Origin of the sequence: Ferrovibrio sp. (assembly GCF_036381655.1) — a bacterium.
Classification (GTDB): domain Bacteria; phylum Pseudomonadota; class Alphaproteobacteria; order Ferrovibrionales; family Ferrovibrionaceae; genus Ferrovibrio.
On sequence record NZ_DASVCJ010000014.1, the window covers coordinates 1 to 91766 of the forward strand.

A 91766-nucleotide genomic window follows, 5' to 3' on the forward strand; every position below is an offset into this window, starting at 1 on the left:
GCTCCGAAAGGCAGCTGAACGCAGTGTCGAGGCAACATGGCAACGTATCGGAAGCCTGCTGGACCGCTTCCCGCCACAGGAATGCGCAAACTATCTCAGGAACGCTGGCTATGCTTCGATCTAACGGGATTCCGGTCTAGAACCGCCCCTCTTTCAGGAAGCGCAGCACGGCGGCGATCACGCGCGGATCGCCCGGCAGGAAGCTGTGCCCGGCATCGACGGCGACGCTGTCGCTGGCCCCGGCCAGCGCGGCGGAGTCGCATTCCACGGTGCCGTCGCTCGGCTCCTGCGCATGATGCAGCCAGTTGATCCAGGCGCTCGGGTTGAGCGGATGAAAGCGCCGCGTGCCGAAGACGATGCCGATTTCGGTTGCCGGGCAGCCGAGATCGGCCAGCCCGACGGCATCGCGCGCAAGCTCATGCGCCGGACGGCCCAGCAATCCGGGCAACCAGCGCAGCAGCGGCTTGCGCTGCAGGCGGGAGACCGCGAGCGCGCCGCGGTTGGGCGTGCCGATCAGCACGATGCGGCCAAGCCTGAGCGAAGCCGGCGGCTCTCCGCCGAAGGAATTGCTCAAGGCGGCGCGGACGATCAGGCCGCCGAGCGAATGGCCGACGAAATGCGTGCGCGCATCGCCCGGCAGGGCGGCGCAGCGCGCGCGGCATTGCCGGACAAGATCGGCGATGCCGCGGCTGCGGCTCGGATAGCCCCAGTTCTCGACCATGTAGCCGGCCTCGCGCAGGGCCGCCGCCAGACGCGCCATGCTCCATCGCGTGCGCGACAGGCCGTGCAGAAGGACCACGCGTTCCCGCTCCAGCTCCATACGGGCAAAATAGCAATATTCCCCAAGTGCCGATACGCGGCTGCTGCCAGGCTCGCCGCCTTGCAACGAGGGGAGATGCAGCATGAATGCCTTTCTCGATGCCCTGCAGGCGCAGGGGCCGGCCGATGACTGCGGCGGCAAGATGGCTCTTTACGCCTGGCTGATCGGCAGCTGGGAGATCGACACGGTGGAGACCGCGCCCGATGGCGACGTGCGCCGCCGGATCGGCGAATGGCATTTCGGCTGGGCGCTGGAAGGCCGCGCGATCCAGGATGTCTGGATCGTGCCGAAGCGCGGCGCGCGCCATGCCGCCGATGCCGTGGCCGATGCGGCCTATTACGGCACGACCTTGCGCGTCTACGATCCGCGCATCGATGCCTGGCACATCCGCTGGACCGATCCGGTCGCGCAGGCCTATCTCAGCCAGATCGGCCGCAAGGAGGGCGATGCGATCGTGCAGGAGGGCAAGGACGCGCTCGGCAAGTCGCGGCGCTGGAGCTTTACGGAGATCGCGCCGGATTCATTCCTGTGGCGCGGCGAGGTCTCGGAAGACGGCGGCACGACCTGGTTCACGCATATGGAATTCCGGGCCCGACGGACGGCGGGATGATTACGCCGCCTTGTCGGCGCCGACCTTGGCGGCGAGCTGGGCCGCCATGAAGGGATCGAGCTTGCCGTCCAGCACGCCCTGCGTGTCGCTGGTCTCCAGCTCGGTCCGCAAATCCTTCACCATCTGGTACGGGTGCAGGACATACGAGCGGATCTGGTGGCCCCAGCCGATATCGCTCTTGCTGTCGAAGGCGGCCTGCTTCTCGGCCTCGCGCTTCTGCAGTTCCCGCTCATACAGCCGGGCCTTGAGCATCTTCATCGCTTCGTCGCGGTTGCGATGCTGGCTCTTGTTGGTCTGGCAGGCGACGACGATGCCGGACGGGATATGCGTGATGCGCACCGCCGAGTCCGTCTTGTTGACGTGCTGGCCGCCGGCGCCCGAGGCGCGGTAGGTATCGACGCGCAGATCCTTGTCCAGGATTTCGATCTCGATGGTGTCGTCGATCACCGGATAGGCGCCGACCGAGGCGAAGCTGGTATGCCGCCGCGCGTTGGAATCGAATGGCGAGATGCGCACCAGGCGATGCACGCCGCTTTCGTTCTTCAGCCAGCCATAGGCATTCGGACCGGAAACCTTGATGGTGGCCGACTTGATGCCGGCCTCCTCGCCTTCGCTCTCTTCGATGAACTCGACCTTGTAGCCGTGCCGCTCGGCCCAGCGCACATACATGCGCAGCAGCATCGAGGCCCAGTCCTGGCTTTCGGTGCCGCCGGCGCCGGCATGCACCTCGAGGAAGCTGTCATTGGCATCCGCCTCGCCCGACAGCAGGCTTTCCAGCCGCGCCGTGCCGACCTCCTCGCGCAGATGCTCGATCGCGGCTTCCGCCTCGGCGACGACGGCGGCATCGTTCTCCGCCTCGCCCAGTTCGATCAGGCCGATATTGTCCTCCAGCGCCTGTTCGAGCCGGCGCTGGGTGCCGATCTGCCGGTCCAGCCGGTTGCGCTCGCGCATGACCGCCTGCGCTTCGGCCGGATTGTTCCAGAGGCTGCTGTCTTCCGCTTTCGCGTTCAGTTCTTCGAGGCGTTTGACCGAGTGATCCCAGTCAAAGAGACCTCCTCAGCAGTTCCAGCGACTGCTTGATTTCATCGGCCATCGCCTTGATTTCGGCGCGCATAACCTAACCCGTACGTCGATTGTCGTCGTTGCGCCGGACCATACGGAGTCCGACCTGTTTCGTCAAATATCCCGATTACCCGCGCGCCTGTTTGACCAGCTGGCGCAGGGAATCGAGCGAAACGGCGCCGGGGATCAGTTCGCCGCCGACGATGAAGCCCGGCGTGCCCTCGATGCCGAGCTTTTGCGCCAGCGCCAGATTGGCGCGCAGGGCCTGCTCGACCCTCGGGTCTTCCATATCGGCCTTCAGGGCGGTCACGTCGAGACCCGCCTCGCCGGCCATGCGGAAGACCTCGGCTTCGGTGAGCTGGCCATGGAAGCCCATCATGGCGTCGTGGAAGGCGTAGTATCTCGTCCCCTTCTGCTGCGCCAGCGCCGCCACCGCGGCACGCGAGGCCAGCACGCTGTCCGGCCCCAGCACCGGCAGCTCCTTGAGGATCAGGCGGATCTTGCCGTCCTCCTTCAGCAGCGCCTGCAGATGCGGCTGCATCTGCTTGCAATAGGGGCAGCGGTAATCGAAGAACTCGACGATCGTAACGTCGCCCTTCGGATTGCCGGCCACGAAGGAATGGCCGTCGTTGAACACTTCCTTGGCATTGGCGGCGATCGCCGCCCGCGAAGCCTGGGCCGCCTGTTCCTGCTGCCTGGCATCGAGCGCATGCATGGCATCGACCAGGATTTCCGGATTCTTCACCAGGATCTCATGCACCAGCGTCTCGAGCGCCTTTTTCTGCTCGGGCGTGAACGGCTCGGACGCCTGCTGGGCAACAGCGGCCGGGCCGGCGAACAGGGCGAACAGCACCAGGGCCGGGGCCAGGACCGCCCTCAGGAAACCGGCGAAACGGAAAAACGACATGTCTGATGATCCTTGCTGATGTTGCCGCACTATCCCCCGCCACACCGGTTCGGGCAAGCCACGAGACCGTGAGTCGGCTGATACCGGATCAACGCCGGTTGCGCTGTTCGCGCTGTTCGTCCTTGGCGGCAGAGATGATGTCCTGGGCGCGCAGCCAGCCCGGCGAGCCCTCTGGCAGGATATGGGCGGCGCGCTCGGCAAGTCCCCTGGCGTCGCGCAGGGCGCCGATCACCAGATAGCGCTCGGCCGAGGCCAGCGAGGCCTGGCCGATATCGCCGGTGCGGCCATAGGCCGAGGCAAGCTGCTGCCAGGCCATGCTGTTGTCCGGCTCCTTCAAGGTGACGTCCTTGAGGATGCGGATCGCCTCCGGCAGGCGGCTGCCGTCCTCCAGCGCCACCAGCCTTTGGCCGACGCCGAGCGCGATCAGCGGTTCGTTGGGCGCCAGCCGGTAAGCCGTCTCGATGGCCGGCAGCGATTCCGCCACCTTGCCCTGATTGAACAGGATGTCGGCCTTCAGTTCACGAAAGTAAGGATCGTTCGGATACTGCCCGATCAGCGACTCGGTTTCGCTCATGGCGCGGCTGAAATCGAGGGCGCGGAAGTAGGCGAACGCCCGGGCATAGCGGCCGTAGAGGCTGGTATCGCTTTCCGGATATTGCTGCAGCGTGCGTTCCAGCCCGTCGAGATAGCCGACCAGCTTGGCCTGCATGCGCTTGAACCGCTCGATATTCTCCGGCGTGTCCTTGGCATTCCTGTAAGGCGAGCGCGATAGCCTGGATTCCAGCGCGGCGACGCGCTCCGGGGTCAGGGGGTGGCTGCGCACATACGGATCCTGGCGACCGACGGTGAGCGCTTCCTGATTGCCGATGATGCGCAGAAACTCGATCAGGCCGCTGACCGACTGATGCGTCGCTTCTAGATAGGTGGCGCCGGCCTGATCGGCCGAGGATTCCTGCCCGCGGGTATAGGCCAGGAAATTGCGTTCGGCGACCTGCTGGCCGCCCAGGATCGCGGCCGCCGCGCCCTCGCCCGAGCCGGCGACTGCGGCGGCGGCGCCAAACAGCATGGAGAGGATCATCACCGTGCTGGCGCTATCCATGGCATCGCCCATGCGGGCCAGATGGCCGCCGGCGATATGGCCGATTTCGTGGGCCAGCACGCCGATCACCTGGGCCGGCCGCTCGGCCCGCATCAAAAGGCCGGTATTGATGAAGATGCGCTGGCCGCCGGCGACGAAGGCATTGAGCACCCGGTCATTGACCAGATGCACCGAGATCGAGTCATTGGCCAGCCCGGCCGCCGCGAAGAGTGGCGCGGCATAAACCCGGATGGTATTTTCGACTTCGGCGTCGCGCACCAGGGAAGCGCCGCGGCGCTGGGCCTCGGCCGCGGTTGGCAGGACCGTCGTGGAGGCCGCCATCAGCACGGCGCAGCCGATAGCGAGAGACGAACGGATGAGGGACCTGCGAGCGGCCATGGTGAAGTATTGCCCCGAGAACACGGCGAAACGACGGCAGTCCGGCTTAGGTAAGCGCACCGCGCTGGTGCGTCAATGCGCCCTGCCCGTCCTGGTGGTGACTCTGCTTGCCAGTTGCTCGAATTCCGACGAAAACGCCGGCGTGAACCCGGGTCAGATCGATTACCTGAGCGGCTTCATCGGCGGTGTGGTGGCGGACGAGCCGCGCGCCGCCCTCATCGGGCGGGACATTCTTTCCGCCGGCGGCTCGGCCGCGGACGCCGTCACGGCGGCCGCCCTGACCCTGGCGGTGACCTATCCGAATGGCGCCGCCCTGGGCGGCGGCGGCATCTGCGTCGTCGGCGATGCGGCGCGCAAGCGGGCCGAGACCATCGAGTTTCCTGCCGTGGCCGCCAAGGCCGGCGGGCCGATAGCGGTGCCCGGCATGGTGCGCGGCCTCGGCCTGCTGCAGGGCCGTTACGGCAGGCTGCGCTGGGCCCAGACGGTGGCGCCGGCCGAGCAGATCGCGCGCTTTGGCGACGGCGCCAGCCGCGCCTTCATCCAGGCGACCCAGCAATCGCAGCCGCCGGCCGCCGGCGATCCGGCGCTGCAAACCGTGATCGGCGGCCAGAACGGCATCCTGGCCGAGGGCGAGCGCCGCACCCAGCCGAAACTCGCCGCCGTGCTGGCCCGCCTGCGCGGCGCCGGCCCGGCCGATTTCTATCAGGGCGGCCTGTCGCAGACCCTGCTGTCGGATATCGCCGCGGCCGGCGGCAGGATCACGGAGGAAGAGCTGCGCAGCTATGCCGCCGATATCGGCAAGCCGCTCAAGCTGCCGTTCGAGAACAGCGTCGAACTCTACACCTCGAACAATGCCGGCGGCGGTGCGATCGCCGCCTGGCTGATCGAGCAGTCCTATGATGGCGGCAGCCTGATCGGCACGGCGAAATTCCAGCCCGAGAAATTCGTCGCGGCGCTCGGCCAGGCCTATCGCGGCACGACCGCCGCGCCGCAGGAAGGCTATGGCTCCAGCAGCATCGCCGCCATCGACCGCAACGGCCTGTCGGTGGCCTGCGCCTTCAGCATGGGAACGGATTTCGGCGCGCGGAAGGTGGGCCGGGAAACCGGCGTGCTGTTCGCCTCGCCCTATGGCGTGCCGGGCGACGAGACGCCGTATCTGACCGTGCTGGTCGGCATCAATCCGCGCGTCAATCAGAGCTTCTTCGCCGCCGGCGCCGCCGGCGGACCGACCGCCGCGGCGGCCTTGGCGGAAAGCGTGTTGCGGGCCGGCCTGACCAGGGTGGAGAAAGGCGCGGCCTCGGTGGCATTGGCCGCGCCGCGCCAATTCCAGGCCGGGCCGCAGGCGCCGCTTTTATACGAGCCGGGCACCGATCCGGAGGTGCTGAACGCCATCGGCAGCCGCGGCATCACGGCGACGCAGAGCGGCCCGATCGGCCGGGTCAATCTGGCCTATTGCAGCAACGGCGTGCCGCGCGCGCCGGAAACCTGCAGCTTCGCCGCCGACCGCCGCGGCTATGGCCTGGCGACCGGCCATCTGTTCTGAAATTTCGTGTTCCGGGTGCGGAGTAAGGGTATGCAACCATCGAAACGCGGCGCCATCGATCCCTTCTTCGTCATGGAAGTGATGAAGGCCGCTGCCGAACGCAAGGCCGCGGGCGGCGACGTCATCCATATGGAGGTCGGCCAGCCCTCGACGCCGGCGCCGCGCAAGGCGATCGAAGCGGCCACGGCGGCAGCCCGGCGCGATCCGCTCGGCTATACGCTGGCGCTCGGCATCCCGGAGCTGCGCAACGCGATTGCCAGGCATTACCGCGACTACTACGGCCTCGCCGTGCCGGCGGAGCGTATCGTGGTCACCACCGGCTCCTCGGCGGGCTTCCAGCTTGCCTTCCTTGCCGCCTTCGATGCCGGCGACAAGGTTGTCCTGGGCGAGCCGGCCTACCCGGCCTATCGCAACATCCTGCGCGCACTCGATCTGATGCCGGCGATGATCGTCACCGAACTGGAGACGCGCTTTCAGCCGACGCCGGCGATGATCAACGCCCAGGCGCCGGATGCGAAAGGCGTGCTGGTGGCGAGTCCGGCCAATCCGACCGGCACGATGCTGACGCCGGCGGCCCTCAAGGCGCTGGTCGACGACTGCGCGGCGAAGAAGCGCTGGCTGATCGTCGACGAAATCTATCACGGCATCACCTATGGCGGACGCGCGCAATCGGTGCTGGCGCTGACCGATCAGGCGATCGTCATCAACAGCTTCTCGAAATACTTCTCGATGACCGGCTGGCGGCTCGGCTGGATGGTGGTGCCGGAGACTTTGCTGCGGCCGATCGAATGCCTGACGCAGAATTTCTATATCTCGGCGCCCGGCATTTCGCAGGTTGCCGGCGTGGCCGCGCTCTCGGCCTATGACGAGCTTGAGGAAAACGTCGCGCGCTACGCCAGGAACCGCGAGATCCTGCTCAACGAACTGCCGCAGGCCGGCTTCGACCGCCTGGCGCAGGCCGACGGCGCCTTCTACCTCTATGCCGATATCAGCCGCTTCACCAACGACGCGGCTGCCTTCTGCCAGAAGATGCTGAGCGAGACCGGCATTGCGGCGACGCCCGGCTTCGATTTCGACCGCGGCCGCGGCCATTACTTCATGCGCTTTTCCTTCGCCGGCGCCACCGAGCGCATGATCGAAGCGGCGAAGCGGCTGAAAGACTGGCGGAAGTGAGGCGACAGGCGGCTAGGCCGCTGCGTCCAGCCGGAACGCCACGAATTCGCCCTCGAAGCGCCCGGCCGCTTCGCCCTCGGAACGGATGAGCGAGACCGCGCGGATGCGGGCGCGGCCTTTGCGCGCCAGCATCTTGCAGAAGGCCGGCCAGGCCGATGCATCCGCAAGCGATGCGGTGGCGGTAAAGGCCGCCGGAACCGGCCGGTCGTAATCCATCCGGTTCGACTGGATCACCAGCCGGCTTCGAAGCCCTTTTGCATTGAGGCGCAGGTTTATCAGGGACCAGGCCGAGAGGATCGCCAGAGCCGATATGCTGCCCCCGAAAGCCGTGTTGCGGTGATTGAGGTTCGGCGCAAGCGGAGCGGACAAGGTCACTGCATCACAAGCGGCGGAAACGACCGCAACCTGCATCGCCGCCGAGAGCGGGATATGGGCATGCAAATAGGCCTCGAGTTGGCCTGCTGCGTCGTTCGTCATTCGCCGCCCATGGCGCCCTCGCCCCGCCGGAACGGATCAGAGCAGGACGCGCCGGTTGAGGCCTACACCGCCGCCGCGAGCGTCTTGGCCATATGGACCAGTTCGCGGCCTTCATGCAGCTCGATGCCGGTCTCGACATAGCCGAGATGGGCATAGAGCTGCCGGTTGTCGGTGAACAGCGCGTTGGTGTAAAGGCGGATTTCGGTCAGGCCGCGCTTGCGCGCCTCGGCCTCGGCGAAATCGAGCAGGCGGCGGCCGAGACCGACGCCCTGCTGCGTCGGATCGACGGCGACGCTCCAGATCAGCAGGTGATCCGCAGCCGTGCGCAACACCAGCGCACCGGCCAGCACGTCTTCGGCGCCATCGACCACCCAGACCTCGTATTCCTCCAGGAGGCGCCTGGCGTCTTCCGCCATCGGCTGCGGCGCCGTGCCGAGCAGCGGGACATACTTCACATATGCCCGCTTCTGCAGCGCAGCGAGATGCGCCTCGTCCTTCTGGCTGGCGCGGCGGATCGGCGCTTGCTTCACGTGACCACTCTCATCGGCGCCACCAGCCCTTCTTCGGCGCCGGCGGCTCGGCCGGCTTCTCCGCGGCGCCTTCCGGCGTGATCACCACGGCCTCGAAGATGGGTCCCGTGGTCAACTGTTCCGCGGGCGGTGCGGATGCCGGCTCCGGAGGCGCCGATTCAGCGGGCGCCGATTCGGCTGGCGTCGATTCAGCCGGCATCGGTTGAGCGGGCGGCTCGGCAGCCGCGGCCGGTTGCGCCGGCGCCGCTTCGGGGGCGGTTTCCGGCAACACGACATCGTCGGTCACCACCGACGGCGCCGGTTCGACATGCACGCTGCGCTCGGCGGCCTGCGGAATTTCCTGGGGCCGCTTCGCCGGCGGGGAGTCTTCATCCTCGAATTCGTAAGCCGGCAGGCCATCGAACATGGCGCCAAGCGCCGCCGGGGTCATTATCCCGCCCTGGCCACCCGGGTATTCCTGATCCGCGTGGCCCTCGCGCGGCGCTTCGCCCTCGCCCCGGCGCCGGCGCCGGCCGCCACGCCGGCCACGCCGGCGGCGACGACCATCGCCATCGCGCTGATCGAAGGCGGCATCGCCGGCTTCCTCGTCCTGCCCCTCGGCCGTTTCGTCACCGGCTTCCGCCGCCTCGGCCACGGGTTCTCCGGCGGTGTCTTCCTCTTCCGCTCCAGCCGCCTCGGCGCTTGCACCCTCTTCACGCTCATCGCGTGCGGCTTCGTCGCCGCGCCGGCGGCGGCGGCGGCGGCGGCGGCGGCGGCGGCCTTCGCCCTCGCCTTCATCCTCGCTCTCGGCAGCTTCGACGGTCTGAGCATCCTCGGCCTCGGCTGCTTCCGCTTCGCCCTCGGCCTCGGCGGCATAGGCCGTCTCCTGGGTGATCGGACGCGGCGCCTCGCTGCGCGAGGCCAGTTCCGGCCGGTTCACCTCGCCCGGCTGGCGGGTCTTGCTGCGCTCGATGCGGTAATCCGGCGGCACCAGGCTGGCATCGGCCGCGACGATCACCTTCATCACGTAGCGGCGCTCGATATCGGAGATGCGCTCGCGCTTGTGGTTGAGCAGATAGATCGCGACCTCGGCGGACACGGCCACCGTGATCTCGCTGGAGCGGTCGCGGATGCCCTCCTCCTCGATGGCACGCAGTACCTGCAGCGCCGTCGATTCGATCGAACGCACATAGCCGCGGCCCTGGCAATGCGGACACGGCATGGTCGAGCTTTCGATCAGGCTGGGCCGCAGGCGTTGGCGCGACATCTCGAGCAGGCCGAAGGCGGAGATGCGGCCGACCTGAATGCGGGCGCGGTCGCTGCGCAGGCATTCCTTCAGCTTATGCTCGACCTTGCGGATGTTGCGGCCTTCCTCCATGTCGATGAAGTCGATCACCACCAGACCGGCGAGATCGCGCAGGCGCAGCTGGCGGGCGACCTCCTCGGCCGCTTCCAGATTGGTCTTGTAGGCGGTCTCCTCGATATTGTGCTCGCGCGTCGACTTGCCCGAGTTCACGTCGATCGAGACCAGCGCTTCGGTCGGATTGATGACGATATAGCCGCCCGACTTGAGCTGCACGGTCGGCGAGAACATGCTGTCGAGCTGCTGTTCGACCTGATAGCGGTGGAACAGCGGGATCTTGTCCTGATACGGCTTCACGCGGTCGGCGTGATTGGGCATCAGCATCTGCATGAAGTCCTTGGCGCGGCGATAGCCCTGCTCGCCCTCGACAAGAACCTCGTCGATCTCGTCGGAATAGAGGTCGCGGATCGAACGCTTGATCAGATCGGCTTCCTCGTAGATCAGCGCCGGCGCCGAGGATTTCAGGGTCAGCTCGCGGATGCTGTCCCAGGTGCGCAGAAGGAATTCGAAGTCGCGCTTGATCTCCTGCTTCGAGCGCTCCATGCCGGCGGTGCGCACGATCACGCCCATGCCTTCCGGAATGTCCAGCTCGCTGGTGATCGCCTTCAGGCGCTTGCGGTCGGCCTGCGACTGGATCTTGCGCGAAATGCCGCCGCCGCGCGCGGTGTTCGGCATCAGCACGCAATAGCGGCCGGCCAGCGACAAATAGGTGGTCAGCGCCGCGCCCTTGTTACCGCGCTCTTCCTTGACGACCTGCACCAGCATGATCTGCCGGCGCTTGATCACTTCCTGGATCTTGTAGCGGCGGAACACATTGGTGCGGCGGCGACGGCGGCCCTCGTCGTGATCGTCGCCCTTGCCGTTGCCCCTGCCTTCGGCTTCCGGCGCCTCGGCGTCATGAGCTTCGGCATCCTGAGCTTCGACGTCGTGGGCTTCGGCGTCCTGGGCCTCGGCCTCTGCGGTTTCAGCCTCTGCTATTTCGGCGTCCTCGGCTTCGTCCGGCGCCGCATGCCGCTCCTGCGGCGTCAGTTCGGACGGTTCGGCCTCGGTGCGCTCGCCCTCGGCTTCGCCCAGAGCCGCACGGGCTTCGGCGCCTTCGGCCGGCTCGACCTCGGCGGCGACGGTCGGCGGCGCAGCGGCATCGGCCGCGACATTCCAATAGGCAGGCTTGACGATGTCCGCATCCTGGCCGGCGGCCTCGTCGTCGCCATCGCCGAGCGCCGGCGCATCCGGGCTGATCTCTTCGACGGTATCGTAATCGCTGTCGACGATCTCGACGCCTTCGCCGCTGTCCTCGCCGTCGGCCTCATCGGTTGCGGCGGCCGATTTGGCGGCTGCCTTCGCAGCAGCCCGCGCCTCTTCGGCTTCCAGTTCGGCTTCCTCGGCTTCGGCGGCGCGCGCCTCTTCCTCGGCCTGCTGCGCCAGCAGGGCTTCGCGGTCGGCGATCGGAATCTGGTAATAATCGGGGTGGATTTCGCTGAAGGCCAGGAAGCCGTGGCGATTGCCGCCATATTCGACGAAAGCGGCCTGCAGCGAGGGCTCTACGCGGGTGACCCGCGCCAGGTAGATATTGCCCTTGAGGACCTGTTTGGTGGAGGTCTCGAAATCGAATTCTTCGAGACGGGTTCCCTTGACGACAACGACCCGAGTTTCCTCGAGGTGCGTTGCATCGATCAGCATACGCATGCCCATACGGCATAATTCCTACGGCGCGGCGCCGCCCGCGCGAATAACAAACGGCGGCGCGCCTTTGTTGTCGAAGCCAGCAGCGGGCGGGCCGGCCCAGTGCGGCAAGGCCGCAATGGTAGTGGTCCGCAGGGCCAATCGGGGGGCGCTGAATTCGCGGGTCACAACCCCGCCCAAGCGCGCCGCGCCGGTAGCCTGCCGCGCCACCATCAGACCGAGCCGGACCGGCTGGCCGAGGGACGCTTCGAAGTTCACTCCAGATCCGGACTGTCTTGAGCGCAGCTGCCGAGGCCTCTCTGCCCAGGCCGCCTCCTTCGGGCTGGCATCTGGATATGCAGGTGGGCTCACCGCCGATGCGCCGATCTTGCGGCCATTGGGCTATGCTTGGGGGCTATGCCTGGCTGGACCGCGAGATCTGACTCGGATATTCGCGACTGCATGCTACGCTGTCGCGGGGCAGCGCCACAAGGTCTTTGTTGCCACAGTCCTGTCGCAACCGGGGGTGACTTCCATCAAGCTACTGTTCCAATTGGTTTTTCTCGTCGCCTTGACAGCCCAGACCGCATTGGCGGAAGGCCGCCCCGATTCGCGGCAGGACAGCTTGAGGATCACAGGCCTGGAACTTGGCCTCAATGCCGGCCTGACCCGCCTGGTGATCGACGCCTCGGCGCCGCTCGAGGCAAGCCTGGCGGCCGCCGAGGACGGCCTCGGCCTGGTGCTGACCCTCCCGGCGGCGAGCTGGGCGGCACCGCCGCCGCGCCGGCAGGCGGCCGGCCTGATCGGGCGGGCGGACCAGCCGGTCATCGCCGCCGATCATATCACGCTGGCGCTTCAACTGATCGAACCGGCCGTGGTCGAGCGGGCTTTCCGCCTGCCGCCGGCCGGCACTGCCGCCGCCGGGCCGGTCGGCGGCCGTTACCGGCTGGTGATCGACCTGCGTCCGGCCGATCCGGCCGCATTTGCCGCCGCCTTCGCCGCGCCGGTCGCCCTGCCGCTGCAATCGAGCGCCGATATCCTGCCGCCGCCGCCCCTGCACCAGCAGCGCCGGCTGGTTGTGCTCGACCCCGGCCATGGCGGCCAGGATCCCGGCGCGATCAGCGCCTCCGGCCGCTATGAAAAAGACGTCACGCTGGCGGTGGCGCAGGCGGTGGCGGCGAGACTGAAGCGCACCGGCCAGTACCGCGTGCTGCTGACCCGCGAGAGCGACCGCTTCATCCGTCTGCAGCAGAGGGTTGCCTTCGCCCGCCAGCATGAGGCCGACCTGTTCCTGTCGGTCCACGCCGACAGCCTCGCTGGCGATCACGGCCTGCGGGGCGCCGGCATCTATACTTTGGCCAAGGCGGCGACCGACATGGAGGCCGAGGCGCTGGCGCTGCGCGAAAACAAGGCGGACATGCTGGCGGAAAGCGCGCCGGAAGCCGAACTCGACGACGTCGTCTCCATCCTGCTCGACCTTGCCTCGCGCGATACGGCGCGGTTGTCCAGCCGCTTCGCCGGCCTGCTCGGCGCCAGCTTGAGCGCCCATATCCCGCTTCGGCCCAAGGCGCTGCGGGCGGCGAATTTCCGGGTGCTCACCGCGCCGGATATACCCTCGGTGCTGCTCGAACTGGGCTATCTGTCGAATCCGAAGGACGAGGCGCTGCTGTTTTCCGATGCCGGCCGGGCCGAACTGGCCGACGCCGTCGCCGCCGCCATCGACCGCTTCTTCGGCGTCGAGGTGCCGCAGGCGGTGCGGTAACCGGGCCGGTCGCCAAGCCGCCTGGCGATTTCGAGGTAGTTCCGAAAAACCCGCCGCTATCCGTATGAGCGCCTCGGCGGCGCCTTCGCCTTTGCTAGAATCGCGGCCTCGATTGAAGGCAAGGAAGATGCTCTGCCGTTTCGCTGCCGTCCTGACGCTCGCTCTTCTCATCGGCATGCAAAATGCCGCGGCGCAATCCCAGACCGCCGCGGCGCAATCTGCCATCCCGGACGAGCAGCGCGTGGAGGCCGAGCGCGGCCAGTATTTCGCCGAGCTGTATTGCGCACGCTGCCATTCGATCGATCCGCTGGCGGTGGCGGCGCTGGACGCGCCGCCCAGCTTTTCCGATATCGCCGCCCAGCACTACACCCGCGAGCAGTTCCGCCAGCGGGTGATGTTCCTGCCGCATAATCCGATGCCGCGCCTGATCGCCTCGGAGCGCGATTTCGACAGCGTCTTCGCCTATATCGAAAGCCTGGAGACCGCCGAGTAAGATGTGGCTGGCTTGCGCTCACGCGCCGGCGGCGCCCGATCTTGCGATCGGAAAGAGATAGATGTTGCGCGCGAGCGGCCGCATGGTCGCGGCACGCGCCAGCGCCTTGCGCGCCTCGAAGGAACGCCCCTGGTCGAACAGGACCGAGGCGAGATTGGCATAGGCCGCGGCATAGTCGGGGCGCAGCGCGATGGCGCGGCGGCAATGCGCTTCGGCCTGCTTGAGCTTCTTCTGCAGACGCAGGACATCGCCCAGATTGCTATGCGCCTGCGCCAGCCGGGGCTTCATCGCGATCGCCCGGCGCAGGGCCTCTTCCGCCTCGTCGAGCCGGCAAAGCAGTTTCAAGGCGTGCCCCAGATTGTTATAGGCGGCGACCAGGCGCGGCTCCAGCGCGATCGCCTGCTCGTAGACGGCGACCGCATCCTCGATCCTGCCGTCCAGCTGCAAGGCTACGCCGAGATTATAATGCGCCCGGGCGCAGTGGGGGTCGAGCAGGATGGCATGGGCAAGGCAGTCAATCGCCGCTTCCAGCCGGCCATCCTCGCAGGCGATCACGCCGAGACCGCGCCAGGCGGAGGCGATGCCCGGATAGGAGCGCAGCACGAGCTGGTAGAGGTTGCGGGCCTGATCGCGGTCTCCGGCGCGGTGGCGGCGATGCGCCAGCCCGTTGACGCGCTCCGCCATGCCGCGGTCGAGGCCGAGGCCGATGGCAGCAAGGCCGCGTATCTCGCCGCTGCCGGCCGCCGTCAGGAGGTCGGGCCGGTCCGCCGTCATTGCGCCGCTTCCCATTGCCAGGCCGGCGGGCGGCTGATTTCCGCCTGCGCCAGCGTGTCGCTCGGCTTTTCCGGCAGGGCGCAGACGCGCATGGTCAGCGGCGCCTTCGCCCCAGGCAGGCAGATCGGCCGGGTGTCGCATTGCCCCGCGGCCAGCGGCGGCAGATCCGGCAGGGCCTGGCGGCAGATCGCGCTGACCGCGGCGTTGTCGGCAAGGTCGAGGGCCTTCATCACGCTTTCATCGGCCGCGCCGCCATTCTGAATGGTCGGTGCGTCGACGCCGCCCGGCGACATCGCGCCGCCCTTTCCTTCGCCGCCGCCGATCAATGCCTGGGCCACGCCGGCAACTGCCAACGGCGTGCAGGCGCCAAGCAGCAGCGCGGCGAACAGAACCGTCGCCGTGCCGCCGCGGATCACGACTTGCCGTCCTGCCGGGCGGCGTTGGCGCCGGCGCCGCTGCGGATCAGCCAGAGCCGGGCGGCTTCACCGGCATCGAGAATCTGCTGCTTCGGCATCTTGGCGGAGAGGCGGCGGACCAGTTCGGCAGCGCGCCGGCCGGTTTCGCCGTCATTGCCTGCCGCAGCCAGCATCAGCCATTTCATGCCGTCCACCGGGTCCGCCTTGCCGCCCTGTCCCTGCATCTCCATGAGACCCAGGTTGAACTGCGAAGGCGGATAGCCGAGTTCGGCGGCGCGCTTGTACCATTCCAGCGCCTTGGCCTGATCCTGCGTGACGCCGCTGCCGGACTGATACAGCCAGGCGAGATTGTGGATCGCGCCCGGCAGGCCGGCCTGGGCCGCCTCATGGATGAGATTGAAGCCGCGCGGCGCGTCCTCGGCGATGCCGCGTCCTTCGACGAGCAGCATGCCGAAATTCGCCTTGGCCTCCATCAGGCCCTGCGCCGCGGCCTTTTCCATCAGGATGGCGGCCGTCCCCTCATCCCGCTGCACGCCCTCGCCGCGCAGCAGCAATTGCGCCAGCGCATTCTCGGCATTGGGATTGCCGCGTTCGACGGCGGCGCGGTAGTAGTTGACGGCGGCATCCAGATTCTTCTGCACCAGCACGCCGCGGTGATACAGCGCGCCAAGCGCAAAGGCGGCATTCGCCTGCCCGCCTTTCGCCGCCTTCTCCAGGAGGGCAACGGCCTTGCCGATATTCTCCTGGCCGGCATTGCCGGTCAGATAGATCACTCCCAGCTTGTATTCCGCTTCGTGATCGCCCTGCGCCGCTGCCGCCGTCAGGTCATTGAGCTGCTTCTGGTCCGGCGTGAGCGATGGCTGCGCGCCGGCGGCGGCCGCCCAGAGCGCGAGACAGAACGTGGCCGCGAAAAACGCTTTTGCCCGGGATCGCAGTTTCGACATCTCATCCCACTCCCAAGTCCGCAAGACACTCGCCCATTCGCCGCGACCGAGTTGTGATCGTTCAGTGGTGGTGCGATCCGTTGCTGGTGTTGTTGACCTGTAGCGAGTTGTCGTAGGTGACACCCGTGCTGGCGTCGGCGCCCTGATTGCCGTTGCTGGCCTGGTTGGCCCCGTTGCTGACCGTCCCGGTCGAGCCGTCGGACAGATTCTGCGTCACCTGATTGAGGTTGCCGATCGAGGTGGACGACGAATTGTAGGTGGTGACGTATTGCTGAAGCGCCGCCAGGCCCGCCGAATTCTGATCCTGCTGCATGCGCCGCGTGAAATCGAATTGCGCCGCCATCGATTTGTTGCGGCCATTGAAATTCCACCCTTCGCGGCCCATCTGCTGGGCCTGCGCCGCAGCGGCAATGCCAAGCGATGCCAGGAGCGTCATCGCGATCGCGGCAACGGCGAACGGCCTGTGGATTTTCCGGTACGACATGATCATTTCCTCCAACAGCGGATAGATGAGCGCCACGGCAGCCGGGAACGGAGGGCGGGATGCCCGCCCTCCGCCGCCGGCGCTGCTTACGGACTCGGAGCCTTGACGGTGATGGACAGGTTGTTGCCCACCGCGGTCGCCACCGAACTGACGATCGGACGGCCGAGCACGGTCTCGGTCGGAGCAAGGCTCTTGTAGCCCTTGATCCAGACGTCGTTCACCGAGGAGGTCGCCGACACGTCGGCATAGGCGAACTGGGTCACGTCGCCGATGAACAGCGAGTTCGAATCGCTGGTAGGCGCGACATTGACGTTCAGGTTGTTCGCGACCGCAGTGGCCGAGCTGTCGACCGTGGCGTTCTTGATGTCATACACGGTCGACGTGGCCGAGATCTCGGCCTTGTCCAGAGAGCCCAGGATCGCCGCCAGGGTCAGCGCGCCGGCGCCAACGATATTTTCGTTGGGTCCCGGACCGCCATGACCATGACTGTTATTGGAACTCGCCGGGTAGACGTTGTCATTGGCGTCGAAGGCGAACTGGCCGATATGGAGCTGCGTCGCAGCGTCGGTATCGATATTGGCGTTGTTGGCCACCGCCACCGCCGTGCTGATGACTTCCGGCAACTCCTTGGTCGCATCGAGGACCTGCTGCGACGGGTTATGCCCGGTCGGCACGAACCAGGACAGCCCGTGGCTGTTACCGTGGCCGTGGCCATGATCCTTATCCTTGGTCGGATCGCCCGGCAGGTTGTAGATGTCGTAGACGGTCGAATCCGCCGTGACATCGCCGATCTGGATCTGAACGGCCTCCAGGTTCAGCAGGCCGGTCGGATCGAACTGGGCGCAGATGTCGATATAGGCCTTGATCAACTCGCGGACATCGAGATCCCAGCTCCAGTCGACCTTGTCGAAGGCGGAGGCATTTGGCGCCGCCGTCATCAGCCCAACGGCAAGAGCGGATGCTCCGGCCAGATAGGCAAACTTACGTGTACCCGTCATTTGCTGTCTCCTTGTTGGTTCTTGAGGAAGTCACTCATGAAATCGGTCTTCTCGAGTTGGCACTCCGGCCGCTTCGGAAGCCCCAGATAGTCCGTCATGATCTGGTATACGGCCATTTCAACGACGGATCTCACGCCGAGCTGAAGCGGTTCGTTCTGAATGCGTCCCGCATCGAACTCGACGAGCCTCGAGCCGAAGAAACGGAAGACGTTCGCTTCGACTTCATATCCAAAGATCTGCTTCTGCAGAGAGCTGACGTAGCCGACGTCGAAGGTCTGGGAATTCACCACCCGGACATCGAGGCCGACATTGATCACCACCGTGCGGCCGCCGCCGCCGATGCCGTCGATCCACAATCCGGCGCCTTCGCTGAGGATGTTGTAGTTGAGCTCGGTGAGCGCCCCCATCACGACATAGTCGCTGGCGCGCACCGGCAGCGGCGCGGTGCTGCGCGTCGTCATCTTCTGCTGCACCATGCGCGCTTCGGCGAGCGGAATGCGCAGATCGAAGCGCTCGACCAGACGCGCTTTCCCGGTCTTGTAGAAAGCGCTGATCATCATCTCGGTCACGCCCTGGCTGAGCACGGTGCCGTTGGTCGTGCGGTCGATCTGGCCCGTCTTGTCCGCCACTTCGCCGACGGCGAAGGTCGGCAGGTTATTGCCCGGCACGCTGGCGAGCGAAGCCAGGCAACTGCTGTAGGGCGTCTCATTGTTGGTGACCGGGAAGCCCAGCGCCGGCTTGACGCCCTGGCGCGGATAGACCGTCGTCCCTGAACACGCCGTTAGCGCCAAACCGCTCAGAGCGAGGCTGATGAGTATTCCTGTCTTCATGACTGCTCCCGTCCCTTTGGCGATCGATGTCAGCGCGATCTGCGGTGCCAATGCTTGCGAAAGAGCAGCGAAGAATGAAGGAAGCAGAAGGCTAAGAACGGGTCATGACGGACTATCCCGGATGGGCAGGCGCCTAGCCTTATGGGAGTCACCCCTCACCTTTGCGGTCGTGCCGGGGGGCATTCGGCGGATGACCTGAAGATCGGCTTGTGCCGCACCGTATCTCTGAAAGGATCGGCTCGCCTTACACGATCCCGTAGCCGACCGACCCAGGGCAGACCGAAACGCGATGCGCAAGGCGCAAAGGATACTTGTCGTCACGAAGAATTCCGCATTGTCGGATTCACTGTGCGATGTGATCAACCACAGCGACCGCAGGCTGGCCGGCGTGACCACGCGCATCGATCTCGACGCAGCCAGGCATTGGCGCAGGCAGGCCGACGTGGTGCTGATCGGCATTGCCGATCTGCTGGCGTTTTCGCGCTACAAGCGCCGCGCCCTCATGCTCCTGACGCAGGTTGCGCCGCCCCTGCTGATCGTCCTGCACTCAGACCAGTTGCTGGACCTGGTCGGCTACCTGGATCGCAGGCATGCGTTGATCTTCCTGGACGACGGCCTTGGCACCCTGCTCGAGGCGTGCGATCTGGCGCTCGACGGCATGATGGCCATGCCGGCTCGGGTCTGGCGCCGCATCCGGGATCGCGATCTATGGTACAGCAGGCTGAGACTGCTTACCGACAGGGAGCAGCATATTCTGAAACTTCTGGCCCAGGCGCTGCCGAATCGGCAAATCGCCGCCGTCACGGGTTTGGCGCCAGGCAGCGTCAACACGATCGTGCGCACCATCATCCGCAAGCTCGGCCTGACCAACCGGACGGCCGCAGCCATGCTGTTTCGGCGATTAGGAGATCGACCTACCGGCTTGCGGCAGTGACGGCCAGTGCAATTTGGAGGTATGGCCGACCCAACCGCCTATTCTGATTGAACATGGCCTGTGACTTTCCCATGTTGCTGCTATCTCTACTACGGCAGACGAGATCGGAGACGGACCATGCATTTCTTTCGCTATCTTATCGCCGCCCTGGCAATCGGCGCCGGCTTCACCAGCCTGCCGGCCGAGGCGCAGTGGAACAACCAGCCCTATCAGCTTCCCTCGCGCGGCAATACCTTCGGCATGAGCCCGGCCTATCGCCAGGTCATCCTCCAGCGGAAACTGAACGGCACACCGAGCAATCCGATCCTGCGCGACGGCGCCGGCAATCTGGTCGACATCGAGCGGCGCGGCAATCTGGCCTTCCTGCGCGCGCAAGCCTCGCCTTTCCTGGTCTCTTCCTCAGGACTGGGTTTCGGCGCGGGCCTCGGCATTGACGGAGTCTCGCTGGGATGGGGGCTCGGCGGAAGCCTCGGCTATGCATCCGGTGCGGCTGGCGGCGCGATATCGAATGGCGGCGCGGTGATCGCCTCATGGACCGGCATGCTGGATGGGGCTCCAACGCTCATCGGCGCTTACGGGTTTGGCGGCCCCGGCGCAGTGATCGATTCCTGGATCGGGCAGCTCAGCAGCATGCCGAGCAGCTAGGCCCGGCGATAATGCCCCTGTTACGTCAGCGGATCGACCGTCCGGCGGCGGGGACCGGCGGCGGCTCCTGATACCTGAACTGCATCGCACGATGGGCTTCGGTCAGGCCATGATTGAGCGCCCATATTGCCGCCTGGGTGCGGTTCTGCACGTTGATCTTCTTGAGGATGCCCTTGAGATGAACCTTCACCGTGCCTTCCGAGATTTGCAGCCGGTTGGCGATCATCTTGTTGGAGAAGCCACCCAGCAGACAATTCAGAATCTGCATCTCGCGGTCGGATAGCGCGCGCCCGGGCATCGGCCCGCGGTTCGTCACAGCCGTGACCGGAGCATGAAAGATGCCGTTGATCAGGCAACGCGCCAGATCGGTGGGAAAGACCTTTTCGCCCAGCAGAACCAGATGCAGCGATTGCAGCAGCGCATCCGCCGACATGTCCTTGAGCAGATACCCGTCGGCGCCGGCCTCGAGCGCAGTGGTCAGGCGCGCACCGTCCATCCCGGATGTCAGCACCACGACTCGGATGTTGCCGCGTTGCTGTCTGAGGGCGCGAATCTGTTCGAAGAACGACATGCCGCCTTCGCCGAATTCGGTGAGAACGAGATCGATCGGCGTGCCATCCATGGCTGACAATGCTTCATCGAGATCGGCGGCCTCGATCTTCACGTCGAAGTCGCTGTCGCTGAAAATGCGTTTGACACCTTCGCGGAACAACCTGCTTTGATCAATCAGCATCAGTGAAACACGCCCACCCATGTCTTCCCTCCTCCTTTTGGTTGCTCGAATCCAATCGAGCTAATTCCGTTTCTCCTACTCATCCTCTTTGCATCGACACGACTGGCTGCGTGAAACCCATATGCGACGATAAGTCGTTTTCTAAAGCGTCATCCACAATTCGAACGGCTAGTTTTCGTTGCCGTCGGGGTACCCCGTCGATGGCAGCTACCTCCTTTGCGATATGAAGCACTTCTGAGATAGCGTTCCGATCGACATCCTCGTCTGCGGCATTCGACTGCGACATTCGCGCCGCCGGTTGATTGGCATTGACGCGATTACATCGCCAGATGCCCGCATCCAGCAGATATCGCCTCCGCACCGTCCACTCAAGAATCGATCGGCCATAACTCATGGTTGTCACAGCCTGCCTTATCGAAGTTGCGCGCGATTGGCTGTGACATCATCGAGCCTTTTGCAGAGCCGCTGCGTCGAATGTGCGAGGCGCAGCATCGATGCCGCGCGCCTCATCGCGGCGCATCCGGCCGTCTCGGATGCCCGGCCGCCCTGGGGTAAATCAACCGATGAGGGAGAGCTCTGCCGCCGCGCATTGCGGCGGGCCGGGACGTCCGCTGTGCGATTTTCGCCACAGTATTCGTATTATGTTCTCTCACCCTGGGGGTCGGCAGGCTCACCCGCCCCAGGAACGCCATAATATTCCAGCTATAAGAGCGCTATACAGAAAGCCGGCAGCGGCGTAGGAGTTTGCACCGCCGACAGTTCCGGCCTCGTCATATTCGGGGAAGTGCGTTTCGTCATGTGGTTGCTGCGTCATCTGGTCATCCTGCTGTTCCTCATCGTCTTGGCCGGTATCGGCGCGGCTGGCGCTGTTCTCGCGGGGCTGTGGTATTTCGGTCGCGACCTGCCCGACTACCAGCAGCTTGCCGATTATCAGCCGCCGGTGACGACGCGCGTGCATGCCGGCGATGGCCGGCTGATCGCCGAATTCGCCCATGAGCGCCGCCTGTTCGTGCCGATCGAGGCGATCCCGCCGCTGGTGAAGCAGGCTTTCCTCGCCGCCGAGGACAAGAATTTCTACGAGCATTCCGGCATCGATCCGGTCGGATTGATCCGCGCCGTGATTCAGAACGCCGTCAACGTGGCGCAGAACCGCCGGCCGGTCGGCGCCTCCACCATCACGCAGCAGGTGGCAAAGAATTTCCTGCTCACCAACGAGGTGTCGCTGACCCGCAAGGCCAAGGAGGCGATTCTCGCCTTCCGCATCGAGAAAGCCTTCTCGAAGGACAAGATCCTCGAACTCTATCTCAACGAGATCTATCTCGGCGCCGGCTCCTATGGCGTGGCTGCCGCCGCGCTCGCCTATTTCGACAAGTCGCTCTACGATCTGACCGTGCCGGAAGCGGCTTTTCTCGCGGCCTTGCCGAAGGCGCCCAGCAACTACAATCCGGTGCGCCACCCCGAACGCGCCAAGGACCGACGCGACTGGGTGATCGGCCGCATGCTGGAAGATGGGGTGATTACCGCCGAGCAGGCCAGGCAGGCCGTCGCGACGCCGCTGACCACCCGCACCCGCCCCGATTCGGAAGTGGCGCGCGCCGACTGGTTCGCCGAGGAGGTCCGGCGCGAACTGGCCGACCGCTACGGCGAGAAGCGGCTCTACGAAGGCGGCTTGAGCGTACGCACCACGATGAATCCGCGGCTGCAGGCGATCGGCGAGCAGGCGCTGCGCGACGGCCTCGTGGCCTATGATCACCGCGCCGGCGGCTGGCGCGGCCCGCTCCATCACATCGCGCTCAATGACAACTGGCGCGCCAGCCTGGCGGCGCTCGGCACCATTCCGGGCGTATTGCAGCCCTGGCGGGTTGCCGTGGTGCTCGACCTCAACGACAGCGCCGCCGAAATCGGTTTTGCCGATGGCAGCAGGGGCCGCATTCCCTATTCCGGGCTGCGCTGGGCGCGCAAGAAGCTCGGACCCGACAGCTTCGGCCCGGTGCCGCGCAAGCCGGCCGACGTGCTGGCCAAGGGCGATGTCGTCGCCGTCGAGCCGATGAACGGCAATCCGCAGGACGGCTACATGCTGCGCCAGATACCCGAGGTCGGCGGCGCGCTGGTGGCGCTCGATCCGCATACCGGCCGCGTGCTCGCCCTGGTCGGCGGCTTCAGCTATGCCGTCAGCCAGTTCGACCGCGCAATCCAGGCGCAGCGCCAGCCCGGCTCGGCCTTCAAGCCTTTCGTCTATGCCGCGGCGCTCGACAGCGGCTTTACGCCGTCCAGCCTGATCCTCGATGCGCCTTTCGTGATGGACCAGGGTCCCGGTTTGCCGCTGTGGAAGCCGGGCAACTACACCAAGCGATTCTACGGCCCATCGACCTTGCGCGTCGGCATCGAAAAGTCGCGCAACCTGATGACGGTGCGCCTCGCACAGGCGATCGGCATGGACAAGGTGGTCGATTACGCCAAGCGCTTCGGCGTGGTCGACGATATGCCGCCGGTCCTCTCCATGGCGCTCGGTGCCGGCGAGACCACTTTGCTGCGCCTGACCACGGCCTATGCCGAGTTCGTCAATGGCGGACGCAAGATCACGCCGACGCTGATCGACCGCATCCAGGACCGCAAGGGCCATACGATCTACCGCCACGACAACCGGCCCTGCCCCGACTGCGTCTCGCCCTTCCATGCGGATGAGATGATGCCGGTGATCCCCGACATGCGGCCGCGCGTCATCGACCAGGTCACGGCCTATCAGATCGTGTCGATTCTCGAGGGCGTCGTGCAGCGCGGCACCGGCGTGCGCATCCGCGAACTCGGCATCCCGCTGGCCGGCAAGACCGGCACCACCAACGACAGCAACGATGCCTGGTTCATCGGCTTCAGTCCAGACCTCGCCGTCGGCGTCTATGCCGGCTACGACACGCCGAAGAGCCTGGGCAAGCATGAACAGGGCGCGACGATCGCCGTGCCGATCTTCAAGGAATTCATGGCCAAGGCGTTGGCCAACAAGCCGGCGATCCAGTTCCGCGTGCCGCCCGGCGTGCGGCTGGTGCGCGTGCAGGCCGATACCGGCGAGCTGGCCCGCCCGGGCGACCGCCATGTCATCCTGGAAGCCTTCCGCCCCGGGACCGAGCCGCAGCCCGGCGAGCGCAGCTCGGTGCTGGACGGCTCGATGATGGCGGAAGACGACAGCGGCGGCGCGGATACCGGCGGCGGCGCGGCCCCGATTTCGGGCACCGGCGGCCTCTATTAGCCGCCGGTCGGAACTCCAGCCGACGCCTTGACACTTTTCCGCGGCGCCTCTATACGCTGCCTCTCTGGCGGGCGGTTAGCTCAGCGGTAGAGCACACCCTTCACATGGGTGGGGCCACAGGTTCAAATCCTGTACCGCCCACCATGAAATTCCATAGATCACAATAACTTACAAAAAATCACGGCCGGCCGTACCGATGCGATTCCATCGGAACCCGGTCTGATATTTCCCGTATCGAGCCTCACGCAGCCAGGGGCTTTCGCCAATGACACATAAATCCCCCGTCGCCGCCGACGGCCATGTTCGTTGCTCGATCGAGGGCCCGATCGCCCGGCTCACCATCGACCGCACCGCCGCGCGCAACGCGATGACCTGGCGCATGTACGAGGAACTGGCTGCCGCCTGCGCCAGCCTGAGCGGCAATGGCGGCATACGCGTCGCCGTGCTGCGCGGCGCCGGCGGCAAGGCCTTCATTGCCGGCACGGATATCGAGCAATTCCGCGCCTTCGCCTCGGGCGAGGACGGCATCGCCTATGAAAAGAGGATCGAGGCCTATATCAGCGGCCTGCAGGCCCTGCCCTTTCCGACCATCGCGGTTGTCGAGGGCTGGGCGGTCGGCGGCGGCTTGGCGATCGCCAATGCCTGCGACATCCGCATCGCGACGCCGGGCTCGCGCTTTGGCGTGCCGATCGCGCGCACGCTCGGCAATTGCCTGTCGGCGGCCAATCTGCGGCGCCTGACGGCGACGCTTGGCACCGCGGTGGTGCAGCGGATGCTGCTGCTGGCTGAAATGCCGACCGCGGAGGAGTTGCCGCGCGGCTATGTCTCGGTCGTCGCCGCAGACGAACTGGATGCGCATATCGACGATCTGTGCCGCCGCATTGCCGGCCATGCGCCGATAACCTTGCGGGTTACCAAGGAAGCGCTGCGCCGGCTTGCCACCGATCCAAACCCGGACGACGCCGACCTGATCCGCGCCGCCTATGGCAGCGCCGATTTCCGCGAGGGCATCGAAGCCTTCAGCGCCAAGCGCCCGCCGCACTGGCAGGGCCGCTGAGGTTCGGCTAGGCGTTCTTCGGCGAGGCTTCGTAGCGATAGCGCGAGGCGCCGTCGCTATCGATGCCTTCGAGCTGCACGTTGTAACCCCAGAGATCGGCGATATATCCGAGCACCGCCTTGGCTTCCTGCTCCGACAGCAGGACGTCGTTGGTGATGCGATGCACCAGTTCCAGCCGGCGGTCGCCCTTCAGGCGGACATCCGCGACCTCGATATTCGGCTCGCGGAAGGCGAGATCGTAATGGCGCGCCAGAGCGCGCCGCACCTCGATGTAGCCGCGCTCGTCGTGGATCGCATCGACCCGGTAATGCGGTTCGTCCTGCCGGTCGCCGAGCTTGAACAGATGCAGCTTGCGGATCAGATGCGGCGTCAGGAATTGCGCCACGAAGGCGTCGTCACGGAAACCGGCCCAGGCATGTTTCAGCGTCCCCATGACATCGCCGGTTCCGGCGATGTCCGGCATGAAGGCACGGTCCTCCTCGGTCGGATCGGTGACGACGCGCTCGATGTCGCGCATCATCTCGAAACCCAGGGCATAGGGATTGATGCCGCTGTAGCGCGGGTCGTCGAAATCCGGCTGGAAGACGACATTCGAGTGGCTGGTGAGGAATTCCAGCATCGAGCCCTCGCCGATCAATCCCTGATCGTAGAGCCGGTTCATGATGCGGTAATGAACGTAGGTCGCACAGCCCTCGTTCATCATCTTGGTCTGCTTCTGCGGATAGAAATACTGCGCGATGTTGCGCACGATGCGCACCAGCTCGCGCTCCCAGTTCTCCAGGCGCGGCGAGAATTTCTCGATGAAATACAGCAGATTTTCTTCCGGCAGGCCGAGTGCGGCACGGCGGGAATCATTATCCTTTTCGTCCGGCGGGGTTTCCGTCTCGCCCAGCTTGGGCACGGTCCGCCACAAATCGTTGTAGGTTTCCTGGTGATGCTGCCGGCGCGCCTCGGCACGCTTTTCCTCGTCGGCGAGTTTCTGGCGTATGCGGCTGTAGCGGTTGACGCCCTGATCCATCAGCGCATGGGCGGCATCCAAAACACGCTCGACTGCGGCGATGCCGTGCTTCTCCTCGCATTGCGCCACATAGGATTTGGCGAAGCTGAGATAGTCCAGAATGCCCTCGGCATCCGTCCATTCCTTGAACAGGTAATTGTTCCTGAAGAAATGGTTATGCCCGAAAGCGGCATGCGCCATCACCAGCGCCTGCATGGTCATGGTGTTGTCTTCCATGATGTAGGAGATGCAGGGATTGGAATTGATGACGATCTCGTAGGCGAGGCCGGAATAGCCCTTGCGGTACATCTTTTCGTCGCGGACGAAATGCTTCCCGAAGGACCAGTGATTGTAGAAGATCGGCATGCCGATCGACGAATAGGCATCCAGCATCTGCTCGGAGGAAATCAGCTCGATCTGGTTTGGATACGGCTCCAGGCCAAGTTCGCCGATCGCAATCGCCTCTATGGCGTCGAAGGTGCGCTTCACCGTGTCGAAGGTCCACTCCGCACCTTCGAAAAGAAGCCTGGACGATCCCGAACCGCTCATATGCTAGCTCCGGCTCACGCCGCTGCCCGGCGGGCCTTGGCAAAAAGTTGATGGAAAACCGGGAAGATATCCGCCTTCGAAAACACACGCTTCATGGCGAAATTCGGATTCTGGTCGGCCAGTTCCTTGTAGTCGCGCCACAGCACGCTGGCATTGCTTTCGGAGCGAAAGATGTCGGCCGAGGATTCATCGAGCACTTCGATATAGGCGAAATACTGGCAGAGCGGCAGAAGATCCTCCTGCATGATGCGCGTGCAGGCCTCGCGATCGCCCGAATAGTTGTCGCCGTCGGAAGCCTGCGCTGCATAGATGTTCCACTCTTCGACCGGATAGCGTTCGGCCACGATGCGCCGCATCTCGGCCAAAGCGGAGGAGACGACCGTTCCGCCCGTTTCCCGGCTATGGAAGAAGGTGTCCTCGTCCACTTCCTTCGCCTCCGATGTATGCCGGATGAATACGACCTCGATATGGTCGTACTTGCGGGACAGGAACAGGTGCAGCAACAGGAAGAACCGCTTCGCCAGATCCTTCATCCCCTCCGTCATGGAGCCGGAGACATCCATCAGGCAGAACATCACGGCCTGGGCCTCCGGCTTCGGAATCGGTTCGTAGCGGTTGAATCGAAGATCGATCGGATCGATGAAGGCGATGCGCTTCATCCGGCGCGTCAGGGTCGCGTGCGATGCCCTCAGCGCGGTCAGCCGCGCATCGTCCTCCGGTTTGCATTCCCCAAAGGTCTCAAGCGCGGCGATCTCCGCTTCAAGAGCGTCCAGTTCCGCTGCCCTGGGGCGATGCAGACAAAGCCGACGCGCCAGGCTGTTGCGCATCGTACGGACCAGATTCAGATTGTTCGGCGAGCCGCTCGCGCTGAACCCGGCGCGGACGTTATGGAACGCCGTCATATCCTTCAGATAGGTCTTGGCCAGATCGGGCAGTTCCAGCTCCTCGAACAGGACGTCGAGATACTCGTCCCGGCTGAGCGTGAATTGGAAATTGTCCTCCCCCTCGCCATCGGGGCTGCCCTCACGGCCGCCGCCCCCGCCCTGCTGGTCCGGCCGCGGCAGGGTATCGCCCTGCACATATTCCTTATTGCCGGGCAGCACATAGTCGCGCTGGCCGCCCTGGCTGGAATGCCTGAAGCGGGGCTCCTGGATGCGCTTGACCGGGATATCGACCACCTCCCGTGTATCGACATCGCCCAGCGCCCGTTCCCTGATCGACCGCCGAACCGCTTCCCTGATGGTTTCCTTTGCTACCCGGATGAATCGCTGTCGATTTGCGTGACTCTTTCCCTTCGGATTCGGACGTCGATCGACAATGATCATTCCCATGCTTCAACCTGCCTTGTTCACCCTCATATACCACTCCACCAAACGCCGCGTTTGCCGCGCGGTATAGCCCCTGCTCATCATGCGGTTGACGAATTCGGTATGCTTGCGCTCGGTTTCCTTGTCGCTCTTGGACGTGAAACTGATGACGGGCAGAAGATCCTCCACCTGCGAGAACATCCGCTTCTCCACCACTTCGCGGATTTTCTCGTATGACGTCCAGGACGGATTCTTTCCGTTATTGGCGGCGCGCGCGCGCAAGGCGAACTTCACCACCTCGTTACGGAAATCCTTCGGATTCGCGATGCCGGCCGGCTTCTCGATCTTGGACAATTCCTGATCCAGCATCTTGCGGTCGAACAACTGCCCGGTATCCGGGTCCTTGAAATCCTGGTCCTCGATCCAGGCATCGGCATAGGCAAGATAACGGTCGAACAGATTCTGCCCGTAATCGCCGTAGCTTTCGAGATATGCCTTCTGGATTTCCTTGCCGATGAACTCGGCATAGCGCGGCGCCAGTTCGCTCTTGATGAAGTCGACATACTGCTTCTCGGTCGACTCCGGAAATTGCGTGCGCCGGATCGACTGCTCGAGCACATACATCAGGTGCACCGGATCGGCCGCCACCTCCTCGATGTCGAAATTGAAAGTCTCCGACAGAACCTTGAAGGCGAAGCGCGTCGATACGCCCGTCATGCCTTCATCGACGCCGGCGACATCGCGGTATTCCTGCATGGATTTCGCCTTGGGATCGACATCCTTCAGGTTCTCGCCGTTGTAGACGCGCATCTTCGAGAAAAGATTCGAGTTTTCATGCTCGCGCAGACGGGTAAGCACGCAGAACTGGGCCAGCATGTCGAGCGTCGCCGGGGCGCATGGGGCCTTGGCCAATTCGCTGGCCTGCAGAAGCTTCTTGTAGATTTCGGATTCCTCCTGGGCGCGCAGGCAATAGGGCACCTTGATCACGCAGATGCGGTCGATGAAAGCCTCGTTGTTCTTGTTGTTCTTGAAGCTCTGCCATTCCGCCTCGTTCGAATGCGCCAGCACGATGCCCTGGAACGGAATGGCGCCGATGCCTTCGGTGCCGACGTAATTGCCTTCCTGCGTCGCGGTCAGCAGCGGATGCAGCATCTTGATCGGCGCCTTGAACATCTCGACAAATTCGAGCAGGCCCTGGGTCGTCATGTTCAGGCCGCCGCTGAAGGAATAGGCGTCCGGGTCGTTCTGGCTGAAGAATTCCAACTTGCGGATATCCACCTTGCCGACCAGCGAGGAGACATCCTGGTTGTTCTCATCGCCGGGTTCCGCCTTGGAAACGCCGATCTGGTTGAGTTTCGACGGATACATCTTGACGACGGTGAATTTCGAGATGTCGCCGCCGAATTCCTGAATCCGCTTCAGCGCCCAGGGCGAAGCCAGCCCCGTCAGATAGCGGCGCGCGATGCCGTATTTCTGCTCCAGCACGCCGCCCATCCGCTCCGGATCGAACAGGCCGAGCGGCGATTCCAGGACGGGGCTGATCTTGTCGCCGGCCTTGAGCACGTAAATCGGCAACTGCTCCATCAGGGTCTTCAGGCGCTCGGCGAGCGACGACTTGCCGCCGCCGACCGGACCGAGCAGATAGAGGATCTGCTTGCGCTCCTCGAGGCCCTGAGCCGCATAGCGGAAGAAGCCGACGATGCGCTCGATGGCTTCCTCCATGCCAAAAAAATCCCGGAAAGCCGGGTAGCGTTTGATCGACCGGTTCATGAAGATCCGCCCCAGGCGCGGGTCCTGCGCCGTGTCGATCACCGTGGGCTCGCCGATCGCAGCGACCATCCGCTCTGCGGCGGTCGCGTATGTCGATGAGTCCTCGCGACAGAGCGACAGATAGTCCCGCAACGACATCTCCGTCTGCATCCTGTCTTCGTAGATGTGCGTATAGAGGTCGAATACGTCCGGCTGCTGACTCATCGCATACCCGCTGTCTGAGATGAATGGAGGGAAAGTGGAGGAGCAACCGCACCTGAGTAGATGGTGCCCCTGGGGTCGATCATTGCGTCGATCAATTCTCGATCCGGTGCCGTGCACATTCAGATGCGCTCCGCACAGTGACGCTATCGTAACGAGGGTCGCACCCTTCCCAGCCGTTGCGGTTCGGTCCCAAGATAAGGTCCTCTTTCCGCAAATAAGCCGGCCGGCGCAAACATCAACGCGACGTATCGGAATCTTTGCTCTTGTCGCGGGCAGACGGCAAGTTTTTTTCTGGCTACCCCTCGACCAAGGGCGGTTATCAGCCAATATCGCTCGCTGCTGCCGTCGCTACATTTGGCGCACAAAGCAGGAAGCGGTACTGAAATTTTTCTTTTGGCGATTCGACACGCCTGCGAGTCGCAGACGCGACCAGACGCCATGAAGAACGCTTCAGCGGCGCTGACGTTCCAGTATGCCGCGGGTCCTTCCGGCTAAGCCGTCGCGCTCGTCATTCCGCCGCCGAGGAGCGCCGCACCAGGGCGCGGGAATCACGCGCGGCCAAACGCGAGAGGAGATAGTCGACTTCACTCCGCGCGGCCGCCGACAATGCCGCGCCCGGCTTGCGCTGCGCATCCGAGGCCAGCAGGCCGCGCTGCATCAGCACGTATTTGCGCACCGCAAGGCCGACGCCTTGCTGCTGCTCGTAACGCAACAGCGGCAAATGCGCATCGAACAGATCATGCGCTTCATCGCGCCTGCCGGCCTTCTGCAATCGCACCACATCGGCCAGCATCTCGGGGAAGGCATAGCCCGTCATCGCGCCATCGGCGCCGCGCTCCATCTCGAAATCGAGGAACAGCCCGCCATTGCCGGTCAGGATCGAAATCGGCCGCATCGATCCGTCGCGCTGAAAGCCGCGCAAAGCGCTGATCTTCTCCAGCCCCGGCCAATCCTCGTGCTTGAGCATCATGCAGGAGGCATTCTCCTGCACGATGTGGCGGATTACCTTCGGCGTCATCTGCACCGAGAGCGTAAGCGGATAATCCTGAATGACGAAGGGAATGTCCGGCCCGATCGCCTCGACCGCCTGGCGGTAATAGCCGATGATCTGCTCGTCGGTGCGCAGCGAAGGCAGCGGAGCGATCATCACGCCGGCGGCGCCGCGATCCATGCTGTGCCGCGCCAGCTTGCGCATGGCGGCGAAGCCCGGCGACGAGACACCGACGATCACCGGCAGCTTGCCCATGCCCTTGATGAAGCGCGTTGCCACCGCGAGCGATTCCTCCGGCTCCAGCTTCGGCGCCTCGCCCATGATGCCCAGCACGGTCACGCCGGTGGCGCCCGCCGCGATATAGGCGTCGATCAGCCGGTCGATCGAGGCTTCGTCGATGCTACCGTCCGGATGAAACGGCGTCGGTGCGATCGGATAGACGCCGGCAGCGGATGAGTCGAGGCGCATTGGCGGTACTCCTGATGGGGCGATGGCGGCTTATGCACTCGCCATGGCTTGCGGGAATATCTGCGCCGCAAAGCGCGGATAGGTTTCGCCTATTTCCCGGGCAATCCGGCTGCGCATCAATGCCAATGTCGCGGCATCGGGCGCCTCGGTCTGCGGCCCGGCGGCCGGACAATCGAAATCGAAGCCGGTATTGTCGCGCACCTCTTCCAGACTGTGGCCGGGATGCACGCTGGCCAAGACAAAGCGGCGGCGCTGGCGATCGAAGGTGAACCAGCAAAGATTGGTCAGCAGGCCGATCGGCCCGCCCGGCCGGTAGGTGCCGTCACTCTTCGGACCGGCCGCCGAGATGAAATCGACCTTCGGCACCATGACCCGCCGGCTGTGCTCCTCGCGGAAGAGGATGACGCGCGGCACCAGGGAATATAGATAGGCCGAGCCGAACGAGCCGGGCCAGCGCACATTCGTTCGCGGGTATTCGCCCCCCGCACCGACGAGATTTATATTCGCCTCGCCATCGATCTGGCCGCCGCCCAGGAAGAAAGCATCCAGCCGCCCCTGCCCGGCCAGGTCGAATAACTCGACCCCGCCATCGCAGAGAAAGTCGTTGCGCACGCTGCCCAGCACATTGACCCGCAGGCGGCCGCCGGATTGCGCGCGGGCCAGCAGCGCCCCGGCGCCCGGGATGGGCGACGACGCGCCCGTGGCGACCAGCCGGCAGCCCTGCAGCAGGCGCGCGATGACGGCGATCAGCAATTCCTGACGGCTGAAATCCGGATCGTTTGCCATTGCCCTACTCCGCGGCGCGCTGTTCGCGCACGAAAAGGTCGAGATAACGCTCAAAGCCTTCGTCGCTGCGCGCCATCTCGGTGTATTGGCGCAGATGCGCCTCGTCTTCCGGATAGATATCCCACAGGCGCAGCGGCCAGGCGCCGCGCGGTGCCTCGGCGATGCCGCCGATGTAGGCTGCCGTCAGCGTGCCGGCGGCGGTCTCCTCCGAGGCGAGCAGGTCGATGTCGCGCACCTCCTCCACCGTGACCAGCGATGCGGCGGAGGCATGCGCCATGGCGACCAGCTCGCGCCGGCGCCCGATGAAGACATTGCCGTTGCGGTCGGCGAAAGGCGCGTGAAAGACGGCGAAATCCGGGCGGATCGCCGGCAGCAGGACGATGGGATCCTTCTCGCTGGAGAACGGATTGTCGATCACCATCCAGTCGGGGCGGCTCTTCAGGAGATCGCTGCCGATGATGCCGCGCAGCGGCATGAAGGGCAGGCCCTTGCCGCCGGCCTGAATCGCTGCATGCACGGCGGGACAGGTGGCATCCATCATCCTGAAGGCATTCTTGCGCAGGCCATTGATGAAGCGATGCGCCGGGCCGTATTCGCCCAGGGTGATGGCGGAGGTCTCGAGCGTGGCGACACAGCCGGCGCCGATCAGCAGTTCCGCCTGCAGGCCGGAAACCGGTACGCAGACGACATGCAGATCGCGCACGCCGCGCCGCAGCAGCGCCCGCGTCAGCGCCATGGCGACGCCGGAATAATCCGGCGGCACGGCGATCTTGGCGCCATTCGGGATCTGGGCTGCAAGCTGTTCGATACTGCTCGTCATAGCGGTCATGGCGGGCGGTCCTCCCAATGTTCCGCCAACTGATTGTCGCGCGGATACCCGGACTTGACAACTGCGCGGCTAGGCCCCTCGCGGGTCTAAAAAAAGGCCGGGGCACCTGCCCCGGCCGTCAGTAGGGAGGGAAATCTTGTTACTTGTTACGACCGTGTCGGCGGCTTCGCCGGCCAGCTCTTGATCAGGGCATCGTAATCCACCGTTTCGCCCTTCGGCTTCTCGTTGGCCAGCTTGCGCTGCGGCGCGATATTGCCGTCCTTCTGGGCCTTGTCGAACCAGTATTCGGCCGACTGCTTCTTATGCAGCCTGGGTCCGCACTCGCCCTGGACCTTCGATTTCTCCAGGCGCTCGAGCACCGAATCCTGGGCCGCCGCCAGGGCATTCATGGCCTGCTGCGGCGTCTTTTCGCCCGAGGAGGCATCGCCGATATTCTGCCACCAGAGCTGCGCCAGCTTGGGGTAATCCGGCACGTTCACGCCGGTCGGCGTCCACTGCACGCGGGCGGGCGAGCGGTAGAATTCGATCAGGCCGCCCAGTTCCGGTGCCCGTTTGGTGAATGACTTGTCCCAGATGTCGCTCTCGCGGATGAAAGTCAGGCCGACATGGCTCTTCTTGAGCGACACCGTCTTCGAGACCGTGAACTGGGCATAAAGCCAGGCCGCCTTGCGGCGCTCCAGCGGAGTGGATTTCAGCAAGGTCCAGGATCCGGCATCCTGATAGCCCAGCTTCATGCCGTCCTTCCAGTAGGCCCCATGCGGCGAGGGCGCCATACGCCATTTCGGCGTGCCGTCCTTGTTCATCACCGCCAGGCCGGGTTTGACCATGTCGGCGGTGAATGCCGTGTACCAGAAGATCTGCTGGGCGATATTGCCCTGCGCCGGTACCGGGCCGGCCTCGGAGAAGGTCATGCCGGCCGCCTGCGGCGGGGCATATTTCTTCAGCCAGTCGACATATTTGGCCACGGCATAGACGCTGGCCGGCCCGTTGGTGTCGCCGCCGCGCTCGACGGACGAGCCGACCGGGTTGCAGCCTTCCATGCGGATGCCCCACTCGTCGACGGGCTTGCCGTTCGGGATGCCCTTGTCGCCATTGCCGGCCATCGACAGCCACGCGTCGGTGAACCGCCAGCCGAGCGACGGATCCTTCTTGCCGTAATCCATATGGCCATAGACGCGGACGCCGTCGATCTCCTTCACGTCGTTGGTGAAGAAGTTGGCGATGTCCTCATAGGCCGACCAGTTGACCGGCACGCCGAGATCGTAGCCGTATTTGTCCTTGAACTTCTTCTTCAGATCCGGACGCTGGAACCAGTCGTAACGGAACCAGTAAAGGTTGGCGAATTGCTGGTCCGGCAACTGGTAGATTTTGCCATCCGGCGCCGTCGTGAACGAAATGCCGATGAAGTCCTTCACATCCAGCGTCGGCAGGGTGACATCCTTGCCATCGCCGGTCATCCAGTCGCTCAGCGGGATGGCCTGCTTGTAGCGGAAATGCGTGCCGATCAGGTCGGAATCGTTGACCCAGGCATCGTAGATATTCTTGCCCGACTGCATTTGGGTCTGGATCTTCTCGACCACGTCGCCTTCCTGCAGAAGGTCGTGGCGTACCTTGATCCCGGTGATTTCCGTGAACGCCTTGGCAAGCGTCTTGGACTCGTATTCATGCGTCGTGATCGTTTCCGAGACGACGTTGATCTCCATGCCCTTGAACGGTTCGGCAGCCTTGATGAACCATTCCATTTCCTTCATCTGCTCTTCTTTGGACAGGGTCGAAGGCTGGAATTCGGTCTCCACCCATCGCCGCGCCGCTTCCATATCCGCGAAGGCCGGCGAACTGACTAAGATCGCCAGGGCGGATGCCCCTATAAACCTTAATGCCCTATTCATCGCTTCCTCCTCAGGTTGATTTTCTGCGCAGACAAAGGCTGCGCGTTACGTCCGCACTCACACAAACCGGAATACGCCGACACCAACCAAAACCGAGATTCCGAGCGCCCAGTAGAGGTCTTCGTTGACCAGGCCCAGCCAGGCCAGATTGATGAACGCCGTCAGCAGCAACGTGATGAACAGCCGATCGCCGCGCGTGGTCGGGATGCGCAATATCCCGATCCGCTCCGCCTCCGGCCGGCACAGGGCCAGGACCGTCATCGTCGCGAGCAGACAGGCGACGACACCGAAGAACAGCGCCGTCTCCCAGGTCCATGCCATCCATGCGAATCGTTCCATCGCGGCCTCACACCCGCCCGAGGGCAAAGCCCTTGGCTATGTAGTTGCGGACGAACCAGATCACCAAAATGCCGGGGATCAGCGTCAGCACGCCGGCGGCAGCCAGCAATCCCCAATCCATGCCGGCGGCGGAGACGGTCCGTGTCATCGTCGCGGCGATCGGCTTGGCGTCGATCGTGGTCAGCGTGCGCGCCAGCAGCAGCTCGACCCAGGAGAACATGAAACAGAAGAAAGCCGTGACCCCAATCCCGCTGGCAATCAACGGCACGAAGATCTTCACGAAGAAGACGGGGAAGGAGTAGCCATCGATATAGGCGGTCTCGTCGATCTCACGCGGCACCCCGGACATGAAGCCTTCCAGGATCCAGACCGCCAGCGGCACATTGAATAGCGTATGCGCCAGCGCCACCGCCCAAGGCGTGTCGAACAGCCCGATCGCCGAGTAGAGGTTGAAGAAAGGCAGCGCAAACACCGCCGGCGGAGCCATGCGGTTGGTCAGCAGCCAGAAGAAAAGATGCTTGTCGCCGAGGAAGCGATACCGCGAGAAGGCATAGGCCGCCGGCAATGCCAGACAGATCGACAGGATCGTGTTGATGACTACGTATTCCAGCGAATTGATGTAGCCGGAATACCAGGAGCTGTCGGTGAAAATCTGGACGTAGTTCTGGAATGTCAGCTCGCGCGGCCACAATGTCAGGGTGCTGGTGATCTCTTCATTGGTCTTCAGGCTCATGTTGACGAGCCAGTAGATCGGCAGCAGAAGGAACAGCAGATAGAGTGTCGTGACTGCCGCGCCGCGCCGCATGATCAGGCCCTCCTCTCCGCGTCCAGATTGTTCATCACGGTGTAGAAGACCCAGCAGGCCGCCAGGATCATCAGGTTGTAGACGATCGACATGGCCGCCGCCTTGCCGAGATCGAACTGGCCGAGCGCCAGCTTGACCAGGTCGATGGAGAGGAAGGTCGTCGTATTGCCCGGACCGCCGCCGGTCACGACGAAAGGCTCGGTATAGATCATGAACGAGTCCATGAAACGCAGCAGCACGGCGATGATGAGGACGCGGCGCATTTTCGGCAGCTGGATCATGCGGAAAATGGCCAGGCGCGAAGCGCCGTCAATGCGTGCCGCCTGGTAATAGGCTTCCGGTATCGACTTCAATCCCGCATAGCAGAGCAGCGCCACCAGGGAGGTCCAATGCCAGACGTCCATCAGGATGATGGTGAACCATGCCGAAAGGCCATCCTGCGCGTAGTGGTAGCCGATGCCGAGCATGTTGACCGCCCAGCCGAACAGACCGATGTCGCCACGGGCGAAAATCTGCCAGATGGTGCCGACGACGTTCCAGGGTATCAGCAGCGGCATCGCCATGATCACCAGGCAGGCGGCGACCGGCCAGCCATGCCGCGGCATCGACAAGGCGATGATGATGCCAAGCGGTATCTCGATCAGCAGGATGATGCCGGAGAAAAGCAGATTGCGCCAAAGCGACGCGAAAAAACGGCCGCCGAGTTCGGTGGAGGGATCGAGCAGCTCCTTATACCAGCCGATGCCGTTCCAGAAGAAATTGTTGTTGCCGAAGGTGTCCTGCACCGAATAGTTGACCACCGTCATCAGCGGGATGATGGCGCTGAAGGCGACAATCAGCAGCACCGGCAGCACCAGGAACCAGGCTTTGTTGTTGACGGTCTTTTTCATCCTCCAGACCCTCACGCCACCAGTCGGCCATCGGCATAGATGAAGACTTTTGCCGGATTGAATGCGACGATTCCGGCATCGCCACTGACATCGGTATCCGGCGGCACGGTCGCGGCAATGGGAAAGCCGGCAAGGTCGAGCCGGGCGATGCGCGTGCGGCCCAGATCGTCGATTTGCTTGATGCGCACCGGCAGGCCCTCGCCGGCATTCGACAGCGCGGCGAATTCAGGCCGCACACCGAGTTCGATGCGGCCGGCCAGGCCGTCATAGCGGCGCCCAAGCTTCACCGAATGGCCGGCAATCCGCGCCGTATCGCCGTCAACGGCGCAGGGCAGCAGATTCATGCCGGGCGAGCCGATGAAATGACCGACGAAGGTGTGCGCCGGGCGGTCGAAGAGTTCATCGGGCGTGCCGACCTGCACGACCTGCCCCTCATGCATGACTACCACCGTGTCGGCGAAAGTCAGCGCCTCGGTCTGATCATGCGTGACATAGATCATCGTCACGTCGAGCTTGCGATGGATCTCCTTCAGCGCCGAGCGCAACTCCCATTTCAGGTGCGGGTCGATCACCGTAAGCGGTTCATCGAACAGAATTGCGGCGACATCGGGCCGCACCAGCCCGCGGCCAAGCGATATCTTCTGCTTGGCATCGGCGGTCAGGCCGCGCGCCTTGCGAGGCAAATCATGGGTCAGTTCGAGCAGGCGGGCGATCTCCTTGACCCGCGCCATGGCGGCTTCGCGCGACATGCCGCGATTGCGCAGCGGGAATGCCAGGTTCTCGGCGACAGTGACGGTGTCGTAGATCACCGGGAACTGGAAAACCTGGGCGATGTTGCGCTTCTCGGTCGGCAGGTGCGTAACATCGATATCGTCGAACAGAATGCGCCCGCGGGTCGGAACCACCAGGCCGGATATGATATTGAGCAACGTCGTCTTGCCGCAGCCCGATGGCCCGAGCAGGGCATAGGCGCCGCCGTGCTCCCAGACGTGATCCGACGGCTTCAATGCCCAATCCGCATCCGCCTGCGGTTTTGCTTCGTAGGAATGCGCGACATTGTCCAGGACGATCCGTGCCATGATCCGCCCTCCTACGCTGCCATCGCCTGGTCGGCGATCGCCGCGATCCGGCCATCGGCGGCGAACGCGAACAGCCGCCGAGGCTCGAGATAGACATCGATCCGCTGCCCCGGCTCGTACCGGCGCACGCCGGCGGCCAAAGCCACCCAGCGATGCGCGCCGACATCGACATGGACGTAACTTTCCGAGCCGGTTATCTCCGAAACCGCCACAATAGCCGGCAGCATGACGCAATCGGATTTCGGCCGGTCGAGCAGCAGATGATGGGCACGGAAGCCGATCGTGTATCGTCCCTCCGGCAGACCCGCCAGGGCGGTCGTCATCGGCAGGCTGTGGCCGGTATCGAGCCGGAGATCGCCATGGACCTTGGTGGCCTCGACGCGGTTCAGCGGCGGATCGGAAAAGACCCGCGCAGTCACCAGGCTGGCGGGCCGGTGATACAGCTCGGTCGTCCGGCCGAATTGGGCCACACGCCCCTCGAACAATGCGACGGTATTGCCGCTGAGCAGCAGGGCCTCGGATGGTTCTGTGGTGGCATAGACAAAGACCGCGCCGGTCGTCGCGAAAATGCGCGGCAGTTCGTCGCGCAGCTCCTCGCGCAACTTGTAATCCAGATTGGCAAGCGGTTCGTCCATCAGCACCAGTTCGGCGCGCTTGACCAGAGCGCGCGCGATTGCCGTGCGTTGCTGCTGACCGCCCGACAGTTGCAGCGGCAGCCGGCTCAGCATGTTCTCAAGCTTCAACAGCTTGGCGGCCTCGCGCACCCGCGCCTCGATTTCCTCCTTCGCAAGGCCGGCGACGCGTAGCGGAGAGGCAATGTTTTCGTAGACGGTCAGCGTCGGATAATTGATGAATTGCTGGTAGACCATGGCGACATTGCGCTTGCTGACCGGCAGACCGGTCACATCGCGGCCATCGACCAGAATCCGGCCGCCGCTCGGCTGATCGAGGCCGGCCATCAGCCGCATGAGCGAGGTTTTACCCGCCAGCGTCGGGCCGAGCAGGACATTCACCGTGCCCGGCCGCAAGGTCAGCGTCGTCTCGGCGATATGCGTCTCGCCATCGACGATCTTGCTGATATTTTCGAGCGTCAGTTCCATGCGGTTCCTACGCCGTCCGCGCCGTCAATGAGCCGTCTTTTGCAGCACGCTCGGCCATCCAGGCGCCGAGCCGGGCGGCCTGCTCTGGCGTCAGGCGCAGGCCGAGCTTGGTTCTGCGCCACAGCACATCCTCGGCAGTCCGGGCCCACTCATTGTTCATCAGATGGCGGACCTCGGCTTCGGTCAGGTCATGACCGAAATCGACGCCGAGATCTTCGCGCCGCTTCGCGCCGGCCAGAATATCGTTGGCGCGCGTGCCGTAGAGGCGCACCAGGCGCGTCGCCCAGCTCTTATCGAGGAAGGAATGGCGGCCCAGCAGATCGGCAATGACCTGATCCCGACCGTCATAGGGGAAATCGCCGCCCGGCAACGCGGCTGTCGCCGTCCAGGCCGGGCCGATATTCAGATAATCGCTCAAACGATCGAGGACGGCTTCGGCAAGACGCCGATAGGTCGTGATCTTGCCGCCGAAGACGGACAGCAGCGGCGCCTGCCGGCGCGGCACATCCAGTTCGAGGACATAATCCCGCGTCGCCTCCTGCGCTTTTGAAGCGCCGTCGTCATAGAGCGGGCGGACGCCGGAATAGCTCCAGACCACATCCGAAGGTGCGATCGGCCGGCGGAAATAGTCGTTGGCGGCATGGCAGAGATAGGCGATCTCCTCCTCCGAGGCATGCACCGCGGCGGGATCGCCTTCGTAATCCTGATCCGTGGTTCCGATCAGCGTGAAATCGTCCTGATAGGGGATGGCGAAGATCACCCGGCCGTCGGCATTCTGAAAAATGTAGGCGCGTTCGTGCTCGAACATCCCTCGCACGACGATATGGCTGCCCTTGACCAGCCTGACCCTGGCGGCGGCATTCGCCTGCACCACGCCCGACAGCATATCCGCGACCCACGGCCCGGCCGCATTTACCAGTGTGCGCGCCGAAAGAATCTCGCGCATCCCCGCCGCGGTCTCCACCACCAGCCGCCAGATATCGCCGTCGCGCCGCGCCGAAACCATGCGCGTGCGCGGCCGGATCACAGCGCCGCGCGCCGCCGCGTCGACGGCATTCAGCGTCACGAGCCTGGCATCATCGACCCAGCAATCGGAGTATTCGAACGCGAATTTCAGTTCCGGCCGCAAGACCGCGCCGGCGGGATCGCGTCTAAGGCGCAGGCTGCGGGTCGGCGGCAGGATTTTGCGGGCGCCGAGATGGTCATACAGGAATAATCCGAGCCGCAGCATCCAGGCGGGACGCAGGCCGCGGTGATGCGGCAGGACGAAGCGCAATGGCGAAATGATATGAGGTGCCATGCGCAGCAGCACCTCGCGCTCCCGCAAGGCTTCGCGGACCAGCCGGAATTCGTAGAACTCCAGGTAACGCAGTCCGCCATGGATCAGTTTGGTCGAGGCCGACGAGGTGGCACTGGCCAGATCATTCTGCTCGCAAAGCACGACCGACAGGCCTCTGCCTGCAGCATCGCGCGCGATGCCGGTGCCATTGATGCCACCACCGCAGATTGCGAGGTCGAAGATTACCCCCAACCTTTCCTCCCATGCCGGATGACTGGCCGTCTATATTTTCACTTTACCTCTCAAAACGCAAAATATTCAAGCCAAAATGAAAATACAGAACCTGGAAGGGAAAACCTAATCTTCGCTCACGCGCCCTGGATGTCCGCCGACCTCGACAACCTCCACCCGATTGGCCTCGAACATCGCCTTGAGGTCTTCGCTCGGGATATGGTCGGTAACGAAGACATCGATCTCTTCCAGATGGGCAATCCGCACCGGCGCCGAGCGTTCGAATTTCAGGCGGTCGGCGACCAGGATCACCCGGCGGGCGCTTTCTATGATCGCGCGTGAGACCCGCACCTCGCGATAGTCGAAATCGAGCAGCGTGCCATCGGCATCGATCGCCGAGGCGCCGATGACGGCGGTGTCCACCTTGAACTGGCGGATGAATTCCACCGTCGCGGCGCCAATGATGCCGCCATCGGAGCGGCGCACGGTGCCGCCGGCCAGGATCACCTCGATGCGCGGATGACGGTATAATTCCGCCGCAACATGCAGGTTATTCGTAATCACCAGCAGGCCGTCGTGATCGGTTAGGGCCTTTGCCACCTCTTCGGTGGTGGTGCCGATATTGATGAACAGGGAGGAATGGTTGGCCACCAACTGGGCGGCCGCCCGGCCGATCCGCTGCTTCTCGTCCTGGGCGACGAAGCGCCGCGCCTCGTAGCCGACATTCTCCACGCTGGAGGCAAGAACGGCGCCGCCATGGACGCGCGCCAGGAAGCGGCGATCGCATAGCTCGTTGAGATCCTTGCGGATGGTCTGTGGCGTGACATCGAAACGCAGGGCCAGCTCTTCGACGCTGACCCGCCCGGCCTCGCGGGCGATCCCCAAAATCTGGCGCTGCCGCGATGAAATCTCATCCATGGCCCAACCTCCCAGGTCACTGAAGACTCGTTTCGATGGCTGCTCGAACCGGCCCGGGTACGAAAGTACAAACGAAACCAGGACTTTCGTTTTAGGCCATCAGGGCCATCGGCAAAAGAGGCAGGCGGCCCGGCCATCGAAAGGGCGGCGCGGCAGTACTGGAACGAAAACAGATGCTTTTCCGTAATTGTCGGAGCAGCAACAGGCCGAGGAGACGTCTATGGCCAAGGCACGGTCGAAAAAACAGCAGATGGCCGCGGGGGCGGCGCTGGCCGCCGAACGCGGCGAAAAGCCGAAATCCAGCCTGCGGGGCGCCTCGAAGGGGATGGCCCAGTCGATGAGCGAAAAGGAGCTGGAGCGGATGGCCCATGCCAAACGCAAGAAGCTTCCCAAAAGGAGATCGAAAAGCTGACCGGATGGGATATGTAACTCACTGAAAATATGTGAAGAATTCCCGGAAAAATACCTTCGCTTCTGAAGCGGGGCGAAATTTGCTAGTTTTTAACTATGAGCGATTTGACGGCGATCATTCCGCGCCTCCCGGTCGAACGCGCCACGGTCGCGATCGCCACGGGAGGCATGCCGAAATCCCGCATCGAGGTCATCACCGAAGGCGCCCTCCCGGGCGCCGAGACGATGCTGCAGAAGCTGCTCGAAATCCGCGGCAAGATCGGCGGGCCGGACAAGGAAAGGGCGGAGCGGGAATCGCGGGTGCCGGAATTCCACGCCGCACCGATCACCTATGACGGATTTGCCGTGGTGCGGCGCCCGCCCGCCGAGTCGATCCGGCTGGTCACCGAAACCTAGCGGCCCACCCACTTCGCGGCCTACCGAGTACCAAGGGGCGTAACAGCTACTCATCTATGGTCGCATATGCTAGTTAGCGGCTCGCCGGCACAACCGCCGGGCCGTTCGATTCATGTCAGGACTTCTAGACGATGGGCAAACGTATCTTGGTGACGGGGGGGGCCGGCTTCCTCGGCTCGCATCTCTGCGAACGGCTGCTGCAGGATGGGCACGATGTCATCTGTCTGGACAATTTCTATACCGGCAGAAAGGACAATATCGTCCACCTCATGGATCATCGCTTTTTCGAGCTGATGCGCCATGATGTGACATTCCCGCTCTACGTCGAAGTCGACGAGATCTACAATCTGGCCTGCCCAGCCTCCCCCATCCACTACCAGTTCGATCCCGTGCAGACCACCAAGACCAGCGTGCATGGGGCCATCAACATGCTCGGCCTTGCCAAGCGCACAAAAGCGAAAATTTTCCAGGCATCCACCTCGGAAGTTTACGGCGATCCCGAGATGCACCCGCAAACGGAAGACTATCGGGGCAATGTCAATCCGATCGGGCCTCGCGCTTGTTACGATGAAGGCAAGCGATGCGCCGAAACCCTGTTCTTCGACTACCATCGTCAGCATCGGCTGAATATTCGCGTCGCGCGGATATTCAACACCTATGGCCCCCGCATGCTGCCGAACGATGGCCGCGTGGTCAGCAATTTCATCGTGCAGGCCCTTAAAGGCCGCGACATCACCATATATGGCAAAGGCTCGCAGACGCGCAGCTTCTGCTATGTGGACGACCTCGTCGATGGCATTATCCGCCTGATGAATGCGCCGGATGATGTGACCGGCCCGATCAACCTCGGCAATCCCGTCGAGTTCACCATCATGGATCTTGCCAAGATGGTCATCGAATTGACCGGTGCGAAGTCGCAGCTGGTTTTCAAGCCTTTGCCCGAAGACGATCCTATGCAGCGGCAGCCAAATATCGAAAAGGCGAAAAAACTCCTCGGCTGGCAGCCGAGCGTCGCATTGCGGCAGGGGCTTGAGAAAACCATCGCCTACTTCGAATCTGAACTGTCAAAAGGCCGATTCTGATCTTTTTATTCACAACAAGCGAAAATCAATTCGAGATAGATGCAGCCCTCGCCCGATATCAGCTTCGTCATACCGGTATTTCGCAAAGCCGCAGTTCTTCCGTATGTCATTCGCGCCCTCAAGGACCAGGTTTTCGACGGCACTGTAGAATATATTTTCGTCGACGATGCTTCTCCCGATCACTCGCTCGCCATGTTGCGGGAACTGGGGCCAGGCCTCGGCAATTGCACCGTTATCGAGAACAGTATCAACGCCGGCCCCAGCATCCGCCTCAATCAGGGCGCCCGGGCGGCAAGAGGGAAATTCCTCTGTTTCATCGATGCCGATGAGCTGATCGCCCCAAATGCCGTCGCGATCATGCTGCGGCTATTGAGAGCCGAGAATGCACAGATCATCCACGGCAAGGTTATGCATTCGCAAGCGCCGGCCGACGCCATTCACCCTGCACCCATGCCGGACAAGCCTGAATATTTCGTCAGCGACACCCCGCTGCAGATGATATTGCGTGGACGCGGCTTCGTACGTATGACCTGGCTCGTCGATGCGAATGTGTTCCGGGCGGGCGGCGGCTGCGACGAACGTATATTCGTACAGGATGAGTCCTTTCCACTTCGCATGGCCGCTCAAGCCTCACGCATGATCGACCTGCGGGCCATCATGACTTACGCACCCCAGATTGGATCGCATGTCTCATCCAATATAGGTCAGTTGGTACACGACCGCTTCCTCGCGCATTACAATATGCTGCAGGATCATCCGGAATACGACGCAACGCTCCGCGCCTTCCTGACGAAAAAATGCATCTCCAGCGGCTGGAAAGCTGTCTCCCGATGCGGGTTGCCATTTAATCGTCTGCGGATGCTCATGCTTTATGGAGTGGCAAAACTCGGGCTGCTCGGTGAAGCGCAAGAAACCCTGCTGCATTTGGCGGAGGCCTTCCGACTTTTGCGGAATGTACGCCGCATACCGGGCGGCAGAGTTGTGGGAGTGCCTTGAATTGATGGAGGCGTCCTCCCGAGCGCTCCCCAAATGGGCGAAGCTGCAACGTTTCAATCTTTGGCTATTCGGCCTCATGCCGCTCGCATTGCTGGTGGCGCGAGGCGGTGCGGAAGTTTTCATGGCCGTGATCGGCCTTTCATTCCTTGCCACGATTGCTCAACAGAAGAAATGGGACATCGTCAAGGATCCGCTGGTCGGCACGCTCTTCGTCACCTGGCTGGCCTTGAATATCCTGGTTTCGCCATTCGCCGGCAATGTCGGTGAATCTTTCGGCCGGAGCCTGCTGTGGCTGCGCTTCATCGTGTTTTTTGCCGCAGTGCCCTTTTGGCTGGTCCGGTCGCATGATGACCTGACGCTGATCATGCGCGCCTGGGGTATCATCCTGGCTTTTGCGATCATCGATGGCCTTGTCCAATTGGCGACCGGCACGTCGCTCACCGGCCGGCCGATGCTCGGCAATCGGCTCACAGCCGCGCTCGATCGTCCCAATATCGGCATTTTCGTTGTCCGGATCGGCTTTCCGTTCATGGCCGGCTGGCTGCTGCTGATCGCCGCCCGCGTGACCGACCGGGATCTCTGGCGCGTGAAGCCCTCGATGTGGGGCTTCGCTTGTCTGATGGTTGCCTTCGTCCTGCTGACCGGAGAACGCTCGGCGACATTGCTGACCCTCATCGCTCTTGCCGCCATGGTGCTTCTTGCGACGATGATATCGGTCGAGTATCGCCGCTACGGCCTGTTCGGAATACTCGCCGCTGCAGCCGCGTTAGCTGCCGTGCTGCTCGGCAGCGCACGAATTCTAGCCCGGGCAAGGAGCGCCTTGCAGGTTATCGAGCATTTCTGGCATTCGATCTATGGCGAATTGATTCTGGCCGGCCTGCGGCTATGGCGAGAGCATCCCCTGGCCGGCGTCGGCATGGATAATTTCCGCTTCGCGTGCCGGGAAATCCTCGATCGCGGCCTCATCTCCGAGTGCCATCCGCATCCACACAACATGTACGTCGAGTGGCTCGCCGAAACCGGCATGATCGGCTTCCTTGGCTTTGCGGTTTTCGTGGTGATTCTGATCTGGCGGGTTCTGAAGCCGCTTCGGGCCGATGACGCCCATATCAGGCTCGTCGGCACTTTCCTCGCCGGCTGCCTTCTCGTTGTCCTGCTGCCGTTTTCGGTCGGCCAGAGCTTTTTCAGCAACTGGCCGGCAATGCTGCTCTGGTCCTCCCTGGCGCTGACTGCCGCCGTCGCGCGACTGGCGTGCGGCGGAGAAGGACGGTGATAGCGATGGCAATCCTTGTCATCAAACATTCCGCTCTTGGCGATGTCATTCTTGCCCTGCCGCTGTTCCAGGCGATCCGCCGGCATCATCCAAAAGAACATCTGGTGCTGCTGACCACGGCGCCCTTTGCCGACCTTGCCCGCGCCAGTGGCTGTTTCGACGAAATCTGGTGCGACAATCGGCCGAAACTGTGGAACCTGACGACGACGCTCCAGCTGATGCGGAAAATCCGCAATGGGCATTTTGGGCGGATCTACGATCTGCAGGGAAGCCAACGCACCCGCTGGTACTACCGCCTGCTGGGCCGCCCTCGCCCCGAATGGGTCGGCAATGCAAGCGGCTGCAGCCATTACATTCCCAATCCGACGCGGCCTGTGCATATCAGCGAATTGCGGCGCCAGCAGCTTGCATTGGTCGGTATCCCCGATCCGGGCCTGCCCGATCTGAGTTTCCTGAAAAGCGACATCTCCAGATTTGGCCTGCCGCCCTCATACGCGCTGCTGATCCCGGGCGGCTCGCCGCATCGTCCCGCCAAGCGCTGGCCCGCGCCGGCCTTTGCCGAACTGGCCAGGCATCTGGCGGAACGCCGCCTCACGCCGGTCTTGATCGGCCGTGAGCCGGAGCAGGCGGAGATCGCGCAGATCAAGCAGGCCTCCAGCCAAGCTATCGATCTCTGCAACCGCACGGATATCGCCGACCTGGCAGCCCTGGCGCGGAGCGCCGCTCTGGCCGTCGGGAACGATACCGGGCCGATGCATATCGTCGCTGCGGCCGGCTGCCCCTCTCTGGTGCTGTATTCCGCAGAGTCGGATCCTCGGAAAAACGCGCCGCGCGGCGACTGGGTCCGCACGCTGCAGCGCCCCAGCCTCGATCAGCTGACGGTCGAGGACGTTCTCTCCGGCTTGCCGGCTGTCCGGCAGCACTGAAACGGAGGGCGCTCGGACCGGCAAAATCAGCCCAGGATTGCGGCTGGCCATCTCTATCCCGACATGGCAGGAATGACCGGCGAAAAACCCGCTACCGTGCTTGCGACGGGCGGACACCGCGCCAATACTGATTGCAGCACGGTTTCGATCCGGAACTCCAATAAACCTCAACCCTCGGCCCTGCCACGCCAGCATCCTGACAATGCCCCACAGCACCCATCTGCTCCGACGTGTCTGGTTCAACCGCTATATCTGGCAGCGTCGAGGCATATTCTGGATTGGCGGACTATTGGTCGGCCTCGCGGCAGTCCTGTTCGTCGAAGCTGCGGATTTCGCGCAATCGACCCTGCGGCTGATCTTGCGATATTTCCCTTATGCGCCGCTGATCCTCACCCCTGCCGGCCTTGCCTTTTCGCTGTGGGTGACGCGCCGCTACTTCCCCAATTCCCAGGGCAGCGGCATTCCTCAAGCGATCGCCGCCCGCCACCTGGCCGATCAGGACGAACGCAGCCGGCTCCTGTCATTGCGCATCGCCATCGGCAAGATACTGCTGACCGTGCTGGCGCTCGGGGTCGGCGCTTCCGTGGGCCGTGAAGGGCCGACGGTCCAGGTTGGCGCCTCGATCATGCACGCGCTTGGCAAGGGACGGTTCAAGAAGCATCAAGGCCTCGTGCTGGCGGGTAGCGCTGCCGGTATCGCCGCGGCCTTCAATACGCCGCTGGCTGGCCTCGTATTCGGCATCGAGGAAATGAGCCGCTCGTTCGAGCACCGCTTCAGCGGCTTTGTGCTCGGCTCGATCATCGCCGCCGGCCTGGTCTCGCTATTCTTCCTCGGCGACTATGTCTATTTCGGCCATACCGCGGCGAGCGTACAAAGCTTCCAGGACATCCCCGCCGTCTTTGTTTGCGGCGTGGCCGGTGGAATTCTGGGCGGCCTGTTCAGCCGTATTCTGCTCTGGATACTGGTCGGGCCGGCGGGCCGCCTCGGCAGCTGGATGCGGGCCCACCCAATCGCCTTTGCCGCGCTTTGCGGTCTTGGCACCGCCATCTGCGGCCTGCTCTCGGAGGGCACCACCTACGCCACCGGGTATAGCGAAGCCAAGTCGATCCTGACCGGCGAAGCAGCGCTGCCCTGGCAGTTCGGCATCTTGAAGATGGTGGCCACGACGCTGTCATCGATCTGCGGCATCCCGGGCGGGATATTCTCCCCCTCCCTGGCGATCGGAGCCGGCTTCGGCGCCAACGTCGCCGCGCTGCTGCCGCAGATCGATCCCAGCACCATCGTTCTGCTGTTCATGGTGAGCTATCTCGCCGGCGTGGTTCAGGCGCCGATCACCTCTTTCGTCATCGTCATGGAAATGACCAGCAGCCATGGCATGATCCTGCCGCTGATGGCCGCGTCCATCCTGGCATTCGGAACCTCGCGATTGCTATGCCCAACGCCGGTCTATCATGGCCTGGCGGAAAACTTCATCCGCAATAGCCGGATGCTGCGCGCCAGCCGGCGAAGCGAGACGGAAGCGGAAATCAGCGGGCAGAGCTAGTTCTTGCGGTCGCGCGCGGCGAAGAGCGGCAGCGCATGGATTTCTTCGCCGGACGGCAACTGCGCCCGGCTGTTGTCGATCCAGGCCGCAACATCGCGCCAGACAACCTTTGCCTGAAGATCGCGGAACAGCATATGCCAGCCGTGATCATAGACCACGATGCGCATATCTTCGCGCGGCAATTCGGAAAGAGCGGCGGCGAATTTCTCCACCGGTTCGCGCGGAATAACTTCGTCCTTGGCGCCGTACAGCAGCAGGATCGGCAATCCCGACGGCCTTGCCTGCGCCGCGTCGTCCATCAAATTCACCAGGCCATGGATGGCGTCGATACGTGTGCGCTTTATGACCAGCGGATCGCGCGAAAGGCGACGCAGCATCTCGATATTATCGGAGGCAAGAATCTTGAGGCTTTGGCCGGTCACCGTCAACCAGGGCATTGTGTAGGTCGAAAGCCAGAGCGCCACGCGATAATGCACCGGCATACTGTCGCGGCCCCAAACCGCCGGGGCTCCCAGTATCATCCCGTCCGGCCGCTCGCCGCCGCGCTGCCAAGCCGCTAGCGCCACCGCGCCGCCCATGCTCTCGCCCAGCCAATAAAGCGGCACATCCGGGTATTTCCGCCGCAACAATCGGGTCAGCTCGTCGACATCCAGCGCCAGCCTGTCTTCGCCCGGCCAGAGCCCCCGATATGGCGCCGCGCCGAAGCCGCGTTGATCGGGAGCGTAAGTGGCAATCCCGCGTTGCGCCCACCACGTGGCCGCGTCCTCGAATGCGTGGCTGTAGTCGTTGAAACCATGCAGCGCCAGGATAACGGCCTTCGGCTTGCCTGTCGGCAGCCATTGCCGCAGCGGCAGGACCATTCCGTCATCGGCCTGCCACTCGCCTGCCGCAGCCATCAATTCCGGCTGAGCCGGCGCATTGCCCGGCGGCTGCAGACGCGGCGCGCAAGCTGCGAAGGCAAGCAGCAGGATGATGGCGAGGCACCTCGGCATCGTCACGCCATCTCCGCGATCTGCAGGCGCTGAGCCGGAAAAATCAAAATGGCCGTCGTTCCGATACTTCTCCGGCTGGAAAGGTGTATGCGGCCCTGATGCAGTTCGATCAGGCGCCGGGTGATCGGCAGGCCGAGGCCGCTGCCGCCGATCTCGCGCGCGCGCAGGGAATCGCCTTGCGAGAAAGGTTCGAACACGCGCCTAAGCTGCGCATCCGTCATGCCGCTGCCGGTATCCCGCACGCGGATCGCCAGTTCGCCATCGGTCAGCATGGCCGCAGCGATCTCGACCTGCCCGCCCTCGGCGGTGAACTTTACTGCATTGCTGAGCAGATTCAGCAGCATCTGCTGCAGCAGCCGCTTATCCGCACGCAAGCGCGGCAAGCCTGCCGGTATGCTGCGGTCCAGCCGTACGCCCTTGCCGTCCGCCGTCACCTGAACCAGCGAAAGCGCCTGATCGATCGCCGCGCCGATATCTATATCGGCTTCGTTCAGTTCCAGCTTTCCGGCCTCGATCCGCGACATGTCCAGCACGTCGTTGATCAGCGCCAGCAGATGCTGGCCGCTCTTCATGATGCCGTCGAGATAGTCGCGATAGCGCGGGTTGTCGATCGAACCGAACACGCCCTGCCGCATCACGTCGGCAAACCCCAAAATGGCGTTGAGCGGCGTACGCAATTCGTGGCTCATGGTAGCGAGGAAATTTGTTTTCGCCCGGCTGGCCTGCTCGGCCTGATGACAGGCGAGATCGAGATCGCCGGTTATGGCGCGCAGATCGGCATGCGCCCGTTCGGTCAGCCGCAATTGCCGCAACAGGGCGAAGGCGAAACCGAAGACCAACAGGCAGATCACGGCAATCGCCGCAATCAGGGCATTGTAGAGCCGGCCGGAGCGCAGCTTGGCTTCCTCGATCCGCTGCACGCCAAGGATGTTCAGATTAGCGGCCAAAGCGTTGAAATTGGGATCGAGGGAACGCGAGGCCGCGGCGATTGCAAGGCCTGCGGCCCGATTGCCGGCGGAATAGGCTGCCAGTTCCGTTTCCCAACCGCGGATGGCCCGATCCAGCTTGACGGCGAGATCGTGCAGGCGCGGATTGGATTGCAGGACGACACCGGGTTCGCCGTCATGCAGCAACTCCAGCCGGCTATAGAGAATGTCGTAGCGCTGTTTCAGCTCGGCCATGCTGGATTTCGGCGCCCCGGCCAAGGTTTCCAGCAAAGCGGTGCGAAAGACCTGATGCTCGTTGCGGAACTGAACGGCCTCCCAGACGACATTCTGGAAGGAGAAGCTGTTATATTCGCGCTGCTGCAGGAAGAAATACGCCCCCAATGCGCCGGACAGGCAAGCCAGCGTGAAGACCATGACCAGGACGAAGCGACGCCCGGCGCCCGACAAGGAGCCGGAGGCGGCGGGGGCCGGTGCGTTTTCGGATACGCGCATCAACGGATATCGATCCGGCGAAGCTGCCAGATCGAACGGTAATAGATGACATCGCGGCGCAAGGCCGGATCGCTGTCATACGGGTAGACGACGAAAACCGGCCCCTTGCTGCGCAGGGTGAGCCAGTCGCCATTGGCCTTCAATGCCAGGATGACGTCGTAGCGTTCGGCATCGCTGACCGGAATGTCGATCACATAGTCGTTAAGGGCTACGGCATGCAGGCTGGTGCCGTCAGCCTGCACCGCAGTCAGCACATCCCGCAGCAGCGTCCCTTCGAAGCGCACCTTGCCCGAATGCCAAGGCGTGGCCGTCTCCACCCGATGCAAGCCAAGTCTCTCGAGCATGGCCCGGTCGAATGCCGCGATGCGATGTCCGCCTGCATCCTGCGCATTGCCGCGGCCGATTGCGCCGCCCACGGTCAGCAGAACCTCGCCTGTCGGCTGCGGCAAGGCCTCGGCGGGGCCGGCGGCCCAGGCCGCCTTGCCGCCGGCCAATGTGCCGACCAGGGCGCCGACTAAGACGCCGACCAGGGCAAACGCGACAAAGAGGCGGAAACACCACCGCAATTCCAACCTCTCAAATCGACTCAGGCACATGGACATGATCGGCAGGATTGGCGCATTTGGGTTGGAAAAAATCAACCGTCACGCCGCCCGTCTGGCCGGACGGCGGCTAAAGCGTCCGGGTCAGGCCGCCATCCACATCGATGACGGCCCCCTGCAGATAGGCCGCCTGCGGGGAGGCGAGGAAGGCGACAGCACGCGCAATCTCGGCGGGTTCGCCGAATCGGGCAACCCCCATCGCCCGCGGCATACGCTGCGCCGCCTCGGCTTCCGAGATGCCGTGCTCCTTGGCGAAGCTGCGGATCCGCACCTGCAGCCGTTCGGTGGCGATGGTGCCCGGGTTGATCGCATTGACCCGCACGCCGTCAGCGACGCCGCGATCGGCCAGCACTTTGGTCAGGTTCATCGAGGCGGCATTGACCGAACCGCCAATGGCGAATTCGGCGCTGCCGGTACGGCCGCCGACGCCGATGATGCTGACGATGCTGCCCTGCCGCGCCTTCAAATGCGGCCAGGCGGCACGGCTGAGCCGCATGGCGCCAAAAAACTTCAGGGCGAAGCCATCGCTCCAGTCCTCGTCGCTGAGGGTCAGGAAATCGCCCCGCTTGGTCGCGCCGGCATTGTTGACCAGCAGGTCCAGTCCGCCGAAGCGCTCCACCGTCGCCGCCACCAGCGCCCCGGCGGCAGACGGATCGCGCAGATCGACGGCCTGCACCAGGCATTCCGTCTTCAGGCCGGCCGCGACGCCCTCCAGCAAATCCCGCGAGCGCGCGGCCAGGACCAGTTTCATGCCCTCGGCCGCCAGGGTCTCGGCGATGGCACGGCCGATGCCTTTGCTGGCGCCGGTGACGATGGCGACTTTGCCGCTCAGTTGCAGATCCATGGATTCCTCTCCGGGATGGCCGAAATTTGTCTGATCGGGCTAATCTAGCCGGCGCAATAAAGCAAGCCACGTTAAAGCGAGGGAGGCGTCATGTTTCGCCCGGACCTGTTCAAAGGCAAGCGCATTCTGGTGACCGGCGGCGGCACCGGCCTTGGCAGGGCTATGGCCCGCCGCCTGATGGAGCTCGGCGCCGAACTGCATATCTGCGGCCGGCGCGCCGGCATACTGCAGGAAACCGCGGACGCGCTGGCGAATGCCACCGGCGGCAAGATCCACAGCCACCCCTGCGACATCCGCGCCGCCCCGGCCGTCGATGAGATGGTCGAGGCGATCTGGCAGCAGCATGGGCCGCTCGACGGCCTGATCAACAACGCCGCCGGCAATTTCATCGCCAAGACCGAAGATTTGAGCCCCCGCGGCTTCGATGCCATCGCCAATATCGTGCTGCACGGCAGCTTCTATGTAACCCAGGCCGTCGGCAAGCGCTGGATTGCCGAGCAGCGCAAGGGCAGTATCGTCTCCATCGTCGTCACCTGGGTCTGGACCGGCTCCGCCTTCGTGGTGCCCTCGGCAATGTCGAAAGCCGGCGTTGCGGCGATGACCCAGTCGCTGGCCGTCGAATGGGGACCGAAAGGCATTCGGCTGAACGCGATCGCGCCCGGCCCCTTCCCCACCGAAGGCATGACCAAGCGGCTGGCGCCGACCGAAGCGCTGGAGCGCAAGATGATCGGCGCCATCCCGATGCGCCGGGTCGGCAAGATGTCGGAACTATCCAATCTCGCCGCTTTCCTGCTTTGCGACGAGGTGAGCTACCTCACCGGCGAGGTGATCGCCATCGACGGCGGCCAATGGCTGAACGGCGCCGGCGGCTTCGGCGCGCTTGCCGAACTGAGCGACGCTGAATGGCGGCAGATCCGGGAAGCCATCGCGGCGACCAACGCCAGGGACAAGGCGCAGCGGACCGTCTAGCCGTTCCAGACTGAGCCGTGGTCTTGCCGCCGCGCCCGCACCGGCGCTCGCCGGCGTTTATCCGACGACGGAGCAAATCCTCGGCGCCGCGCGTTTGTTTGCATTCAAAATCATTAATGTTTTCAACTAAATAAAACCTGCCAAAGCCTTCGCTTTGACGCAACGTAAGCGCAATATGATCGCACCGTTTCGCCCCTTACTCGCAGCGCGGAACGGCGGCAAAGCCATAGACGCAATCAGGCCAGAGGCAATCATCATGAGCAGCGATACGGCAACTCGGCTGGAGCATGACTCGCTCGGGGAGATGGCGATTCCATCGACCGCCTATTACGGCATCCAGACCCAGCGTGCGCTGGACAATTTCCATATCTCCGGTATCGGCATCAATCATTTCCCCAACCTCATCCGCGCCTTCGGCATGGTCAAGAAGGCCTGCGCGGCGGCCAACAGGAAGCTGGGCTATCTGACGGATGACAAGTACAAGGTGATCGCCCAGGCCTGCGACGAACTGATCGCCGGCCAATTGCACGAATCCTTCTGCATCGACGTCTTCCAGGGCGGCGCCGGCACCTCGACCAATATGAACGCCAACGAGGTGATCGCCAATCGCGCGCTGGAACTGCTCGGCTTCCACAAAGGCGAATACGAGCACCTGCACCCCAACGACGACGTCAACCTGTCGCAATCCACAAACGACGTCTATCCGACGGCGGTGCGTCTCGGCGTCGTGCTCAGTCATGACGAGCTGATGAAGGCGCTGGACGGGCTGGCTTATGAATTCCGCCAGCGGGGCGTCGAATTCGCCGACATCATCAAGCTCGGCCGCACCCAGCTGCAGGATGCCGTGCCGATGACCCTGGGCCAGGAATTCGAAGCCTTCGCGATCAACATCCGGGAAGACATCGCCCGCGGCGACGAGATCGTGAAGCTGTTCAGGGAAGTCAACCTGGGAGGTACGGCGGTCGGCACCGGAATCAATACCGAGCCGGAATATTCCAATCTCGCCATCGAGGAACTGGCCCATATCTGCGGCTTCGAGATGGTGCGCGCCGCCAACCTGATCGAGGCGAGCTGGGATATGGGCGCATTCGTGCTCTATTCCGGCATGCTGAAACGCATCGCCGTCAAGCTGTCGAAGATCGCCAACGATCTGCGGCTGCTTTCGTCCGGTCCGCGCGGCGGTCTGAACGAAATCGCGCTGCCGCCCATGCAGCCCGGCTCGTCGATCATGCCGGGCAAGGTCAATCCGGTGATCCCGGAAGTGGTCAACCAGGTCTGCTTCCAGGTGATCGGCAACGACATGGCTGTCACCATGGCGGCCGAAGCCGGCCAGTTGCAGCTCAACGTGATGGAACCGGTGATCGTCTATAACGTGCTCTCCTCCATGCAACTGCTGGTGCGCGCCGCCAAAACGCTGGCCGAGAAATGCGTCAGCGGCATCCAGGCCAATATCGAGGCTTGCAGGCGGCATGTGGAGGCGAGCGTCGGCATCGTCACCGCGCTCAATCCGTATATCGGCTACGAGAAATCGGCCGCTCTGGCCAAGGAGGCATTGAAATCCGGCCGCACGGTCCGCGAACTGGCTATCGAGAAAGGCTGGCTCACCGAGGCACAGCTCGACGACATCCTCGATGTCGCCAAGCTGACCGCGCCGCGCCGCCGCGGCCGCAAGATCGTGGCTGGCTCCTAGGGCCCGCATCGATCGTCAGGCCGGACCGGAAGGTCCGGCTTGACCAGCTCCAGACCCCATGGACGCCACCCTGGGGGTCAGCCAGAAAGCGGCAAGCCCGATCAGGCTGACAGTCAGGGCCAGCCATAAGACGGCGTCATAGCCGCCGCTTGCTTCCCATAGCAGCGCGAAAACGACCGCGGCGGTCGTGCGCGGCAGCGCCATCGCAATCACCAGGGCGCCGGAGGCGGCCCCGAAGCCGTAGCCGCTCAGGTATTCGATCACGCTGTTGGTCCGCACCAGAACCAGAGAGCCGGTGCCGACGCCATAGACCAGCGCATAGACAAACAATTCGGCGGGACCGAAATATCGGCTGAGCCCGAGCAGGACGATGCCGGCGGCCATCAGGGCGAAGGCGATGCGGCCGAAAGTGTCGTTCGATATCCGGCCGCCGGCCAATAGCAGGATGACCCGGGCCAGCACCTGACTGGGACCATGCAGCGCCAGCATGGCGATGATCACGCTCAGCTCGAAACCGCGCTCCTGCAGCAACGGAATGATGTGAAAGGTGATGCCGTTGGCGACGAAAGTATGGGCGCTGAACGCCAAGGCCAGCATCCAGAAAACAGGATGGCGCAGGACCATATGCAGCGGCTTTCGCTGCTCGCTTTCGCCGGTATGGGTGCTGCGCTGCCGCGCGCTGCCGATGCCACGCAGCATGCGGGCACTGAGCAGGCCGGGGATGAGGAAGTGGATCAGCGCCAGCACGAGCAGGGCCGGACGCCAGCCCAGGCTTTCGACGCAGAACGAAATGAACGGTATCGCCACCGAACTGGAGAGCCCGGTCAGCAGCGTGATCAAGGTAATGCCGCGGCGGTGGTCCGCCAGGTTGGCAACCACGATATTGTAAGCGCATTCGCTCAAGGTGCAGGCCTGCACCAGGCCGATGCCGATCCAGATCGCGTAAGAAGACCGGCAGCGATGGCACCGCCGCCCAGCCGACCAGCAGCAGCGCGCCGGCGATCGCGCCGCCGGCCATCGGCCAGTAGCCGCCGTAACGGTCGATCAGCGCGCCGACCGGGACCGCCGCGGCGCTGGCAACCAGCAGGCCGATGGTCAACCCGGCATTGAGCTCGACCTTCGTCCAGCCGAGCTCCTCCTCCATCGGGCCGTTCACCACCGCCAGCGCATAATACAAGGTTCCCCAGGAAACCAGCTGACCGATGGCGAGGCCCCAGATCAGGCGGTGAGGCTTCACGGGCGGAGTGACGGGCGGCGGTTCGCCCAGCGCGGCAGACGGCGGCATTACGGTCAGTCAGGAAGGGCGGAGAGGCGGAGCAGGCGGCGGACGAATCAAAAAATGCAGAAACGAGCCGTAGATTACCACGGCGACGATGGCGCGCGGGGAACAATCTGAAACGAGGCTCAGTCGGCTTCAGCGCCGCCCTCGATGGCACGTGGATTGATCTCATCCTCCGCCATCGCGGTCATTTCCGCGTCGGCCTCTTTCTTTTCCTTGAGGCTTCTGGCCAGAATCTTCGCCGCCTTCCTCTCGCCCACGGCATCGGCATAGGCGGCGGCCGTGCCGTAAGCGGCGATGCCGTAATGCGCGATGCGCTGGATCGAGGCAAGCAGAGCGGCATCCTTGACCTCGGGCGGCAGCTTCTTCTGCGCCACCTCCCCCGCCTCCTCCAGCAGGCCACGCATGCCATGCGAGGTCTTTGCCCGGGCATTCTCGCCCAACTGGTCGAACACCGTTTCCAGCCGCTGCAGCCGCTCGCTGCTGTAATCGACGCCTTCCTGACAGAGCCGCTTCAGCGACCTGGCATGCGCCGCCCTGGCCAGCAGCGGAAAGGTTTTTTGCAGCTGCCGGTCGGCAAAGTAGAGATAGCGCAGGTCGGCGACGAAAAGGTCGTGCAGGGTGGCGTTCGGCATGATGTCCTCCGGCTTCGGATATACCGGACAGAAACCACGCCTCCCGCCAACGGTTCCGCAGCTTCGCAATCGGCCGGATGGGCGAAATGAACTGGAAAACGATGCCGATAAAACGGCGCGGCGTCAGCCGAACCGCGCTTCCGCCGACATCGCCAGGGCACCTTCGGCATCGGCAATCCAGAGCGACAGGCCGTCGCCGCCGAGAGCCTTGGCCCGCAGGCTGAACGGCCCGCCATCCAGCACCGGCCGGCGGCCACGGAAGGAAAATTGCCGCAGCATCTTTCCGGGCTGCAGACCGACGGCGAAATCGACCAGGAGCGTCGCCAGCAGCGGTCCATGCACCACAAGGCCGCCATAGCCTTCGACCTGCATCGCATAATCGCGGTCGTAATGGATGCGGTGGCCGTTGTAGGTCAGCGCCGAATAACGGAACAGCAGCACCGGATCGGCGGTGAAGCGGCCCTCCCATTGCTGGTCCGTCGGCGCCATTTCCGGCTGCGCCAGGGCTGCGCCAGGGATTTCCTCGCGATAGACGATGTCATGCCAGTCGGTCAGCGCCAGCGCATCGTTCTCGAATATCTCATGCCGCACGGTAACGAAAACCAGCCGCCCGCTCCGGCCGGCTTTCTCCACCGCCGATTCCAGCGTCGAGAGCCGGCGCACCTTGGCCCCGATGGTGAGCGGATGATGGAACTCGAGCCGGCTGCCCGCCCACATGCGGCGCGTGGCACTGCCCCAGATCCTGCCGACATCCGGCAGGAAGCCGCCCAGGGCCGGATGACCGTCGCGGCCAAGCCGGGCGCGCGGCACCGCGTTCCAGAAATAAAGCCAATGCCGCAATGCCGGCAGAGCGGCGCCGGGCACAAGGGCATCATCCGGCCGGTCCAGGGCGCGCGCCAGCGCGACAACGCGTTCCGGCAAAAGCATGTCGGCGGCTTCTTCCGAGCCGCCGACCCAATCCTTCAATTCCAGTTTTGCCATACTCGACTCTTACTGACGCGACTTGCCCACCGCCTCACGCAGCAGCAGATAAACCTTGCCGATATCGGCGGTGACAAAGGCCGAGGTCAGCAACTCTTCGTGCTCGACGCCCTTGGCGCCCGCCAGCACACGCTCGAACTCGGCGATGTAGCGATCGGTGAAGTCGCGGAACTCGCCATTCTCCTGATACTTCTCGCGGATCTTGTCCAGATCGCGCTGGTCGATCAGCTTGCGGGTGAACAGGCCGCGTTCGCCCTTGTAGTAGCGCCGCCACAGATCTTCCGACAGGTCGCGATTCAACAGACGCGAGATATCGATCGCCATCGAATTCAGATGGCCGGTAATGAAAGCGGCGGTCTTGAGGAATTGCTCGCCGCGCAGCGCCTGCGTTGCCTTGCGCAAGGCTTCCGCCTCGACGCTGGCGGTGCGCGCCGCTTCCGCGAGGGCCTTTGAATCGGCCTTCAGGCTCGCCTCGGCGCTGGCCGCCTCGCTGGCCGCACGGGCGGCGGCCGACGACAGTTCCTTCGCGCGCTGCGCCAGGATGTCGGCGGTTTCGGCGGCCCGCGCGGTCGCGCGGTCGGTAACCGCGCTGAACTCGGTGCCGGTGCGCGACAGCCGCTCGCCGATCTCGGTGACCTTCTCCGACAGGCGCGCGGCACGGGTATCGACCTCGTCGGCCTGACGGCGGAAGCCGTCGCTCATCCGGTCGGTCTGCTTCATCGCATCCTCGACGATATTGGCGAGTTCGCGGGTGCGGTTGCGCAGCACCTCGCTGGCATCGTCGATGCGGCCCGAGGCGTTGCCGACCGCCAGATTGATCTCGCGGGCGCGGGCATCGAAGGTGGCGCCAACCTGCTCGATACGGCCGATGGCATCGTCGGAGATGCGCGCGACCTCCTGCGCCTGACGGCGGAAGGCATCGCCGATATTGGCAGTCTTGAGCGCCGCTGCATCGGATGCCTCGGCCAGTTCCTGCACCCGGCCGCGGAAGTTCTCCCGGATATTCTCCGCCTGCCGGCTGAGTTCGCCTGCCAGGGTGGTAAGCGCATCGGCCTGCTCGTGGATCGTGCTGTGCAGATCCAGCGTACGGTCGACCACGCTCTGCGCCGCTTCGCTGAGCTCGGCCGAGCGGACCCGCGCCGTATCGCCGGCGGTGTTGATGCTGGTGGTCGCCTTTTCGGCGGCTGCGCCCAAGGCGGTGGCTTCGGTTTGCGCCTTTGCGCTCATCGCCACGAGCGCCGCGGTCTGCGCCGTCGCCTTCTCGGCAAGGCCTGCCATCGCCTCGGCCACTGCGAGCGACAGATCCTGTAGATCCTTGGCACGCGCCTGCGCCGTGCTGCCGGCCAACTGCGCTTCCATGGCGGCGCGCTCGGATGCCGCGCTCAGGGCATGCGCCTGGGCCTGCGCCATCTCGCTGACCTGATGCAGCCGCTGGGCGGCGCGTTCCGCGATGCCCTGCAACTGGATGGCGTCCTGACCGGCGCTTTCGCCGGCGCCGCGCAGGCGCTGCGCGGTGCGCGCCGCGACTTGATCGAGCGTATCCACCTGATTGCGCAGCTGCTCGCCGGTCTCGTCGATGCGCCGGGCCAGATCGTTCACCGTACTGCCGAGCTGGCCGGCGTGATGGCGCAGCTGGCCGCCGGCAGCCTCGATCTGCTCGTCGGCACGCTTGGTCGCCTGGGCCAGCAGCGCATTGGCCTGCGCCATGGTCTCCTGAATCTGCGACGCCATCGCCTGCGCATCGCGGCCGGCCTGGCCGAGGCTTTCGATCTGCGCCTTGATGCTGGCATCGGCCTCGCCGATCTTGCCCAGAGCGCGGCCGGCGGTTTCGTCCAGGGTATCGGCGCGCTGTCTCAATTCGTCGCCGGTGCGCGTCGCGCGCTCGGTTATCTGCTGCAGCGTCGCCGTCATATTGGCGCCTTCGCGGCGCAAGGCATCGCCCGCCTGGGCCAGACGCTGGTCGGCCAGTTCGGCGGCCTGGCCAAGCTGGTCGGCCTGATGCCGCACCAGATCGCCGGTCAGCTTGAGCCGCTGCTCGGCCTGCGCAGCGGCTTCGGCGAAGCTCTCCGCCTGTTTGGAGGCCGTAAGGCCCGCCTGCTCCAGCGCATGGGTGCGGGTGCGCATGTCGTCGGCCGAAGCGCGCAGGCGCTCGCTGACGCGGCTGCTCTGCTCGTCGAGACTGCTGATCTCCCCGCGCAGCGTTTCGCCGATGTCGCGCACGCGGCCGATCGTGGTGCTGGTGGCATGCTCGATCTCGCGCACGCGCTCGCGCAGCACCGTGCCGGCGGCTTCGGCGCTGTCGACCACCTTCTGGCTGGCCGAACTGAAAAGCTGCGTCTCGCGGCTGAAACTCTCGCCCGCCGCCGTGGCACGCGCCACGGTGACTTCGGCCGCCGTGGTGATGACCTGCGCAGATTCGGCAAAGCTGCTGCCGATACGGCTCGCCTCGCCGCCGGCACGGGTAACGGCCTGTTCGAGCGCCACGATCTTCTGCTCGAGCTGGGCGGCAATCTGCTGCGCCACTTCGGCGGCGCGTTGCACTGCCTGCTCCATCATCTCGCCATGGCGGCGCGACAATTCCTCGACGCGCTCGTTCTGGAACTGGATCGCCGAGGTGATGCGCTCGATTTCAGCGGCCTTGCTCTGGAAGATGCCGCGCGCCGTCTCGACTTCACGGGTGATGATGTCGGCCGCCTGCAACAGCGTCTTGGCCTGGGTGGAAACTGTCTGACCCAGCCCGCTGACCTTGGCATCCATCTCGGTGCCGACCTTCTCGGCGGCCTGCACGAGCGCCACGCTCTGCTCCTCGAATTTCCCGGCCAGGCCCTTCACGGTCGCGTCGAGATCGCGGTTGACCTGCTCGGCCGCGGCCAGCAAGGCCTGCGAGGATTGATGCAGCGTGCTGGTCAGATGCTTCGCCTGCTGCGCCACCTGGTCGCCGGCACCGCTGGCGGCGGCGATCAGCACCTGCTGCTGGCTCGCCATGGTCTCGCCCAGGCTGCCGATCTTGTCGGTGGCCGATTGCGCGGCCTCCTCCATCTCGCGCGCCTGGCGGCGCAAGGCGCCGGCCAGGGCCGAAACCCGGCGCTCGGCTTCCGGCGTCGGATAGGTCAGGTCGAGCAGCACCGAATGCAGAGCCGCGGCCTGGCGCCTGATCGCCGTGCCGCGCCACAGATTGAGCATGACCAGCCAGAGAAACGCGAGCGGCGCAAACGCGCCGGCCAGGAAACCGCCGATCTCATGCGGCAGCGCATACCAGAGATTCTTCCAGCCGATCGAAGTCTCGATATAGACGCCGCAGAAGCCGATCCAGGCCAGGCTGATGGCGCCGCCGATACCGACCATCCAAAGCCGCCGGCGTTCCAGCGCCGGCTGGCCGATCAGTTCGGCGGCCTCGGCTTCCGCCCGCTCCAGCGCGGCCTCGCTCGCCGGCTTGCCGGCCTGCACCGCCATGTCGGCACGCGGATGTTTGATCAGCATGACACCCTCCCCCGCCCCGGGTCGCCGGACCCTCGTCCGCGCCGGTCGGATCGCGTCTAGACTCGCGTAAAGACCCGCATTGAAACATCAAATCGCCAAGCGACAAAGCGCCGTCACAGTATTGTTCCGAAGGATGCCGTGGCGGCGCCGCACGTCGGCAGCACAACAGCTAGACGAAAAATGGTTAATAGCGGCTTGCGCCGCGTCATGCTTCCCGACTTATCCCCGTGACTCACAGGCAAAATTTTTGCGCCGCAACATCGGCCGCGACACGGCGTAAAATCAGGGGGTTCACGCTATGCGGAGTCCGTCAAGGCAATTTTTTACCCGGCAGAGCCACACATCGTATTGACGCTCCTTTAAGGCTCAGTACCATATGTTGTGTTCGTTGAGCTTGTTCGCGATCGACGCCGTACCGCTTCCGGGCCGTTGGGGCCGCTTTCTATGAGGCTTTCGGGAACGCAAGGGCGGGAGTACGGCGCCGGGCCAGCAGCAACGGCGGGGATTTTTGAGATTTTAACGTGACGGCCGGTCCGGCGGTGTTGCAGTGGGCCGCGAAAATAAGGGGAAGCAATCCGTGCTGAACACGCTCCAAACCGAACGTGGCATTCGCGTCGATGTCGACCGCAGCCGCGACCGACTGCTCACCGATTTCGGCAAGGCCACGCTGGACGACCGCTACCTGCTGCCGGGCGAGTCCTATCAGGACCTGTTCGCCCGCGTCGCCAGTCACTATGCCGACGACACCGCGCATGCCCAGCGCATGTACAGCTATATCAGCAAGCTGTGGTTCATGCCGGCGACCCCCGTATTGTCGAATGGCGGCACCAATCGCGGCCTGCCGATCTCCTGCTTCCTCAACGAGGCGACCGACAGCCTGGACGGCATCGTCGGCCTGTGGAACGAGAATGTCTGGCTGGCGGCGCGCGGCGGCGGCATCGGCAGCTATTGGGGCAATCTGCGCTCGATCGGCGAGAAGGTCGGGCAGAACGGCAAGACCTCTGGCATCATCCCCTTCATCCGCGTCATGGACAGCCTGACGCTGGCGATCTCGCAGGGTTCGCTGCGGCGCGGCTCGGCCGCCTGCTACCTGCCGGTCGACCATCCCGAGATCGAGGAATTCATCGAAATCCGCCGCCCCACCGGCGGCGATCCGAACCGCAAGGCGCTGAACCTGCATAACGGTGTCTTGATCTCGGACGCCTTCATGCGCGCGGTCGAGAATGACGAGATGTGGCCTCTGCTCAGCCCGCATGACAAGAGCGTGCAGCGCACCGTCTCGGCGCGCGCCCTGTGGATCCGCATCCTCACCGCCCGCATCGAAACCGGCGAGCCCTATATCGTCTATATCGACCATGTGAACCGCGCCCTGCCCGAGCATCACAAGCTGGCGGGCCTGAGCGTGAAGACCTCGAACCTGTGCAGCGAAATCACGCTGCCGACCGGCATCGACCATCATGGCGAGCAGCGCACCGCCGTCTGCTGCCTGTCGTCGCTGAATCTGGAATACTTCCATGAATGGAAGGAGCATCCGCTGTTCATCGAGGATTGCCTGCGCTTCCTCGACAACGTGCTGCAGGACTTCATCGACAAGGCGCCGGACAGCATGTCCAAGGCGCGCTATGCCGCCCAGCGCGAGCGCTCGGTCGGCCTCGGCGTGATGGGCTTCCACTCCTTCCTGCAGGCCAACAACGTGCCGTGGGAAAGCGTGATGGCCAAGGTGTGGAACCGCACCATCTTCAAGCATATCAAGGACCAGGCCGATGCCGCGTCCAGGAAGCTGGCGGAAGAGCGCGGCCCCTGCCCCGATGCCGCCGAATACGGCATCATGGAGCGTTTCTCGCACAAGATGGCGATCGCGCCGACTGCGTCGATCTCGATCATTGCCGGCGGCGCCTCGCCTGGCATCGAGCCGAATGTAGCCAACGCCTTCACCCACAAGACGCTGTCGGGCTCCTTCTCGGTCCGCAACCGCTACCTCGAGAAGACGCTGGAGCAGTATGGCAAGAACGACGACGAAACCTGGTCGTCGATCACCACCAATGGCGGCTCGGTGCAGCACCTCGATTTCCTCACCGACGACGAGAAGGCCGTGTTCAAGACGGCGTTCGAGATCGACCAGCGCTGGCTGATCGAACTTGCCGCCGACCGCACGCCGTTCATCTGCCAGGCGCAGAGCCTGAACATCTTCCTGCCGGCCAACGTGCATAAGCGCGACCTGCACCAGATCCACCTGCTGGCCTGGAAGAAGGGCGTGAAGAGCCTCTATTACTGCCGCTCGCTGTCGATCCAGCGGGCCGAAACGGTTTCGACCAAGTCGGCGGCCGATGCCGGCAGCAATGTCGTCTCGATCCCGCTGGTCGGCAAGATCAACGAAGGCGAGCGCCCGCAGCACGTGCCGGGAGAGGCCGAACTGCCGCTGGCCGCTGCAGCGGCGACGGCCTCGACGAATGGCGGTCCGCGCGAGGCGGTCGATTACGACGAATGCCTCGCCTGCCAGTAAACGCCGAACCGGCAAAGCCGAAGCCGGCAGGCCGGCGATAGACGCAAGCCATCGCGGCCCGGGCAAGCCCCGGGCCGTCCTGCTTTACCCGGGCCGTCCTGCTTTCAAGCGTGCGGCCCTGGCGCCCGCATCGGCCGCCCGGACCCGCGTCCGCCCCGCGCCTTGTCTGGCTGGCGCTCCTCCCAAAGCTCGGATGCCGCCATCAGCGTGATGATCAGGCCCAGTCCGACATGGCAGGCGCGCGCCGCGCTAGCGGCGTCGTAATCGAGAATCCAGGGCGAGACGATCAGCCAGACCCCCAGCGCGACATTCAGCCATTCCTCCCAGGGTTCGAGGTGGCTGATCGCCAGCGCGCACAGCGCGATGATGATCACGCCGACCACGATCGCGTTATAGGTCGGCGCCGGCTCGTTGGTGAACGCAATGATCCAGGGCGAGATCAGCACCACGACCCCCAGCATGAGGTCGGCCCAATCCTGCCAATGGCGATAGATGAACGGCTTTAACAGAGACGCCATGGAACCCTCCCGACGATGGAGTGTTATGGAGGCGCATTACGGGGATGCGTCTGCCTGGGATCTATGGCGCGGTACTGCTTCAGGCCCTTGGAGTGCTGGTTTGCCAGATTTCAAGCGCGGCGATCACCAGCACGAAGGCGCCGACACCGAGATGCGGAAGTTTCGCCGGGTTGTAGTCGGCGACGTCGAGCATCCAGGGCGACAGTACCAGCCAGATACCGAGCAGGGCGTTGATATAGGCTTCCCAGCGGTCGAGCAAAGTGAGCGCCAGGGCGGAAAGGGCAAAAATCAGGAAGCCGACGATGACAGCATTCATCGTCGCCCCCTGCAGCCCGGTATAGCCGAACAGCCAGGGTGAAGCCGCCATGAGGATGCCGAGGGTCATATTGGCCCAGTCCTGCCAGCGCTTCGCGTCCTGCGAAGCATTGGCGGGGTGAAGACCAACATGGTCACGGCCATGGGTTTCATTGCGGTTAAAGACATCAGCCAAAACGCACCTCCTCCGGGCGAACGGCCCGGGCACTGCCGATGCGTCGGCGCTTTGTCATAAACCGGAGCTGATATCCGGCTCCCCCCGTGCCCACGACGCACGGTCCAGAATAGAAGTTAGGGTGCTCTGCAAGCTTTGCCAGAGGGTTAATCGGTGGATAGGTTTTTCGAGAATTTCGCTTGCTTAATATTAAATTGTACACTATTTAATGTCTCGCAAACGACCTCCCATAAACGAACCTAGGAGCATCCCATGTCGATCACTCCCCTCTACACCACCACCGCAACGGCGACCGGCGGCCGCTCGGGCAAGGTTACCTCGGCCGATGGCATCATCGACCTGAACCTGGCCATGCCCAAGGAATTGGGCGGCCCCGGCAATGCCGCCAATCCGGAAACCCTGTTCGCCAGCGGCTATTCGGCCTGCTTTCAGGGCGCACTCGGCCTGGTCGCGCGCAATCAGAAGGTCACCCTGCCGCAGGGCAACACCGTCAGCGTGACCATCGGCATCGGCAAGGACGAGACCAGCTTCGGACTGAACGCCAGGATTTCGGTCAAGCTGCCGGGCATGGACAAGGCCCAGGCCGAGGCGCTGGTCAAGGCCGCCCATGAGGTCTGCCCCTATTCCAAGGCGACCCGCGGCAATATCGAGGTCGCCCTCGAAACCCTGGTCTGATGCGAAGCGCTTAACCCCTGCGGCGCCGGGATTGCCTGTTCCGGCGCCGCCAAAATCTGGCACACTCGCGCCATGACCGCCGACGAATCGATCAAACTCGACCAGCAACTCTGCTTCGCGCTCTATGCCGCGTCCAATGCGATGACGCGGCTCTACCGCGACCGGCTGGAGCCGCTCGGGCTGACCTATCCGCAATACCTCGTCATGCTGGTGCTGTGGGAAAAGGACGGCCTGACCGTCAAGGCGATCGGCGAACGGCTGCATCTCGATTCGGGCACGCTCACCCCGATGCTCAAGCGCATGGAGCAATCAGGCCTGATCTCGCGCGCCCGCGATGCCGCGGACGAGCGGCAGGTCACCATCAGCCTTACCCCCGGGGGCCGGGCGCTGGAGGCCAGGGTCGCCGCCATGCAGCGCGACATGGCCTGCCTGCTGCCGCTCAAGCCGCAGGACCTCGCCCGCCTGCGCACCGAACTGCGCGGCCTGGCCCGAGGCCTGATGGACCGGACTTGATCGACCGGGATTGATCGACCGGGATTGATCAACCGGGCTGATCGCCTGGAGCCGAGGACTGGGGAAGCCGCATAATCCACAGGCTTTCCAAGATTTAGCGAAGATCCTCTTGCCCTGACCACAACATGTTGCGATATTCGCCCTCCAGCCTGATTCAGTCATCGAGGGGGATTCCATGTCGCTTCTGGACGCCAAGCCGGTTTACAAGCCCTTCCAGTATCCCTGGGCCTATGAAGCTTGGATGACCCAGCAGCGCGTGCATTGGCTGCCGGAAGAAGTGCCGCTGGCCGATGACGTGAAGGACTGGCAGAAGAAGCTCACCCCCGGCGAGAAGAATCTTCTCACCCAGATCTTCCGCTTCTTCACCCAGGCCGATGTGGAAGTGAACAACTGCTACATGAAGCATTACGCCCGGGTGTTCAAGCCCACGGAAGTGCAGATGATGCTGGCGGCCTTCTCCAACATGGAGACGGTGCATATCGCCGCCTATTCGCACCTGCTCGACACCATCGGCATGCCGGAAGAGGAATATTCGGCCTTCCTCCGCTACAAGGAGATGAAGGACAAATATGATTACATGCAGCAATTCGGCGTCGAGACCAAAGCCGATATTGCCAAGACGCTCGCCGTCTTCGGCGCCTTCACCGAGGGCCTGCAGCTCTTCGCCTCCTTCGCGATCCTGCTCAACTTCCCGCGCTTCAACAAGATGAAGGGCATGGGCCAGATCATCTCCTGGTCGGTGCGCGACGAGAGCCTGCACACCAATTCGATCATCAAGCTGTTCCGCACCTTCATCGAGGAGAATCCGGAGCTGTGGACGGAGGAGTTCCAGCGCGAGCTCTATGTGGCCTGCTCGACCATCGTCGACCACGAGGATGCCTTCATCGATCTCGCCTTCGAAATCGATGGCGTGCAGGGGCTGAGCGGCCAGGAAGTGAAGGATTACATCCGCTGGACCGCCGATCGCCGCCTGCTGCAGCTCGGCCTGCAGCCGATGTATCGCATTGCGAAAAACCCGCTGCCTTGGCTCGACGCGATCCTCAACGGCGTCGAGCACACCAACTTCTTCGAGAACCGGGCTACTGAATATTCCAAGGCCTCGACGCAAGGCACCTGGGAAGAGGCGTTTGCGTAAAACCTGACGCTTCCGCTCAGGAGCCTTGACCAGCCGGCGCCGCGATGCGGCGCCCGGCGGCAAGCGCGATGATGGCGAGGAGCAAGGGTGCGAAGGACAGCCATAGCACCATGTCCCAGCCAAAGCTGGCCAGAAGCCCGCCGGACAGGAAAGAGCCGAACGCCATCGTGCCGAACACCAGAAAGTCGTTGAAGGACTGCACTCGCGCCTTCTCGTCCGGACGGTGACATTCCAGCACCATGGCCGAGGCGCCGACGAAACCGAAATTCCAGCCGACCCCGAGCAGGATCAGCGTCGCCCAGAAATGCGCGACATCGATGCCGAACAAACCGACGGTGGATGCCGTGCCGGTGAGCATGAGTCCGGCCGCGACCACCCGGGATGCGCCGAAGCGTGAGATCAGGCGGCCGGTCCAGAAGCTCGGGGCGTACATGGCGATGACATGCCATTGCAGGCCGAGATTGGCCGATTCCTGCGGCAGGCCGCAGAACTTCATCGCCAGCGGCGCGGCCGTCATGATGAAATTCATCAGCAGGTAGGAAACCACGCCGCAGACGATGGCCAGGATGAAGCGCGGCTGGCGTCCTATGATGCTGAGCGGCCGCCCGCCGCTGCGGTCGCTCGCGCTCGGCCTCGGAAGTTGCACGCCGAGCAAAATGACCGCGGAGACCGCCGCCACGACCGCCTGGCCGATATAGGTGGCGGCAAACAGATAGGCTGGCCACAGATTCATCGTATAGGTGACGAGCTGCGGGCCGATCACGCCGGCGAAGACGCCCCCCGCCATGACGGCCGACAGCGCCCGCGGGCGGCGTTCCGGGGGCGCGCAATCCGCCGCGGCGAAGCGGAAGGACAGCACCACCGCGGCATAGACGCCGCCCAGAAACGTGGCGATGCAGAACAGCGCGAACGAGGCGTACACCACCGCAAGCGATGCCAGCAATCCGGCGAGGACGCCGCAGCCGGTCCCCAGCATGAACGCCGCGCGGCGGCCGTAGCGTTGCGCGACGGCACCGGCAGGCAGCGTACAGAGCGCCATGCCGACCACGAAAATCGAAATCGGCAGCGTCGCAAGCGATTTGCTCGGCGCGAGCACGTTGCCGACGACCGCGCCCGTTGCATAGACCACGACCGAGTTGGCGCCGGCCAGGGCCTGGGCGATCGCCAGCCTCACCACATTGCCGCGCTCCAGGCGCAGCGCCGCGGCAGCGTCATCGCCGGCAGAGACTTGAACTGAGCTCATGCTGAAACCTGCTTCCCCAGGGGCATCGCGGGGCGAAGATCGCCGGCGCACTCGTTCAACTGCATATCAGATCGCCCCCCAGCGTTCCATCGAGGGGCCGCGATCTCGATCCTGCGGTGTTGTTTGCATTCTGTTCCCGGCGCCGTGATCTGGGCCAGGTCATGCCAGGATGTCGATGAAGGTGCGCTGCTGCTGGAGATTGACCCGCAATGCCAGGGCGAAGCCTCATGCTGGCTTTGCGCGCCCCGCAGCAAGGTGGCGGCCTGGGCAAGCAGGTTCGGATCCGAATTGCCGGCAACCGCGCGCCGCCACCTCGATGCACGCTCGGCCTGGCGCAGGCCGCCGAGGGCGGCGATGCTGGCGCCGCTGACGCCGATCGCTGAGGCATGCCGGCAGATTACGCCGCGAAACATCCGGCGCCAATGTCAGGTCGGCGGCATGAAGCCGCGCATCCAGCGGCACCGGCAGATATCAGGAGGATTTTTCCTAGCGAATCGCTTATGACAGACAGAGCATCCGTTCCCGCTGCGATTACAGAAATCCCTAAATCAGAAAGATCGATGAGCGCTTTACCGGCCGATCCCCTTCTCCCCATCCCTATCGACCAATATCGTGACGGCAATACCGGCATCCCCTTTGCCCATCAGTTCGAGGCCAGGGAACCCGGCCCGCATGTGGCCATCACGGCGCTGATCCACGGCAACGAGGTCTGCGGCGCGCATGCGCTGGATCTTCTGCTGCGCGAGGGCTTCCGGCCGGCCAAGGGCAAGCTGACGCTGGTCTTCTGCAATGTCGCCGCCTATTTGCGCTTCGATCCCGATGAGCCGACGGCCTCGCGCTTCGTCGACGAGGATATGAACCGGGTCTGGAGCGACGATGTACTGGATGGCAGCCGCCGCACCATCGAACTCGACCGCGCCCGCGAAATCGAACCGCTGATCGCCGAGGTGGATCTGCTGCTGGATCTGCATTCCATGCAGCAATTCTCGCCGCCGCTCATGCTCTCCGGGCCGCTGGCCAAGGGCCGCGAGCTGGCCGCCAAGGTCGGCGTGCCGGTCACCGTGGTGGCGGACGAGGGTCACAAGGCCGGGCGGCGCATGCGCGACTATGGCAGTTTCGCCGATCCGGCAAGCGCGAAGAATGCGCTGCTGGTGGAATGCGGCCAGCATTGGGAGCAGTCCAGCCGCGCAGTGGCGATCGAGACGATGCTGCGCTTCCTGCAGGCTGCCGGTCAGGCCGACGCCGCATTGCTGACCAAGCACGGCATCACGGGGACGCCGCCGAAGCAGCGTTTCGTCGAGGTCACCGACGCGGTGACCATCGAGACCGAGGATTTCCGCTTCGCCGCCCCCTATACGGGGCTGGAATGCATCCCCGAGAAAGGCAGCGTCATCGCGCATGACGGCGGCAAGCCGATCCGCACGCCTTACGACAATTGCGTGCTGATCATGCCGACCAAGCGGCTCAAGCCGGGGCAGACCGCCGTCCGGCTCGGCCGCTATATCGCCGACTGAGGTTAACCGGGCGATGGGCGGGCCGATCCTGCAGCGCGCGATCGGCAACCTGCCGGCCCTTCTGGTCGGAGCAGTGGGCGGCTATATCTTCCTGCTGCTGCGCATGCCGCTCGCCTGGATGCTGGGCAGCATGATCTTCGTCGCCATCCTCGCCTTGGCCAGCGATGCGCAAGGCGGCCGCAATGGCGGCAAGGGCCGCGGCCATCGCCTGCCGGTGCGGGTCGACAACCGGCTGCGCGAAGTAATGGTCACCGTGATCGGCGTGCTGCTCGGCAGCGCCTTCCGCCCCGCCATGCTCGAGCATCTGATCGAGTGGATCTGGCTGATCCTGCTGCTGCTCGCCTATATCCCCTTGGTCACCGCGCTCGGCTATATACAGTTCCGCCGGCTTGGCCGGCTCGATCCGGTCACCAGCTTCTTCGCCGCCACGCCCGGCGGCCTGCAGGAGATGACGATCATCGGCGAGTATTATGGCGGTGATGGCCGCCATATCGTGCTGGCGCATGCGATCCGCATCTTCGTGGTGGTGATGACCATCCCGTTCTATTTCCGCTTCATCGCCGGCTATCACGTTCCTCCGATGGCGCCGGGCCTGCACGTTACCGAGATGCCGGGCCTTGAACTGGCGTTGCTCGCAGGCTGCGGCATCGTCGGCTGGATCGGCGCCCATTACCTGCGCATGCCGGCCTCGCGCCTCGTCGGCCCCATGCTGGTCTCGGCGGCGGTGCATCTGAGCGGCCTGTCGGATGCCAAGCCGCCGCCGGAGGTCGTCGCCATTGCGCAATTGGTGATGGGCGCGGCCCTGGGCACCCGCTTCGCCGGCACGCCGATCAGCGAAATCCGCCGCATCGCCGGGCTCGGCGTCCTCTCGGCGCTGGTCATGGTCGCCGTGGCCGTCGCCGCCACCTTCGCCTTTGCCGATCTGATCGGCGTGCGCACGGAAACCTTGGCGCTGGTGCTCTCGCCCGGCGGCCTCGCCGAGGTCAGCCTGATCGCCCTGGCGATCGGCGTCGACGTCGCCATCGTCTCGTCGATGCATGTGCTGCGCATCGCCGTGGTGGTCCTGCTGGCGCCGTTGAGCTTCCGGCTGCTCGGCCTGAAGAAGACCGTCTAGAAATACCAGGGTCGCAATCAGGAGCTGGCTGCGATCTCAGTCCCGGCCTGGCGCAAGACCGCGTTGCGAGCGGCGAAAGGCCCCGGGCCCGACGCCGAACTGGTTCTTGAAGCGGCGCGAAAACGATGGCAGCGAGGCGTAACCGCATTGCTCGGCGATGCTGTCGATGCTCAGCGCCGTATCCGCCAGCAGGGCCCGCGCCTTCATCAGGCGCCAGCGGGTCAGGTATTCGATCGGCGGCATGCCGACCGTCTCGGTGAACCTGTCGGCAAAGCGGGCCCTGGACATGCCGGCCTGGCCGGCCAGATCTCCCACGCTCCACGCCTTTTCGGGCATGCGATGAATCGCCCGCAGGGCGCGGGATAATCCCGCGTCGGACAGGGCGAAGATAAAGCCATTGCCAAGCTGCGCGGCCGCGAGGCGGCGGGTGGCCTGGATCACCACTACTTCGATCAGGCGGCCGACCACCGCCGTCGTGCCCTGCGCATCCAGCCCCGCCTCCAAGGCGAGAAGCTTCAGCGTCGCCGCCAGCCAGGGTTCGGCGTCAAGATCAGAGAGGCACAGATGGATGACCGGCGGCAGGTTCGCCAATACGGGATGATCGATGCTCTCGTCGAAGCGGCAGAAGCCGCAAAGCAGCATGGCCCGGAGCGCGCCGTCGCCGCCGCGAAGCACGCCGTCCCGCAGGCCGCCGCCTCGGATAGCATCCTGCAGCGCCATTGGCTTGGCATCCCTGTCAGCAGAAACGACCTGACTCGCACCATTCGGAATCAGAACGATGTCGCCTTCGGACAACTGGATCGGCGCACTGCCTCCGGTGCCAACCCAGCATTGCCCCTGCAGGACGAGGTGAAAGCGGACGCGCCGCTTCTCGGGCGGCACCAGCACAGCGGCTCCCTCGCCCAGCGCCGCGCGAAAGTAGATTTCGCTTCTGATGCGCAGCGCCGAGAACACCTCGGAAAGAACGTCGCTTTTGTCCGAACCCGGCATGGCTGAGACGATCTGATAAGAATCACAGACCTCCGGAGAGTGTGAGTGGCGGCGGATTTTGTCAATCTGACCTCGTGGAGGGACCTGTCATGCCGATGGAAATGGCAATCGCCCTGATGGGGTTTGCATTCGTGATGTCGATCTCGCCCGGACCCGGCAATTTCCTGCTGCTCACCTCAGGTGCCAATTTCGGATTCGTGCGATCCCTGCCGCTGATGCTCGGGATCAGCGGCGGCTTCCTCGCCATGGTCTTCGTCGTCGGCCTCGGCCTGGGCGAGGTGTTCGAGCGCTATCCGCAGGTTTATGACGCAATGCGCATCCTCGGTGCCGCCTACGTGCTGTGGATGGCCTGGACATTGATGCGCGCGAGAAGCATCGGCGGCGGCGGGCGGGAGGTGGCGCAGCCGATCGGCTTCGTGCAGGCCGCCCTGCTGCAGCTGGTGAACCCGAAGGCCTGGGCGGTGGCCCTGATCGTCACCGTTACCTACACGGTGCCGGACAATTTCCTGTTCAGCTTGGTCCTGCTGATTATCCTGTTCGCCATCGTCAACCTGCCGGCACTCAGCGTCTGGGTGATGTCGGGCGCGGTGCTGCGCGGGGCGCTGGTAAAGGGAAGGCGCATCGTCGTATTCAACATCGCGATGGCGGCGCTGCTGGTCGCCTCGATGGCCCCGGTTCTCATCAGATGATGCTCATCAGATGAAAAGGAGAAGCGTTGTCACGCCCGGACCATGCCCCGGCCTGCCCCGGGCATGGCCCCTAGCCCCGCTGCGCCAGGATGAAGAGGCGGCGGAAGGGAAACAGCGTGCGGCCGTTGACTTCCGGCTTGTAATGCTGCGTTACGCGGCGACGGTAATCGGCTTCGAAGGCACTGCGCTCGGGCTCTTGCAGGCGATCGAGGAACTGCTTCAGCCAGGTGCCCTTGGTATATTCCGCCACCGGGTTTTCCCCCGAGAGCACCTGCAGATATTCGCTTTCCCAGATGTCCAGCGACGCAGCCTTGCCGTGCAGCAGCCGCCAGTAATGCTGCGGCCCGGCCACCGGCTTGCGGCGCAGATGCGGCTCCAGCCTGGCGCGCCACGGTCCCTGCTCGATCGTATCGACGATGCAGGTATGCGACGGCGCGGCGAAATTGCGCGGCATCTGGATCGCCAGCCAGCCGCCCGGCGCAACGCAATCCAGCAGGCCCGGGATCAGCGAATCATGATCGTCGAGCCAGTGCAAAGTCGCGTTGGAATAAAGTACGTCGGCCGCTTCGGGCGGACGCCAACGCGCCACATCCGCTTCGATAAACCGCACGGATGGATATTCGGCGCGCGCCTTGGCCAGCATGGCCGGGGACGAATCGACGCCGGTAAGCTGTGTCTGCGGCCAGCGTTGCAGGATCAAGGGACTGAGGTTGCCGGCGCCGCAGCCGAGATCGACCACACTGCGCGGCGCCGTCAAGGGGATGCGGCTCAACAGGTCCACGGCCGGTCGCAACCGCTCGCCGGCGAATTTCAGGTATTGCGTCGGGTCCCAGCTCATGAGAGGAACGGTAGCGGGAGAAACGTCAACGACAAAGGCAGAAATTATGAATTCTTCTCAAGCCGCCTTCTCTTACGCTCAACCGCTGCAACTGACCGGCATGCGCGTATTGCCGGAACATATCGATGCCAACGGCCATATGAATGTCGGCTTCTACAACGTGATTTTCGACCAGGCATTGGACCGCTTTTTCACGCCATTCGATCTCGACTGGGCCTATGTGAAGCGCACCAATCTTTCCACCTTCGTGCTGGAGACGCATGTCTGCTATCTGCAGGAAGTCGTCGAAGGCGATGAACTGCGCTTCACTCTCCAGCTGCTCGGCCATGACGCCAAGCGCATCCATTATTTCATGGAAATGTTCCACGCGCAGAAAGGCTATCTCGCCGCGACCTCGGAGCAGATCCTGGTGCATGTCGATCTCGCCACACGCAAATCCTGCCCCTTCCTGCCGGAGCATCAGAAGCTGTTCGCGGCGATGTATGAAGGCCATTCCAAGCTGCCCAAGCCGCCCCAGGCGGGCCGCAGCATCGAAATGGGGAAGAAATGACGGCAGCGCACCGCTGCAGATGCCGCCTAATTGCATAAATCGTCGCCTTCGGCGCAGGCCAAAGGTGACGATCTGTTATAAGATTCTCGGTCCAGGCGGTCATACCCGGCACAAGACCAGGCATGACATAACAGCGCCGGTCAGGTGCCGATCTTAATCTCCACTTCCACAAAGGCCATCGGCTCGGTGCCGGCGTTGATCACGTCATGCGCCACGCCCTTGGGCCGCGAATAGCTGCCGCCGGCCGACATGGTGACCAGGCTCTCGATGCCGTCCTTGTCGACGATCCTCAAAGTCGCGTCGGTCAGATAAGTGACGGCATATGGATATTCGTGGACATGGAAGCCGGTCGCGGCGCCGGGCGCGAAATCCCACCGTGTGATCCGCACCCGCTCGTCGTCAACCTGCCGAGTCGGCACCGCCTGTCTTGTCATCGCCATTCTCCGCCTTCGCCTGTTGTCCCGATGAAGACTTCCTCTGGGAATAAGGCTGCCGCAGCGGGCGGCCCTGCGCAATGGCCTTCAGCATGCCGCGGAAGGTGCGCACCTCCTGGCTGGCCAGCGGGACGCGCTGCAGTACGTTGCGCAGGTTGCGCAGGATCGCCGGACGTTTGGGCTCGACATTGTGGAAGAAGCCGGACCTGTCGAGTTCGGCGGTGAGGTGGCCGAACAGGCCCTGTATTTCCTCCTGCGTGGCAAAACCGCCGCGCACGGTTTCCATGCGGCTGGCCGGCGTCTGGTCAGCCGCAGTGAACCATTCATAGCCGATCAGCAGAACCGCCTGCGCGAGGTTGAGCGACGAAAATCCCGGATTGAGCGGTACGTTGATCGCCGTATGCGCCAAGGCCACATCCTCGTTGTCGAGTCCGGTGCGTTCGCGGCCGAAAAGAATCCCGACCCGATCGCCTTCCGCTTCCTCGGCGCGGATACGGATGGCCGCCTCGCGCGGGGTGACGAATTCCTTCATCAGGTCGCGATGCCGCGCCGTGGTGGCGTAGACGCGATGCAGGTCGGCAACCGCCTCGGCCGTCGACTTGAAAACGCTGACCGCATCCAGCACCGCATCCGCCTTGCTGGCCAGCACATAGGCGGAAGGATTGGGCCAGCCGTCGCGCGGATTGACCAGGCGCAGCTCGGTGATGCCGCAATTGAGCATCGCGCGCGCCGCAGCGCCGATATTCTCCCCCAGCTGCGGTTCGACCAGCACGATGACCGGGCCGCGGCGCAGCGGACCCGGCGGCGCGTATTTGCCCAGCTTGGGCCTATGGGTTCCAGCCATGGATTGCGTCAGCTGCGGTCGGCCGGTGCGCCGTCGCGCAGCAGCTTCCACTGGATGGAATCCATCAGCGCGACGAAGGCCGCATCGATGATGTTCGGCGACACGCCGACCGTGAACCAGCGATTGCCCTGGCCATCGGCGGATTCGATCATCACCCGTGTCGTCGCCTCGGTGCCGCCATTGAGGATGCGCACCTTGAAATCGACCAGCCGCAGATCCTCGATATAGCCCTGATAGCGGCCGAGATCCTTGCGCAGCGCGCGATCCAGCGCATTCACCGGCCCATTGCCTTCGGCGACCGAGAACAGCGTTTCGCCATCGACGTTCACCTTCACCGTGGCTTCCGAAACCGTGACCAGTTCGCCGCGGGCGTTGAAACGGCGCTCGACCATGACCCGGAAGCTGCGGATCTTGAAGAATTCCGGCATCTGGCCAAGCGTGCGGCGCGCCAGTACCTCGAAGCTCGCTTCGGCGCCATCATAGGAATAGCCTTCCGCCTCGCGCCGCTTCACATCCTCCAGCAGCAGATTGAGCCGGCTGTCATTCGGATCGTAGGCAATGCCGGCTTCGTTGAGCCGCACCAGCAGGTTGGAGCGCCCGGCCTGATCGGAGATCAGGATATGGCGCTTGTTGCCGACGGATTCCGGCCGGACATGCTCGTAGGTGCGCGGGTCCTTCATCACCGCCGAGACGTGCAGCCCGCCCTTATGGGCGAAGGCGGAGGCGCCGACATAGGCGGCATGGCGGTTCGGCGCGCGGTTGAGCAATTCATCCAGCAGCCGCGAAGTTGCCGTCAGATGCGTCAGATCCTGTTCGCTGAGACCGATATCGACATGCTCGGCGAACCAGGGCTTGAGCATCAGCGACGGGATCAGCGCGATCAGGTTGGCATTGCCGCAGCGCTCGCCCAGACCGTTCAACGTACCCTGCACCTGGCGCACACCGGCCTTCACGGCGGCCAGGGTGTTAGCCACGGCGTTTTCGGTATCGTTATGCGTATGGATGCCGAGATAATTGCCGGTCCCGAGCTTCGCCGTCACCTCGCCGACTATGCACTCGACCTCATGGGGCAGCGCGCCGCCATTGGTATCGCACAGAACGGCCCAGCGGGCGCCGGCATCAAGTGCCGCCTTGAGACAGTCGAAGGCATATTGCGGATTGGCCTTGTAGCCGTCGAAGAAATGCTCGGCGTCGAACATCGCCTCGCCGAATTTAGCCTTGGCAGCGGCGATGCTGTCGGCGATCAGATCGATATTCTCGGCATTGCTGATGCCCAAGGCGACCTCGACCTGGAAATCCCAGCTCTTGCCCACCAGACAGGCCGCATCGGCCCTGGCATCGAAAATCGAGGCCAGGCCCGGATCGTTGGCGGCCGAGCGGCCTGGCCGCCGCGTCATGCCGAAGGCGACGAATTTGGCGCGCTTCAGCGCCGGCTTCTCGGCAAAGAATTCCGTGTCGGTCGGATTGGCGCCAGGCCAGCCGCCTTCGATATAGGCGACGCCGAGCCTGTCCAGCGCCTTGGCGATGCTGCGCTTGTCCTCGACGGAGAAGTCGACGCCCTGCGTCTGCGCGCCGTCGCGCAGCGTCGTGTCGAACAGATAGACGCGATCCTTCGCCATGGTCCTTACATCCGATACATCACTGGCCGCGCAGGCGGGCCAGCACCCGCTCGCGCCCGATCAAGGGTAACAGGGGTGCCATTTCGGGCCCCTTCTCGCGCCCGGTCAAGGCCAAACGCAGCGGATGGAACAATGCCCGCCCCTTCACCCCGGCTTTGGCCGCGATCGTCTGCGTCCAGGCTTTCCAGGTGGCGGCATCCCAGGGCTCGGGCGGCAGGGTTTCGATCGCCGCCTGCACCACGCCCCGATCCTCGATCACCGGCACGATCTCGCCGGCGACCACCTGCCACCACTCGGCCGCTTCGGAGAGCTTGCCGATATTGCCGCGCACTGCCAGCCAGAAGGCCTCGCTCGCGCCCTGCGGCAGGCGGTTGCGCACGGCGGCAAAGTCCGTCATGTGCAGGATTTTGGCATTCAGCAGATCGAGTTCATGCGCATCGAGCCGCGCCGGCGCCCGGCTGAAGCGGCCAAGATCGAAGCCCGCGATCAGGGCATCCAGAGAGACCTGCGGCTCGACCGGATCGGCCGAGCCCAGCCGCGCCAGCAGGCTGTTCAGGGCCATCGGCTCGTAACCCTGCTCGCGCAGATCGGCCAGGCCGAGCGAGCCGATGCGCTTGGACAGGCCCGCGCCCTCGGCATCCAGCAGCCAGGAAAAATGCCCGAAGGCCGGCACGGCATAGCCCAGCGCCTCGAAAAGCTGGATCTGCGCCGCCGTGTTGGTGACGTGATCCTCACCGCGGATGATGTGGCTGATGGCGAGATCGCCGTCATCGACGACCGAAGACAGCGTATAGAGCGGATAGCCGTCGGAGCGGACCAGTACGGGATCACTTAAGCTCGCCGTGTCGATCTCGACCCGTCCATGGATCAGATCGTTCCAGGCAACCAGGCCGGGCATCAGCCTGAAGCGCCAATGCGGCTTGCGGCCCGCGGCGTCCAGCTTGGCGCGATCCTCCTCGGTCAGCTTCAGCGCGGCGCGGTCATAGACCGGCGGCTTGCGCTGGCTGAGTTGCACCTTGCGGCGCAGTTCCAGTTCCTCCGGCGTCTCGTAACAGGGGTAAAGCCGGCCGGCCGCTTTCAGCGCCTCGACGGCTTCGCCATAGAGCGCGAACCGGTCCGACTGGCGGGCGAAGCGGTCCCAGCGAAGCCCGAGCCACGTCAGGTCGTCCTCGATCCCCTTGGCATATTCGGCCGTCGAACGGCCGGTGTCGGTATCGTCCATACGCAACAGGAAAGTGCCGCCGGATTTGCGGGCGAACAACCAATTCAGCAAGGCGGCACGCGCATTGCCGACATGCAGCCGGCCGGTCGGACTCGGCGCAAAACGGACAGCGACGGTCATTTCCTGAATATCCGGTCCGGGGCATCCCGGAAGGCGTTGGTGATCGGGTAGCGCCGGTCGCGGCCGAAATTGCGCGACGTGATCTTGACTCCCGGCGGCGCCTGGCGGCGCTTATACTCGGCGATATACAAAAGATGCTGCACGCGCCGGACCACATCCTCCGGATAGCCGGCGGCGACGATTTCGCGCACCGGCTTCTCCTTCTCGACCAGCATTTCGAGGATGGCGTCGAGTTGTGCATAGGGCGGCAGACTGTCTTCGTCGAGCTGGTTCTCGCGCAATTCGGCCGTCGGCGGGCGCTGGATGATCTCGGGCGGAATCACTTCGCCGTCCGGACCCAGGCCGCCATGGGGCTTGTTCAGATTGCGCCAGCGCGACAGTTCGAAGACCGTCATCTTGTAGACGTCCTTCAAGACGCTGTAGCCGCCGCACATATCGCCATAGAGCGTGGCATAGCCGACCGACATCTCCGACTTGTTCCCGGTGGTCAGCACCATGTGGCCGAACTTGTTGGACAGCGCCATCAAGGTTACGCCGCGAACGCGGCTTTGCAGATTTTCTTCGGTGATGTCCGGCTCCCGGCCGGCGAAAGACGGCGCCAGCATGCCGGTGAAGGCCTGCACCGCCGGTTCGATCGGGATCGTCTCGTAGCTGACGCCGAGCACCCTGGCGCATTTGGCGGCGTCATCGAGGCTCTGCTGCGAGGTGTATTTCGACGGCATCATGACGCAGCGGACCCTCTCGGGTCCGAGCGCATCGACCGCCACCGCCGCCGACAGCGCGGAATCGATGCCGCCCGAGAGACCGAGCACAACGCCGGGAAAACGGTTGCGGTTCACATAGTCGCGCAAGCCCAGCATCATGGCATGATAGATCGCCGTCAGGCGATCCATCGGCGCGACCATCGGCCCCTTCTCGCAGCGCCAGCCGGCCTCGCCGCGCACCCAGGTGGTCAGCGCGATGTCCTCGCGGAATTCCGGCTGCCGCACCACGAGGGAATGATCGGCGTTCAGCACGAAACCGCCGCCGTCGAAGACCAGTTCGTCCTGGCCGCCGACGCAATTCACGTAGGCGAGCGGCAGGCCGGTCTCGACGACGCGGGCGAGACCGAGATTGAGCCGGATATCCCATTTATCGGCTTCATAGGGCGAGCCGTTCGGCACGAGCAGCATTTCGGCGCCGGTCTCGGCCAGACATTCGGCGACGTCCGGCTTCCACATGTCTTCGCAGATCATCACGCCCAGGCGCACGCCGCGGAACGAAATCGGCCCGGGCATGGGGCCCGGCTCGAAGACGCGCTTTTCGTCGAAGACACCGTAATTCGGCAGGTCGTATTTGTAGCGGATGACAGCGATCTTGCCGCCCTCGAGCAGGAGTCCCGCATTGTAGAGCTTGCCGTTCTCCCGCCAGGGCGAGGTGACCAGAAGCGCGGGCCCGCCATCGGCGGTCCTGGCCGCCAATTCATGCACCGCGGCCTCGCAGGCCTCCTGCACCGAAGGGCGCAGCACAAGGTCCTCCGGCGGATAGCCGATGATCACCAGCTCCGGGAAAACCACCAGATCGGCCCCGCCTTTGGCGGCCTCAACCCGTGCCTTCTCGATCAGGCGGGCATTGCCTGGGATATCGCCCATGATCGGGCTGACCTGGGCTAGGGCGATGACGAGGCGGTCTGGGGCGGCGGACATGGCTCGATGGCGGATATGTTTGGGCCTGATTTAACCCTGCGGCAGGTTTATCTCAACCGGGACACCAGTTTACAGTGCCCGGCAATGGATTAGATAGCCTTGCACCGACCAAAGGGAGGCCCAAATGCCGGGAAAAAATATCCAAGTGCTGATGAAGCAGCATCCACAGGGCTGGGTGAAGGAGGAGGATTTCGAGGTCGTCGAGCGGGAGATCCCCAAGCCCGGCCCCGACCAGGTTCTGGTCCGCAATATCTACCTCTCGCTGGACCCCTATATGCGGGGCAGGATGGACCCGGTGCGCTCCTACGCGGCCCATCTCAATCCCGGCGACATGATGGGCGGCGGCACGGTCGGCCAGGTGATCGAAAGCAATGTCGCCAGCCTGCCGGTCGGCACCTATGTGAACGGCATGCTGGGCTGGCAGGCCTATGCGACGGCCAGGGCCGACGAACTGCGCGTTCTGGACCCGAAGATTGCGCCGATCTCGACCGCCCTCGGCGTGCTGGGCATGCCGGGCTGCACGGCCCATTACGGCCTGATGGAGATCGGGCAGCCCAAGCCGGGCGAGACGGTCGTCGTCTCGGCAGCGTCGGGCGCAGTCGGCTCGGTGGTCGGGCAGATCGCCAAGATGAAGGGCTGCCGCGCGGTCGGCATCGCCGGCGGCAAGGCGAAATGCGACTATGTCGTCAACGAACTGGGCTTCGATGCCTGCATCGACTACAAGGCATCCGATTTCAAGGAGCGGTTCAAGGCGGCGACGCCGGACCGCGTCGATGTCTATTTCGAGAATGTCGGCGGCGAGGTGATGGAGGTGGTATTCGCGCGGCTGAATGCCTTCGCGCGCATCGCGCTCTGCGGCATCATCAGCCAGTATAACGGCCAGCCATATGCTTTCACCGGCATGCGCCATCTGCTGGTCAATCGCGCCAAGCTACAGGGCTTCATCATCTCCGAGCATATGTCCTACTGGCCGGGCGCCATTGCCGAGATGGCCGGCTGGATCAAACAGGGCAAGCTGAAATACCGCGAGGATATCGCGGACGGCCTGCAGAATGCGCCGCAAGCCTTCATCGGGCTGCTCAGCGGCAAGAATTTCGGCAAGCAGCTGGTGCGGATCGGACCCGAGACGGTCTAGGCAACGCCATAGAGGAACATCAGCGCAAGGCCGGCGGCGAAGGCTGCCGCCTTGCGCAACCAGGCCCGCATGTCGCCAATCAGGGCATAGGAGATCAGCGCCAGCGCAAGGCCGATCTTGACCATGGCCAGCAGCGCCATGCCGGGTGCGGTCGCGATCTGCATCAGCGCCGGATTGGCGACGAAGCCGATCGGGATCAGGAACAGTCCAAGGCCGATGCGCATGGCGACGCCGGCCACCGGCAGCCAAGGCGTGCCGGCGATGCTGGCGGCGACGAAAACCGTGCCGCAGACCGGCGGCGTGATCGTGCAGAGCAGCGCATACCAGAAGACGAACATATGCGCGTGCAGTTCCGGCAGGCCGAGCTTGACCAAGGCCGGTCCGGCCACGGCGACGCAGATCAGGTAAGCTGCCGTGGTCGGCAGCTCCATGCCGAGAATGGTGCAGGCCAAGGCGGTCAGCAGCAGAGCCGCCCAGAGCCTGCCGCCGGAAAGATCGAGGATAAGGCCGGTAATCTTCACGCCAAGTCCGGTGGCGTGAAAGACGCCGACGATCAGCCCGGCGCAGATGAGGATGGCGGCGATGAGCGCGATCTGCCGCGCGGCATCCACGGCTGCGATCTTCAGGCGCTGGACGAACAATGACGGCGACGGCCGTTTCTTCTCGCCGTTCCATATCAGCATGGCGACGGTCACCGCAGTGGCGATCATCGCCGAATAGGCCGGCGAATAGGCCAGCACCAGGAGCATGAGGATCAGGATCACCAAAGGCGCGGCGAAGAACGGCACCGAGGCGATGGCGGCGCGCCAGCCGGGCAATTCGTCGGCGGTCAGGCCCTTGAGGCCGAAGCGCAGCGCGAAGAAATGCACGCCGATCCAGGCGGCAAAGAAGAACAGAACCGCCGGCAGGATCGAGGCGATGGCGACATCGGCATAGGGCTTACGGATCAGCTCCGCCATCACGAAAGCGGCCGAGCCCATCACCGGTGGCATGATCTGCCCGCCGGTGGACGCGACCGCCTCGACCGCGGCCGCCAGCGGGCGCGGATAGCCCATGCGGATCATGGCCGGGATGGTGATCGCGCCGACCGAGGCGACATTGGCCGAGGCCGAGCCGGAAATGGTGCCATAGAGCGCCGAGGCCAGAACCGAGACTTTTGCCGCACCGGCGCGATAGCCGCCGGCAAGCTGCATTGCCATGGCCATGAAGCCGCGCCCTGCTTCGCCTGCCGACACCGCGGCGCCAAGGATCATGAAGGGGACGATCAGGTCGACGGAGATGCCGGTCAACTGGCCCCACAGGCCGCCCTCGGCCAGCACCAGACTGCCGAGGAAGTAATCCGGCGGCAATTCCGGATGGCCCAGGGCGCCGGGCAGATACTGTCCGAAGAAGCCATAGAGCAGGCACAGCACGGCGACGCCCGGCAGCACCGGCTGCACGGCCCGCCGGGCCATCTCAAGCGTGACCAGGATCAGGCCGAAGGCCAGCACCCATTGCCAGAGGCTGCCGTCGAGCGAGCCGTATTGATCCAGGATGGCCCTGCGGTTGGCGATCAGATAGGCAGTGCCAACCCAGCCGGCGACCACAGCGGCGACGCCGATCCAGCGCGCGATACGGCCGCGGCCGCGCGCAAAAAGAAAGACCCACGGCAATGCCGCCGCGAAATGCAGCGGCCGGCTGACCAGGTTCGGCACCAGGCTGGTGAAGATCAGCCAGACATGGATGCCGACGGTAATCGCGGCACAGGAAATCAGAAGCCAACCCGGCCGCGCGCCGGCATCCTCGGTCTGCATGATCTATTCTTGCACCAGCCTTACTGCATGTCGGCGGGAATCTTCACGCCGGCTTCCTTGTAATATTTCAATGCACCCGGATGCAGCTTGGTGTTGTGCAACGCGCCAATCAGGTCCGGAGTTACCGCCGCCCACCAGGGATTCGTCTTGGCCATCTCGTTCTTGTTGGCCCAGAAGTCCTTCACGATCGCATAGGCGGTCGCATCGTCCATATGAGTCGTGGCATAGGCCCCCACCGGCACGCCCACGGTCGCGACATCCTCGTCGACGCCCTTATAGGTGCCCTTGGCGATGGTGATCGGGCTGGAGGACGGATCGTTCTTGACCAGGGTGTCGATCTGTTCCGGCTGAAAGCCCAGGATGCGGATCGGCGTTGTGGTCGCCAGTTCCTGTACCTGCGGCGTCGGGTGCGACGAACAGGTGGCGTAGCCGATCACCTTGCGGTTCTGCAGCGCGCTGGCGGCCGAGGCCAGCTCGACATCGACGAAGTTCACTTTTCCATCGAGGCCGAGCAGCCTCAGGATCGTGCGGGTACGGCCGTCGCAGAAAGTGCCATGACCGCCGGAGATGAAATCCTTGCCGGCGAGATCCTCGATCCTGGTCACCCCGCTATCGGCGCGTACCACGAAATGGACGGTCACGTAGGGCATGACGAACAAGGTACGGATCGCGTCATAACCCTTCTCGCCCTCGAAGGGCTTCTTGCCCTCGCGCGCGGCGGCGAGCAGACTGGGCGGCGTGGTGAAGACGAAATTGCCCGGCCGCCGGCCGGCTTCCTTCACATTCTGCACGGAGCCCTGGCTTTCCTCGACGGTGGCCTGGATCTGCCCCTTGCTCTCGGCGCGAAGGGTCTCGCCGAGCTGCACCATCATCACGTAATAGGAAGACGATGCGGTGGCGGATTTCAGGGTGACGCGAGTCTGCGCCTGCGCCGCACCGGCAGCAAGCGAGACGACAAAAACGACAGCAGCAAGATGCGCGAAGAAGCGGCGCATGAATTCCCTCCCAATGATTTTCAATTCAGGGATTTTACCCAGCAGGGCTGCAGTCTTGGCCTAACCGTCCTGTTTACGCAACAGGAATTCGCGGCCAACCTTCACGCTCGGCCTGCCGTCATAGGCGACAATATCGGCCGTCGCATAGGTTTCGGTCCAGTTATCCGGCAGATACGATCCGGTTCCGACGATATCGATCGGCGCCGCAACGCTGGCCATCACCTTGCATTTCGCCGCATTGAACCCCGAAGAGGCTACGATCTTCACGTTGAAGAAGCCGGCGCGGTCGAGGGTTGCGCGCATGTGATAGATCGCCGCCGCCGAGACGCCGGTGCCGACCAGCCAGCGCAGTTCCATCTCGGTGCGGTACTGTCGGATGGCATTCGGCACATGCCGTTCCAGCACCGCATAAGATGCCTGCGGGTCCAACCCCTCGACATAACGGCCGCCGTGGGTATCTAGCCGCACGGCCAGACGGCCTTCGTTGGCCGCGTCGGGAAAGCGGTTGCAGACGGCGAGCGCATCGGTGATCTCCTGGCCGTAATAATCGACCAGCACCGTCATCTGTTCGCCCGGAAAGGTCTCGGCGTAGAGTTCGGCTGCCCGCAGGGTCGACCCGGCATAGCCGATCAGCGCATGCGGCATCGTGCCGAAACCCTTGTCGTTGCCGAAATAATGCGCCGTGGCATCCGTGGCGTTGCCGATGAAACCGGCGGCGCCGACATCGCGGCGCGCCGCGCGGCTGCCGACGCTGGCGGCATAGGCCATCATCTCGGCCATCTCCGCGCCGGCGCAGTGACGCGCATCCATGGCGAGGAAACGCGCATTCGGCAGATCGCAGCACATCGAATAGGCGTTGTAAGCGGCGACGCAGGCCGCGCCGAGCTTTTGCAGATACAGCGTCTCGAGGTCGACCAGTTGCGCCATCGGGCCGGTCAAATACAGCAGCGGCTCGCCGGCGCCGACCCAGGTGCCTTCTTCGTGGCACAGCTCGATGCCGAATTTCACCCCGCGGCACGCGCCGACCTTTTCCAGCCAATCGACTGCCAATTGCGGGCAGAAGATCACCGGCCGGCGCATGAACACGGCATAGGTGACCTTCTTGTCGCCATACCGCTGGACGATTTCCTTCGTCTTCTTGAAATAGGCATCCGTGTTGGCGTCGATATGACGCTCGATCTCGGCCGCCTGATGCGGCGGAACCAGAGGCGTGACTTCAGGCTTGCGCTGCATGACGGAGCCCGCCGCGATTGACCCGCTCCAGTTTGAGCATCTCGGCGATCAGGAATGCCAGTTCCAGGGCTTGGGACGCATTCAGCCGCGGATCGCAATGCGTATGATACCGGCTGGACAGATCGTCGTCGCCGATCGCCTGCGCACCGCCCATGCATTCGGTGACATCCTGGCCGGTCAGTTCGAGATGGATGCCGCCGGCATTGGTGCCTTCAGCGATATGCACCTCGAAGAACTGCCGTACCTCGGACAAAATGCGGTCGAACGGCCGCGTCTTGTATCCCGAGGTCGAGGTCAGCGTGTTGCCGTGCATCGGATCGCAGGACCAGACGACGGCACGGCCTTCCTGCGCCACCCTGCGCACCAGCGCCGGCAGATGCTTGTGCACCTTCTCGTGGCCCATGCGGGCGATCAGCGTAAGCCGGCCCGGCTTGTTGGCCGGATTCAGGATGTCGATCAGGCGGATCAGTTCGTCCGGATCGGTGGTCGGGCCGCATTTCAGGCCGAGCGGATTGAGCACGCCGCGCAGGAATTCGACATGCGCGCCATCCGGCTGCCGGGTGCGGTCGCCGATCCAGAGCATATGCGCCGAGGTATCGACCCATTCGCCCGAGGTGGAATCCACCCGTGTCAATGCTTGCTCATAGCCCAGCAGCAACGCTTCGTGGCTGGTATAGAAATCGACCGAGCGCAATTCCGGCGTCTGATCCGGCGTAATGCCGCAGGCTTCCATGAAGCTGAGACATTCGGTGATGCGCGAAGCGACATCCTGCCAGCGCTCGGCTTCCGGGCTCTTGGCGACGAAGCCGAGATTCCAGCCGTGCACCCGATGCAGGTCGGCATAGCCGCCGCTGGCGAAGGCGCGCAGCAGGTTCAGCGTCGCGGCTGCCTGGCTGTAGGCCTGTACCATGCGGTTCGGATCCGGGATGCGCGCCTCGGGCGAGAATTCCATGCTGTTGATGATGTCGCCGCGGTAGCTCGGCAACTCGACATCGCCGCGCTTCTCCGTCGGCGCCGAGCGCGGCTTGGCGAACTGGCCCGCCATGCGGCCGACCTTGACCACCGGCAGGGCGGCGCCAAAGGTCAGCACGACGGCCATCTGCAGCAATACGCGGAAGGTATCGCGAATGTTGTTGGCGCTGAATTCGGCGAAGCTCTCGGCGCAATCGCCGCCCTGCAGCAGGAAAGCGCGGCCTTCGGCCACCTTGCCCAGGGCGGCCGTCAGGTTGCGCGCCTCGCCGGCAAAGACGAGCGGCGGAAACTTGGCCAGCTTTTCCTCCGCAGCCTGCAGGGCCGCGGCGTCGGGATACTCCGGCACCTGCTTGATCGGCTTGCTGCGCCAGCTATCAGGCGACCATTTGCGCGCGCTCATAATACCTTGCTCCTCGCGTACTAACTGCTTCGTATGCTTACGATTTTGCCGGTCTAGAATAGAGCCGCCGCGCCGGGTTTTCTAGCCGCGCGACTCGACGGATTTGCGGGGCGCAAATACCCCCATCGGGATGCTCTCCGGGAAAAAATCGAAGCCGGCCAATATGTTGGAAGGTCAGACGCTGAAAATCTTGCCGGGATTCATCAGGTTGTCCGGATCGAGCGCCTTCTTGATCGCGCGCATGACGCTGACCGCCTCGCCATGTTCGGCGGTGAGATACTTCATCTTGCCGCGGCCGATGCCATGCTCGCCGGTGCAGGTCCCGTCCATCCGCAGGGCGCGATGCACCAGACGTTCGTTGAAGGCCTCGATCGCCTCCAATTCCTGCGGATTGTTGCGGTCCAGTACGATGGCGAGGTGGAAATTGCCGTCGCCGACATGGCCGACCAGCGGCGCCACCAGCCCGGTCTTGAGCACATCTTCCTTGGTTTCCAGGATGCATTCCGCCAGCCGGGAAATCGGCACGCAGACATCGGTCGCCCACATCTCGCAGCCCTTGCGCAGCGCCTTGGCAGCATAGGCGGCATCGTGCCGTGCCTGCCACAGCCTGGCGCGTTCTTCCGGCTTGGTGGTCCACTGGAAGTTATTGCCGCCATGATCGCTGGCGATCGATTGCACCATCTCCGCCTGTTCGGCCACGCTCGCCTCGGTGCCATGGAATTCCAGCAGCAGCAGATTCTGCTCCGGCAGGTCGAGCTTGGAATGCTTGTTGACGGCGGCGACCTGCACGTCATCCAGCAGTTCGATCCGCGCCACCGGGATGCCGGCCTGAATGGTCTGGATCACGGTGTTCACTGCGCCTTCCAGGGTGGCGAACGAGCAGACCGCCGAGGACATCGCCTCGGGGATACCGTAAAGCCGCAGCGTGATCTCCGTGATGACGCCGAGCGTGCCTTCCGAGCCGACGAACAGCCGCGTCAGATCGTAGCCGGCGGCGGATTTCTTCGCCCGTTTCGAGGTGCGGATGATGCGGCCATCGGCCATGACGACGGTAAGCGCCAGAACGTTCTCGCGCATGGTGCCGTAGCGCACCGCATTGGTGCCGCTGGCCCGGGTCGAGACCATGCCTCCGATCGAGGCATCGGCGCCGGGATCGATCGGGAAAAACAGGCCGGTGTCGCGCAGATATTCGTTGAGCTGCTTGCGCCGCACGCCGGGCTGCACCACCACGTCGAGGTCCTCGGCGTTGACCTGCAGTACCTTGTCCATCTGCATCAGGTCGATGCAGACGCCTCCCTGCGGCGCGGAAACATGGCCTTCCAGCGAAGTGCCGGCGCCGAAGGGAATGATCGGCAGACCGTGCCGGGCGCAGATTTTCACGATTTCCGAGACTTCTTCGATGCTGCGCGGAAACGCCACCGCATCCGGCGGAAAAGTCGGGTTCCACGATTCGTCATGGCCGTGCTGCTCGCGCACTGCTTGCGCCGTGGACAGGCGGTCGCCAAGAAGCTGCTTTAATGCCGCGATCGCCGTTTCGGTGGCGGCGGGCGACAGACGAGGCTGGGCGGCGGCAACGGGGGCCATGGGCGTTTCTCCTTCAAGTCCCTTAGAGGTAACGCTTTGCCGCCGTTCGGGCAATTCCCAAGGCCGCGCGGGTGGCCAGCCAACCCGCCATGGGCTATGTAGGCGGCATGTCCGCAGACCCCTTCGACCTGTCCGGATTCGAGCCGGAATCGGCCGATCCGCCGCTCGACCCTGCCGCCGCGGCCGCCCTGCCCGCGCCGGACTGGATCGGCCGGCTGAATACGGCGCAAACCGAGGCGGTCGCTCACCTGGATGGCCCGCTGCTGGTGCTGGCCGGTGCCGGCACCGGCAAGACCCGCGTGCTGGTTTCGCGGCTGGCCAACATCCTGTATCGCCGCCTCGCCTGGCCGAGCCAGATTCTGGCGGTAACCTTCACCAACAAGGCCGCGCGGGAAATGCGCGAGCGGGTCGAGCAGCTCGTCGGCAGCCAGGTCGAAGGCCTCTGGCTCGGCACCTTCCACGGTATCGCCAACCGCATCCTGCGCCGCCATGCCGAGTTGGTCGGCCTGAAGCCGAACTTCACCATCCTGGACGACGAAGACCAGCTTCGCCTGATCAAGCAGATCGTCGAGGCCGAGGGGCTGGACGAAAAGCAACTGCCGCCGCGCAATCTAAAGGGGCAGTTCGACCGCTGGAAAGACCGCGGCCTGCCGCCGGCAAAAGTCCCCGAGAGCGAAAGCGGCTTCGCCGAGGGCCGCGGCATGCAGCTTTACCGGCTGTATTGCGAGCGCCTGCTGCAGCTCAACGCCTGCGATTTCGGCGATCTGCTGCTGCATAACCTGACGCTGTTCCGCGACCGGCCGGAGGTGCTGCAGAAATACCAGCACCAGTTCCGCTATATCCTAGTCGACGAGTATCAGGACACCAATGTGGCGCAGTATCTCTGGCTGCGGCTGCTGGCGCAGAAGCATAAGAATATCTGCTGCGTCGGCGACGACGACCAGTCGATCTATGGCTGGCGCGGCGCCGAGGTCGGCAACATCCTGCGTTTCGAAAAGGATTTTCCCGGCGCGAAGATCGTGCGGCTGGAGCGCAATTACCGCTCGACGCCGCATATTCTCGGCGCCGCCTCGGGCCTGATCGCCCATAACGAAAGCCGGCTCGGCAAGACGTTATGGACCGAGCTGAACGAGGGCGAAAAGGTCATCGTCCAGGGCATCTGGGATGGCGACGAGGAAGCCCGTCTCGTCGGCGAGGAAATCGAAGCATTGGAGCGCGAGAAAGTGCCGCTGAACGAGATCGCCATCCTCGTCCGGGCCGGCCATCAGACCCGCGCCTTCGAAGAGCGCTTCATTACCATCGGCCTGAAATATCGCGTGGTCGGCGGTCTGCGGTTCTACGAGCGGCGCGAAATCCGCGACGCCATCGCCTATTTCCGCGTTCTCATGCAGCCCGACGACGACCTCGCTTTCGAGCGCATCGTCAACGTACCCAAAAGAGGCCTGGGCGAGAGCACCATGCAGCTGGTCCATAAGGCGGCCCGCGGCGCCGGCAAATCGCTGACCGCGGCCCTGCGCGACCTGCTGGAGACCGACGAGATCAAGCCGAAGCAGCGCAACACGCTGCGGAAACTGCTGGCCGATTTCGAACGCTGGCGCGGGCAGGCGCAGGAATTGCCGCATACCGAGGTCGCCCAGATTCTGCTGGAGGAATCCGGCTACATCCAGATGTGGCAGGAGGACAAGTCACCCGAAGCGCCCGGCCGGCTGGAAAACCTGAAGGAACTGATCGGCGCCTTGGGCGAGTTCGAGAATTTCGCCGGTTTCCTCGATCACGTCAGTCTGGTGATGGAGGCCGACGAGTCCGAAGACGCCGACATGGTCAGCATCATGACGCTGCATGCCGCCAAGGGACTGGAATTCGACTATGTCTTCCTGCCCGGCTGGGAGGAAGAGCTATTCCCCAGCCGCCGCTCGCTCGAAGGCAACGGCGTTGCCGGACTGGAGGAAGAAAGGCGGCTCGCTTATGTCGGCCTGACCCGTGCCCGCAAGCGCGCCCATATCACCTTCGCCGCCAATCGCCGCATCTACAATCAATGGGCCTCGGCCATCCCGTCCCGCTTTCTCGACGAGCTGCCGCCGGAGCATATCGAACAGCGGGCCCAGGCGGGCCTCTACCGCGGCAATCAGCGGACTGGCTATATCAGCGGCGGCTTCAGCGAATCCGCCGCGGCACAGGCCGGCGGCTATCAGGGCCATAGCTGGGATTTCACCCGTAAATCGCGGCGCGGAGGCCTGATCGAGGGCCGTGCGCGCCGCCTCGATGACGACGACGTCGTGCAGCACAGCCCCGACGATCACGCCTTCGGTATCGGCGATCGCGTCTTCCATCTGAAATTCGGCTATGGCCGCATCCGCGAGATCGAGGGCAACAAGCTGCTGATCGGCTTCGAGAAGGCTGGCGAGAAACGCGTCATCGCCTCCTTCGTCGAAAAAGCCTGACACGGTCCATGCCGATATCTCCCGAATTCTGGTCGGCCGAACTCGACCTGCCCTCCGATCTGGTTGCCGCGGCCGAGGAATTGCTGGGCGAGTACGGCGTCGCGCTGACCTCCTACGAAGTGCTGCAGCCCGGCATGGCGATCAGCCCGCTTTGGCGGGTGCAGGTGCTGTTCGATGCGCCGCCGGATGAAGCCGAATGGCGCCAGCGGCTGACGGATATCGCTGCCGGCCTCGGCGTCGCCGATCCGGTCATTACGTTTTCCCACATCCCGGCCCGGGACTGGGTCCGCCATACGAATAAGCTCAACGCGCCGATCCGCGCCGGCCGCTTTTTCCTGTATGGCGCCCATGATGCCGGTGCCGTGCCGCCGGGCACCCTCGCCCTGCAACTCGATGCCGGCCTGGCTTTCGGCACCGGACGTGCCCCGTCGACCTATGGCTGCCTGCTGGCGATCGACACGCTCTGCCGGATGCGTGCGCCGCGCCGCGTGCTCGATATGGGCACCGGCTCGGGCATCCTGGCCATGGCGGCGGCCAAGGCCGGAGCGCGCCAAGTGGTTGCCGCCGACATCGATCCGATCGCCGTGGCGGTGACGCGGCAGAATCTGCGGCTGAACGGCTTGAGCCGGCAAATCGCCGCCTTTGTCGCTCAGCGGCCGGACGATCCAAGACTGGCGGCGGACGGGGGTTACGATCTGGTGGTGGCGAATATCCTGGCCGAGCCGCTGTGCCGCATGGCGACCAGTCTGGCCCGGCAGGTGGCGCGCAGCGGCCATCTTGTCCTCTCCGGCCTGCTGGCGCGGGAGGAGGCGGCGGTTGCAGCCCGGTACCGGGCGAGCGGCTTGCGACTTACGCGCCGCATCGCCCGGGAAGGCTGGCATACGCTGGTTTTCGCGCGCCGCGCCTGACGCGCCGGCGCTCAATGGGGCTCAGGCCGCCGCTTCGGCCTGCACCTCGATGGGCTGCACCGTGAGGGGCCGCACCTTGGCCTCGTCGGCATTCTCATTCGACGGCGCCGCCGGACGATGGATCTCGCCGGCCACGGCGGCCGGGATGCTCGAGCGGCTCAGCCCCATATCATGCAGCGTACGATCGTCGAGCGAGCGCAGTTCGGCTTCGGCGGCCCTGCGCCGCAGGCCGGCGGTCAGCGCTTTCCAGCAACCGGCCAGGAAAGCCGCGATCGCGCGGGCGCGCATCCGGCGGGCCTCCATCTCGAGCTGAACGTAATCGGCCAGGCCGAGAAAATGGTACGGGTAGCTGGTGAGAGTGGCGGGCTTGTCAAAATGCGGGGTTTTCATGGCCATTTCCTACTAGAGCGTAGTTCGATGTCTCTGAATCGTGTCTTGGGACCTGTTTGAGACGGTGGTGAGTCCTTTGTGAGTCGGCGCCGGTTTTGGGTTTCGGGTTTTCGACGAATCAGATTCACCATCCCTGCTGGTAGGAGGTCAGCAGGGATGGTTCGACCGTATTCGCTGGATCTGCGTGAACGGGTAGTGGCCCGGGTTGCCGCTGGGGAGACCTGCCGCAAGGTGGCGGCAACCTTCGGGGTAAGCGTGGCGAGTGTGGTGAAGTGGTCGCAGCGCTACCGCGCCACCGGCAGTCCGGCGGCCAAGCGGATGGGCAACACGCGA

The 91766-nt window shown here is 64.2% G+C and carries 84 protein-coding genes and 1 tRNA gene; 32 read left to right on the forward strand and 53 right to left on the reverse strand.

Features of this window, described 5'->3' with window-relative positions:
• Positions 1-136 precede the first annotated feature (136 nt).
• A complete protein-coding gene (locus VF194_RS02740; RefSeq protein WP_330887789.1) occupies positions 137-904 on the reverse strand; it encodes an alpha/beta hydrolase in 768 nt (255 codons plus the stop codon).
• Here VF194_RS02740 and VF194_RS02745 point away from each other — a divergent pair.
• Positions 903-1430 carry a hypothetical protein gene (locus tag VF194_RS02745; RefSeq protein WP_330887791.1) on the forward strand — a complete coding sequence of 176 codons (528 nt, stop codon included), beginning with the start codon at positions 903-905 and terminating at the stop codon, positions 1428-1430. The genes VF194_RS02740 and VF194_RS02745 overlap by 2 nt on opposite strands.
• On the opposite strand, the gene prfB is transcribed toward VF194_RS02745, so the two are convergent.
• The 3 genes from prfB to VF194_RS02760 all read right to left on the reverse strand — a co-directional run bounded on the left by prfB (position 1431) and on the right by VF194_RS02760 (position 4876).
• Positions 1431-2544 (reverse strand): peptide chain release factor 2 gene (prfB, locus tag VF194_RS02750; protein ID WP_330887793.1). Its coding sequence is split into 2 segments (ribosomal slippage): positions 1431-2474 and positions 2476-2544, totalling 1113 coding nucleotides; the frame shifts between segments, so codons are not numbered across the junction.
• Between the two features lie 75 nt (positions 2545-2619).
• A complete protein-coding gene (locus tag VF194_RS02755) occupies positions 2620-3399 on the reverse strand; it encodes a DsbA family protein (protein WP_330887795.1) in 780 nt (259 codons plus the stop codon).
• A gap of 88 nt (positions 3400-3487) precedes the next feature.
• The gene (locus tag VF194_RS02760) at positions 3488-4876 is read right to left on the reverse strand and encodes a M48 family metalloprotease (RefSeq protein WP_330887797.1); all 1389 of its coding nucleotides are present in this window, start codon (positions 4874-4876) and stop codon (positions 3488-3490) included.
• Between VF194_RS02760 and VF194_RS02765 the strand changes: the two genes are divergently transcribed.
• A complete protein-coding gene (locus VF194_RS02765; RefSeq protein WP_330887799.1) occupies positions 4854-6419 on the forward strand; it encodes a gamma-glutamyltransferase in 1566 nt (521 codons plus the stop codon). The two genes, VF194_RS02760 and VF194_RS02765, sit on opposite strands and share 23 nt — an antisense overlap.
• A 30-nt stretch (positions 6420-6449) precedes the next feature.
• Positions 6450-7592: a pyridoxal phosphate-dependent aminotransferase gene (locus VF194_RS02770; protein ID WP_330887801.1), complete on the forward strand. Its 1143-nt coding sequence runs from the start codon at positions 6450-6452 to the stop codon at positions 7590-7592.
• A gap of 12 nt (positions 7593-7604) precedes the next feature.
• Here the strand turns inward: VF194_RS02770 and VF194_RS02775 are convergent, their stop codons facing one another.
• From VF194_RS02775 to VF194_RS02790, 4 genes are all read right to left on the reverse strand, one after another.
• On the reverse strand, positions 7605-8069 hold the full coding sequence (locus tag VF194_RS02775; RefSeq protein ID WP_330887803.1) for a YiiD C-terminal domain-containing protein: 465 nt from the start codon (positions 8067-8069) through the stop codon (positions 7605-7607).
• A 62-nt stretch (positions 8070-8131) separates the two neighbouring features.
• The gene (locus VF194_RS02780) at positions 8132-8599 is read right to left on the reverse strand and encodes a GNAT family N-acetyltransferase (RefSeq protein WP_330887805.1); all 468 of its coding nucleotides are present in this window, start codon (positions 8597-8599) and stop codon (positions 8132-8134) included.
• A gap of 10 nt (positions 8600-8609) precedes the next feature.
• Positions 8610-11633: an Rne/Rng family ribonuclease gene (locus VF194_RS02785; protein WP_330887807.1), complete on the reverse strand. Its 3024-nt coding sequence runs from the start codon at positions 11631-11633 to the stop codon at positions 8610-8612.
• Positions 11634-11645: 12 nt separating this feature from the next.
• Positions 11646-11882 (reverse strand): hypothetical protein, encoded by a 237-nt coding sequence (locus tag VF194_RS02790; RefSeq protein ID WP_330887809.1) that lies wholly within the window; start codon positions 11880-11882, stop codon positions 11646-11648.
• 346 nt (positions 11883-12228) lie between these two features.
• Between VF194_RS02790 and VF194_RS02795 the strand changes: the two genes are divergently transcribed.
• Together VF194_RS02795 and VF194_RS02800 are read left to right on the forward strand one after the other, a co-directional pair.
• Positions 12229-13365: an N-acetylmuramoyl-L-alanine amidase gene (locus VF194_RS02795; protein WP_330887811.1), complete on the forward strand. Its 1137-nt coding sequence runs from the start codon at positions 12229-12231 to the stop codon at positions 13363-13365.
• A gap of 127 nt (positions 13366-13492) precedes the next feature.
• Entirely contained in the window at positions 13493-13858 is a 366-nt protein-coding gene (locus VF194_RS02800; RefSeq protein WP_330887813.1) for a hypothetical protein, read from the forward strand.
• A gap of 18 nt (positions 13859-13876) precedes the next feature.
• Here the strand turns inward: VF194_RS02800 and VF194_RS02805 are convergent, their stop codons facing one another.
• The 6 genes from VF194_RS02805 to VF194_RS02830 all read right to left on the reverse strand — a co-directional run bounded on the left by VF194_RS02805 (position 13877) and on the right by VF194_RS02830 (position 18355).
• Positions 13877-14632: a tetratricopeptide repeat protein gene (locus VF194_RS02805; RefSeq protein ID WP_330887815.1), complete on the reverse strand. Its 756-nt coding sequence runs from the start codon at positions 14630-14632 to the stop codon at positions 13877-13879.
• On the reverse strand, positions 14629-15048 hold the full coding sequence (locus tag VF194_RS02810; protein WP_330887817.1) for a hypothetical protein: 420 nt from the start codon (positions 15046-15048) through the stop codon (positions 14629-14631). The genes VF194_RS02805 and VF194_RS02810 overlap by 4 nt, the downstream gene beginning before the upstream one ends.
• Complete coding sequence (locus VF194_RS02815; protein WP_330887819.1) at positions 15045-15992, reverse strand: tetratricopeptide repeat protein; 948 nt, start codon at positions 15990-15992, stop codon at positions 15045-15047. Before VF194_RS02815 ends, VF194_RS02810 begins: the two co-directional genes overlap by 4 nt.
• Before the next feature lie 61 nt (positions 15993-16053).
• Positions 16054-16476, reverse strand: a complete 423-nt coding sequence (locus tag VF194_RS02820) for a hypothetical protein (protein ID WP_330887821.1) — start codon at positions 16474-16476, stop codon at positions 16054-16056.
• Between the two features lie 86 nt (positions 16477-16562).
• Complete coding sequence (locus tag VF194_RS02825; RefSeq protein ID WP_330887823.1) at positions 16563-17474, reverse strand: hypothetical protein; 912 nt, start codon at positions 17472-17474, stop codon at positions 16563-16565.
• Entirely contained in the window at positions 17471-18355 is an 885-nt protein-coding gene (locus VF194_RS02830) for a CsgG/HfaB family protein (protein ID WP_330887825.1), read from the reverse strand. Before VF194_RS02830 ends, VF194_RS02825 begins: the two co-directional genes overlap by 4 nt.
• A gap of 238 nt (positions 18356-18593) precedes the next feature.
• Between VF194_RS02830 and VF194_RS02835 the strand changes: the two genes are divergently transcribed.
• Both VF194_RS02835 and VF194_RS02840 read left to right on the forward strand, forming a co-directional pair.
• On the forward strand, positions 18594-19238 hold the full coding sequence (locus VF194_RS02835) for a helix-turn-helix transcriptional regulator (RefSeq protein ID WP_330887827.1): 645 nt from the start codon (positions 18594-18596) through the stop codon (positions 19236-19238).
• Between the two features lie 117 nt (positions 19239-19355).
• Positions 19356-19883, forward strand: coding sequence for a hypothetical protein (locus VF194_RS02840; RefSeq protein ID WP_330887829.1), 528 nt, complete (start codon positions 19356-19358; stop codon positions 19881-19883).
• Positions 19884-19908: 25 nt separating this feature from the next.
• Here VF194_RS02840 and VF194_RS02845 read toward each other — a convergent pair whose 3' ends face one another.
• Positions 19909-20637, reverse strand: coding sequence for a response regulator transcription factor (locus VF194_RS02845; protein ID WP_330887831.1), 729 nt, complete (start codon positions 20635-20637; stop codon positions 19909-19911).
• 775 nt (positions 20638-21412) lie between these two features.
• Between VF194_RS02845 and VF194_RS02850 the strand changes: the two genes are divergently transcribed.
• From VF194_RS02850 to VF194_RS02860, 3 genes are all read left to right on the forward strand, one after another.
• A complete protein-coding gene (locus VF194_RS02850) occupies positions 21413-23860 on the forward strand; it encodes a penicillin-binding protein 1A (RefSeq protein ID WP_330887833.1) in 2448 nt (815 codons plus the stop codon).
• A gap of 69 nt (positions 23861-23929) precedes the next feature.
• Positions 23930-24004: transfer RNA gene (locus VF194_RS02855), tRNA-Val, on the forward strand.
• 121 nt (positions 24005-24125) lie between these two features.
• Positions 24126-24917: an enoyl-CoA hydratase/isomerase family protein gene (locus VF194_RS02860; protein WP_330887835.1), complete on the forward strand. Its 792-nt coding sequence runs from the start codon at positions 24126-24128 to the stop codon at positions 24915-24917.
• 7 nt (positions 24918-24924) lie between these two features.
• Here VF194_RS02860 and VF194_RS02865 read toward each other — a convergent pair whose 3' ends face one another.
• The 14 genes from VF194_RS02865 to VF194_RS02930 form a co-directional block, all read right to left on the reverse strand.
• Complete coding sequence (locus VF194_RS02865) at positions 24925-26463, reverse strand: SpoVR family protein (protein WP_330887837.1); 1539 nt, start codon at positions 26461-26463, stop codon at positions 24925-24927.
• A gap of 14 nt (positions 26464-26477) precedes the next feature.
• Positions 26478-27794 (reverse strand): YeaH/YhbH family protein, encoded by a 1317-nt coding sequence (locus tag VF194_RS02870; protein ID WP_330887839.1) that lies wholly within the window; start codon positions 27792-27794, stop codon positions 26478-26480.
• Between the two features lie 3 nt (positions 27795-27797).
• Positions 27798-29744 carry a PrkA family serine protein kinase gene (locus VF194_RS02875; protein WP_330887840.1) on the reverse strand — a complete coding sequence of 649 codons (1947 nt, stop codon included), beginning with the start codon at positions 29742-29744 and terminating at the stop codon, positions 27798-27800.
• Between the two features lie 508 nt (positions 29745-30252).
• Positions 30253-31203: a dihydrodipicolinate synthase family protein gene (locus tag VF194_RS02880; RefSeq protein WP_330887842.1), complete on the reverse strand. Its 951-nt coding sequence runs from the start codon at positions 31201-31203 to the stop codon at positions 30253-30255.
• Positions 31204-31233: 30 nt separating this feature from the next.
• Complete coding sequence (locus tag VF194_RS02885) at positions 31234-31989, reverse strand: CoA-transferase (RefSeq protein WP_330887844.1); 756 nt, start codon at positions 31987-31989, stop codon at positions 31234-31236.
• A gap of 4 nt (positions 31990-31993) precedes the next feature.
• Positions 31994-32818, reverse strand: coding sequence for a CoA transferase subunit A (locus VF194_RS02890; protein WP_330887846.1), 825 nt, complete (start codon positions 32816-32818; stop codon positions 31994-31996).
• A gap of 146 nt (positions 32819-32964) precedes the next feature.
• On the reverse strand, positions 32965-34707 hold the full coding sequence (locus tag VF194_RS02895; RefSeq protein WP_330887848.1) for an ABC transporter substrate-binding protein: 1743 nt from the start codon (positions 34705-34707) through the stop codon (positions 32965-32967).
• A gap of 57 nt (positions 34708-34764) precedes the next feature.
• Positions 34765-35046, reverse strand: a complete 282-nt coding sequence (locus tag VF194_RS02900; protein WP_330887850.1) for a DUF2160 domain-containing protein — start codon at positions 35044-35046, stop codon at positions 34765-34767.
• Between the two features lie 7 nt (positions 35047-35053).
• On the reverse strand, positions 35054-35851 hold the full coding sequence (locus tag VF194_RS02905; RefSeq protein WP_330887851.1) for a carbohydrate ABC transporter permease: 798 nt from the start codon (positions 35849-35851) through the stop codon (positions 35054-35056).
• Between the two features lie 2 nt (positions 35852-35853).
• Positions 35854-36741, reverse strand: coding sequence for a sugar ABC transporter permease (locus tag VF194_RS02910; protein ID WP_330887853.1), 888 nt, complete (start codon positions 36739-36741; stop codon positions 35854-35856).
• 11 nt (positions 36742-36752) lie between these two features.
• Entirely contained in the window at positions 36753-37820 is a 1068-nt protein-coding gene (locus VF194_RS02915) for an ABC transporter ATP-binding protein (protein ID WP_330887855.1), read from the reverse strand.
• Between the two features lie 11 nt (positions 37821-37831).
• Entirely contained in the window at positions 37832-38920 is a 1089-nt protein-coding gene (locus tag VF194_RS02920) for an ABC transporter ATP-binding protein (protein WP_330887857.1), read from the reverse strand.
• A gap of 7 nt (positions 38921-38927) precedes the next feature.
• Entirely contained in the window at positions 38928-40451 is a 1524-nt protein-coding gene (gene glpD / locus VF194_RS02925) for a glycerol-3-phosphate dehydrogenase (protein WP_330887859.1), read from the reverse strand.
• A 105-nt stretch (positions 40452-40556) separates the two neighbouring features.
• The gene (locus tag VF194_RS02930; protein WP_330887861.1) at positions 40557-41348 is read right to left on the reverse strand and encodes a DeoR/GlpR family DNA-binding transcription regulator; all 792 of its coding nucleotides are present in this window, start codon (positions 41346-41348) and stop codon (positions 40557-40559) included.
• A 220-nt stretch (positions 41349-41568) separates the two neighbouring features.
• On the opposite strand from VF194_RS02930, the gene VF194_RS02935 reads away from it, so the two are divergent.
• The 7 genes from VF194_RS02935 to VF194_RS02965 all read left to right on the forward strand — a co-directional run bounded on the left by VF194_RS02935 (position 41569) and on the right by VF194_RS02965 (position 47975).
• On the forward strand, positions 41569-41760 hold the full coding sequence (locus VF194_RS02935; protein WP_330887863.1) for a DUF3008 family protein: 192 nt from the start codon (positions 41569-41571) through the stop codon (positions 41758-41760).
• A 95-nt stretch (positions 41761-41855) separates the two neighbouring features.
• The gene (locus VF194_RS02940) at positions 41856-42155 is read left to right on the forward strand and encodes a hypothetical protein (protein WP_330887865.1); all 300 of its coding nucleotides are present in this window, start codon (positions 41856-41858) and stop codon (positions 42153-42155) included.
• Positions 42156-42286: 131 nt separating this feature from the next.
• Positions 42287-43237, forward strand: coding sequence for a UDP-glucuronic acid decarboxylase family protein (locus tag VF194_RS02945; protein WP_330887867.1), 951 nt, complete (start codon positions 42287-42289; stop codon positions 43235-43237).
• 39 nt (positions 43238-43276) lie between these two features.
• Positions 43277-44233 carry a glycosyltransferase family 2 protein gene (locus VF194_RS02950; protein ID WP_330887869.1) on the forward strand — a complete coding sequence of 319 codons (957 nt, stop codon included), beginning with the start codon at positions 43277-43279 and terminating at the stop codon, positions 44231-44233.
• Positions 44234-44309: 76 nt separating this feature from the next.
• Positions 44310-45506 (forward strand): O-antigen ligase family protein, encoded by a 1197-nt coding sequence (locus tag VF194_RS02955; protein ID WP_330887870.1) that lies wholly within the window; start codon positions 44310-44312, stop codon positions 45504-45506.
• Positions 45507-45511: 5 nt separating this feature from the next.
• Positions 45512-46432 carry a glycosyltransferase family 9 protein gene (locus VF194_RS02960; protein WP_330887872.1) on the forward strand — a complete coding sequence of 307 codons (921 nt, stop codon included), beginning with the start codon at positions 45512-45514 and terminating at the stop codon, positions 46430-46432.
• A gap of 202 nt (positions 46433-46634) precedes the next feature.
• On the forward strand, positions 46635-47975 hold the full coding sequence (locus VF194_RS02965; RefSeq protein WP_330887874.1) for a chloride channel protein: 1341 nt from the start codon (positions 46635-46637) through the stop codon (positions 47973-47975).
• Here VF194_RS02965 and VF194_RS02970 read toward each other — a convergent pair.
• The 4 genes from VF194_RS02970 to VF194_RS02985 form a co-directional block, all read right to left on the reverse strand.
• Positions 47972-48967: a lysophospholipase gene (locus VF194_RS02970; RefSeq protein ID WP_330887947.1), complete on the reverse strand. Its 996-nt coding sequence runs from the start codon at positions 48965-48967 to the stop codon at positions 47972-47974. The genes VF194_RS02965 and VF194_RS02970 overlap by 4 nt on opposite strands.
• Positions 48968-48969: 2 nt before the next feature.
• Positions 48970-50406 (reverse strand): sensor histidine kinase, encoded by a 1437-nt coding sequence (locus tag VF194_RS02975; protein WP_330887876.1) that lies wholly within the window; start codon positions 50404-50406, stop codon positions 48970-48972.
• A complete protein-coding gene (locus VF194_RS02980; protein WP_330887878.1) occupies positions 50406-50972 on the reverse strand; it encodes a molybdopterin-dependent oxidoreductase in 567 nt (188 codons plus the stop codon). The genes VF194_RS02975 and VF194_RS02980 overlap by 1 nt, the downstream gene beginning before the upstream one ends.
• Before the next feature lie 106 nt (positions 50973-51078).
• Positions 51079-51852, reverse strand: a complete 774-nt coding sequence (locus VF194_RS02985) for an SDR family oxidoreductase (protein ID WP_330887880.1) — start codon at positions 51850-51852, stop codon at positions 51079-51081.
• Positions 51853-51942: 90 nt separating this feature from the next.
• On the opposite strand from VF194_RS02985, the gene VF194_RS02990 reads away from it, so the two are divergent.
• Both VF194_RS02990 and VF194_RS02995 read left to right on the forward strand, forming a co-directional pair.
• Positions 51943-52821, forward strand: coding sequence for an SDR family oxidoreductase (locus VF194_RS02990; protein ID WP_330887882.1), 879 nt, complete (start codon positions 51943-51945; stop codon positions 52819-52821).
• A 256-nt stretch (positions 52822-53077) separates the two neighbouring features.
• On the forward strand, positions 53078-54511 hold the full coding sequence (locus VF194_RS02995) for an aspartate ammonia-lyase (RefSeq protein ID WP_330887884.1): 1434 nt from the start codon (positions 53078-53080) through the stop codon (positions 54509-54511).
• Between the two features lie 15 nt (positions 54512-54526).
• Here VF194_RS02995 and VF194_RS03000 read toward each other — a convergent pair whose 3' ends face one another.
• The 4 genes from VF194_RS03000 to VF194_RS03015 all read right to left on the reverse strand — a co-directional run bounded on the left by VF194_RS03000 (position 54527) and on the right by VF194_RS03015 (position 60886).
• Positions 54527-55414 (reverse strand): MFS transporter, encoded by an 888-nt coding sequence (locus tag VF194_RS03000; protein WP_330887886.1) that lies wholly within the window; start codon positions 55412-55414, stop codon positions 54527-54529.
• 501 nt (positions 55415-55915) lie between these two features.
• Positions 55916-56425, reverse strand: a complete 510-nt coding sequence (locus tag VF194_RS03005; protein WP_330887888.1) for a ferritin-like domain-containing protein — start codon at positions 56423-56425, stop codon at positions 55916-55918.
• Between the two features lie 123 nt (positions 56426-56548).
• The gene (locus tag VF194_RS03010) at positions 56549-57406 is read right to left on the reverse strand and encodes an FAS1-like dehydratase domain-containing protein (RefSeq protein WP_330887890.1); all 858 of its coding nucleotides are present in this window, start codon (positions 57404-57406) and stop codon (positions 56549-56551) included.
• Positions 57407-57415: 9 nt separating this feature from the next.
• Entirely contained in the window at positions 57416-60886 is a 3471-nt protein-coding gene (locus VF194_RS03015) for a hypothetical protein (RefSeq protein WP_330887892.1), read from the reverse strand.
• Between the two features lie 577 nt (positions 60887-61463).
• On the opposite strand from VF194_RS03015, the gene VF194_RS03020 reads away from it, so the two are divergent.
• Positions 61464-63389: a ribonucleoside-diphosphate reductase subunit alpha gene (locus tag VF194_RS03020; protein ID WP_330887894.1), complete on the forward strand. Its 1926-nt coding sequence runs from the start codon at positions 61464-61466 to the stop codon at positions 63387-63389.
• A gap of 104 nt (positions 63390-63493) precedes the next feature.
• Here VF194_RS03020 and VF194_RS03025 read toward each other — a convergent pair whose 3' ends face one another.
• Entirely contained in the window at positions 63494-63907 is a 414-nt protein-coding gene (locus VF194_RS03025) for an SPW repeat protein (protein WP_330887896.1), read from the reverse strand.
• 79 nt (positions 63908-63986) lie between these two features.
• Positions 63987-64397, reverse strand: a complete 411-nt coding sequence (locus tag VF194_RS03030; protein ID WP_330887898.1) for an SPW repeat protein — start codon at positions 64395-64397, stop codon at positions 63987-63989.
• A gap of 252 nt (positions 64398-64649) precedes the next feature.
• Here VF194_RS03030 and VF194_RS03035 point away from each other — a divergent pair, with 252 nt between their 5' ends.
• From VF194_RS03035 to VF194_RS03045, 3 genes are all read left to right on the forward strand, one after another.
• Complete coding sequence (locus VF194_RS03035) at positions 64650-65072, forward strand: organic hydroperoxide resistance protein (RefSeq protein WP_330887900.1); 423 nt, start codon at positions 64650-64652, stop codon at positions 65070-65072.
• 72 nt (positions 65073-65144) lie between these two features.
• Positions 65145-65585, forward strand: a complete 441-nt coding sequence (locus VF194_RS03040) for a MarR family transcriptional regulator (protein ID WP_330887902.1) — start codon at positions 65145-65147, stop codon at positions 65583-65585.
• A 175-nt stretch (positions 65586-65760) separates the two neighbouring features.
• Positions 65761-66720, forward strand: coding sequence for a ribonucleotide-diphosphate reductase subunit beta (locus VF194_RS03045; protein ID WP_330887904.1), 960 nt, complete (start codon positions 65761-65763; stop codon positions 66718-66720).
• Positions 66721-66736: 16 nt separating this feature from the next.
• Here the strand turns inward: VF194_RS03045 and VF194_RS03050 are convergent, their stop codons facing one another.
• On the reverse strand, positions 66737-67963 hold the full coding sequence (locus VF194_RS03050; RefSeq protein WP_330887906.1) for an MFS transporter: 1227 nt from the start codon (positions 67961-67963) through the stop codon (positions 66737-66739).
• 227 nt (positions 67964-68190) lie between these two features.
• Between VF194_RS03050 and VF194_RS03055 the strand changes: the two genes are divergently transcribed.
• From VF194_RS03055 to VF194_RS03065, 3 genes are all read left to right on the forward strand, one after another.
• Entirely contained in the window at positions 68191-68346 is a 156-nt protein-coding gene (locus tag VF194_RS03055; protein ID WP_330887908.1) for a hypothetical protein, read from the forward strand.
• A gap of 177 nt (positions 68347-68523) precedes the next feature.
• Positions 68524-69477: a succinylglutamate desuccinylase/aspartoacylase domain-containing protein gene (locus VF194_RS03060; protein WP_330887910.1), complete on the forward strand. Its 954-nt coding sequence runs from the start codon at positions 68524-68526 to the stop codon at positions 69475-69477.
• A gap of 13 nt (positions 69478-69490) precedes the next feature.
• Positions 69491-70591, forward strand: coding sequence for an AbrB family transcriptional regulator (locus VF194_RS03065; protein WP_330887912.1), 1101 nt, complete (start codon positions 69491-69493; stop codon positions 70589-70591).
• A gap of 36 nt (positions 70592-70627) precedes the next feature.
• On the opposite strand, the gene VF194_RS03070 is transcribed toward VF194_RS03065, so the two are convergent.
• The gene (locus tag VF194_RS03070) at positions 70628-71581 is read right to left on the reverse strand and encodes an AraC family transcriptional regulator (RefSeq protein WP_330887913.1); all 954 of its coding nucleotides are present in this window, start codon (positions 71579-71581) and stop codon (positions 70628-70630) included.
• Between the two features lie 89 nt (positions 71582-71670).
• On the opposite strand from VF194_RS03070, the gene VF194_RS03075 reads away from it, so the two are divergent.
• The gene (locus tag VF194_RS03075) at positions 71671-72270 is read left to right on the forward strand and encodes a LysE family translocator (RefSeq protein ID WP_330887915.1); all 600 of its coding nucleotides are present in this window, start codon (positions 71671-71673) and stop codon (positions 72268-72270) included.
• 70 nt (positions 72271-72340) lie between these two features.
• Here the strand turns inward: VF194_RS03075 and VF194_RS03080 are convergent, their stop codons facing one another.
• The gene (locus VF194_RS03080) at positions 72341-73108 is read right to left on the reverse strand and encodes a methyltransferase domain-containing protein (RefSeq protein WP_330887916.1); all 768 of its coding nucleotides are present in this window, start codon (positions 73106-73108) and stop codon (positions 72341-72343) included.
• Between the two features lie 46 nt (positions 73109-73154).
• Between VF194_RS03080 and VF194_RS03085 the strand changes: the two genes are divergently transcribed.
• The gene (locus tag VF194_RS03085; RefSeq protein WP_330887918.1) at positions 73155-73658 is read left to right on the forward strand and encodes a thioesterase family protein; all 504 of its coding nucleotides are present in this window, start codon (positions 73155-73157) and stop codon (positions 73656-73658) included.
• A 140-nt stretch (positions 73659-73798) separates the two neighbouring features.
• Here VF194_RS03085 and VF194_RS03090 read toward each other — a convergent pair whose 3' ends face one another.
• The 5 genes from VF194_RS03090 to VF194_RS03110 are packed head-to-tail and all read right to left on the reverse strand — an operon-like array spanning position 73799 to position 79582.
• Positions 73799-74092, reverse strand: coding sequence for a cupin domain-containing protein (locus tag VF194_RS03090; RefSeq protein ID WP_330887920.1), 294 nt, complete (start codon positions 74090-74092; stop codon positions 73799-73801).
• A complete protein-coding gene (locus VF194_RS03095) occupies positions 74058-74936 on the reverse strand; it encodes an RNA methyltransferase (protein ID WP_330887922.1) in 879 nt (292 codons plus the stop codon). The genes VF194_RS03090 and VF194_RS03095 overlap by 35 nt, the downstream gene beginning before the upstream one ends.
• A gap of 8 nt (positions 74937-74944) precedes the next feature.
• On the reverse strand, positions 74945-76555 hold the full coding sequence (gene cimA, locus VF194_RS03100) for a citramalate synthase (protein ID WP_330887924.1): 1611 nt from the start codon (positions 76553-76555) through the stop codon (positions 74945-74947).
• 19 nt (positions 76556-76574) lie between these two features.
• A complete protein-coding gene (gltX, locus tag VF194_RS03105) occupies positions 76575-77897 on the reverse strand; it encodes a glutamate--tRNA ligase (protein ID WP_330887925.1) in 1323 nt (440 codons plus the stop codon).
• Positions 77894-79582, reverse strand: a complete 1689-nt coding sequence (locus tag VF194_RS03110) for an NAD+ synthase (RefSeq protein WP_330887927.1) — start codon at positions 79580-79582, stop codon at positions 77894-77896. Before VF194_RS03110 ends, gltX begins: the two co-directional genes overlap by 4 nt.
• A gap of 124 nt (positions 79583-79706) precedes the next feature.
• Here VF194_RS03110 and VF194_RS03115 point away from each other — a divergent pair, with 124 nt between their 5' ends.
• Complete coding sequence (locus VF194_RS03115) at positions 79707-80717, forward strand: NADP-dependent oxidoreductase (protein WP_330887929.1); 1011 nt, start codon at positions 79707-79709, stop codon at positions 80715-80717.
• Here the strand turns inward: VF194_RS03115 and VF194_RS03120 are convergent.
• The 5 genes from VF194_RS03120 to VF194_RS03140 form a co-directional block, all read right to left on the reverse strand.
• Complete coding sequence (locus tag VF194_RS03120; protein WP_330887931.1) at positions 80714-82510, reverse strand: TRAP transporter fused permease subunit; 1797 nt, start codon at positions 82508-82510, stop codon at positions 80714-80716. The genes VF194_RS03115 and VF194_RS03120 overlap by 4 nt on opposite strands.
• 20 nt (positions 82511-82530) lie before the next feature.
• Positions 82531-83505 (reverse strand): TAXI family TRAP transporter solute-binding subunit, encoded by a 975-nt coding sequence (locus tag VF194_RS03125; RefSeq protein WP_330887933.1) that lies wholly within the window; start codon positions 83503-83505, stop codon positions 82531-82533.
• Positions 83506-83565: 60 nt separating this feature from the next.
• A complete protein-coding gene (locus tag VF194_RS03130) occupies positions 83566-84738 on the reverse strand; it encodes a nicotinate phosphoribosyltransferase (protein ID WP_330887935.1) in 1173 nt (390 codons plus the stop codon).
• Positions 84722-86110: a class II 3-deoxy-7-phosphoheptulonate synthase gene (locus tag VF194_RS03135; RefSeq protein WP_330887937.1), complete on the reverse strand. Its 1389-nt coding sequence runs from the start codon at positions 86108-86110 to the stop codon at positions 84722-84724. The genes VF194_RS03130 and VF194_RS03135 overlap by 17 nt, the downstream gene beginning before the upstream one ends.
• Positions 86111-86284: 174 nt before the next feature.
• Positions 86285-87694, reverse strand: coding sequence for an FAD-binding oxidoreductase (locus tag VF194_RS03140; protein WP_330887939.1), 1410 nt, complete (start codon positions 87692-87694; stop codon positions 86285-86287).
• Positions 87695-87801: 107 nt separating this feature from the next.
• Between VF194_RS03140 and VF194_RS03145 the strand changes: the two genes are divergently transcribed.
• Together VF194_RS03145 and VF194_RS03150 are read left to right on the forward strand one after the other, a co-directional pair.
• Positions 87802-90135: an ATP-dependent helicase gene (locus VF194_RS03145; RefSeq protein WP_330887941.1), complete on the forward strand. Its 2334-nt coding sequence runs from the start codon at positions 87802-87804 to the stop codon at positions 90133-90135.
• Positions 90136-90143: 8 nt separating this feature from the next.
• Positions 90144-91043 (forward strand): 50S ribosomal protein L11 methyltransferase, encoded by a 900-nt coding sequence (locus VF194_RS03150; protein WP_330887943.1) that lies wholly within the window; start codon positions 90144-90146, stop codon positions 91041-91043.
• A gap of 21 nt (positions 91044-91064) precedes the next feature.
• On the opposite strand, the gene VF194_RS03155 is transcribed toward VF194_RS03150, so the two are convergent.
• Entirely contained in the window at positions 91065-91433 is a 369-nt protein-coding gene (locus VF194_RS03155) for a DUF1127 domain-containing protein (protein ID WP_330887945.1), read from the reverse strand.
• Between the two features lie 156 nt (positions 91434-91589).
• On the opposite strand from VF194_RS03155, the gene VF194_RS03160 reads away from it, so the two are divergent.
• On the forward strand, positions 91590-91766 hold a 177-nt coding region (locus VF194_RS03160; RefSeq protein ID WP_330887949.1), incomplete at its 3' end, for a helix-turn-helix domain-containing protein.

What these genes read in the sequence shown, in the direction of transcription:
- VF194_RS02745 (WP_330887791.1), top strand. Translation starts at nt 903, where the DNA reads ATGAATGCCTTTCTCGATGCCCTGCAGGCGCAGGGGCCGGCCGATGAC.
- VF194_RS02740 (WP_330887789.1), bottom strand. Translation starts at nt 904, where the DNA reads ATGCTGCATCTCCCCTCGTTGCAAGGCGGCGAGCCTGGCAGCAGCCGC.
- VF194_RS02755 (WP_330887795.1), bottom strand. Translation starts at nt 3,399, where the DNA reads ATGTCGTTTTTCCGTTTCGCCGGTTTCCTGAGGGCGGTCCTGGCCCCG.
- VF194_RS02765 (WP_330887799.1), top strand. Translation starts at nt 4,854, where the DNA reads ATGAGGGACCTGCGAGCGGCCATGGTGAAGTATTGCCCCGAGAACACG.
- VF194_RS02760 (WP_330887797.1), bottom strand. Translation starts at nt 4,876, where the DNA reads ATGGCCGCTCGCAGGTCCCTCATCCGTTCGTCTCTCGCTATCGGCTGC.
- VF194_RS02770 (WP_330887801.1), top strand. Translation starts at nt 6,450, where the DNA reads ATGCAACCATCGAAACGCGGCGCCATCGATCCCTTCTTCGTCATGGAA.
- VF194_RS02775 (WP_330887803.1), bottom strand. Translation starts at nt 8,069, where the DNA reads ATGACGAACGACGCAGCAGGCCAACTCGAGGCCTATTTGCATGCCCAT.
- VF194_RS02785 (WP_330887807.1), bottom strand. Translation starts at nt 11,633, where the DNA reads ATGGGCATGCGTATGCTGATCGATGCAACGCACCTCGAGGAAACTCGG.
- VF194_RS02800 (WP_330887813.1), top strand. Translation starts at nt 13,493, where the DNA reads ATGCTCTGCCGTTTCGCTGCCGTCCTGACGCTCGCTCTTCTCATCGGC.
- VF194_RS02805 (WP_330887815.1), bottom strand. Translation starts at nt 14,632, where the DNA reads ATGACGGCGGACCGGCCCGACCTCCTGACGGCGGCCGGCAGCGGCGAG.
- VF194_RS02815 (WP_330887819.1), bottom strand. Translation starts at nt 15,992, where the DNA reads ATGTCGAAACTGCGATCCCGGGCAAAAGCGTTTTTCGCGGCCACGTTC.
- VF194_RS02820 (WP_330887821.1), bottom strand. Translation starts at nt 16,476, where the DNA reads ATGTCGTACCGGAAAATCCACAGGCCGTTCGCCGTTGCCGCGATCGCG.
- VF194_RS02825 (WP_330887823.1), bottom strand. Translation starts at nt 17,474, where the DNA reads ATGACGGGTACACGTAAGTTTGCCTATCTGGCCGGAGCATCCGCTCTT.
- VF194_RS02835 (WP_330887827.1), top strand. Translation starts at nt 18,594, where the DNA reads ATGCGCAAGGCGCAAAGGATACTTGTCGTCACGAAGAATTCCGCATTG.
- VF194_RS02840 (WP_330887829.1), top strand. Translation starts at nt 19,356, where the DNA reads ATGCATTTCTTTCGCTATCTTATCGCCGCCCTGGCAATCGGCGCCGGC.
- VF194_RS02845 (WP_330887831.1), bottom strand. Translation starts at nt 20,637, where the DNA reads ATGGGTGGGCGTGTTTCACTGATGCTGATTGATCAAAGCAGGTTGTTC.
- VF194_RS02850 (WP_330887833.1), top strand. Translation starts at nt 21,413, where the DNA reads ATGTGGTTGCTGCGTCATCTGGTCATCCTGCTGTTCCTCATCGTCTTG.
- VF194_RS02860 (WP_330887835.1), top strand. Translation starts at nt 24,126, where the DNA reads ATGACACATAAATCCCCCGTCGCCGCCGACGGCCATGTTCGTTGCTCG.
- VF194_RS02865 (WP_330887837.1), bottom strand. Translation starts at nt 26,463, where the DNA reads ATGAGCGGTTCGGGATCGTCCAGGCTTCTTTTCGAAGGTGCGGAGTGG.
- VF194_RS02870 (WP_330887839.1), bottom strand. Translation starts at nt 27,794, where the DNA reads ATGGGAATGATCATTGTCGATCGACGTCCGAATCCGAAGGGAAAGAGT.
- VF194_RS02875 (WP_330887840.1), bottom strand. Translation starts at nt 29,744, where the DNA reads ATGAGTCAGCAGCCGGACGTATTCGACCTCTATACGCACATCTACGAA.
- VF194_RS02880 (WP_330887842.1), bottom strand. Translation starts at nt 31,203, where the DNA reads ATGCGCCTCGACTCATCCGCTGCCGGCGTCTATCCGATCGCACCGACG.
- VF194_RS02885 (WP_330887844.1), bottom strand. Translation starts at nt 31,989, where the DNA reads ATGGCAAACGATCCGGATTTCAGCCGTCAGGAATTGCTGATCGCCGTC.
- VF194_RS02890 (WP_330887846.1), bottom strand. Translation starts at nt 32,818, where the DNA reads ATGACCGCTATGACGAGCAGTATCGAACAGCTTGCAGCCCAGATCCCG.
- VF194_RS02895 (WP_330887848.1), bottom strand. Translation starts at nt 34,707, where the DNA reads ATGAATAGGGCATTAAGGTTTATAGGGGCATCCGCCCTGGCGATCTTA.
- VF194_RS02900 (WP_330887850.1), bottom strand. Translation starts at nt 35,046, where the DNA reads ATGGAACGATTCGCATGGATGGCATGGACCTGGGAGACGGCGCTGTTC.
- VF194_RS02905 (WP_330887851.1), bottom strand. Translation starts at nt 35,851, where the DNA reads ATGCGGCGCGGCGCGGCAGTCACGACACTCTATCTGCTGTTCCTTCTG.
- VF194_RS02910 (WP_330887853.1), bottom strand. Translation starts at nt 36,741, where the DNA reads ATGAAAAAGACCGTCAACAACAAAGCCTGGTTCCTGGTGCTGCCGGTG.
- VF194_RS02915 (WP_330887855.1), bottom strand. Translation starts at nt 37,820, where the DNA reads ATGGCACGGATCGTCCTGGACAATGTCGCGCATTCCTACGAAGCAAAA.
- VF194_RS02920 (WP_330887857.1), bottom strand. Translation starts at nt 38,920, where the DNA reads ATGGAACTGACGCTCGAAAATATCAGCAAGATCGTCGATGGCGAGACG.
- VF194_RS02930 (WP_330887861.1), bottom strand. Translation starts at nt 41,348, where the DNA reads ATGGATGAGATTTCATCGCGGCAGCGCCAGATTTTGGGGATCGCCCGC.
- VF194_RS02935 (WP_330887863.1), top strand. Translation starts at nt 41,569, where the DNA reads ATGGCCAAGGCACGGTCGAAAAAACAGCAGATGGCCGCGGGGGCGGCG.
- VF194_RS02940 (WP_330887865.1), top strand. Translation starts at nt 41,856, where the DNA reads ATGAGCGATTTGACGGCGATCATTCCGCGCCTCCCGGTCGAACGCGCC.
- VF194_RS02945 (WP_330887867.1), top strand. Translation starts at nt 42,287, where the DNA reads ATGGGCAAACGTATCTTGGTGACGGGGGGGGCCGGCTTCCTCGGCTCG.
- VF194_RS02950 (WP_330887869.1), top strand. Translation starts at nt 43,277, where the DNA reads ATGCAGCCCTCGCCCGATATCAGCTTCGTCATACCGGTATTTCGCAAA.
- VF194_RS02955 (WP_330887870.1), top strand. Translation starts at nt 44,310, where the DNA reads ATGCCGCTCGCATTGCTGGTGGCGCGAGGCGGTGCGGAAGTTTTCATG.
- VF194_RS02960 (WP_330887872.1), top strand. Translation starts at nt 45,512, where the DNA reads ATGGCAATCCTTGTCATCAAACATTCCGCTCTTGGCGATGTCATTCTT.
- VF194_RS02965 (WP_330887874.1), top strand. Translation starts at nt 46,635, where the DNA reads ATGCCCCACAGCACCCATCTGCTCCGACGTGTCTGGTTCAACCGCTAT.
- VF194_RS02970 (WP_330887947.1), bottom strand. Translation starts at nt 48,967, where the DNA reads ATGCCGAGGTGCCTCGCCATCATCCTGCTGCTTGCCTTCGCAGCTTGC.
- VF194_RS02975 (WP_330887876.1), bottom strand. Translation starts at nt 50,406, where the DNA reads ATGCGCGTATCCGAAAACGCACCGGCCCCCGCCGCCTCCGGCTCCTTG.
- VF194_RS02985 (WP_330887880.1), bottom strand. Translation starts at nt 51,852, where the DNA reads ATGGATCTGCAACTGAGCGGCAAAGTCGCCATCGTCACCGGCGCCAGC.
- VF194_RS02990 (WP_330887882.1), top strand. Translation starts at nt 51,943, where the DNA reads ATGTTTCGCCCGGACCTGTTCAAAGGCAAGCGCATTCTGGTGACCGGC.
- VF194_RS02995 (WP_330887884.1), top strand. Translation starts at nt 53,078, where the DNA reads ATGAGCAGCGATACGGCAACTCGGCTGGAGCATGACTCGCTCGGGGAG.
- VF194_RS03005 (WP_330887888.1), bottom strand. Translation starts at nt 56,425, where the DNA reads ATGCCGAACGCCACCCTGCACGACCTTTTCGTCGCCGACCTGCGCTAT.
- VF194_RS03010 (WP_330887890.1), bottom strand. Translation starts at nt 57,406, where the DNA reads ATGGCAAAACTGGAATTGAAGGATTGGGTCGGCGGCTCGGAAGAAGCC.
- VF194_RS03015 (WP_330887892.1), bottom strand. Translation starts at nt 60,886, where the DNA reads ATGCTGATCAAACATCCGCGTGCCGACATGGCGGTGCAGGCCGGCAAG.
- VF194_RS03025 (WP_330887896.1), bottom strand. Translation starts at nt 63,907, where the DNA reads ATGGCGTCTCTGTTAAAGCCGTTCATCTATCGCCATTGGCAGGATTGG.
- VF194_RS03035 (WP_330887900.1), top strand. Translation starts at nt 64,650, where the DNA reads ATGTCGATCACTCCCCTCTACACCACCACCGCAACGGCGACCGGCGGC.
- VF194_RS03040 (WP_330887902.1), top strand. Translation starts at nt 65,145, where the DNA reads ATGACCGCCGACGAATCGATCAAACTCGACCAGCAACTCTGCTTCGCG.
- VF194_RS03045 (WP_330887904.1), top strand. Translation starts at nt 65,761, where the DNA reads ATGTCGCTTCTGGACGCCAAGCCGGTTTACAAGCCCTTCCAGTATCCC.
- VF194_RS03050 (WP_330887906.1), bottom strand. Translation starts at nt 67,963, where the DNA reads ATGAGCTCAGTTCAAGTCTCTGCCGGCGATGACGCTGCCGCGGCGCTG.
- VF194_RS03055 (WP_330887908.1), top strand. Translation starts at nt 68,191, where the DNA reads ATGCTGGCTTTGCGCGCCCCGCAGCAAGGTGGCGGCCTGGGCAAGCAG.
- VF194_RS03060 (WP_330887910.1), top strand. Translation starts at nt 68,524, where the DNA reads ATGAGCGCTTTACCGGCCGATCCCCTTCTCCCCATCCCTATCGACCAA.
- VF194_RS03065 (WP_330887912.1), top strand. Translation starts at nt 69,491, where the DNA reads ATGGGCGGGCCGATCCTGCAGCGCGCGATCGGCAACCTGCCGGCCCTT.
- VF194_RS03070 (WP_330887913.1), bottom strand. Translation starts at nt 71,581, where the DNA reads ATGCCGGGTTCGGACAAAAGCGACGTTCTTTCCGAGGTGTTCTCGGCG.
- VF194_RS03075 (WP_330887915.1), top strand. Translation starts at nt 71,671, where the DNA reads ATGCCGATGGAAATGGCAATCGCCCTGATGGGGTTTGCATTCGTGATG.
- VF194_RS03080 (WP_330887916.1), bottom strand. Translation starts at nt 73,108, where the DNA reads ATGAGCTGGGACCCGACGCAATACCTGAAATTCGCCGGCGAGCGGTTG.
- VF194_RS03085 (WP_330887918.1), top strand. Translation starts at nt 73,155, where the DNA reads ATGAATTCTTCTCAAGCCGCCTTCTCTTACGCTCAACCGCTGCAACTG.
- VF194_RS03090 (WP_330887920.1), bottom strand. Translation starts at nt 74,092, where the DNA reads ATGACAAGACAGGCGGTGCCGACTCGGCAGGTTGACGACGAGCGGGTG.
- VF194_RS03095 (WP_330887922.1), bottom strand. Translation starts at nt 74,936, where the DNA reads ATGGCTGGAACCCATAGGCCCAAGCTGGGCAAATACGCGCCGCCGGGT.
- cimA (WP_330887924.1), bottom strand. Translation starts at nt 76,555, where the DNA reads ATGGCGAAGGATCGCGTCTATCTGTTCGACACGACGCTGCGCGACGGC.
- gltX (WP_330887925.1), bottom strand. Translation starts at nt 77,897, where the DNA reads ATGACCGTCGCTGTCCGTTTTGCGCCGAGTCCGACCGGCCGGCTGCAT.
- VF194_RS03110 (WP_330887927.1), bottom strand. Translation starts at nt 79,582, where the DNA reads ATGTCCGCCGCCCCAGACCGCCTCGTCATCGCCCTAGCCCAGGTCAGC.
- VF194_RS03115 (WP_330887929.1), top strand. Translation starts at nt 79,707, where the DNA reads ATGCCGGGAAAAAATATCCAAGTGCTGATGAAGCAGCATCCACAGGGC.
- VF194_RS03120 (WP_330887931.1), bottom strand. Translation starts at nt 82,510, where the DNA reads ATGCAGACCGAGGATGCCGGCGCGCGGCCGGGTTGGCTTCTGATTTCC.
- VF194_RS03125 (WP_330887933.1), bottom strand. Translation starts at nt 83,505, where the DNA reads ATGCGCCGCTTCTTCGCGCATCTTGCTGCTGTCGTTTTTGTCGTCTCG.
- VF194_RS03130 (WP_330887935.1), bottom strand. Translation starts at nt 84,738, where the DNA reads ATGCAGCGCAAGCCTGAAGTCACGCCTCTGGTTCCGCCGCATCAGGCG.
- VF194_RS03135 (WP_330887937.1), bottom strand. Translation starts at nt 86,110, where the DNA reads ATGAGCGCGCGCAAATGGTCGCCTGATAGCTGGCGCAGCAAGCCGATC.
- VF194_RS03140 (WP_330887939.1), bottom strand. Translation starts at nt 87,694, where the DNA reads ATGGCCCCCGTTGCCGCCGCCCAGCCTCGTCTGTCGCCCGCCGCCACC.
- VF194_RS03145 (WP_330887941.1), top strand. Translation starts at nt 87,802, where the DNA reads ATGTCCGCAGACCCCTTCGACCTGTCCGGATTCGAGCCGGAATCGGCC.
- VF194_RS03150 (WP_330887943.1), top strand. Translation starts at nt 90,144, where the DNA reads ATGCCGATATCTCCCGAATTCTGGTCGGCCGAACTCGACCTGCCCTCC.
- VF194_RS03155 (WP_330887945.1), bottom strand. Translation starts at nt 91,433, where the DNA reads ATGAAAACCCCGCATTTTGACAAGCCCGCCACTCTCACCAGCTACCCG.